Source organism: Streptomyces sp. NPDC001381 (assembly GCF_042895685.1).
GTDB lineage: Bacteria > Actinomycetota > Actinomycetes > Streptomycetales > Streptomycetaceae > Streptomyces.
The window spans coordinates 652,764-764,778 of the sequence record NZ_JBIAWO010000001.1 but is presented as its reverse complement, the minus strand read 5'-3'; the positions used below and the strand labels follow the sequence as shown (position 1 = coordinate 764,778).

General features: G+C 70.7%; 102 protein-coding genes, 1 tRNA gene, 1 pseudogene and 2 riboswitches (2 of these 106 only partly in view). Of the genes and pseudogenes, 53 read left to right on the top strand and 51 right to left on the bottom strand.

What is annotated here, in order from left to right; all coding sequences use genetic code 11:
- The 4 genes from ACFY2L_RS03460 to yjfF form a co-directional block, all read left to right on the top strand.
- Nucleotides 1-503 carry the 3' end of an ABC transporter substrate-binding protein gene (locus tag ACFY2L_RS03460; protein ID WP_390655529.1) on the top strand. It extends 505 nt beyond the left edge of the window, so the window shows 503 of its 1,008 coding nt (coding positions 506-1,008); its start codon lies beyond the left edge, outside the window; the stop codon is at nucleotides 501-503.
- 94 nt (nucleotides 504-597) lie between these two features.
- Entirely contained in the window at nucleotides 598-2,136 is a 1,539-nt protein-coding gene (locus ACFY2L_RS03455; RefSeq protein WP_390655530.1) for a sugar ABC transporter ATP-binding protein, read from the top strand.
- On the top strand, nucleotides 2,133-3,242 hold the full coding sequence (locus tag ACFY2L_RS03450) for an ABC transporter permease (RefSeq protein ID WP_390821357.1): 1,110 nt from the start codon (nucleotides 2,133-2,135) through the stop codon (nucleotides 3,240-3,242). Before ACFY2L_RS03455 ends, ACFY2L_RS03450 begins: the two co-directional genes overlap by 4 nt.
- The gene (yjfF, locus tag ACFY2L_RS03445; RefSeq protein WP_390655532.1) at nucleotides 3,242-4,267 is read left to right on the top strand and encodes a galactofuranose ABC transporter, permease protein YjfF; all 1,026 of its coding nucleotides are present in this window, start codon (nucleotides 3,242-3,244) and stop codon (nucleotides 4,265-4,267) included. Before ACFY2L_RS03450 ends, yjfF begins: the two co-directional genes overlap by 1 nt.
- A gap of 77 nt (nucleotides 4,268-4,344) precedes the next feature.
- Here the strand turns inward: yjfF and ACFY2L_RS03440 are convergent, their stop codons facing one another.
- On the bottom strand, nucleotides 4,345-6,054 hold the full coding sequence (locus ACFY2L_RS03440; RefSeq protein WP_390821356.1) for a hypothetical protein: 1,710 nt from the start codon (nucleotides 6,052-6,054) through the stop codon (nucleotides 4,345-4,347).
- Between the two features lie 189 nt (nucleotides 6,055-6,243).
- Here ACFY2L_RS03440 and ACFY2L_RS03435 point away from each other — a divergent pair, with 189 nt between their 5' ends.
- Together ACFY2L_RS03435 and ACFY2L_RS03430 are read left to right on the top strand one after the other, a co-directional pair.
- Complete coding sequence (locus ACFY2L_RS03435; protein ID WP_390656177.1) at nucleotides 6,244-6,435, top strand: hypothetical protein; 192 nt, start codon at nucleotides 6,244-6,246, stop codon at nucleotides 6,433-6,435.
- Nucleotides 6,436-6,530: 95 nt separating this feature from the next.
- Nucleotides 6,531-7,007 carry a hypothetical protein gene (locus ACFY2L_RS03430; RefSeq protein ID WP_390821355.1) on the top strand — a complete coding sequence of 159 codons (477 nt, stop codon included), beginning with the start codon at nucleotides 6,531-6,533 and terminating at the stop codon, nucleotides 7,005-7,007.
- Between the two features lie 12 nt (nucleotides 7,008-7,019).
- On the opposite strand, the gene ACFY2L_RS03425 is transcribed toward ACFY2L_RS03430, so the two are convergent.
- From ACFY2L_RS03425 to ACFY2L_RS03415, 3 genes are all read right to left on the bottom strand, one after another.
- The gene (locus ACFY2L_RS03425) at nucleotides 7,020-7,901 is read right to left on the bottom strand and encodes an IS5 family transposase (RefSeq protein WP_390821354.1); all 882 of its coding nucleotides are present in this window, start codon (nucleotides 7,899-7,901) and stop codon (nucleotides 7,020-7,022) included.
- A gap of 53 nt (nucleotides 7,902-7,954) precedes the next feature.
- Nucleotides 7,955-8,833 (bottom strand): prohibitin family protein, encoded by an 879-nt coding sequence (locus tag ACFY2L_RS03420; RefSeq protein ID WP_390821353.1) that lies wholly within the window; start codon nucleotides 8,831-8,833, stop codon nucleotides 7,955-7,957.
- 111 nt (nucleotides 8,834-8,944) lie between these two features.
- Entirely contained in the window at nucleotides 8,945-9,397 is a 453-nt protein-coding gene (locus tag ACFY2L_RS03415) for a MarR family winged helix-turn-helix transcriptional regulator (RefSeq protein WP_390655535.1), read from the bottom strand.
- Between the two features lie 122 nt (nucleotides 9,398-9,519).
- On the opposite strand from ACFY2L_RS03415, the gene ACFY2L_RS03410 reads away from it, so the two are divergent.
- Nucleotides 9,520-10,542: an NADP-dependent oxidoreductase gene (locus ACFY2L_RS03410; RefSeq protein ID WP_390821352.1), complete on the top strand. Its 1,023-nt coding sequence runs from the start codon at nucleotides 9,520-9,522 to the stop codon at nucleotides 10,540-10,542.
- A gap of 118 nt (nucleotides 10,543-10,660) precedes the next feature.
- Here ACFY2L_RS03410 and ACFY2L_RS03405 read toward each other — a convergent pair whose 3' ends face one another.
- The gene (locus tag ACFY2L_RS03405; RefSeq protein ID WP_390821351.1) at nucleotides 10,661-11,815 is read right to left on the bottom strand and encodes a serine hydrolase domain-containing protein; all 1,155 of its coding nucleotides are present in this window, start codon (nucleotides 11,813-11,815) and stop codon (nucleotides 10,661-10,663) included.
- 248 nt (nucleotides 11,816-12,063) lie between these two features.
- Here ACFY2L_RS03405 and ACFY2L_RS03400 point away from each other — a divergent pair, with 248 nt between their 5' ends.
- A complete protein-coding gene (locus tag ACFY2L_RS03400; RefSeq protein ID WP_390655538.1) occupies nucleotides 12,064-12,852 on the top strand; it encodes an EI24 domain-containing protein in 789 nt (262 codons plus the stop codon).
- Complete coding sequence (locus ACFY2L_RS03395) at nucleotides 12,849-13,463, top strand: LysE family translocator (RefSeq protein ID WP_390655539.1); 615 nt, start codon at nucleotides 12,849-12,851, stop codon at nucleotides 13,461-13,463. Before ACFY2L_RS03400 ends, ACFY2L_RS03395 begins: the two co-directional genes overlap by 4 nt.
- 15 nt (nucleotides 13,464-13,478) lie before the next feature.
- Here ACFY2L_RS03395 and ACFY2L_RS03390 read toward each other — a convergent pair whose 3' ends face one another.
- Complete coding sequence (locus ACFY2L_RS03390) at nucleotides 13,479-14,042, bottom strand: TetR/AcrR family transcriptional regulator (protein ID WP_390655540.1); 564 nt, start codon at nucleotides 14,040-14,042, stop codon at nucleotides 13,479-13,481.
- 123 nt (nucleotides 14,043-14,165) lie between these two features.
- Here ACFY2L_RS03390 and ACFY2L_RS03385 point away from each other — a divergent pair, with 123 nt between their 5' ends.
- Entirely contained in the window at nucleotides 14,166-16,589 is a 2,424-nt protein-coding gene (locus ACFY2L_RS03385) for a glycoside hydrolase family 3 C-terminal domain-containing protein (RefSeq protein WP_390821350.1), read from the top strand.
- Between the two features lie 78 nt (nucleotides 16,590-16,667).
- Here the strand turns inward: ACFY2L_RS03385 and ACFY2L_RS03380 are convergent, their stop codons facing one another.
- Together ACFY2L_RS03380 and ACFY2L_RS03375 are read right to left on the bottom strand one after the other, a co-directional pair.
- Nucleotides 16,668-17,645, bottom strand: a complete 978-nt coding sequence (locus ACFY2L_RS03380; protein WP_390655542.1) for an aldose epimerase family protein — start codon at nucleotides 17,643-17,645, stop codon at nucleotides 16,668-16,670.
- A gap of 15 nt (nucleotides 17,646-17,660) precedes the next feature.
- The gene (locus ACFY2L_RS03375) at nucleotides 17,661-18,557 is read right to left on the bottom strand and encodes an SGNH/GDSL hydrolase family protein (protein ID WP_390821349.1); all 897 of its coding nucleotides are present in this window, start codon (nucleotides 18,555-18,557) and stop codon (nucleotides 17,661-17,663) included.
- A 294-nt stretch (nucleotides 18,558-18,851) separates the two neighbouring features.
- Here ACFY2L_RS03375 and ACFY2L_RS03370 point away from each other — a divergent pair, with 294 nt between their 5' ends.
- Nucleotides 18,852-19,346 (top strand): DUF3145 domain-containing protein, encoded by a 495-nt coding sequence (locus ACFY2L_RS03370; RefSeq protein ID WP_390655544.1) that lies wholly within the window; start codon nucleotides 18,852-18,854, stop codon nucleotides 19,344-19,346.
- A gap of 74 nt (nucleotides 19,347-19,420) precedes the next feature.
- On the opposite strand, the gene ACFY2L_RS03365 is transcribed toward ACFY2L_RS03370, so the two are convergent.
- The 5 genes from ACFY2L_RS03365 to fasR form a co-directional block, all read right to left on the bottom strand.
- Complete coding sequence (locus tag ACFY2L_RS03365) at nucleotides 19,421-20,692, bottom strand: beta-ketoacyl-[acyl-carrier-protein] synthase family protein (protein WP_390655545.1); 1,272 nt, start codon at nucleotides 20,690-20,692, stop codon at nucleotides 19,421-19,423.
- Between the two features lie 79 nt (nucleotides 20,693-20,771).
- On the bottom strand, nucleotides 20,772-21,020 hold the full coding sequence (locus ACFY2L_RS03360; protein ID WP_004001566.1) for an acyl carrier protein: 249 nt from the start codon (nucleotides 21,018-21,020) through the stop codon (nucleotides 20,772-20,774).
- An 81-nt stretch (nucleotides 21,021-21,101) separates the two neighbouring features.
- A complete protein-coding gene (locus ACFY2L_RS03355) occupies nucleotides 21,102-22,103 on the bottom strand; it encodes a ketoacyl-ACP synthase III (protein ID WP_390655546.1) in 1,002 nt (333 codons plus the stop codon).
- Between the two features lie 12 nt (nucleotides 22,104-22,115).
- Complete coding sequence (locus ACFY2L_RS03350) at nucleotides 22,116-23,078, bottom strand: ACP S-malonyltransferase (RefSeq protein WP_390655547.1); 963 nt, start codon at nucleotides 23,076-23,078, stop codon at nucleotides 22,116-22,118.
- An 89-nt stretch (nucleotides 23,079-23,167) separates the two neighbouring features.
- The gene (fasR, locus tag ACFY2L_RS03345; RefSeq protein WP_390655548.1) at nucleotides 23,168-24,373 is read right to left on the bottom strand and encodes a fatty acid biosynthesis transcriptional regulator FasR; all 1,206 of its coding nucleotides are present in this window, start codon (nucleotides 24,371-24,373) and stop codon (nucleotides 23,168-23,170) included.
- Between the two features lie 96 nt (nucleotides 24,374-24,469).
- Here fasR and ACFY2L_RS03340 point away from each other — a divergent pair, with 96 nt between their 5' ends.
- Nucleotides 24,470-25,126: a pirin family protein gene (locus ACFY2L_RS03340; protein WP_390656178.1), complete on the top strand. Its 657-nt coding sequence runs from the start codon at nucleotides 24,470-24,472 to the stop codon at nucleotides 25,124-25,126.
- A gap of 34 nt (nucleotides 25,127-25,160) precedes the next feature.
- Here the strand turns inward: ACFY2L_RS03340 and ACFY2L_RS03335 are convergent, their stop codons facing one another.
- Together ACFY2L_RS03335 and ACFY2L_RS03330 are read right to left on the bottom strand one after the other, a co-directional pair.
- Nucleotides 25,161-25,979 (bottom strand): serine hydrolase domain-containing protein, encoded by an 819-nt coding sequence (locus tag ACFY2L_RS03335; protein ID WP_390821348.1) that lies wholly within the window; start codon nucleotides 25,977-25,979, stop codon nucleotides 25,161-25,163.
- A gap of 19 nt (nucleotides 25,980-25,998) precedes the next feature.
- On the bottom strand, nucleotides 25,999-26,472 hold the full coding sequence (locus tag ACFY2L_RS03330) for a GNAT family N-acetyltransferase (protein WP_390655550.1): 474 nt from the start codon (nucleotides 26,470-26,472) through the stop codon (nucleotides 25,999-26,001).
- Nucleotides 26,473-26,569: 97 nt separating this feature from the next.
- On the opposite strand from ACFY2L_RS03330, the gene ACFY2L_RS03325 reads away from it, so the two are divergent.
- Together ACFY2L_RS03325 and ACFY2L_RS03320 are read left to right on the top strand one after the other, a co-directional pair.
- Entirely contained in the window at nucleotides 26,570-27,064 is a 495-nt protein-coding gene (locus tag ACFY2L_RS03325) for a MerR family transcriptional regulator (RefSeq protein ID WP_390655551.1), read from the top strand.
- On the top strand, nucleotides 27,061-28,077 hold the full coding sequence (locus ACFY2L_RS03320) for an aldo/keto reductase (RefSeq protein ID WP_390821347.1): 1,017 nt from the start codon (nucleotides 27,061-27,063) through the stop codon (nucleotides 28,075-28,077). The genes ACFY2L_RS03325 and ACFY2L_RS03320 overlap by 4 nt, the downstream gene beginning before the upstream one ends.
- Here ACFY2L_RS03320 and ACFY2L_RS03315 read toward each other — a convergent pair whose 3' ends face one another.
- The 3 genes from ACFY2L_RS03315 to ACFY2L_RS03305 form a co-directional block, all read right to left on the bottom strand.
- Entirely contained in the window at nucleotides 28,078-28,935 is an 858-nt protein-coding gene (locus ACFY2L_RS03315) for a DUF4429 domain-containing protein (protein WP_390821697.1), read from the bottom strand.
- A 57-nt stretch (nucleotides 28,936-28,992) separates the two neighbouring features.
- Nucleotides 28,993-30,210 carry an alpha/beta hydrolase gene (locus ACFY2L_RS03310; RefSeq protein ID WP_390821346.1) on the bottom strand — a complete coding sequence of 406 codons (1,218 nt, stop codon included), beginning with the start codon at nucleotides 30,208-30,210 and terminating at the stop codon, nucleotides 28,993-28,995.
- 92 nt (nucleotides 30,211-30,302) lie between these two features.
- The gene (locus tag ACFY2L_RS03305) at nucleotides 30,303-30,929 is read right to left on the bottom strand and encodes a TetR family transcriptional regulator (RefSeq protein ID WP_390655554.1); all 627 of its coding nucleotides are present in this window, start codon (nucleotides 30,927-30,929) and stop codon (nucleotides 30,303-30,305) included.
- A gap of 65 nt (nucleotides 30,930-30,994) precedes the next feature.
- On the opposite strand from ACFY2L_RS03305, the gene ACFY2L_RS03300 reads away from it, so the two are divergent.
- Together ACFY2L_RS03300 and ACFY2L_RS03295 are read left to right on the top strand one after the other, a co-directional pair.
- Nucleotides 30,995-32,614, top strand: coding sequence for an MFS transporter (locus tag ACFY2L_RS03300; RefSeq protein WP_390655555.1), 1,620 nt, complete (start codon nucleotides 30,995-30,997; stop codon nucleotides 32,612-32,614).
- 255 nt (nucleotides 32,615-32,869) lie between these two features.
- A complete protein-coding gene (locus tag ACFY2L_RS03295) occupies nucleotides 32,870-33,211 on the top strand; it encodes a small hydrophobic protein (protein WP_390655556.1) in 342 nt (113 codons plus the stop codon).
- Here ACFY2L_RS03295 and ACFY2L_RS03290 read toward each other — a convergent pair.
- Together ACFY2L_RS03290 and aceE are read right to left on the bottom strand one after the other, a co-directional pair.
- Entirely contained in the window at nucleotides 33,165-33,953 is a 789-nt protein-coding gene (locus tag ACFY2L_RS03290) for a potassium channel family protein (RefSeq protein WP_390655557.1), read from the bottom strand. The two genes, ACFY2L_RS03295 and ACFY2L_RS03290, sit on opposite strands and share 47 nt — an antisense overlap.
- Nucleotides 33,954-34,036: 83 nt before the next feature.
- On the bottom strand, nucleotides 34,037-36,784 hold the full coding sequence (gene aceE, locus ACFY2L_RS03285) for a pyruvate dehydrogenase (acetyl-transferring), homodimeric type (protein WP_390655558.1): 2,748 nt from the start codon (nucleotides 36,782-36,784) through the stop codon (nucleotides 34,037-34,039).
- Nucleotides 36,785-37,166: 382 nt separating this feature from the next.
- On the opposite strand from aceE, the gene ACFY2L_RS03280 reads away from it, so the two are divergent.
- The 6 genes from ACFY2L_RS03280 (at nucleotide 37,167) to ACFY2L_RS03255 (ending at nucleotide 41,821) form a co-directional block, all read left to right on the top strand.
- Nucleotides 37,167-37,604 (top strand): DUF3052 domain-containing protein, encoded by a 438-nt coding sequence (locus ACFY2L_RS03280; protein WP_390655559.1) that lies wholly within the window; start codon nucleotides 37,167-37,169, stop codon nucleotides 37,602-37,604.
- Nucleotides 37,605-37,714: 110 nt separating this feature from the next.
- Entirely contained in the window at nucleotides 37,715-38,173 is a 459-nt protein-coding gene (locus ACFY2L_RS03275) for a peroxiredoxin (protein WP_390655560.1), read from the top strand.
- A gap of 149 nt (nucleotides 38,174-38,322) precedes the next feature.
- The gene (locus ACFY2L_RS03270) at nucleotides 38,323-38,898 is read left to right on the top strand and encodes a calcium homeostasis/redox stress adaptation protein (RefSeq protein ID WP_390655561.1); all 576 of its coding nucleotides are present in this window, start codon (nucleotides 38,323-38,325) and stop codon (nucleotides 38,896-38,898) included.
- A 145-nt stretch (nucleotides 38,899-39,043) separates the two neighbouring features.
- The gene (locus ACFY2L_RS03265) at nucleotides 39,044-39,619 is read left to right on the top strand and encodes a TerD family protein (RefSeq protein WP_390821345.1); all 576 of its coding nucleotides are present in this window, start codon (nucleotides 39,044-39,046) and stop codon (nucleotides 39,617-39,619) included.
- A 184-nt stretch (nucleotides 39,620-39,803) separates the two neighbouring features.
- Nucleotides 39,804-40,952 (top strand): DUF475 domain-containing protein, encoded by a 1,149-nt coding sequence (locus tag ACFY2L_RS03260; protein WP_390655563.1) that lies wholly within the window; start codon nucleotides 39,804-39,806, stop codon nucleotides 40,950-40,952.
- Between the two features lie 131 nt (nucleotides 40,953-41,083).
- On the top strand, nucleotides 41,084-41,821 hold the full coding sequence (locus tag ACFY2L_RS03255; protein WP_390655564.1) for a Tellurium resistance: 738 nt from the start codon (nucleotides 41,084-41,086) through the stop codon (nucleotides 41,819-41,821).
- Nucleotides 41,822-41,843: 22 nt separating this feature from the next.
- Here ACFY2L_RS03255 and ACFY2L_RS03250 read toward each other — a convergent pair whose 3' ends face one another.
- Entirely contained in the window at nucleotides 41,844-42,608 is a 765-nt protein-coding gene (locus ACFY2L_RS03250) for a TerD family protein (RefSeq protein WP_390821344.1), read from the bottom strand.
- 187 nt (nucleotides 42,609-42,795) lie between these two features.
- On the opposite strand from ACFY2L_RS03250, the gene ACFY2L_RS03245 reads away from it, so the two are divergent.
- Genes ACFY2L_RS03245 through ACFY2L_RS03235 form a run of 3 tightly spaced genes read left to right on the top strand, consistent with a single transcriptional unit; the run spans nucleotide 42,796 to nucleotide 47,311 of the window.
- On the top strand, nucleotides 42,796-43,971 hold the full coding sequence (locus ACFY2L_RS03245; protein WP_390821343.1) for an HpcH/HpaI aldolase/citrate lyase family protein: 1,176 nt from the start codon (nucleotides 42,796-42,798) through the stop codon (nucleotides 43,969-43,971).
- Nucleotides 43,972-43,994: 23 nt separating this feature from the next.
- Nucleotides 43,995-46,502 carry a phosphoribosyltransferase gene (locus ACFY2L_RS03240; protein ID WP_390655567.1) on the top strand — a complete coding sequence of 836 codons (2,508 nt, stop codon included), beginning with the start codon at nucleotides 43,995-43,997 and terminating at the stop codon, nucleotides 46,500-46,502.
- The gene (locus ACFY2L_RS03235; RefSeq protein WP_390655568.1) at nucleotides 46,502-47,311 is read left to right on the top strand and encodes an HAD family hydrolase; all 810 of its coding nucleotides are present in this window, start codon (nucleotides 46,502-46,504) and stop codon (nucleotides 47,309-47,311) included. Before ACFY2L_RS03240 ends, ACFY2L_RS03235 begins: the two co-directional genes overlap by 1 nt.
- Before the next feature lie 17 nt (nucleotides 47,312-47,328).
- Here ACFY2L_RS03235 and ACFY2L_RS03230 read toward each other — a convergent pair whose 3' ends face one another.
- The gene (locus ACFY2L_RS03230; protein ID WP_390655569.1) at nucleotides 47,329-47,541 is read right to left on the bottom strand and encodes a zinc ribbon domain-containing protein; all 213 of its coding nucleotides are present in this window, start codon (nucleotides 47,539-47,541) and stop codon (nucleotides 47,329-47,331) included.
- A gap of 289 nt (nucleotides 47,542-47,830) precedes the next feature.
- Between ACFY2L_RS03230 and ACFY2L_RS03225 the strand changes: the two genes are divergently transcribed.
- From ACFY2L_RS03225 to ACFY2L_RS03215, 3 genes are all read left to right on the top strand, one after another.
- Nucleotides 47,831-50,032: a transglycosylase domain-containing protein gene (locus ACFY2L_RS03225; protein ID WP_390821696.1), complete on the top strand. Its 2,202-nt coding sequence runs from the start codon at nucleotides 47,831-47,833 to the stop codon at nucleotides 50,030-50,032.
- Between the two features lie 46 nt (nucleotides 50,033-50,078).
- A complete protein-coding gene (locus tag ACFY2L_RS03220) occupies nucleotides 50,079-51,356 on the top strand; it encodes a hypothetical protein (RefSeq protein WP_390821342.1) in 1,278 nt (425 codons plus the stop codon).
- A 139-nt stretch (nucleotides 51,357-51,495) separates the two neighbouring features.
- A complete protein-coding gene (locus ACFY2L_RS03215; RefSeq protein WP_390655571.1) occupies nucleotides 51,496-52,650 on the top strand; it encodes an amidase domain-containing protein in 1,155 nt (384 codons plus the stop codon).
- Here the strand turns inward: ACFY2L_RS03215 and ACFY2L_RS03210 are convergent.
- Nucleotides 52,638-53,201, bottom strand: coding sequence for a DUF4383 domain-containing protein (locus ACFY2L_RS03210; RefSeq protein ID WP_390821341.1), 564 nt, complete (start codon nucleotides 53,199-53,201; stop codon nucleotides 52,638-52,640). The two genes, ACFY2L_RS03215 and ACFY2L_RS03210, sit on opposite strands and share 13 nt — an antisense overlap.
- 82 nt (nucleotides 53,202-53,283) lie before the next feature.
- Complete coding sequence (locus ACFY2L_RS03205) at nucleotides 53,284-54,669, bottom strand: hypothetical protein (RefSeq protein ID WP_390821340.1); 1,386 nt, start codon at nucleotides 54,667-54,669, stop codon at nucleotides 53,284-53,286.
- A 162-nt stretch (nucleotides 54,670-54,831) separates the two neighbouring features.
- On the opposite strand from ACFY2L_RS03205, the gene ACFY2L_RS03200 reads away from it, so the two are divergent.
- The 3 genes from ACFY2L_RS03200 to ACFY2L_RS03190 all read left to right on the top strand — a co-directional run bounded on the left by ACFY2L_RS03200 (nucleotide 54,832) and on the right by ACFY2L_RS03190 (nucleotide 56,033).
- Nucleotides 54,832-54,903: transfer RNA gene (locus ACFY2L_RS03200), tRNA-Val, on the top strand.
- 71 nt (nucleotides 54,904-54,974) lie between these two features.
- The gene (locus ACFY2L_RS03195; protein WP_390655574.1) at nucleotides 54,975-55,379 is read left to right on the top strand and encodes a DUF6153 family protein; all 405 of its coding nucleotides are present in this window, start codon (nucleotides 54,975-54,977) and stop codon (nucleotides 55,377-55,379) included.
- Between the two features lie 90 nt (nucleotides 55,380-55,469).
- The gene (locus ACFY2L_RS03190; protein ID WP_390655575.1) at nucleotides 55,470-56,033 is read left to right on the top strand and encodes a DUF305 domain-containing protein; all 564 of its coding nucleotides are present in this window, start codon (nucleotides 55,470-55,472) and stop codon (nucleotides 56,031-56,033) included.
- 255 nt (nucleotides 56,034-56,288) lie between these two features.
- On the opposite strand, the gene ACFY2L_RS03185 is transcribed toward ACFY2L_RS03190, so the two are convergent.
- A complete protein-coding gene (locus ACFY2L_RS03185) occupies nucleotides 56,289-56,633 on the bottom strand; it encodes a hypothetical protein (protein WP_390655576.1) in 345 nt (114 codons plus the stop codon).
- A 135-nt stretch (nucleotides 56,634-56,768) separates the two neighbouring features.
- Between ACFY2L_RS03185 and ACFY2L_RS03180 the strand changes: the two genes are divergently transcribed.
- Together ACFY2L_RS03180 and ACFY2L_RS03175 are read left to right on the top strand one after the other, a co-directional pair.
- Nucleotides 56,769-57,296, top strand: a complete 528-nt coding sequence (locus ACFY2L_RS03180; protein ID WP_390821339.1) for a GNAT family N-acetyltransferase — start codon at nucleotides 56,769-56,771, stop codon at nucleotides 57,294-57,296.
- Nucleotides 57,297-57,312: 16 nt separating this feature from the next.
- A complete protein-coding gene (locus ACFY2L_RS03175) occupies nucleotides 57,313-57,537 on the top strand; it encodes a DUF2277 domain-containing protein (RefSeq protein WP_390655578.1) in 225 nt (74 codons plus the stop codon).
- A 55-nt stretch (nucleotides 57,538-57,592) separates the two neighbouring features.
- Here ACFY2L_RS03175 and ACFY2L_RS03170 read toward each other — a convergent pair whose 3' ends face one another.
- The 5 genes from ACFY2L_RS03170 to ACFY2L_RS03150 form a co-directional block, all read right to left on the bottom strand.
- Complete coding sequence (locus ACFY2L_RS03170) at nucleotides 57,593-58,204, bottom strand: DedA family protein (RefSeq protein ID WP_390655579.1); 612 nt, start codon at nucleotides 58,202-58,204, stop codon at nucleotides 57,593-57,595.
- Between the two features lie 161 nt (nucleotides 58,205-58,365).
- A complete protein-coding gene (locus tag ACFY2L_RS03165; RefSeq protein WP_390655580.1) occupies nucleotides 58,366-58,821 on the bottom strand; it encodes a DoxX family protein in 456 nt (151 codons plus the stop codon).
- A gap of 106 nt (nucleotides 58,822-58,927) precedes the next feature.
- The gene (locus ACFY2L_RS03160) at nucleotides 58,928-60,823 is read right to left on the bottom strand and encodes an FAD/NAD(P)-binding protein (protein ID WP_390655581.1); all 1,896 of its coding nucleotides are present in this window, start codon (nucleotides 60,821-60,823) and stop codon (nucleotides 58,928-58,930) included.
- Nucleotides 60,824-60,990: 167 nt separating this feature from the next.
- Nucleotides 60,991-62,622 (bottom strand): alkaline phosphatase D family protein, encoded by a 1,632-nt coding sequence (locus tag ACFY2L_RS03155; RefSeq protein WP_390655582.1) that lies wholly within the window; start codon nucleotides 62,620-62,622, stop codon nucleotides 60,991-60,993.
- Nucleotides 62,623-62,700: 78 nt separating this feature from the next.
- A complete protein-coding gene (locus ACFY2L_RS03150) occupies nucleotides 62,701-63,345 on the bottom strand; it encodes an HNH endonuclease family protein (protein WP_390655583.1) in 645 nt (214 codons plus the stop codon).
- A 374-nt stretch (nucleotides 63,346-63,719) separates the two neighbouring features.
- On the opposite strand from ACFY2L_RS03150, the gene ACFY2L_RS03145 reads away from it, so the two are divergent.
- Nucleotides 63,720-64,301, top strand: a complete 582-nt coding sequence (locus ACFY2L_RS03145) for a TMEM165/GDT1 family protein (RefSeq protein ID WP_390655584.1) — start codon at nucleotides 63,720-63,722, stop codon at nucleotides 64,299-64,301.
- A gap of 143 nt (nucleotides 64,302-64,444) precedes the next feature.
- Nucleotides 64,445-65,098 (top strand): HAD-IA family hydrolase, encoded by a 654-nt coding sequence (locus ACFY2L_RS03140; RefSeq protein WP_390656181.1) that lies wholly within the window; start codon nucleotides 64,445-64,447, stop codon nucleotides 65,096-65,098.
- 45 nt (nucleotides 65,099-65,143) lie between these two features.
- Here the strand turns inward: ACFY2L_RS03140 and ACFY2L_RS03135 are convergent, their stop codons facing one another.
- Nucleotides 65,144-66,205 (bottom strand): peptidoglycan-binding domain-containing protein, encoded by a 1,062-nt coding sequence (locus tag ACFY2L_RS03135; RefSeq protein ID WP_390821338.1) that lies wholly within the window; start codon nucleotides 66,203-66,205, stop codon nucleotides 65,144-65,146.
- A gap of 170 nt (nucleotides 66,206-66,375) precedes the next feature.
- On the opposite strand from ACFY2L_RS03135, the gene ACFY2L_RS03130 reads away from it, so the two are divergent.
- A complete protein-coding gene (locus ACFY2L_RS03130) occupies nucleotides 66,376-68,424 on the top strand; it encodes an MDR family MFS transporter (RefSeq protein WP_390655586.1) in 2,049 nt (682 codons plus the stop codon).
- On the opposite strand, the gene ACFY2L_RS03125 is transcribed toward ACFY2L_RS03130, so the two are convergent.
- A complete protein-coding gene (locus tag ACFY2L_RS03125; protein WP_390821337.1) occupies nucleotides 68,405-68,896 on the bottom strand; it encodes a GNAT family N-acetyltransferase in 492 nt (163 codons plus the stop codon). The genes ACFY2L_RS03130 and ACFY2L_RS03125 overlap by 20 nt on opposite strands.
- A 174-nt stretch (nucleotides 68,897-69,070) precedes the next feature.
- On the opposite strand from ACFY2L_RS03125, the gene ACFY2L_RS03120 reads away from it, so the two are divergent.
- The gene (locus ACFY2L_RS03120; protein WP_390655588.1) at nucleotides 69,071-69,805 is read left to right on the top strand and encodes a hypothetical protein; all 735 of its coding nucleotides are present in this window, start codon (nucleotides 69,071-69,073) and stop codon (nucleotides 69,803-69,805) included.
- A 15-nt stretch (nucleotides 69,806-69,820) separates the two neighbouring features.
- Complete coding sequence (locus ACFY2L_RS03115; protein ID WP_390821336.1) at nucleotides 69,821-70,486, top strand: hypothetical protein; 666 nt, start codon at nucleotides 69,821-69,823, stop codon at nucleotides 70,484-70,486.
- On the opposite strand, the gene ACFY2L_RS03110 is transcribed toward ACFY2L_RS03115, so the two are convergent.
- Nucleotides 70,475-70,909 (bottom strand): DUF1992 domain-containing protein, encoded by a 435-nt coding sequence (locus ACFY2L_RS03110; protein WP_390821335.1) that lies wholly within the window; start codon nucleotides 70,907-70,909, stop codon nucleotides 70,475-70,477. The two genes, ACFY2L_RS03115 and ACFY2L_RS03110, sit on opposite strands and share 12 nt — an antisense overlap.
- A 123-nt stretch (nucleotides 70,910-71,032) precedes the next feature.
- On the opposite strand from ACFY2L_RS03110, the gene ACFY2L_RS03105 reads away from it, so the two are divergent.
- Nucleotides 71,033-71,425: a hypothetical protein gene (locus ACFY2L_RS03105; RefSeq protein WP_390655591.1), complete on the top strand. Its 393-nt coding sequence runs from the start codon at nucleotides 71,033-71,035 to the stop codon at nucleotides 71,423-71,425.
- A 30-nt stretch (nucleotides 71,426-71,455) separates the two neighbouring features.
- Here ACFY2L_RS03105 and ACFY2L_RS03100 read toward each other — a convergent pair whose 3' ends face one another.
- Together ACFY2L_RS03100 and ACFY2L_RS03095 are read right to left on the bottom strand one after the other, a co-directional pair.
- Nucleotides 71,456-72,127, bottom strand: coding sequence for an O-methyltransferase (locus ACFY2L_RS03100; RefSeq protein WP_390655592.1), 672 nt, complete (start codon nucleotides 72,125-72,127; stop codon nucleotides 71,456-71,458).
- 118 nt (nucleotides 72,128-72,245) lie between these two features.
- Entirely contained in the window at nucleotides 72,246-73,943 is a 1,698-nt protein-coding gene (locus tag ACFY2L_RS03095) for a DUF2330 domain-containing protein (protein ID WP_390821334.1), read from the bottom strand.
- Between the two features lie 407 nt (nucleotides 73,944-74,350).
- Here ACFY2L_RS03095 and ACFY2L_RS03090 point away from each other — a divergent pair, with 407 nt between their 5' ends.
- The 4 genes from ACFY2L_RS03090 (at nucleotide 74,351) to ACFY2L_RS03075 (ending at nucleotide 88,342) form a co-directional block, all read left to right on the top strand.
- Complete coding sequence (locus ACFY2L_RS03090) at nucleotides 74,351-76,405, top strand: bifunctional glycosyltransferase 87/phosphatase PAP2 family protein (protein WP_390821333.1); 2,055 nt, start codon at nucleotides 74,351-74,353, stop codon at nucleotides 76,403-76,405.
- A 767-nt stretch (nucleotides 76,406-77,172) separates the two neighbouring features.
- Nucleotides 77,173-80,793 (top strand): LamG domain-containing protein, encoded by a 3,621-nt coding sequence (locus ACFY2L_RS03085; protein WP_390821695.1) that lies wholly within the window; start codon nucleotides 77,173-77,175, stop codon nucleotides 80,791-80,793.
- 174 nt (nucleotides 80,794-80,967) lie between these two features.
- Complete coding sequence (locus tag ACFY2L_RS03080) at nucleotides 80,968-87,951, top strand: polymorphic toxin-type HINT domain-containing protein (protein WP_390821332.1); 6,984 nt, start codon at nucleotides 80,968-80,970, stop codon at nucleotides 87,949-87,951.
- Complete coding sequence (locus ACFY2L_RS03075) at nucleotides 87,836-88,342, top strand: DUF5958 family protein (RefSeq protein ID WP_390821331.1); 507 nt, start codon at nucleotides 87,836-87,838, stop codon at nucleotides 88,340-88,342. Before ACFY2L_RS03080 ends, ACFY2L_RS03075 begins: the two co-directional genes overlap by 116 nt.
- Nucleotides 88,343-88,493: 151 nt before the next feature.
- Here ACFY2L_RS03075 and ACFY2L_RS03070 read toward each other — a convergent pair.
- Together ACFY2L_RS03070 and ACFY2L_RS03065 are read right to left on the bottom strand one after the other, a co-directional pair.
- Nucleotides 88,494-89,080 (bottom strand): annotated as a pseudogene (locus ACFY2L_RS03070) (transposase).
- On the bottom strand, nucleotides 89,023-89,568 hold the full coding sequence (locus tag ACFY2L_RS03065; RefSeq protein WP_390658150.1) for a winged helix-turn-helix domain-containing protein: 546 nt from the start codon (nucleotides 89,566-89,568) through the stop codon (nucleotides 89,023-89,025). The pseudogene ACFY2L_RS03070 and the gene ACFY2L_RS03065 overlap by 58 nt, the downstream one beginning before the upstream one ends.
- Nucleotides 89,569-90,083: 515 nt before the next feature.
- Between ACFY2L_RS03065 and ACFY2L_RS03060 the strand changes: the two genes are divergently transcribed.
- Together ACFY2L_RS03060 and ACFY2L_RS03055 are read left to right on the top strand one after the other, a co-directional pair.
- Nucleotides 90,084-90,539 carry a hypothetical protein gene (locus ACFY2L_RS03060; protein WP_390821330.1) on the top strand — a complete coding sequence of 152 codons (456 nt, stop codon included), beginning with the start codon at nucleotides 90,084-90,086 and terminating at the stop codon, nucleotides 90,537-90,539.
- A gap of 89 nt (nucleotides 90,540-90,628) precedes the next feature.
- Nucleotides 90,629-91,240 carry a hypothetical protein gene (locus ACFY2L_RS03055; RefSeq protein WP_390821329.1) on the top strand — a complete coding sequence of 204 codons (612 nt, stop codon included), beginning with the start codon at nucleotides 90,629-90,631 and terminating at the stop codon, nucleotides 91,238-91,240.
- A 17-nt stretch (nucleotides 91,241-91,257) separates the two neighbouring features.
- Here the strand turns inward: ACFY2L_RS03055 and ACFY2L_RS03050 are convergent, their stop codons facing one another.
- Nucleotides 91,258-91,668, bottom strand: coding sequence for an ATP-binding protein (locus ACFY2L_RS03050; protein WP_390821328.1), 411 nt, complete (start codon nucleotides 91,666-91,668; stop codon nucleotides 91,258-91,260).
- Nucleotides 91,669-91,746: 78 nt separating this feature from the next.
- On the opposite strand from ACFY2L_RS03050, the gene ACFY2L_RS03045 reads away from it, so the two are divergent.
- A complete protein-coding gene (locus ACFY2L_RS03045; protein WP_390821327.1) occupies nucleotides 91,747-92,574 on the top strand; it encodes a helix-turn-helix domain-containing protein in 828 nt (275 codons plus the stop codon).
- Nucleotides 92,555-92,743: a DUF397 domain-containing protein gene (locus ACFY2L_RS03040; protein ID WP_390821326.1), complete on the top strand. Its 189-nt coding sequence runs from the start codon at nucleotides 92,555-92,557 to the stop codon at nucleotides 92,741-92,743. The genes ACFY2L_RS03045 and ACFY2L_RS03040 overlap by 20 nt, the downstream gene beginning before the upstream one ends.
- Here ACFY2L_RS03040 and ACFY2L_RS03035 read toward each other — a convergent pair.
- The gene (locus ACFY2L_RS03035; protein ID WP_390821325.1) at nucleotides 92,727-93,896 is read right to left on the bottom strand and encodes a steroid 3-ketoacyl-CoA thiolase; all 1,170 of its coding nucleotides are present in this window, start codon (nucleotides 93,894-93,896) and stop codon (nucleotides 92,727-92,729) included. The two genes, ACFY2L_RS03040 and ACFY2L_RS03035, sit on opposite strands and share 17 nt — an antisense overlap.
- Nucleotides 93,897-94,070: 174 nt before the next feature.
- Here ACFY2L_RS03035 and ACFY2L_RS03030 point away from each other — a divergent pair, with 174 nt between their 5' ends.
- Nucleotides 94,071-95,306 (top strand): cytochrome P450, encoded by a 1,236-nt coding sequence (locus ACFY2L_RS03030; RefSeq protein WP_390655596.1) that lies wholly within the window; start codon nucleotides 94,071-94,073, stop codon nucleotides 95,304-95,306.
- Here the strand turns inward: ACFY2L_RS03030 and ACFY2L_RS03025 are convergent.
- Nucleotides 95,293-96,180 (bottom strand): alpha/beta fold hydrolase, encoded by an 888-nt coding sequence (locus ACFY2L_RS03025; RefSeq protein ID WP_390655597.1) that lies wholly within the window; start codon nucleotides 96,178-96,180, stop codon nucleotides 95,293-95,295. The genes ACFY2L_RS03030 and ACFY2L_RS03025 overlap by 14 nt on opposite strands.
- 97 nt (nucleotides 96,181-96,277) lie before the next feature.
- Between ACFY2L_RS03025 and ACFY2L_RS03020 the strand changes: the two genes are divergently transcribed.
- A complete protein-coding gene (locus ACFY2L_RS03020) occupies nucleotides 96,278-96,835 on the top strand; it encodes a CGNR zinc finger domain-containing protein (RefSeq protein ID WP_390821324.1) in 558 nt (185 codons plus the stop codon).
- A gap of 19 nt (nucleotides 96,836-96,854) precedes the next feature.
- Here ACFY2L_RS03020 and ACFY2L_RS03015 read toward each other — a convergent pair whose 3' ends face one another.
- The 10 genes from ACFY2L_RS03015 to ACFY2L_RS02970 all read right to left on the bottom strand — a co-directional run bounded on the left by ACFY2L_RS03015 (nucleotide 96,855) and on the right by ACFY2L_RS02970 (nucleotide 107,067).
- Nucleotides 96,855-97,544 carry a YoaK family protein gene (locus tag ACFY2L_RS03015; RefSeq protein ID WP_390821323.1) on the bottom strand — a complete coding sequence of 230 codons (690 nt, stop codon included), beginning with the start codon at nucleotides 97,542-97,544 and terminating at the stop codon, nucleotides 96,855-96,857.
- Nucleotides 97,545-97,641: 97 nt separating this feature from the next.
- Nucleotides 97,642-98,058, bottom strand: a complete 417-nt coding sequence (locus ACFY2L_RS03010; RefSeq protein ID WP_390655600.1) for a transglycosylase SLT domain-containing protein — start codon at nucleotides 98,056-98,058, stop codon at nucleotides 97,642-97,644.
- Between the two features lie 372 nt (nucleotides 98,059-98,430).
- A complete protein-coding gene (locus ACFY2L_RS03005) occupies nucleotides 98,431-99,246 on the bottom strand; it encodes an ECF transporter S component (protein ID WP_390655601.1) in 816 nt (271 codons plus the stop codon).
- On the bottom strand, nucleotides 99,243-101,273 hold the full coding sequence (locus tag ACFY2L_RS03000) for an ATP-binding cassette domain-containing protein (RefSeq protein WP_390821322.1): 2,031 nt from the start codon (nucleotides 101,271-101,273) through the stop codon (nucleotides 99,243-99,245). The genes ACFY2L_RS03005 and ACFY2L_RS03000 overlap by 4 nt, the downstream gene beginning before the upstream one ends.
- Nucleotides 101,270-102,598 (bottom strand): energy-coupling factor transporter transmembrane protein EcfT, encoded by a 1,329-nt coding sequence (locus tag ACFY2L_RS02995; protein WP_390821321.1) that lies wholly within the window; start codon nucleotides 102,596-102,598, stop codon nucleotides 101,270-101,272. Before ACFY2L_RS02995 ends, ACFY2L_RS03000 begins: the two co-directional genes overlap by 4 nt.
- Entirely contained in the window at nucleotides 102,591-103,214 is a 624-nt protein-coding gene (locus ACFY2L_RS02990) for an SCO2322 family protein (protein WP_390655604.1), read from the bottom strand. The genes ACFY2L_RS02995 and ACFY2L_RS02990 overlap by 8 nt, the downstream gene beginning before the upstream one ends.
- Complete coding sequence (locus ACFY2L_RS02985) at nucleotides 103,211-104,431, bottom strand: prenyltransferase/squalene oxidase repeat-containing protein (RefSeq protein WP_390821320.1); 1,221 nt, start codon at nucleotides 104,429-104,431, stop codon at nucleotides 103,211-103,213. The genes ACFY2L_RS02990 and ACFY2L_RS02985 overlap by 4 nt, the downstream gene beginning before the upstream one ends.
- A 116-nt stretch (nucleotides 104,432-104,547) precedes the next feature.
- A riboswitch (cobalamin riboswitch) is annotated at nucleotides 104,548-104,681 on the bottom strand.
- A 268-nt stretch (nucleotides 104,682-104,949) separates the two neighbouring features.
- A complete protein-coding gene (locus ACFY2L_RS02980; protein WP_390655606.1) occupies nucleotides 104,950-105,393 on the bottom strand; it encodes a hypothetical protein in 444 nt (147 codons plus the stop codon).
- 90 nt (nucleotides 105,394-105,483) lie between these two features.
- A complete protein-coding gene (locus tag ACFY2L_RS02975; protein ID WP_390655607.1) occupies nucleotides 105,484-105,918 on the bottom strand; it encodes a nuclear transport factor 2 family protein in 435 nt (144 codons plus the stop codon).
- Between the two features lie 105 nt (nucleotides 105,919-106,023).
- The gene (locus ACFY2L_RS02970) at nucleotides 106,024-107,067 is read right to left on the bottom strand and encodes an MBL fold metallo-hydrolase (protein WP_390821319.1); all 1,044 of its coding nucleotides are present in this window, start codon (nucleotides 107,065-107,067) and stop codon (nucleotides 106,024-106,026) included.
- Nucleotides 107,068-107,289: 222 nt separating this feature from the next.
- Between ACFY2L_RS02970 and ACFY2L_RS02965 the strand changes: the two genes are divergently transcribed.
- From ACFY2L_RS02965 to ACFY2L_RS02955, 3 genes are all read left to right on the top strand, one after another.
- Nucleotides 107,290-107,733, top strand: coding sequence for a nuclear transport factor 2 family protein (locus tag ACFY2L_RS02965; RefSeq protein ID WP_390821318.1), 444 nt, complete (start codon nucleotides 107,290-107,292; stop codon nucleotides 107,731-107,733).
- Nucleotides 107,734-107,912: 179 nt separating this feature from the next.
- On the top strand, nucleotides 107,913-109,370 hold the full coding sequence (locus tag ACFY2L_RS02960; protein WP_390821694.1) for an aldehyde dehydrogenase: 1,458 nt from the start codon (nucleotides 107,913-107,915) through the stop codon (nucleotides 109,368-109,370).
- 3 nt (nucleotides 109,371-109,373) lie between these two features.
- Nucleotides 109,374-109,607 carry a ferredoxin gene (locus ACFY2L_RS02955; protein WP_390655610.1) on the top strand — a complete coding sequence of 78 codons (234 nt, stop codon included), beginning with the start codon at nucleotides 109,374-109,376 and terminating at the stop codon, nucleotides 109,605-109,607.
- Nucleotides 109,608-109,673: 66 nt separating this feature from the next.
- Nucleotides 109,674-109,849, top strand: a riboswitch (TPP riboswitch).
- 33 nt (nucleotides 109,850-109,882) lie between these two features.
- On the opposite strand, the gene ACFY2L_RS02950 is transcribed toward ACFY2L_RS02955, so the two are convergent.
- On the bottom strand, nucleotides 109,883-110,503 hold the full coding sequence (locus ACFY2L_RS02950) for a TetR family transcriptional regulator (RefSeq protein ID WP_390655611.1): 621 nt from the start codon (nucleotides 110,501-110,503) through the stop codon (nucleotides 109,883-109,885).
- Between the two features lie 221 nt (nucleotides 110,504-110,724).
- Here ACFY2L_RS02950 and ACFY2L_RS02945 point away from each other — a divergent pair, with 221 nt between their 5' ends.
- Nucleotides 110,725-112,015: the 5' portion of a glycosyltransferase family 4 protein gene (locus ACFY2L_RS02945; protein ID WP_390821317.1), read on the top strand. 95 nt of this gene lie beyond the right edge of the window; 1,291 of the gene's 1,386 nt are visible here — the first part of the coding sequence; its start codon is at nucleotides 110,725-110,727; its stop codon lies off the right edge, out of view.

The window sequence follows — 112,015 nt, the reverse complement described above, 5'->3', positions numbered from 1 at the left end:
AGGGCGCGGTGAAGATCGCCCAGCTGGAGGGCACCACCGGCGCCGCCCCCGCGATCGAGCGCGCCAAGGGCTTCAAGGAGGTCATGGACGCCGACCACGCGGACGACTGGAAGATCGTCGTCAGCCAGACCGGTGACTTCACCCGCGCCGGCGGCAAGCAGGTCATGGCGGCCTTCCTGCAGTCCAACCCGGACGTCAACGTGCTCTTCGCGCACAACGACGACATGGCCATCGGCGCCATCCAGTCCATCGAGGCGGCGGGCAAGAAGCCCGGCAAGGACATCCTGATCGTCTCCATCGACGGCGTGAAGGACGGCTTCGTGGCCATGTCCGAGGGCAAGATCAACGCCATCGTCGAGTGCAACCCGCTGCTCGGCCCCCAGCTGATGGACGTCGTCAAGAAGGTCAAGGACGGCGAGACGGTCGAGCGCTGGATCAAGACCGAGGAGAGCGACTTCATGCAGGACCAGGCCAAGGCCGCGCTCCCGACCCGCAAGTACTGACCGACGGCACCCACCGGCAGGGAGCCTCCGTCCGACCGGGTCATCGGTCCCGGGGCTCCCTGCGGCCTGAACCACTCTCATGAGGAGCGCTGCCATGGCAGAGCCGCGGCCCGTCCTGGAAATGACGGGCATAGTCAAAGAGTTCCCGGGGGTACGGGCTCTGTCGGACGTCGACTTCCGGCTCTTCCCCGGCGAGATCCACGCCCTGATGGGCGAGAACGGCGCGGGCAAGTCCACCCTCATCAAGGTGCTGACGGGGGTCCACTCCCTGGACGGCGGCACGATCACCCTCGACGGGAGGCCCGTCCGGTTCGCCAGCCCGCTGCAGGCCCAGCAGGCCGGCATCAGCACCGTCTACCAGGAGGTCAACCTCTGCCCGAACCTGTCGGTGGCGGAGAACATCTTCATCGGGCGCGAACCGACCCGGATGGGCCGCATCCAGTGGAAGCGGCTGCGTCAGGAGGCGGCGGAGCTGGTGGACCGGCTCGGCCTCGACATCGACGTCACCGCGCCCCTGTCCTCGTACCCGCTGGCGGTGCAGCAACTGGTCGCGATCGTACGGTCGTTGGGCACCGGCGACAGCGACGGCGAGGGCTCGGGCACCAAGGTGCTGATCCTCGACGAGCCGACGTCCAGCCTCGACCGCGACGAGGTCCTCCAACTGTTCTCCCTGATGCGGCGGTTGAAGGACGAGGGCGTCGCGATCCTGTTCGTCTCGCACTTCCTCGACCAGATCTACGAGGTCTGCGACCGGATGACCGTGCTGCGCAACGGCACCCTCGTCGGCGAGCACATGGTGAGCGACCTCGACCAGGTCGGGCTCGTCCAGCTCATGCTCGGCAAGGCCATGGGCCAGCTGGAGGAGCTCCACGACCACCAGCTGCACTCCGACGTGGGCGACACGCTGCTGAAGGCGGACGGCCTCGGCAGGACCGGCGGCATCGCCCCGTTCGACCTGGAGATCAAGAAGGGCGAGGTGATCGGGCTCGCCGGTCTGCTCGGATCGGGCCGCACCGAACTCGCCCGGCTGCTCTTCGGCGCCGACCAGCCGGACAGCGGCAAGGTGTCCGTCGCCGGCCGGCCGGTCTCGATGAGCGCCCCGAACGACGCCATCGGCGCCGGTGTCGCGTTCTGCTCGGAGAACCGCAAGACCGAGGGCCTGGTGCCCGATCTGACGGTGCGGGAGAACATAATCCTGGCCCTGCAGGCCGCACGCGGCTGGACCCGGCCCATCCCGGCCGCCCAGCGCGACGAACTCGTCGCCAAGTACATCAAGGCGCTGGACATCCGCCCCGCCAACCCCGAGGCCAGGGTCGGCCAGCTCAGCGGCGGCAACCAGCAGAAGGTGCTGCTGGCCCGCTGGCTGATCACCCAGCCCAAGCTGCTGATCCTGGACGAGCCGACGCGCGGCATCGACATCGGCGCGAAGGCGGAGATCCAGAAGCTCGTCGTCTCGCTCTCCGAGGACGGCATGTCCGTCCTGTACATCGCGGCCGAGCTGGAGGAGGTCCTCCGGCTCAGCCACACCATCGGAGTGCTGCGGGACCGCCGGCTGGTGGCCCGGATCACCAACGGGCCCGAGATCACCACGAGCAAGATCCTCGAGACCATCGCGAGCGGAGAACACCAGTGACCACCACCTCCCGCTGGCGAGCACTGACGCACCACCACCTGTTCTGGCCGGTCGCGGTCCTGATCGTCCTGCTGCTCGTCAACGTCCCGTTCACCCCCGACTTCTTCTCGATCAAGATGACGGACGGCCACCTCTACGGCAGCCTCGTCTCGATCGTGCTGTTCGGATCGCCCCTCATCCTGGTGGCGGTCGGCATGACCGTGGTCATCGCCACCGGCGGCATCGACCTCTCCGTCGGCGCCGTGGTCGCCATCACCGGGGCACTGGCCTGCTCGTACATCAGCGACCAGGCCGACCAGGGCGCCCTGTCCGGGGTGCTGCTCGCCATGGGCCTGGGTCTGCTGGCCGCGGTGGTCTGCGGTCTGTGGAACGGCTTCCTGGTGGCCCGGATGGGCATCCAGCCGATCATCGCCACGCTGATCATCATGGTCGCCGGACGCGGTGTCGCCCAGCTGATCACCGACGGCCAGATCATCACCGTCAACAGCGAGCCGTACAAGCTGATCGGCGGCGGCTACTGGCTGACGCTGCCCTTCTCGATCTTCGTGGTGGCCGTCGTCGTGGCCGTCACCGTGGCGCTGACCCGCCGCACCGCGCTCGGCCTGCTCGTCGAGGCGGTCGGCGGCAACGCCGAGGCCAGCCGGCTGGTCGGCATCAGGTCCCGGCGCATCAAGATCATGGTCTATATGTTCTGCGCGCTGTGCGCCGGCATCGCGGGCCTGATGATCAGCTCCAACACCTCGGCGGCCGACGGCAACAACGCCGGCCTGTGGATCGAGCTCGACGCGATCCTCGCCGTGGTGATCGGCGGCACCTCGCTCCTGGGCGGCCGGTTCTCCATCGGCGGCACGGTGGTCGGCGCGCTCGTCATCCAGACCCTGACCACCACGATCTACACCATCGGCGTGCCGACCCAGACCAACCTGGTCTTCAAGGCCGCCGTCGTCATCGTCGTCTGCCTGCTGCAGTCCCCGAAGTTCCGCGCCAAGGTCTTCGGCGCCAGGTTCGGCGCCGGGCCCGGCACGAGGGCAAGCGCCAAGCCGGCCGCGGCCCCGGCGGACTCCGCCGCGGCGACCGAGGCCGCTCCCAAGATGGAGGTGTCGTGATGAGCACGACCACCCAGAGCCCCCCGGCCGCCCCGGACAGCCGCACCCCGTCCAGGGCCGCGCGGCTGCTCGAAGACCGGCGCCTGCCCGTGGTGGCCACGGCCCTGCTCTTCCTCGTCATGTACGGCGTGGGCCTGAGCCGCTACCAGTACTACGGGTTCGCCGAACCGCAGGTCTTCCTGAACCTGTTCATCGACAACGGCTATCTGCTGGTCGCCGCCGTCGGGGTCACCTTCGTCATCCTGTCCGGCGGCATCGACCTGTCCGTAGGCTCGGTGATCGGCTTCACGACGATGTTCACGGCCTGGCTGGTGGAGCGCCAGGGACTGCCGATCGTGGCCGTGATCCCCATGGCGCTGGCCGTGGGCGCCCTCGGCGGCTTCCTGATGGGCTATGTGATCCACAACTTCGAGATCCAGCCCTTCATCGTGACCCTCGCCGGTCTCTTCCTCTTCCGCGGCCTGTGCCTGGTCATCAGCAAGGAGTCGATCTCCATCGGTGACTCCTCGGTCAGCAGCATGGCCCAGGCGCAGGTCTCGCTGGGGATGGGATTCCTGTCGATCGGCGCGGTCGTCTCACTGGTCGTCCTCGCCGTGGCGTTCTACGTCCTGCACTACACCCGCTTCGGGCGCCGGGTGTACGCCATCGGCGGCAACGAGCAGTCGGCCCTGCTGATGGGTCTCCCGCAGGGCGGCACGAAGATCGCCGTGTACACCGTGAGCGGCTTCTGCTCGGCGCTCGCCGGTCTCCTCTTCACCCTCTACATCCAGTCCGGCGACCCGCTGCACGCCACCGGCATGGAACTCGACGCGATCGCCGCGGTCGTCATCGGCGGCACCCTCCTGACGGGTGGCTCCGGCTACGTCCTGGGCACCCTCTTCGGTGTCCTCGTGCTGGGCCTGATCAAGAGCCTCATCCAGTTCGAGGGCACGCTCAGCTCCTGGTGGACGAAGATCGCCACCGGTGTGCTGCTGTGCGCGTTCATCCTGATCCAGCGCTTCATGACGGCCCGCAGGAAGACCTGAGCCGACGGGACGTCGCGCACCGGAGCGGTCCGGCGCACAGGCACCGTGCGCCGGACCGCTCAGGGCGTCAGGGCTCCTCAGTGGTCGTAGGGCCAGGGGAAGCCGAGTTCCTCGGCGCGTCCGCGGCTGCCGGCGATCACCCGGGCGTAGCCCGCCGGATTCTCCTCGGACAGCCGCCGGAGAGCGGCGGCGGCCTGGATGCCGGGCGGGGTACCGTCGTCCGGGACGGTCCAGCGGAAGACGAGCGGATCCCCGTCCGGCGTCCCGGCACCGAGCCCCGGCCGGTACCAGAGATGGACCTCGGCGTGGTCCGGGTCCGCGGATCCGGTACTGATCCAGCCCCGCTCCATGTCCCACCGGCTCAGCAACTCCGGCCGCTCCACCAGCCCCTTCCTGATGAGACGGGCGAGAGTGCGGGCCGGCCAGGACCAGGCCAGGTCGGCCTCCGCCCGGGCGATCTCGGCGTCGTAGGCGGCGGCGTCGAACCGGACGGGGGGAAGCACGGGCGTGCTCCTCCCCAGGCCCGGCAGCGGTGGCCGCCGCCATTTCTCCCAGACCACCTCGTCCCCGTCCCGGCGGATGGTGACGTGGAGCGCGCCACAGCAGCCCTCGGTGCAGGAGGCTTCGGCCAGCTGCACCTCCCGCGCCTGCGGGCCGGCCCGCAACTGCCCCTCTTCCAGGAGCAATTCGGGGCTGTGCGCGGGTCCGAGGGGGAAGACCGCCGGGACGAGGGGCCGTCCGTCGAGGAGGATCCGGGTCTCCACGGGTTCCCGGTCCACGGGGTCCCCGACGACGACCTCCACGCGCAGCCGGCCGGGTGCGGCGGGCAGCGCGAACGGCCGTCGCCGGGTGTGCCGGATCCACCGGGCCCGCAGCCGCCGCTCGGGCTCGTCGCTGTCGACGTCGTCCGCGGAGACGGCCCACCGCGGCTCCGCGAGCAGCCGCCCGAGCGTCCCGAGCAGGGCGCTCCGCCGCCCCGGAGGCCAGTCCAGCAGCACACCCGGCCCGCTGCTCAGGTCCAGGGCGAGGGAGAGCAGGGTGGCGTGGTGGCCGACGGTGGGAGGCAGGAGCCGGGCCCGGCGGACAACGGTCTCGTACAGGCGCAACGCGTCCCGGTAGAGCGGGAGTTCGGTGGAGTCGTCCCGCCCGCCGGCCATCCGGGCGAGGAGCCTGCCCGCCAGGGCGAGCAGTCCGGTGTGCGAGGGGTGCCGGTCGAGCAGGTCGGGCAGGAGGACGGCTTCCGCGATCCGCCGGGCGGTCGAGGCGCCGAGCAAGCGGGCGTCGGTGGGCAGGACGTCGAGCTCGGCGAGGACGGTCCGCCGCCGGTCGACGGCGTCGAGGGCCTCGACGGCGGCCCCGCACAGGTCCCGGAACTGTCCGAGGGCGATGAGGCACGGCACGTCCTCGGGCTCGCCGAGACGGGCGAGCAGGGCGAGTCCCGCCGTGACGGCCGCGGCGGTCGTCCCGGTCCGGACCAGTTCCCGCGCCAGCGAACGGCCCCGGTCCCGCTGCGGGCCGGACAGGGCCAGGCCGGCGACGACGGCCCGGACCGTCCGCTGGTGCCGCCGCCGTACGCCGAGCGAGTCGAGACGCCGGTGCACGGTCCCGGAGTCCTCCGGCAGCGGATCGAGCGCTTGCCGGACGGCCGCCCGCATCGCCTCGTGGGAGAGGGCCGGCGCCGTGTCGGGGGTCTCGGGTGGACAGGGAAGGGGGAAACCACGCCGGGGCGGCAGCCCGTCCGGGGACTCGCGCAGCAGGCGCAGGGCGTGGTCGTACAGGCCGCTCACCGAGCGGTGCGGTACTCGATTCCGTAGGTCATGCGTTGAGCCTGCCGGCCCGGCGGGCGCGGTGTCGACGGATTATCCGGGAACCGGTGCCGCGCCGGCGGATGTGTACGACGGCGGGGTCCGCAGCGGGACAGGACGCACGGCACCCAGGACACACACCAGGAAGCAGAGGAAGAGGACAGCGTGGAGATGCTCGCCCTGGCAGGTCTGCTCGTGCTCGTCGTCGGCGGATGCGTCTGTGTCGTGTGGGCGTCGCGCGGCGGCCCCCGCTGGGTGCGCGCGGTGGCCGCGGTGACGCTGGCCGCGGGGGAGGCGCTCCGCGCGATGGACAGCAAGGGCCGGCGCTCGAACTCCGGCGACCGGTCGGGCTCGGACGAGTAGGTGAGCGGGTGAGCCCGGCGGACACGACCTAGGGGGTGTCCGATGGGTCGTAGCTCGCTTGAGCGTCAAAGAAGCGATGCGGCGATGATGTGCGGGTGTTCTACGAAGATCTCAGCGAGTACGACTACCAGGACGAGGATGAGTTCACGGACAGGGAGTCGGGCTTCTACGCGCTCGGGTACCGCCCGGCGTACACCCGCCTGAACATCGGGTGGTTGGAAGCCGGCAAGCCGTACTCGACTGGAACGGTCCCCGCAGTGTTCGTGGAGAAGCTGAAGGCTGTTCAGGAGGTCCAGTGGATGAATGTCTGCCTTGGGGTGCACGAATGCGACCTGTGTCCTGAGGAAGGGGCTCTGGAAGGGAACGGGGAGGTCCGAATCCCGGGCGTGCCAGGCATCGCCTATGCCGCTCCGTTCCTGATCACGCACTACATCACCACACACGGCTACCGACCGCCGCAGGTCTTCATCGATGCCGTTCTCGCCGTCGATCTCGACGCGTGGGCCGCCGCGCGATGGCCCAACGTCCCCTTCCCCTGGGTCCCGGATGACGTCGAACGCATGCTGGAGTAGGGCCGAGCGAACCTACCTACGCAGCCAGAGCCGGATCGAAGCCACGGTGACCGTCCCGTGAAAGACGTAGGCTCTCTTGTCGTAACGAGTCGCGACCGCACGGAAGATCTTTAGCCGGTTGATCGTTCGCTCCACTTCGTTGCGGCGCCGGTAGATCTCTCTGTCGAACCCGGTCGGACGGCCACCCTTACTGCCGCGCCGCTGGCGGTTGGCACGCTGGTCCTTGGGCTCCGGGATCGTGTGCTTGATCTGGCGCCGCCGCAGATAGCGACGGTTGCGGCGCGACGAATAGGCTTTGTCGCCGCCGAGGTGATCGGGCCGAGTACGCGGGTGTCCGCCAGCGGGCCGCGGAACCCGGATCTGTTCCAGTACGGGGATTAACTGTGGGGCATCTCCCCACTGGCCGGGAGTGATGACGAAGGCGAGGGGGCGACGTCCGCTCTTGCCCGCCAAATGAATCTTGCAGGTCAGACCGCCTCTGGAACGGCCCAGGGCCTCGTCGGTCCGATGCCGGACCGGCGTGCTTCGTCTGCCGGGGACTCTCGGCGGGCGGGAGCGAGCACCCGCCGCGTGCTGGTGGGCCCGGCAGGAGGTGGAGTCCACGCTGACCATGCTCCAGTCGATCAGGCCCTCGGCATCGGCGTCGGCCTGGACGGCCCGCAGGATCCTCTCCCACGTGCCGTCTGCTGACCACCTGCGATGACGGTCATGCACCGTCTTCCACTTCCCGAAACGGGACGGCAAATCCCGCCAGGGCAGGCCAGTCCGCTGCCGGAACAGAATCCCGTTGATCACCCGGCGATGGCACTGCCACCGCCCACCCCGCCCCGCACTCCTCGGCAGATGCGGTTCCAGCCGAGCCCATTCCTCATCCGAAAGATCACCCCGCCCCACGACGACCGAAACGATTCCCCAGGAGGTGGGTCACGCGACCCATCGGACACGACCTAGTTCTTGCCGGTGTCGACGATCACCGGTGTGCCGTTGGAGTCCGTGCCGCACGGGACCGCGTACACCGGGTTGGCCTTGGCGGCCTCCTTGTAGGCCTCCAGGCACTGGTTGTAGAGGACCTTGTCGCTCAGCGAGCGCTCGATGATCTTGTTGGCGCGGGCGATGCCCTCCGCCTCGATGCGCTTGCGCTCCGCCTCCGCCTTGGCCGTGCGGGCCGCCTCCAGAGACCGCTCGGTGGCCTGCTCCTGCTGGATCTTCTTGTCGATCTGGTCCTGCAGCTTGTCCGACGGCTTCACATTGCGCAGGTTGACCGCGGTGACGTCGATCCCGCGCGGCGCCAGGCGCTCCTTGACCGACGCGGCGATCTCCGCGCCGATCTGCTCACGGGCGGAGGCGTAGCCCTCCTCGCTGGTGTGGTTCGCGAAGACGTTGCGGATGATCTCGCGGCTGTCCGGCAGCACCAGCCGCGCCTGGACGCCCTCCGCGGTGCCCGCCAGCCGGTACAGCTCGACCGCCTTCGCCGGCACCACCGCCCACTTGATGGTGACGTCCGCGTACAGCACCCCGCCCTGCGAGGAGCGGACCTCGACCACGTCCTTGTCGTAGAGGTTGAGGTCGACCGGCCGGGTCGAGAAGGACGTGACCTCGGTGAACGGCGACTTGAACTGGATGCCGGAGGTCATCGGAGTGCCGACCTCGCCGAAGGTCACCGGCACACCGACCTCGTACGCGCTCACGACGTGCACGCAGGAGAAGACGCCGAACAGCACGCCCCCCAGGGCGCTGAGCGCCGCCCCGATCCTCCAGCCCCCGGTGCGGCCGCGGCCGGTGAAGAACAGCGCGACCGCCGCTATGAGCAGCAGAACGGACAGCACGAACACAGGAATCCCCCTCTGGAAACGAACGCCCGCCACGTCGTGCGCGACGTGCGGCGCAGCGCATCGTAATGGGCGTGATCCCGGAGCGGTACGCCGTTCGACGCGATGTCAGACGCTGTTCGTCTCCGCCTCCAGCATCCGCCGCAGCAGCCCCCGCAGCGCCACCCGCTCCTCCTCCGCGAGCCCCGCCAGCGGCTCGCGTGCGAAGCGCAGCGACTCGCGCAGACCCTTGGCGATCCTGCGCCCCTCCTCCGTGGCCGCGGCCAGCTTCACCCGGCGGTCGGCCGGGTCCGGGCGGCGCTCGACCAGGCCCCGGGACTCCAGGCGGTCGACGATGCCGGTGACGTTGGACGGCTCGCACTTCAGCTTCTGGGCCAGCTTGCGCATGGGCAGCGGTTCGAGGGAAAGGAGGCTCAGGAGACGGGCCTGCGCGCCGGTGAGGGCGTGGTCGGAGGCCGCCTCCTCGTAGTCCGCGTAGAAGCGGGCCACGACCTCGCCGATCAGCTCGACGACCTCCAGGGTCAGGGCGTCGGGGAGGGGGGTCCGGGGTGTGGTGGCCATGCGAGCCAGGGTACCCGTTTACTTGACATCATGAAATATTTAGGCGCATGGTTGTTTCAGGTGATGAAACATCTGGGACGCCAGTCCCGCCAGAGCCGCAGCACGTCCTAAGGAAGAGCCTCATGTCCGACACCCCCACGCTCCCCTCCGTCAGCCGCGAGTGGCGTCTGCTGAGCCGCCCCGTCGGCTGGCCGAAGCCCGAGGACTTCGAGCTGGCCGAGGCGGAGATCCGGCAGCCCGGCCCCGGTGAGGTGCTCGTGCGCAACGCCTTTGTCTCCGTCGACCCCTACATGCGCGGCCGGATGAGCGCGGCGAAGTCGTACGTCGCCCCCTTCGAGCTGGGCAAGGCCATGCAGGGCGGGGCGGTCGGCGAGGTCGTCGCCTCCGGCGCCGACGGCATCGCCGTCGGCGACCACGTCCTGCACTTCGGCGGCTGGCGCGAGTACGCCACCTTCGACGCCAAGCAGGCCGTCAAGGTCGATCCCGAGGCCGCGCCCCTCTCCACCTACCTCGGCGTCCTCGGCATGACCGGCCTCACCGCCTACGCGGGCCTCCTGCGCACCGCCGCCTTCAAGGAGGGCGACGCCGTGTTCGTGTCCGGCGCCGCGGGTGCCGTCGGCAGCCAGGTCGGGCAGATCGCCAAGCTCAAGGGCGCCTCCCGTGTCATCGGGTCCGCCGGGTCCGACGACAAGGTCAAGCTCCTCGTCGAGGAGTACGGCTTCGACGCCGCCTTCAACTACAAGAACGGGCCGGTGAGCGCCCAGCTGCGGGAGGCCGCTCCCGACGGTGTCGACGTGTACTTCGACAACGTCGGCGGCGACCACCTCGAAGCCGCCATCGGCTCCCTCAACCAGGGCGGCCGCATCGCCGTCTGCGGCATGATCTCCGTCTACAACGACACCGAGCCCGCTCCCGGCCCCCGCAACCTCGCCCGGCTCATCCAGACCCGGGGCCGTATCGAGGGCTTCCTGGTCGGCGACCACTACGACCTGCAGCCGCAGTTCGTCCAGGAGGTCGGCGCCTGGATCCGCTCCGGCGAGCTGAAGTACCGCGAGACGGTCGTCGAGGGCATCGAGAACAACCTGGAGGCGTTCCTCGGTGTCCTGCGCGGCGACAACACCGGCAAGATGATCGTCAAGCTCTGACCGGCCGGCGACACCGGCCGCACCTCGGCGGCACCCGGGCGTGACGCCGCCCGGCGCCGCTCGTTGCGCACGGCGAAGGCCGCACCCCTGGACGTGGGGTGCGGCCTTCGCCCGTACGTCACCCGGCGGCGAGCGCCGCGCCGTGCACCGCCGCCGCCAGCCGGCCGTTCTCCGGCGCCGCCCCGCCCGGGAACGCGAACCGGCGCCGGGTGTACCCGTAGGCCAGCCCGCTGCGCGGATCCGCGAAGGCCTGACAGCCGCCCGCCCCGCTGTGCCCGAACGCCCCGGCGCCGAGGAAGGGGTGCCAGGTGTCCGCCGTCGCCTGGAAACCCAGGCCGAACGACTTGTGGGCGCGGGCCACCAGGTCGTACCCCACGGAGTGGAACTGCCCGAACTCCGCCGCCGTGTCCTCCTTCAGCAGCGGCGCCTTCCCGTCCACCTCGCTGATCGCCGCCGCGTACAGCCCCGCCAGCCCGCGGGCCGAGGCGACCCCGCCCACCGAGGCCGGCCCCTTCGCCCGGATCCGCGGGTCGTTCGGCAGGAGCGCGAGGTCGGTCGGCTCGGCCGCGTGCCGGTTGAAGGCGATCGAGGCGAGCGTGTGCGGCCCGGACGGCAGGGAGTCCAGCAGCGCCTGCTGCTCGGGTGTCGGCGCCATCGGCAGGGCGGTGCGGAAACGCGGCTCGTGCGCGGCCGGCAGTCCCAGGAAGAGGTCCAGCCCGTACGGGGCGCGCACCCGCTCCTCGTACACCTCCTGGAGCGTACGGCCCGTGGCCCGCCGGACCACCTCGCCCGTGAGCGCCCCGATCACCAGCCCGTGGTAGCCGAAGGCGGTGCCCGGGCGCCAGAACGGCCGCTGGTCGGCGAGGCGTTCGGCGATCTGCCGGTCGTCGGCCAGCTCCTGGGGTGAGAAGCCGGTGTCGGTGCCGACCACTCCGGCCCGGTGCGCGATCAGCTCGCGCAGGGTCAGCTGGCCCTTGCCCTCGGCCGCGAACTCCGGCCAGTAGTAGGTGACCTTGCGGTCCAGTTCGAGGGTGCCGTCCTGGACGAGCAGCGCGACCACCAGATGGGCCGCACCCTTCGTGGACGAGTAGACGCCGTACAGGGAGCCGGCGTCCGCGTCCGGCCCGGCCCACAGGTCGACGACCCGCCGCCCGTGCACATAGGCGCACAACTGACCCTCGTAGTCCGGCTGTTCCTCCGCGACGAACGCGGCGAACTCCTCCCGTACCGCCTCGAAACCGTCCGCCACGGTGCCATGGATCTCCGTCGTCATCCGTTCCTCCTCGAACTCAGCCGCCGGCCGTGCTCCGCAGCTCGTGGGGCTTCCGTAGATCGGTACGGCGAGGTGTACCCGTTCGACTCAACTGCACCGGCCCGGGGTTGGTGTCACCGATGCCCCGGATGGCCTACGGAAGCCGCGGGAAGCGGGCCTGCCGGGGCGCCGCGGGCGGCGGGGGCCGGGCGGGACGCGGTGGCCCGCACCGTCTCGGCCGGCGTGCACACGACCGATAGAGTTCGGCCATGCGAGATCTCGGGGTGGGCTTCCAGTACCTGCTGCAGGGCCAGCGTTGGGTGGCCCGGAACGGCAAGCAGTACGGCTTCGGGCTGCTGCCCGGCCTGATCACGCTCGTGCTCTACGTGGCCGCGCTCGTCGCGCTCGCCGTGTGGGGCACGGACTTCGTGGCATGGGCGACGCCCTTCGCCGACGACTGGTCGAGCCCCTGGCTCGGGCTCTTCCGCGGCTTCCTGGTGGCCGTGCTGTTCGCCCTGGGCCTCCTCCTGGCCGTCCTGACCTTCACGGCCGTCACGCTCCTCATCGGCCAGCCCTTCTACGAGAGCCTCTCCGAGCACGTCGACCGGGACGTGTCCCCCGACGGCACGGCCCCCGAGTCCGGGCTGCCGCTCTGGCGCGAACTGTGGATCTCCGCCCGCGACAGCCTGCGCATCCTGGTCCGGGCCCTGCTGTGGGGCGTCCTGCTCTTCGCCCTCGGGTTCGTCCCGCTCGTCGGGCAGACCGTGATCCCCGTGATCGGCTTCTTCGTCACCGGCTTCTTCCTCACCGAGGAACTCACCGCCGTGGCCCTCCAGCGCCGTGACGTCGACCTGCGCGCCCGCCTCGCCCTGCTCCGCTCCCGCAAGGCCCTGGTCTGGGGTTTCGGCACGCCCCTGGGGCTTGCCTTCCTCGTCCCCGTCGTCGCGGTGTTCCTGATGCCGGGCGCGGTCGCGGGCGCCACCCTGATGGCCCGTGACCTGCTCGGCGAGGAGACGCGGGACGAGGCCGGTGTGCCCGAGGAGGAACTCACGGCATGACCGAGACGCTCGCCGTCGCCGTCATCACCGTCCTGGCCGTGATCGCCCCCGGCGCCGACTTCGCGATGATCGTCCGCAACAGCTACCTCTACGGCCGCCGCACCGGACTGCTCGCGGCCATCGGAGTCGCCGCGGGCGTCCTCGTGCACGTCACGTACACGATGCTCGGCGTGGGCCTGCTGATCGCGTCCTCCACCTTCCTCTTCACCGTCATCAAGCTGATCGGCGCGGCCTACCTCGTCCACATCGGCATCCGCACCTTCCGCACCCGCGGGGAGGTCGAGGTCGACCTGACCGGCAGGACGGAGCTGACCCCGCTCGCCGCCCTGCGCACCGGCTTCCTCACCAACGTCCTCAACCCGAAGACGACCCTCTTCGTCGTCTCCACGTTCTCCCAGGTCGTCGACCCCGGCACGCCCGTCGCCCAGCAGGTCGGCTACGGCCTGTTCATGTCGGTGGCGCACCTGCTGTGGTTCGGGGTGGTCGCCGTCTTCTTCTCCCACGACCGGATGCGCACCCTGATGCTGCGCGGCCAGCGGGTCCTCAACAAGGTCATCGGCTCGGTCCTGGCCGGCCTGGGCGTCAGTCTGGCCCTCGCGCCCTCGCACTGAGCCCCCTGGCCGGTCTCAGTCCACCGGCTCGCCCAGCAGCCGCAGGAAGTCCCGGAACGCCCCCGGCATGTCCACCGACTCGGGATCCAGCAGCCACTGGTACTGCAGCCCGTCCATCACCGCCACCAGCAGCGGGGCGGTGCGCTCGGGCGTGAGCCCGTTCGGCAGGCGCTCGCCGTACTCGGCGCGCAGCACCGCCGCCATGCTCTGCCGCACCCGGGTGTACCGCTCGGTGAAGTACTCCCGCGCCGGATGCCCCTCCGTCACGCTCTCGCCGAGCAGCGCCGAGAAGGTCTGGATGATGGCGGGCCGCATCGCGTTGTACTCGACGAGCGAGGCCAGCAGGTCGACCCGCCAGCTCGTGTCGGGGACGGCGTCCCACTGGTCGCGTTCCTTCAGGACGGCCACCAGCAGCGCCTCCTTCGTGGGGAAGTGGTGCAGCAGCCCCTGCTGGGTCAGCCCGACCCGCTCGGCCACGGCCGCCAGGCTCGCCCCCCGGTAACCGCGCTCGGCGATCACCTCCAGGGCCGCCCGGACGATCTCGGCCCGCCGCTCCTCGCTCCTGGTTCTGGCGCTCATGCCCGTCACGGTACGGCATCCGGCGCGGTCGAAATAACAGCGCGATAACGAAACCTACCGTTCTACAGGTAACCGATGCACGATGGGACACGTTGCGCAGGCACTCAACGAGGAGGCACCGCCATGGCGGGAACGGAAGAGGCCGTCGAAGCGGCCCTCGGCAAGCTCGACCTGGACGCCAAGACCCGGCTGCTGGCCGGCCGGGACATGTGGTCGCTGCCCGGGCTGCCCGAGATCGGCCTGGCGCCCCTCGTCATGTCCGACGGCCCCGTCGGCGTCCGGGGCGTGCGCTGGACCGCCGACGACCCGTCCGTCGCCCTGCCCTCCCCGACCGCCCTCGCCGCCACCTGGGACCCCGGACTCGCCCACCGCGCGGGCACCCTGCTCGCCCAGGAGGCCCGCCGCAAGGGCGTCCACGTCCTCCTCGCCCCCACCGTCAACCTCCACCGGTCCCCGCTCGGCGGCCGCCACTTCGAGGCCTACAGCGAGGACCCGTACCTCACCGGCCGCATCGGCAGCGGGTACGTGGCCGGCGTACAGGAGGGCGGTGTCGGCACCACCGTCAAGCACTTCGTCGCCAACGACGCCGAGACCGACCGCTTCACCGTGAACAACCTGGTCGGCGAACGCGCCCTGCGCGAGCTGTACCTCGCCCCCTTCGAGGCCATCGTCGAGAACGCCCGCCCCTGGGGCATCATGACCGCCTACAACACGGTCAACGGCACCACCATGACCGAGCACCACCACCTGGTGAACGAGATCCTGCGCGGGGAATGGGGCTTCGACGGCTTCAACGTCTCCGACTGGATGGCGGCCCGCGACACCGTGGGCGCCCTCCGCGGCGGCCTCGACGTCGCCATGCCCGGCCCGCGGACGGTCTACGGCGAGGTCCTCGCCCGGGCGGTCCGCGACGGCCGGCTCCAGGAGTCCGAGGTCGACGAGGCCGTACGCCGGGTCCTGCGCCTGGCCGCCCGGGTCGGCGCCCTCGCGGACGCCGAGCCCGCCGTCACCGAGGCACCCGCGCCCGTCGACGGCGAGGCCCTGGCCCGTGAGATCGCCCGCCGCTCCTTCGTCCTGGTCCGCAACGAGCGCGGCGCCCTGCCCCTGAAGCCCGGCACCGTCGCCCTCATCGGCGCCGCCGCCCGCGACGCCCGCGTCCTCGGCGGCGGCTCCGCCACCGTCTTCCCGGCCCGGGTCGTCTCCCCGCTGGACGGCCTCACCGCCGCCCTCCCCGAAGGCACCCTCACCTACGCCGTCGGTGCCGACCCCACCACCGAACTCGCGGTGGCCGAGAAGGGGTTCGTGCTGCGGGCCGTCTGCCGGGACGCCTCCGGCCGCCTGCTCGGCACCGGGTCCGCGCCCAACGGCCAGATCCAGTGGATGGGTTCGGACCTGCCCGAGGGCGTCACCCACGACACCCTGCACACCGTGGAACTGACCGGCACCTTCACCCCGCGCGAGAGCGGCCCGCACTCCTTCGGCATCAAGGGCACCGGCGCCTTCACCCTCACCGTCGACGGGACGACGTACTTCGACGGCCCCCAGCTGCCCGCCGACGACAGCGACCCCTTCGAGGCGTTCTTCGGCGCCCCCGTGCCCCGCGCCCAGGTGGAACTGACCGCCGGCACCCCGGTGGAGGTCTCCCTCACCTACGTCTTCGCGCTCCCCGAGGACATCCCCTTCAAGGTCGTCGCCTTCGCCCTCGCCCACCAGGAGCCGCGGCGCGACGAGGACGAACTGATCGCCGAGGCCGTCGAGGCCGCCCGCGCCGCCGGCACGGCGGTGGTCGTGGTCGCCACCACGGACCGCGTCGAGTCCGAGGGCTTCGACCGCAAGGACCTCACCCTCCCCGGCCGCCAGGACGACCTCGTCCGCGCCGTCGCCGCCGCCAACCCGAACACCGTCGTGGTCGTCAACTCCGGCTCCCCGGTCGAGCTGCCCTGGCGCGAGGACGTCGCCGCGGTGCTGCTCACCTGGTTCCCGGGCCAGGAGGGCGGCGCGGCACTCGCCGACGTCCTCACCGGCGCCCACGAGCCCGGCGGCCGTCTCCCCACCACCTGGGGCTCCCTCGCCGACGCCCCGGTCACCGAGGTCGTCCCGGTGGACGGCGAACTCCCTTACACCGAGGGCCTGTTCATCGGCTACCGCGCCTGGGAGAAGGAGGGCAGGACACCGTCGTACCCCTTCGGCCACGGCCTCGGCTACACCGACTGGACGTACGAGTCGGCCGACATCTCCGGCGCCACCGTCAGGGTGCGCCTGCGCAACACCGGCGGGCGCGCCGGCCGCGAGGTCGTGCAGGTGTACCTGGCGCCGGCGCGGACGGCACGGCCGGAGCTCGACCGCCCGGCCCGCTGGCTGGCCGGCTTCGCCGGCGCCGAGGCCGGCCCCGGCGAGACCGCCGAGGTCACCGTCGACCTCCCGCGGCGCGCCTTCGAGGTGTGGGACGAGGCCGCCCACCGGTGGGTCTTTGTGAAGGGTTCGTACGAAATCCAGGTCGGACGCTCGATCGCCGACCGCAGGATCACCGCGACGGTTAACGTCTGACGCGGGAACTCCTCACCCCGTGAACAGCCCCGGTCCGGGACCTGACCCCTGGACCGGGGCTACACCCTCCACCGCCGCCTACCGCACCGAGAAGGCGTACACCGTCTCCGACCGGTAGGTGCCGCCCGGCCGCAGCTCGGTGCTCGGGAACTCCGGGCGGTTCGGGGAGTCGGGGAAGTGCTGGGTCTCCAGCGCGACGCCCTGGCACGGCACGAACGGCTCGCCCAGGTGGTCCGCGGTGTACACCTGGACGCCCGGCTCGGTCGTCGACACCGTCAGCACCCGCCCGCTGCCCGGATCGTGCAGCTCGGCCACCTCCTCCGGCGCGGCGGTGACGCCCTTGTCGAGCACGAAGTTGTGGTCGTACCCCGAGCCGGTCTTGCGGGCCGTGCGGAAGTCGAAACGGGTCCCCGCCACCTCGGCGAGTTCACCGGTCGGAATCAGACCGGCGTCGACCGGGGTGTACCGCGAGGCGGCCAGGCGCAGTTCGTGGCCCCGGGCGTCCCCGCCGTCCCGGCCGCCCAGGTTGAAGTAGCTGTGGTTGGTCAGGTTCACCACCGTCGGCGCGTCCGTGACCGCCTCGTACCCGAACCGCAGCGCGCCCGACGCGTCCAGCGTGTACGTCGCCGTGACCTCCAGCCGGCCCGGGAAGCCCTCCTCGCCGTGCGGGCTGACCCGGCTCAGCCGCAGGCCGTGCTCGACCGGCTCCACGTCCCACACCCGCTTGTCGAAGCCGCGTGACCCGCCGTGCAGGGAGTGGGGCGCGTCGGTGGGCTCCAGCGCGTACGTCACCCCGTCCAGCGGGAAGCGGGCGTGCGCGATCCGGTTCGCGTAACGGCCGATCAGAGCGCCGAGGAACGGCTCCGGATGCGTGAGGTAGCCGTCCAGGCCGGCGAACCCCAGCACCACGTCCGCCGTCCGCCCGTCCCGGTCCGGGACCTCCACCGACTGCACGATCCCGCCGTAGGACAGCACCCGCACCCGGGTGCCCGACCGCTCCAGGGTCCAGCGGTGCACGGGGGTGCCGTCGGAAAGTGTTCCGAAGTGTTCACTCATGAGCGAAACCCTAAGTCACGAGACCGGTCCGGTGACTCTCCGGTACGCGATCTCCGCGAGCCGAGCCTGTCCGTCCACGCTCGGATGGAACCAGTCCCAGTGACTCAACTGATCGGTTCCGAAGCGGAAGTCGTACACCGCGCCGCCGTCGAACCGGCACCGCGCGTCCTTCGCGCAGACCTCCTTCAGCACCCTGTTGTAGTCCTCCACCCGCTGCTGCACGGTGTCCCGCCGCGCGGTCGCCGCGGCGTCCAGCGCGTCCGCGTCGCCCAGCATCGAAGGACAGATGCCCAGCTTCCAGATCTGCTTGCCCAGCGCGTTCGTCCGGCCCTGCGACCACAGCCGCTTCAGGTTGGGCACGCTCGCCACATACACCTGCGCCTTCGGCAGCGACCGGCGCAGCGTGCCCATCGCGTCCTCGAACCCGCTGCGGAAGGCGGCCACCGAGGTCATCGCCGACGGCGACTCCCGGCAGGCGTCGTTCGCCCCCGCCATCACCGTCACGAGCTGCGGTTTCTCCGCCGCGGCCTGCGTCATCTGGCCCGCCAGATCCGCCATCCGGGAGCCGGTCACGGCGTAGTTCCAGCTGTGCGTGGCGGCCTTCGACGCGCCCAGCAGCCGTACGGCGAGGCTGTTCACCTCGGCGCTGGCGCCGGTCGCCCAGGACGCCGCGGGGCAGTCCTGCAGGACCGTGCAGGCGTCGAAGCCGCGGGTGATGGAGTCGCCCACCGCCGCTATCGACGCCGGGCTCGTGTCCCACAGCGGTGCCTGGGAGGCCTTCGCCCGCCGCGCTCCCGCGCCCGAGGTCCCCGGGTCGTCATCCCCGCCCAGCGCGTCGCAGCCGGCCAGGCCCAGGACGGCCGCGCTCGTGACGGCGAGCACCGCCCGCACCCGCCGGTTTCGCTTCCGCATCCCCTGGTGATCCCCTCGCTCCTCGGACGGACGGCCCCACCCATGACAACGCACAGGAGTTCCCGGCCGCCCCCGCCACCCGTCCGGACGACGACCGGACAGGACCCACAAGAGGGAACGCTTCCCACCCGTCCAGGCGTCCTGCCGAGTGAAAGGCGGACGTTCACGGCGCCGGGACCGACGGTACGTCACACTCCTTGCGCCGCCGCACGGTAGCCTCGCCATCAACGCGGCTGCCCCGACACCGCCGCCCTGCCCGCCTGCAAGACTGTCCCGCTCTGCCCGGAGGTCCCGGTGACGACACGTGGAGTTCTGTACGTGCACTCCGCGCCGCGCGCGCTGTGCCCGCACGTCGAGTGGGCCGTCGCCGGGGTGCTCGGCACGCGCGTCAACCTCGACTGGATCCGGCAGCCCGCCGCGCCCGGCACCTGGCGCTCGGAGTTCTCCTGGAAGGGCGAGGCCGGCACCGCCTCCAAGCTGGCCTCGGCCCTGCGTGGCTGGCACCTGCTCCGCTTCGAGGTGACCGCCGAACCCTGCGCCACCGCCGAGGGCGAGCGCTACAGCTGCACCCCCGACCTCGGCATCTTCCACGCCGTCACCGGCATCCACGGCGACATCCTCATCCCCGAGGACCGTCTGCGCGCCGCCCTGACCCGCTCGCAGCGCGAGGAGACCGACCTGGAGGCGGAGATCGCCAAGCTCCTCGGCAAGCCCTGGGACGACGAACTGGAGCCCTTCCGGTACGCCGGCGAGGGAGCCCCGGTGCGCTGGCTGCACCAGGTGGTCTGAGCCGACCGGCCACGGAAACGGCGCCGGCCCGGACCCTCACCGAGGGTCCGGGCCGGCGCCGTTCACGGCGGACGTCAGATCGTGCGGAACGCCAGCACCACGTTGTGGCCGCCGAAGCCGAACGAGTCGTTCAGCGCGGCGATACGGCCCTCCACGGGCAGCTTGCGGGCCTCGCCGCGGACGATGTCCGCGTTCGCCTCGGCCTCGGGGTCGAGGTTCTCGACGTTGATGGTCGGCGGCGCCACCCGGTGGTACAGCGCGAGGATCGTCGCGACGGACTCGACACCGCCCGCGCCGCCCAGCAGGTGACCGGTCATCGACTTGGTCGCCGAGACCGCCATGTGGTCGGCGTCGTCGCCGAAGACCTTGCGCAGCGCCTTCAGTTCGGCGATGTCACCGGCCGGCGTGGAGGTGGCGTGCGCGTTGACGTGCACGATCTCCGCCGGGTCCAGGTCGGTGCGGTCCAGCAGGTTCTGCAGGGCGTGCGAGATGCCGCGGCCCTCGGGCTCCGGCTGCACGATGTCGTGGCTGTCGGCGGAGATGCCCTGCCCGACGGCCTCGGCGTAGACGCGGGCCCCGCGTCCGGCCGCGTGCTCGGCGGACTCCAGGACGATCACACCGGCGCCCTCGCCCATGACGAAGCCGTCGCGGGCGACGTCGTAGGGACGCGAGGCACCCTGCGGGTCCTCGTTGTTCTTGGACATCGCCATCATGTTGCCGAACGCGGCGATGGGCAGCGGGTGGATCGCCGCCTCCGTACCGCCGGCGACGACGACGTCGGCGCGGCCCGTACGGATCATCTCGATGGCGTAGCCGATGGCCTCGGCGCCCGACGCGCAGGCGGAGACCGGGGTGTGCACGCCCGCGCGGGCGCCCACGAGCAGACCCACGTTGGCGGACGGGCTGTTGGGCATCAGCATCGGCACGGTGTGCGGGGAGACCCGGCGGACGCCCTTCTCCTTCAGCACGTCGTACTGGTCGAGGAGGGTGGTGACACCGCCGATGCCGGAGGCGATGACGGCGCCGAGACGGTCGGGGTCGACGGAGGCGTCCTCACCGGCCTTGGCCTCGAAGCCGGCGTCCTTCCAGGCTTCCTGGGCCGCGATCAGCGCGAACTGCGCCGAGCGGTCCAGCTTGCGGGCCTGCGGCCGCGGGATGACCTCGGTGGGCTCCACGGCGACCGGGGCCGCGATACGGACGGCCTGCTCGGCCGCCCACTCCTGCTCCAGGACCTTGACGCCGGACTTGCCGGCGACGAGGCCCTCCCAGGTAGAGGCTGCGTCGCCACCCAGCGGTGTGGTTGCGCCGATACCGGTGACGACCACGGTGCGATTGGTCGGGCTCACGGATTCTTTCTCCAACGGATCGGGATTCAGCGGCGCCACCGCCGGGTGGCGGGGCAGTTCAGCCCAGAGGATCGGTCGATCAGCCCTGGTGCTTGAGGATGTAGTCGGTCGCGTCGCCGACCGTCTTGAGGTTCTTGACGTCCTCGTCCGGGATCTTGACGTCGAAGCGCTCTTCGGCGGCGACGACGACCTCGACCATGGACAGCGAGTCGACGTCCAGGTCGTCGGTGAAGGACTTGTCCAGCTGGACGTCCTCAACCGGGATGCCGGCGATCTCGTTCACGATGTCGGCGAGACCGGCGACGATCTCTTCCTGAGTGGCGGCCATGGTGGCGCTCCTTCGTTGTGTTCCAGAGGGTGTGGCGGTGGTGCTTTCCCGCGCCGGACCGCATGATCCGGCACGGAGTGCCTAGGGGAGGGTAACGACAGTGGCGGCGTAGACGAGACCCGCCCCGAAACCGATGACGAGCGCGGTGTCGCCGCTCTTCGCCTCGCCGGTCGCCAGGAGCCGCTCCATCGCGAGCGGGATCGAGGCGGCCGAGGTGTTGCCGGTGGTGCGTACGTCACGGGCGACCTTGACGGACTGCGGCAGTTTGAGGGTCTTCACCATCGAGTCGATGATCCGCTCGTTGGCCTGGTGCGGGATGAAGACGTCCAGTTCGTCGGCGGTGATCCCGGCGGCGTCCAGCGCCTCCTTGGCGACCTTCGCCATCTCGAACACCGCCCAGCGGAAGACCGCCTGGCCCTCCTGCGTGATCGCGGGAAAGCGCTCGACCTCGCCGTCGCGGTAGTCCGTCCACGGCACGGTCTGCTTGATGGTCTCCGACTTGTCGCCCTCGGAGCCCCACACCGTCGGCCCGATCGCCGGCTCGGTGGAGGGACCGACGACGACCGCGCCGGCACCGTCGCCGAACAGGAAGGCCGTGGCGCGGTCCTCCAGGTCGGTCAGGTCGCTCAGCCGCTCCACGCCGATGACGAGCACGTACTCGGCGCTGCCCTCGACGATCATGCCCTTGGCGAGTGTCAGGCCGTAGCCGAAGCCCGCGCAGCCCGCCGAGATGTCGAACGCGGCGGCCTTGTCCGTGCCGAGCTTGTCGGCGATCTCGGTGGCCACGGCCGGGGTCTGCTTGAAGTGCGAGACGGTCGAGACGACCACGGCGCCGATCTGCTCGGAGGTGATCCCGGCGTCGGCGATCGCCTTGCCGGCCGCCTCGACCGACATGGCGGCGACGGTCTCCTCGTCGTTCGCCCAGTGCCGGGTCTCGATGCCGGAGCGGGAGCGGATCCACTCGTCGGAGGAGTCGATCGTCTCCAGGATGACCTCGTTGGGGACCACCCGGGTGGGCCGGTAGCCGCCGACGCCGAGGATGCGCGCGTACGGGTGGCCCTTGCTGGGCTTGATCTTCGCCATCAGGGCTCCTTGTCAGGCACCCGCCGCGTCAGCGGCAGATGTCGACGCCTCGGCGATGAGCTCGCGGGCGGCGTCGAGGTCGTCGGGGGTCTTCAGCGCGAGCGTCCTCACACCGGGCAGGGCGCGCTTGGCCAGGCCCGTCAGGGTGCCGCCGGGGCACACCTCGACGAGGGCGGTCACGCCGAGTTCCTTGAAGGTCTCCATGCACAGGTCCCAGCGGACGGGGTTGGCGACCTGGCCGACCAGCCGCTCGAGCACCTCGGCGCCGGTGGCGACGGTCCGCCCGTCCTTGTTGGAGACGTAGACGGTCTTCGGGTCGGCCGGGGAAAGGTCCGCGGCGGCCTTGGCGAGGGTCTCGACGGCCGGGGCCATGTGGTGCGTGTGGAAGGCGCCGGCGACCTTCAGCGGGACGACCTTGCGGACGCCCTCGGGCTTGTCCTCGTTCAGCGCGGCGAGCTGCTCCAGCGTGCCCGCGGCGACGATCTGGCCCGCGCCGTTGATGTTCGCCGGGGTCAGGCCCAGCTTCTCCAGGTGCGCGACGGACACCTCGGGGTCGCCGCCGAGCAGCGCCGACATCCCGGTCTCGGTGATCGCCGCGGCGTCGGCCATGGCCAGGCCCCGCTTGCGTACGAGGGTCAGGGCGGCGGTGTCGTCGAGGACGCCCGCGAAGGCGGCGGCGGTGATCTCGCCGACGCTGTGGCCGGCGACGGCGCCGGGCGTGACCGCCGCGTCGGCGGCCCCCGGGTAGGCACCCAGTGCCGCGGCGGAGACGAGCCCGGCCGCCACGAGCAGCGGCTGGGCGATCGCGGTGTCACGGATCTCGTCCGCGTCGGCGTTCGTGCCGTAGTGCACCAGGTCGAGGTCGATGGCCGCCGACAGGGCACGCAGGCGGTCCTCGACACCGGGGAGGTCGAGCCAGGGGGTCAGGAAGCCGGGCGTCTGGGCGCCCTGGCCGGGAGCGACGAGTACGAGCACTCTCACACTCTCTCTTGTGGACGGCCCAAGCCGCCCGTGGGGACAGGGACGAAGAACGGCAGGGGGTTTTGTGGGCCCCCGACAAAAGCCTAGGCCTGGAGATCTCCATCGACGAGGCGCCCCAGGATGAGCGCGATCCGCAGGGTGAATGCGGAGCGTACATCCGACGGCGACCAACCGGTGACGTCAGTCACACGTCGAAGCCGGTAGCGCACGGTGTTGGGATGCACGAACAGCATCCGGGCCGCGCCCTCCAGACTGCTCGCCTGTTCGAGATAGACGGAGAGCGTCTCCAGGAGTGCGGAGCCGGCCTCTTCCAGCGGTCTGTAGATCTCCTCCACCAACTGCTCGCGCGCGCTGGGATCACCGGCGATCGCGCGTTCCGGAAGCAGATCGTCCGCCAGGACCGGGCGGGGTGCGTCCTGCCAGGCGGAACACGCTTTGAGCCCGGCCGCGGCGGCCTGCGCGGACCGGGTCGCGGCCAGCAGGTCGGGCACCACGGGCCCGGCGACGACCGGACCCGCCGCGAAAGGACCGATCAGGGACCGGGCGACGGCGAGCGGATTGTCGCTGCCGCCCGCGATGACGACGAGCCGGGACCCGAGCACCCCGGTCAGCACCTGGAGCTTGGCGTGCCGGGAGGCCCGCCGGATGGCCTCGACGGTCAGCTCCGAGTCCCCGTCCGGGGCGGTCCCCAGCACGACGCACACATGTTCCGGCGCGTTCCAGCCGAGCGCGGCGGCCCGGCTGACCGCCCCCTCGTCCGCCTCCCCGCTCAGCACCGCGTTCACGACGAGCGACTCCAGCCGGGCGTCCCAGGCACCGCGTGCCTCGGCCGCCTGGGCGTACACCTGGGCGGTGGCGAAGGCGATCTCCCGGGCGTACACGAGCAGCGCCTCGCGCAGCACGCTCTCGTCACCGGGGGCCGCGACCTCGTCGATCGCGGACTCCATGACCTCGATCGTGGTGCGCACCATCTCGACGGTCTGCCGCAGGGTGATCGCCCGGGTCAGCTCGCGCGGCGCGGTCCCGAAGACGTCGGTGGAGATGGCCTGCGGGGCGTCCGGGTGCCGGAACCACTCCGTGAAGGCGGCGATGCCCGCCTGGGCGACCAGCCCGATCCAGGAACGGTTCTCCGGCGGCATCGCCCGGTACCACGGCAGCGTCTCGTCCATGCGCGCGATGGCCTGGGCGGCGAGACTCCCGGAGGACTTCACCAGCCGCTTCAGGGTCGCGGGGTGCGGGTGGGCGGCGTGCGCTGCGGCGTCGGGGTGGGTGGCTTCGGGTTCGGGCACGTGGACAAGACTGCCTTATCCGGACGGCGGCGTGTGCCGCCGGGTCGCAGGTGAGGGGTTCGCACGGCCGGCGGCAGGTCTACCGTGGGGGGCGTGATGGACGTACGCCGCGCCGACGAGCGCTACCCCGGCGGGGACCCGGCGGCCGGCATCGAGACCCGGCACGCCTTCTCCTTCGGACCCCACTACGACCCGGACAACCTGCGCTTCGGCGCGCTGATCGCCTGCAACGAGGAACGCCTCGCCCCCGGTGCCGGCTTCGACGAGCACCCCCACAGCCACACGGAGATCGTGACCTGGGTGGTCGAGGGCGAACTCACCCACCGCGACTCCACCGGCCACGGGACGACGGTCCGCCCCGGGGACGTCCAGCGTCTCAGCTCGGCCGCCGGCGTCCGCCACGTCGAACGCAACGACGGCCCGGACCCCCTCACCTTCGTCCAGATGTGGCTCGCTCCCCTGGACCCCGGCGGCGACCCGTCCTACGAGATCGTGCACGGCATCGCCGACTCCACCCCGTACGCCGTACCGGAGGCGGCCGCGCTGCTCCACGTCCGGCGACTGGCGGCGGGGGAGCGGACGGCGGTGCCGGACGCGGCGTACGTGTACGTGCACGTCGTACGCGGCGAAGTACGGCTCGACGGCGCCGCACTGGGACCGGGAGACGCGGCACGCCTGACGGACACCGAGGGCCTGGAGGCGGTCGGCGTGAGCGCGGCCGAGCTGCTGGTGTGGGAGATGGGCAAGCCGTAGGGCCCGTGGGCGTGTGTCCCGGGACGGCGCCCGGCTACCGGAGTTCGGCGAGCACCGCGTCCGTGAAGGCCGGCCACGCCTCGACGGCCCACGGCCCGAACGCCCGGTCCGTGAGCGCGACGGCGGCCAGCCCCGCGTCCGGGTCGATCCACAGGAACGTACCGGACTGCCCGAAGTGGCCGAAGGTGCGCGGGGAGGACGAGGAACCGGTCCAGTGGGGGGACTTGGCGTCGCGGATCTCGAAGCCGAGCCCCCAGTCGTTCGGGTTCTGGTGGCCGTAGCCCGGCAGGACGCCCTTGGTGCCCGGGTACTGGACGGTCATCGCCTCCGCCACCGTGCGCGGGTCCAGCAGCCGCGGCGCCTGCACCTCCGCCGCGAACCGCAGCAGGTCCTCGACCGTCGACACCCCGTCCTTCGCCGGGGAGCCCTCCAGCGAGGTGGCGGTCATGCCCAGCGGCTCCAGCACGGCCTGCCGCAGATACTCCGCGAACGGGATGTCCGTCGCCTTGGCGATGTGGTCCCCGAGCTGTTCGAACCCGGCGTTGGAGTACAGCCGCCGATCCCCGGGGGGAGCCGTCACCCGGTGCTCGTCGAAGGCCAGCCCCGAGGTGTGCGCGAGGAGGTGGCGGACGGTCGCCCCGGCCGGTCCGGCGGGCTCGTCCAGCTCCACCGCCCCTTCCTCGTACGCGACCAGCGCGGCGTACGCGGCGAGCGGCTTGGTGACCGAGGCCAGCGGGAAGCGCCGGTCGGCGGGCCCGTGGGTGCCCAGGACCGTGCCGTCGGCCCGTACGACACCCGCCGCGGCGGAGGGAACCGGCCAGTTCTCGATCAGCGCGAGGCTCTTCAGCGACATGCCGACGAGCCTATGTCCCTCACAGAAGCAGCTCCAGCAAGGGGTCGGGCTTGGGCCTGAAGCCCAGGGACGCGTACAGCGGCTCGGCCTCGGCGGACGCGGTGAGCTGCACCTGTCGGACCCCCCGCGCCCGGAACCACTCCAGCAGCGCGTCCATGCAGGCGCGCGCGTACCCGCGGCGGCGGGCGTCCGGGTCGGTCGCCACGCTGAAGACGTACCCGAGGGTGCCGTGCGGGTTGCCGGCCCGTCCGATCCGGTACTCCACCGTCCCCACCACCAGCGCGGCCAGCGCCCCCGCCCGCTCCGGATGGTCCACGACGAACGCGCCGAAACCACCGTCGGGCTCGGCGAGCCGGGCCCGCAGTCCGGGCAGGGACTCGGTCTGCCAGCCGGTCGGCCCGGCGGAGGTGCCGGCCAGGGAGTCGATCATCACCTGACGCAGCCGCAGTACCTCGGCGGCGTCCTCGGGCAGCGCCCGGCGCACAAGGGTCATGGCCCCGCACGCTAACCGTCGTGATCAGGCCGCGTCCCCCGAATTCTTACCGATTCCGCTTGCTTGGAGTGCGCTCCAAGGTCATAGCGTGGGGTCCATGACGGTGTTGCAGACCACGCCCGTGACCACCGAGCAAGCCCCCAGCCCCGCAGACGTCTGCTCCGCGCCACCACCGCGGCATCCCCGCCCCGACGGGCAGGACAGCTACACGATCAGCGAGGTCGTCGCGTTCACCGGCCTGACGGCCCACACCCTGCGCTGGTACGAGCGGATCGGGCTGATGTCCCACATCGACCGCTCGCACACCGGCCAGCGCCGCTACAGCAACCGCGACCTGGACTGGCTCGACCTCGTCGGCAAGCTGCGGCTGACCGGTATGCCGGTCGCCGACATGGTGCGGTACGCCGAGCTGGTGCGCGAGGGCGACAGCACGTACGGCGAGCGCTGCGAGCTGCTGGAGGCGACCCGCCGGGACGTCCGGGCCCGGATCGCCGAACTCCAGGACACGCTCGCCGTGCTCGACCGCAAGATCATGTTCTATGCGGACGCCTCGCGCGTCCAGGCGTACGAAGCCGAGAGGACCCCCCGATGACCGACAGCAGGATCCCGGCCGCACGACTCGGTGACGGCGGCCCCGAGGTCGGCGTCCAGGGCCTCGGCTGCATGGGCATGAGCTTCGCGTACGGCCCCTCGGACGAGAAGGAGTCCCGGGCCACCCTGGAGCGCGCCCTGGAACTCGGCATCACCCTCTACGACACCGCGGACGCGTACGGCGCCGGCGAGAACGAGCGGTTCCTCTCGCCGTTCTTCAAGGCCCACCGCGACGAGGTCGTCATCGCCACCAAGTTCGCCCTGTCGATCCCGCGGGAAGACCCGACCCGGCGGATCATCCGCAACGACGCGCCGTACATCCGTGAGGCCGTCGAGGCGAGCCTGCGGCGGCTGGACGTCGATGCCGTCGACCTCTACTACATGCACCGGCGCGACCCGGCCGTGCCGATCGAGGAGACCGTCGGCGTGATGGCCGAGCTGGTGCGCCAGGGCAAGGTCAAGCACCTGGGCCTGAGCGAGGTGACGGCCGCCGAACTGCGGGCGGCGCAGGCCGTGCACCCCATCGCCGCCGTGCAGTCGGAATGGTCGCTGTTCAGCCGCGACATCGAGGCGCAGGTCGTCCCGGCGGCCCGCGAACTGGGCGTGGCCCTCGTCCCGTACTCCCCGCTCGGCCGCGGCTTCCTCACCGGCTCCTTCGCCGACGCCGCCCAGGACCTCACGGCCGACGACTTCCGCCGTACGCAGCCCCGCTTCACCGGCGAGAACGCGGCGGCCAACGCGGCGCTCCTGGAGCCCGTGCGCAGCGTGGCCGAGGCCCACGACGCCTCGCCCGGCCAGATCGCCCTCGCCTGGGTCCACCGGCAGTCCGAGGTCCACGGCCTGCCGGTGATCCCGATCCCGGGCACGCGCAAGCCGGGCAGGGTGGAGGAGAACGCGAGGGCGACCGCGCTGCGTCTGACGGACGAGGAACTGGCCCTGCTGGAACCGATAGCGGCGAAGGTGGCGGGCGACCGCTACGCGGACATGACGTTCACCTCCGCCGGGCGGGAGTAGTCACAGCTCCGCCAGCAGCTCCGCCTTCTTCACGGAGAACTCCTCGTCGGTGACCAGCCCGGCCTCGTGCAGTTCCCCGAGGTGACGGATCCGTTCGGCGATGTCCGCGGGATCGCGGCGGGGCGCGGACGCGGGGACGGCGGCCGCCGTCCCCCGCGCCCGCACCGAGGCCAGTACGGCGGCGGCGAACGGCAGTGATTCGTGCACCGGCCCGTAGCCCAGCCCGAACACCACGGTCCCCGGGTCCTGGTCGGCCTGCGCGGGGGCGTCGTCCCCGCGCAACAGCCGGAGGTGTCCTTCGAACACCTCCGGCGACCGCCACTCCACGCCGCTCAGTTCGGAGACGGCGAAACTCTGGTCGCCGGCTTTCCACTTCGCCGACGAGGCACCCGTCCAGAACCACCGGAAGCGCACGGTGCGGCCGTCGAAGGACGCCTTCCCGTCGTACGCCTTGAAGGACAGCGGAGCCTTGGGAGCCGGCACGAGGAACCGTTCCGCCGGACCGGCGCCGGAGCCGGCCAGCCGGGACCGCAGCTCCTCGGCGTAGTACTCGGCGAGCACCTCCCGTTCGGCCGGCAGCACCAGCCGGTACGGGTCGCACCCTTCCTTCAGCTGTCCCGCCGCCGCCTCCATCAGCGGATCGGCCCCCGGCCGCGGCTCGGCGCGCAGCACGACCGTCCCGCGTCTGCCGGGCGTGAGGGTCACCCCGGACAGAGCGGTCAGCGGAACTCTCCGTTCACCCAGCGCCGACAGCAGCTTGGGTGTGCGCATCCCCCGTTCGTAGCGGATGAGGACGGAGTCGGACTCGAACTCCCAGGCGGCATGAAATCCGGCCAGTACGTCACCCATGCGGCTCATCGTATGCGGGACACGCATCTTCGTCCCCTCCTCACGCGCGCCGCAATTCCTGCGTCTCTACGCGCGTCCGGCCGTGGTCGTGTCGGACAAACCCTCCCGGCAGGCGCCGGCATCGTCGGCGCACTCCACCGAACGGTACGCGCCAGTGCCGATGCCGGCGAGGTTGCGCAGGCTGTCGGTGCCGGGCACGAAGTAGCCGCCGTGGCCCTCCGCGTCGCGGGAGGACAGCACCCGTGCCCCGAACGCCCGGGCCATCGGATCCTCGCCGTGCCCCAGCCCGCCGACCTCCAGGTGCGGTACGTCCTGCACCCAGTCGTCGGCGTCCCGCATCGCCCACACCTGGGCGTCGGTGCCCAGTTCGGCCGCCTTCTCCACCCGCATGCCGGGGCTGCCGGCCACCGCTATGTCGGTCACCCGCTGCGGCATCGTGTGCGCGGCGACACCGCACAGCACGGAGCCGTAGCTGTGGCAGAACATCGAGACCGGCGCGCCGCCGGGCAGGGTGCGCAGCAGGGCGTTGAGACGTACGGCGCCGTTCTCGGCGCGCATCGCGGTCGCCGAGTCGATGCCGAGGCCGTCGGGGGAGGTGTAGTCGGCCCAGGCGATCACGGCCGTGCGGGTCGAGGGGCTCGCCTCGCGCTCCGCCGCGTACAGCGCCTGGGCCATGCCGACCGGCGCCGAGTACTTGCGCCGGGTGCGCTGGAAGGTGAGCAGGTCGGTGTCGACGCCGGGGACGACGACGGAGATCCGCTCGGCCTGGTCCAGGTCGCCGAAGACCTCGGCGGCCCGGCCCGAGCCCTCCGGGTCGAAGGCGAGGATCTGCCGGCCGGCGACGCTCATCGCCTCGTAGCGGTGCATGCGCCGCCCCGCCTCCTGCTGCCCGGCGGGGGAGAGCCTGTTGTCGCGCACCCGTTTGCGCTCGATCCGCGCCTGCTGGCGCAGCGCGATCCGGTTGGCGCGGTAGCGCAGCTCGACCGGGGCGCCGTTCATGTTGCCCACGGCGAGCGCGTACTCGTGCACGAGCTCGGTACGCTGGGCGGCGCTCAGCGAGGCGAAGAAGCGGGCGAGCCGGCCGGGAGCCGTGTCGGGCTCCGGGAGCTCGCGGCCGCCGATCCGGCCGTGCTCCCAGGCGGTGCGCGAGGCCTTGAGGGCGGTGGTCCCCTGGTGATGGCGTACGGCGGTCCAGCCGGTGGTCGCCAGCATCACGAACACCACGGCCAGGGCGAGCAGCGCGCGCCAGGCGCTCAGTTGCGGGGAGGTGTCGAAGGAAGTCACTGGGAGGACACACTAGGAGAACGGGAGGGTCTCAGGTTAATGAAGTGACTGGGATCACGTTTGGATGGGCGTGTCGGTGGTCATAAAGGCCTTCAGGCCTCGCGCCAGCTCCCCAGCAGAGCGGGCCCCACCTGATCGAGATACTGGGCCGTCAGCGCGTGGATGCCCTCCAGGCTGAACTCCTCCCGCGTCACCCACTGCCGTTCGGTCACCCGCATCACCCCGCTGAACACCGCCACCGCGAGCCGGGGGCGCGGATCGGCGTCGACGTCCAGGCCCTCCCGCTGCGCGATCACCCGCGCCAGGCTCTCCTCGGCCTCCGCCGACCGCCGCAGATGCGCGGCGAGCAGCACCGGCGTCGACTCGATCACCCGGTACATCCGCAGATACAGCTCCACGGGGACGACGCTCTCGACGACCTCGTTGATCGAGTACCAGCCGTCCAGCACGGCCTGCCGCAGCGCCTCCATCGGGGGCTCGTGGGGCGGACGCTCCCGCACGGCCCGCACGAACCGGTCCACCGTCAGCTCCACCAGGCCCAGCGCGGCCTCGTCCTTGCCGGCGAAGTAGCGGAAGAACGTGCGCTGCGAGACGTCGACGGCCTCGGCGATCGCGTCGACGGTGGTGTGCTCGTAGCCGCGCGAGAGGAACAGCTCCACGGCTGCCCGCAGCAGCGCCTCCCGGGTGCGCTGCTTCTTGCGTTCGCGCAGTGTTTCCATAGGTGTCAGTTACTGACTTGTGAACTCGTTTGTCAATTGTCAGTGGCTGTCCTTAGCCTCGACGCATGACTAGTCAGACCACCATCGACACGACGGGATCGGGGGACAGGGCAGCAGCGGTCCCGTCGGACCAGCCGCCGGCCCAGGGGCTCCGCGGCCACCCGTGGTTCACGCTCATCACCGTCGCCGTCGGGGTCATGATGGTGGCCCTCGACGGCACCATCGTGGCCATCGCCAACCCGGCCATCCAGAAGGACCTGGGCGCCACCTTCGCCCAGGTGCAGTGGATCACCAACGGCTACTTCCTCGCCCTCGCGGTCTCCCTGATCACCGCGGGCAAGCTCGGCGACCGCTTCGGCCACCGCCAGACCTTCCTGATAGGCGTCGTCGGCTTCGCCGCCGCCTCCGGCGCGATCGGCCTGTCCGACAGCATCGCGCTGGTCGTCACCTTCCGCGTCTTCCAGGGCCTGTTCGGCGCGCTGCTCATGCCGGCCGCGCTCGGCCTGCTGCGCGCGACGTTCCCGGCCGAGAAGCTCAACATGGCCATCGGCATCTGGGGCATGGTCATCGGCGCCTCCACCGCGGGCGGCCCGATCCTCGGCGGTGTCCTCGTCGAGCACGTCAACTGGCAGTCGGTGTTCTTCATCAACGTGCCGGTCGGCGTCCTCGCCCTGGTCCTCGGCACGCTGATCCTGCTCGACCACCGTGCGCGGAACGCGCCCCGCTCCTTCGACCTGCTGGGCATCGCGTTCCTCTCGGCCGCGATGTTCTGCCTGGTCTGGGCCCTGATCAAGGCCCCGACCTGGGGCTGGGGCGATGCGAAGACCTGGGCGTTCGTCGTCGTCTCCGTCGTGCTCTTCGGCGCGTTCGCCTTCTGGGAGACGCGGGTCAAGGAGCCGCTGATCCCGCTGGCGCTGTTCCGCTCGGTCCCGCTGTCGGCGGGTGTGGTCCTGATGGTCCTGATGGCCATCGCCTTCATGGGCGGCCTGTTCTTCGTGACGTTCTATCTGCAGAACGTGCACGGGATGACCCCGATCGACGCCGGTCTGCACCTCCTCCCGCTCACCGGCATGATGATCGTCGGCTCCCCGCTGGCCGGCGCGATGATCACCAAGCTGGGCCCGCGGGTGCCGCTGGCCGGCGGCATGGCGGCCACCGCGATCGCCATGTACGGCATGTCCACGCTGGAGACGGACACCGGCAGCGCCGTGATGTCGCTCTGGTTCGCCCTGCTGGGCCTGGGCCTCGCCCCGGTCATGGTCGGCGCGACCGAGGTCATCGTCGGCAACGCGCCCATGGAGCTGTCCGGCGTGGCCGGCGGTCTCCAGCAGGCGGCCATGCAGATCGGCGGCAGTCTCGGTACGGCCGTGCTGGGCGCCGTGATGGCCTCGAAGGTCGACAGCGACCTGCCGTCCAACTGGACCGCGGCCGGCCTTCCGGAGCTCACCCCCGCCCAGCTGGACCAGGCCTCCGAGGCGGTCCAGGTCGGCGTGCCCCCGGTCACGCCGCAGACCCCGCCGGAGATCGCCGCGAAGATCACGGACGTCGCCCATGACACGTTCATCTCCGGTATGAGCCTGGCGTCCCTGGTGGCGGCCGGAGTGGCGGTCGTCGCGGTGTTCGTCGCCCTGCTCACCAAGCGCGGCCAGAACGCGGAGGCGGGCGCGGGGGTCGGCCACATCTGACGCCCTCGAAGGCCCGCCGGACCTGACGGGATTTCAAGAGAATTCCCCTATCAGGGTGACAACGCTAAAGGTCCCTCGCCTCCGGTGCGCGCCGCAGGTCACAGTTAGTCAAGCCCTCCGCAGGGGAGGGCGGCCAGGGCTGCGGCGCGCTGCCGGAGGGGGACAGCGCGCCGACGGCCCGGCGAACGCGGGGCATGGACCGCGTGTCGTGGGTACCCGGTCATCGAAGCATCCCCGGAAACCAGGGAGTTGACGATGGCCGGCTTCGGACACGGCACGCGCAGGTACCCCCGCTCACGTGGCCGGATGGGGTCACGATGGGGGTCCCCCCGGTCGAGCGAAGCCGAGACTGGGGGAGGGCCGGATCGCGCGACGCTCGGCATCGTCGGCCTGGTCTGCGCGGTCGCCGGATTCTTCACCCTGGGCATCGTCCTGGGCCCCGCGGCGATCGCCTGCGGCTGGCTGGCCATGGGCCGTACCTGGTCGGGCCCCCGCCCGGTCCCGGCCCTGGTCGCCGTCGCCCTGGGCGCGATCGACACCCTGCTGGCGATCATCTGGATGGCGGGGGCGGCGTCACCGGGGATCGGGTTGCTCTGAGGGGCTCCGCCCTGTGCGACCCGTACTTCAACGCCTCGACCTCCGCCCGCAGCGCCCGTACCTCCTCGGTCAGGGCGAGGATCGCCTCGGTCTGGGCCCGCTCCTCGACGTCGTCCTTGTCGAAGCGCTCGATGAACCAGGCCGCGATGTTGGCGGTCACCACACCCAGCAGCGCGATGCCGGAGAGCATCAGACCGACCGCGATCATCCGGCCCAGTCCGGTGGTCGGGGCGTGATCGCCGTAGCCGACGGTCGTCATCGTGGTGAACGACCACCACAGCGCGTCACCCAGCGTGCGGATGTTCCCGTCCGGTGACTCCCGCTCCACGGACAGCACCGCCAGCGACCCGAACATCAGCAGCCCGACGACCGCCCCGGCGACATACGTCGTCACCTGGATCTGCGTGGCCATCCGCGCCCGCCGTCCCACCAGCAGCAGGGTGGACACCAGCCTGAGCAGTCTGAGCTGCTGCACCAGCGGCAGCACCACCGCGCACAGGTCCAGCCAGTGGGTGCGCACGAACAGCCGCCGGTCGGCCGTCAGCGCCAGCCGCACCAGGTAGTCCGCGGCGAACGCCCCCCACACCACCCACTCGACCACGGTGCACGCCTCCGTCAGCGCGTGACCGGCCGAGGTGTCCACGATCGGGACGGCGTAGGCCACCGCGAACACCACGGCGAGGGCCAGCAACGGCCGTTGGCTCCACTGTTCCCACCGGTCCTGCGCCGTTCGTTCGTGCATGCTCGCATCGTAAAGAACGAGTAAGGGCGGTGGAGCCAGAAGCCCCACCGCCCCTCGGACGTCGTGCGCCGCCGGCCGGGCGGCTACGCGTCGCCGCCCGCGGCCCCGGGGTCCGCCGCCGACGCGTCCAGCAGCTGGTACCGGTCGATCGCCTGCTTCAGCACCGAGCGGTCGACCTTGCCCTCCTTCGCCAGCTCGGTCAGCACGCCCACGACCACCGACTGCGCGTCGATGTGGAAGAAGCGGCGGGCCGCCCCGCGGGTGTCGGCGAAGCCGAAGCCGTCCGCGCCCAGCGACTGGTACGTCCCCGGCACCCAGCGCGCGATCTGGTCCGGCACCGACCGCATCCAGTCCGACACCGCCACGAACGGACCCTCGGCCCCGGTCAGCTTCCGCGTCACGTACGGCACCCGCTGCTCCTCCTCCGGGTGCAGCAGGTTGTGCCTCTCGACCTCGACGGCCTCACGCCGCAGCTCGTTCCAGGAGGTCGCCGACCAGACGTCGGCCCTGACGTTCCACTCCTCGGCGAGGATCTTCTGCGCCTCGACCGCCCACGGGACCGCCACACCGGACGCGATGATCTGCGCCGGGATCTGCCCCGAGGTGCCCTCGCTGAAGCGGTAGACGCCCTTCAGGATGCCCTCGACGTCCACGTTCTCCGGCTCGGCCGGGTGCTGGATCGGCTCGTTGTAGACGGTGAGGTAGTAGAAGACGTCCTCGCCGTGCGGGTGCTCGGGGGAGCTGCCGTACATCCGCCGCAGCCCGTCCTGCACGATGTGCGCGATCTCGAACCCGAACGCCGGGTCGTACGCGACACAGCCCGGGTTGGTCGACGCGAGCAGCTGCGAGTGGCCGTCCGCGTGCTGCAGGCCCTCACCGGTCAGGGTGGTGCGGCCGGCGGTCGCGCCCAGCACGAATCCGCGCGCCAGCTGGTCCGCCATCTGCCAGAACTGGTCGCCGGTGCGCTGGAAACCGAACATCGAGTAGAAGACGTAGACCGGGATGAGCGGCTCGCCGTGCGTGGCGTACGCCGAGCCCGCCGCGATCAGCGAGGCCGTGCAGCCCGCCTCCGAGATGCCGTCGTGCAGCATCTGGCCGGTCGGCGACTCCTTGTAGGCGAGGAGCAGGTCCCGGTCCACCGCCTCGTACTGCTGGCCAAGCGGGTTGTAGATCTTCGCACTCGGGAAGAACGAGTCCATGCCGAACGTGCGGTACTCGTCCGGCGCGATCAGTACGAAGCGCTTGCCGAGCTCCTTGTCCCGCATGAGGTCCTTGAGCAGCCGTACAAACGCCATGGTCGTGGCGATGGACTGCTGGCCGGTGCCCTTCTTCACGGTTGCGTACGTCTTGTCGTCCGGCAGCGCGAGCGGCTGGGAGCGCACGACACGGGTCGGGACGTAACCGCCGAGCGACTTGCGGCGGTCGTGCATGTACTGGATCTCCTCCGAGTCCCGCCCGGGGTGGTAGTACGGCGGCACGCCGGACTCCAGCTCCTTGTCGGAGATCGGCAGGTGGAGGCGGTCGCGGAAGCCCTTGAGGTCGGCGACCGTCAGCTTCTTCATCTGGTGCGTGGCGTTGCGGCCCTCGAAGTTCGGGCCCAGCGTCCAGCCCTTGATCGTCTTGGCGAGGATGACCGTCGGCTGGCCGGTGTGCTCCACGGCCGCCTTGAACGCCGCGTAGATCTTCTTGTGGTCGTGGCCGCCGCGCCCCAGGTGCAGGATCTGGTCGTCGGTCATGCCCTGGACCATCGCGCGCAGCCGGTGGTCGTCACCGAAGAAGTGGTCACGGATGTACGCGCCCGACTCGGTGGCGTACGTCTGGAACTGGCCGTCCGGCGTCGTGTTCATCTTGTTGACGAGGATGCCGTCCCGGTCCTGCGCGAGCAGCGGGTCCCAGGTGCGGTCCCAGATCAGCTTGATCACGTTCCAGCCGGCGCCCCGGAAGACCGACTCCAGCTCCTGGATGACCTTGCCGTTGCCGCGCACCGGGCCGTCGAGCCGCTGCAGGTTGCAGTTGACCACGAAGGTCAGGTTGTCCAGGCCCTCACGGGCGGCGATGGTGAGCTGGCCGAGCGACTCCGGCTCGTCCATCTCGCCGTCCCCGAGGAACGCCCACACGTGCGACTTCGAGGTGTCGGCGATCCCGCGCGCGTGCATGTAGCGGTTCATCCGCGCCTGGTAGATCGCGCCGATCGGGCCGAGGCCCATCGACACGGTCGGGAACTCCCAGAAGTCCGGCATCAGCCGCGGGTGCGGGTACGAGGACAGCCCGTACGGCGCCTTCGACTTCTCCTGGCGGAACGCGTCCAGGTTCTGCTCGCTCAGCCGGTCGAGCAGGAACGCGCGCGCGTAGATGCCCGGGGAGGCGTGGCCCTGGAAGAAGACCTGGTCGCCGCCGTCGCCCTCGTCCTTGCCGCGGAAGAAGTGGTTGAAGCCGACGTCGTAGAGGGACGCCGAGGACGCGAAGGTGGCGATGTGACCGCCGACGCCGATCCCGGGCCGCTGGGCTCTCGACACCATCACGGCCGCGTTCCAACGGGTGGCGTTGAGGATCCGGCGCTCGATCTCCTCGTTGCCCGGGAAGAACGGCTCGGCCCTGGTGGGGATGGTGTTGACGTAGTCCGTGCTGCGCATCTCGGGCACGGCCACGCGCTTCTCGCGGGCCCGCTCGATCAGGCGCAGCATGAGGTAGCGGGCCCGCTCCCGGCCGCGCTCGTCGATCGCGGCGTCGAGGGAGTCGAGCCACTCCTGGGTTTCCTCGGGATCGAAGTCAGGAACCTGACTAGGAAGGCCGCCAATGATGATCGGGTTGCGATCGGATCCGGAAGCCACGCTGTTCCTTACTCTCGCTGTTCGCTGTTCGCCGGCAACTGCACCGCCCCCATCGTGTACCTCGGCGGCGTAAACGTCATCTCTACCCCGAGGTAACCAGCACCCGTTCGAATCTCGTACCCTTGGATGGTTCTCAAATACGCAAACAGGGCAGATAGGTGTGGTGTACGTCACCATCCGTCCCGATCGCGTGCCTGGAGTTGCGTCGACACGGCCAGGATCGTCACCGTTTCGGCGGTCTGAACCGCCGGGTACTTGCGCGATCCGTCCCGCCCGTGTGGACTACGGCCAATGCTTCGCGCACGCGCGTGGCTGAGTTTCCCCCAGGCCCCGGACAGGGCCCGGGGGTACCCCCATCCAAGAAATGATCAGGAGGCAACCCGTGAGCGCGACCGCGGACCACGCGGAGGAGCGGACGAGCCCTGCCGTCAGGCTGGGTTTCCAGCCCGAGCAGGTGGTCCAGGAGATCGGCTACGACGACGACGTCGATCAGGAGCTCCGCGAGGCCATCGAGGAAGTCATCGGCAGCGACCTGGTGGACGAGGACTACGACGACGTGGCCGACGCCGTGGTGCTGTGGTTCCGCGACGAGGACGGCGACCTGACGGATGCGCTGGTGGACGCCACCACGTACATCGAAGAAGGCGGCTCGATCCTCCTCCTCACGCCGAAGACCGGACGTGACGGCTACGTGGAGCCGAGCGACATCTCCGAAGCCGCGACGACGGCGGGTCTCTCCGCCTCCAAGAGCGTCAGCGTGGGCAAGGACTGGAGCGGCAGCCGGCTGGTGACGCCCAAGGCCGCGAAGTCGAAGAAGTGATGTGAGGCCGGACGGGCCGAGCTCTGTGCTCGGCCCGTCCGCCGGCTCCCGGGGATCGCTGCGTAGGGTGTTCTCACCCAGACAGCCCCACCCGAAGGGACATCCCCGCGATGGCGATCCAGGTCGGCGACAAGGCCCCCGACTTCGAGCTCAAGGACAACCACGGTGCCACCGTGAAGCTCTCCGACTTCCGGGGCAGCAAGAACGTCGTCCTGCTCTTCTACCCCTTCGCCTTCACCGGCGTGTGCACCGGTGAGCTGTGCGAGGTGCGCGACAACCTGCCGCAGTTCGCCGACCGCGACACCCAGGTGCTCGCCGTCTCCAACGACTCCATCCACACCCTGCGCGTCTTCGCCGAGCAGGAGGGCCTGGAGTACCCGCTGCTCAGCGACTTCTGGCCGCACGGCGAGGTCTCCCGCGCCTATGGCGTCTTCGCCGAGGACAAGGGCTGCGCGGTGCGCGGCACCTTCGTCATCGACAAGGAGGGCGTGGTCCGCTGGACCGTCGTCAACGCCCTGCCGGACGCCCGCGACCTCGGCGAGTACGTCAAGGCGCTCGACACGCTCTGAGCAGCCGCCGCCCCGGTCTGTCGCCGACACCTGTGATTCATCGGCTCCAGGGCCTGCGTGGGGCGGGAACCCGTCACTAGGATCGACTCGTTGATCCGATATCCAACGCACGACGGGGCTCCCCGCCCCTGGACACCAATGGAGGACTCGTGGGAGTCAGCCTCAGCAAGGGCGGCAACGTATCGCTGACCAAGGAGGCCCCTGGCCTGACCGCGGTCATCGTCGGTCTGGGGTGGGACGTCCGCACCACGACCGGCACCGACTTCGACCTGGACGCGAGCGCGCTGCTGCTGAACAACTCCGGCAAGGTCGGCAGTGACGCGAACTTCGTGTTCTTCAACAACCTCAAGAGCCCCGACGGCTCCGTGGAGCACACCGGTGACAACCTCACCGGTGAGGGCGAGGGCGACGACGAGCAGATCAAGGTCAACCTGGCCGGCGTCCCGGCCGACGTCGAGAAGATCGTCTTCCCGGTGTCGATCTACGACGCCGAGAACCGCCAGCAGTCCTTCGGCCAGGTCCGCAACGCGTTCATCCGCGTCGTGAACCAGGCCGGCGGCGCCGAGATCGCCCGTTACGACCTCAGTGAGGACGCCTCGACCGAGACCGCGATGGTCTTCGGCGAGCTCTACCGGCACGGCGCGGAGTGGAAGTTCCGCGCCATCGGCCAGGGCTACGCCTCCGGCCTGCGCGGCATCGCCCAGGACTTCGGCGTCAACGTCTGAGTTCCGGGGCGCCCGAAGGCTTCACCCTCCCCCGCTCCCGGCTTCGCTCGGGCGGGGGGACCCTCACCCGGCGCCGCACCGTTTAGGGGCGGCGCCGGACGTGCAGGACAACCGAAGAAGCAGCACCCAGGGGAGGACCAGCAATATGGGCGTCACACTCGCCAAGGGAGGCAATGTCTCCCTGTCCAAGGCCGCGCCGAACCTCACACAGGTGATGGTCGGGCTCGGCTGGGACGCGCGCTCCACCACCGGAGCCCCCTTCGACCTCGACGCCAGCGCGCTGCTGTGCACCGGCGGGCGGGTGATGGGGGACGAGTGGTTCGTCTTCTACAACCAGCTCAAGAGCCCCGACGGCTCCGTGGAGCACACCGGCGACAACCTCACCGGTGAGGGGGAGGGCGACGACGAGTCGATCCTGGTGGACCTCTCCAAGGTGCCCGCCCACTGCGACAAGATCGTCTTCCCGGTCTCCATCCACATGGCCGACGAGCGGGGGCAGACCTTCGGTCAGGTGTCCAACGCCTTCATCCGGGTGGTCAACCAGGCCGACGGCCAGGAACTCGCCCGCTACGACCTGAGCGAGGACGCCTCCACGGAAACGGCGATGATCTTCGGCGAGCTCTACCGCTACCAGAGCGAGTGGAAGTTCAGGGCGGTCGGTCAGGGGTACGCGTCCGGTCTCAGGGGCATCGCACTGGATTTCGGGGTGAACGTCTCCTAGCGGACCCCGGGTTTCCTCCGGAATCCGGGCTACCGGCTGGTACGGGACCACCCGTCCCATACGGAACAGTCGCCCCTTAGACTTTGCAGCGAAAGTCAATGTTTCGTAAAGCCGAGTACGGCGCGGGGGAGACCCTCCCCCAGACTCCGTCTGGGGGGACCCCCAACACACGATTGGGTAGCCAGTGCTTCTGAAAACCTTCGGCTGGTCGTTCGCGGTCACCGCGCTCGGTCTGGTCGCTGCGGTCTTCTACGGGGGGTGGGAGGCCTTCGGCATCGTGGCGATCCTCTCCGTCCTCGAGATCTCGCTGTCGTTCGACAACGCGGTGGTCAACGCCGGAATCCTGAAGAAGATGAATGCCTTCTGGCAGAAGATCTTCCTCACCATCGGCGTGCTCATCGCGGTCTTCGGCATGCGACTGGTCTTCCCCGTCGTGATCGTCGCCATCAGTGCCAAGATCGGCCCGATCGAGGCGGTCGATCTCGCGCTCAACGACAAGAACCAGTACCAGGAACTCGTCACCGACGCCCACCCGGCGATCGCCGCCTTCGGTGGCATGTTCCTGCTGATGATCTTCCTCGACTTCATCTTCGAGGACCGGGACATCCAGTGGCTGCGCTGGATCGAGCGCCCGCTGGCCAAGCTCGGCAAGGTCGACATGCTGTCGGTCTGCATCGCGCTGATCGTCCTGCTCATCACCTCCTTCACCTTCGCCGCCAACGCCCACCAGCACGGCGGCACGCACGTCGACAAGGCCCAGACCGTGTTGATCTCCGGCATTGCCGGTCTGATCACGTACATGGTCGTCGGCGGTCTCTCCGGCTACTTCGAGGACAAGCTGGAGGAAGAGGAGGAGCGCGAACACGAGGCGGAGGAAGAAGCCAAGCGGACCGGGAAGCCGAAGTCCGCGGTCCTCCTGGCCGGCCAGGCCGCCTTCTTCATGTTCCTCTACCTCGAGGTCCTCGACGCGTCCTTCTCCTTCGACGGTGTGATCGGCGCCTTCGCCATCACCAACGACATCGTGCTCATGGCCCTGGGCCTCGGTATCGGCGCGATGTACGTCCGGTCGCTGACGGTCTACCTCGTGCGTCAGGGCACCCTCGACGACTACGTCTACCTGGAGCACGGCGCGCACTACGCGATCGGCGCCCTGGCCGTCCTCCTCATGATCACCATCCAGTACCAGATCCACGAGGTCATCACCGGTCTCGTCGGCGTGATCCTGATCGCCTGGTCCTTCTGGTCGTCCGTGCGCCGCAACAAGGCGCTGGCAGCGGCCGAGGGAAAAGCTGAGGCCTCGGACGAGAAGTCCGAGGTCTCGTCCGGGGTCTGACACCTTTCCGCGGCAGCCCGGCCGTGTGAACCGGGTTCCGCCGAGGAACGCTCTTTGCGGGGCGGCCGGTGAGGGCACTGTCCTCCACGGCCGCCCCGCCGGTTTGTCATGTGAGAGACGTGGGGGCGGGAATGGGCTTTTTCGACGGGCTGCTGGGCAGTCGCACGGCCGACTTCGACTCGGGCAGCGCGGCGACCAACGCGATCGAACTGACCAAGCGGCATCACCAGGTCTCCCTCACCAAGCAGGGGGCGGCCACGGGGCACCTGCGGGTCAACCTGACCTGGCGGATGCGGACCTCGGACATCGGCGGCCTCCAGCGGGAGAGCCTGCTGCGGCACCCCTTCAAGGCGCTGAAGCCCCCGGAGGTCATCGGGCACAGCCAGAGCATGGTCAACGTCGACCTCGACCTGGGCTGCCTCTACGAGCTGGCCGACGGGACCAAGGGGGTCGTCCAGCCGCTGGGCGGGCTGCTGGGGGACGTCAACGCCCCGCCCTACGTCAAGCTCAGCGGGGACGACCGGTTCGGCTCGGCGTCCGGCGAGACGATGTACGTCAACCTCGACCACCGGGACGACATCAAGCGGCTGCTGGTGTTCGTGTACATCTACGACCAGACACCGGCCTTCGACCGGACGCACGCGATGGTGACGCTGTACCCCAGCAACGGGCCGCGGATCGAGATAGGTCTCGACGAGCGCCATCCCCAGGCCCGGTCGTGCGCCGTGGTGATGATAGAGAACGTGAAGGGGGAGTTGGTGGTGCGGCGGGAGGTGCGGTTCGTCTACGGGTTCCAGGCCGAGCTGGACCGGTTGTACGGGTGGGGGCTGCAGTGGGGGCGGGGCTACAAGACCAAGGTGGAGAAATAGCGCCCGCCCCGGGCGGGACGCCTCAGCGCCCGATGAACTGCGGGCCCTGCGGTGGCAGCTGGAAAGAACCGTCCGGGTACGCATACCCATGCGTCGGGAGGTTGCTCGGATAGCCGTACGCCGGCTGTTGCTGTTGCTGCTGCTGGGGGACCGCTGACGTCGGCTGCTCCGGCGGGAGGGGCTGGGAGAGGCTCGGCGTCGGCGGGAGGGGGGCCGGGGCCGGCTCCGAGGAGTCCGCGGCCTCCTCCGACTCGTCCACCGAGATGCCGAAGTCCGTCGCCAGGCCCTTGAGACCGTTGGAGTAGCCCTCGCCCAGGGCGCGGAACTTCCACCCCTCGCCGCGGCGGTACAGCTCGCCGCAGATCAGGGCGGTCTCCTCGCCCGTCTCCGGCCGGATGTCGAAGGTGGCGATGGGCTCGCCCTCCGTCGTCGCGTCGTACAGCAGGATGCTGAGGGAACGTACGCGGTCGAAGGTGACGCCGTCCGCCGAAGCGACCAGCAGAATCTGGCTGACGTCGGGCTCGACACCGGCCAGATCCGTCTGGATGGTGTCGGTGAGACCCTCGGCGACCCGCTTCTTGCCGAGCCGCCACACCTTCCCGGAGGGATGCCGGGGCTGGTTGTAGAAGACGAAGTCCTCGTCGGAGCGCACGCGGCCGTCGGGGCCCAGGAGCAGCGCGGAGGCGTCGACGTCCGGGACTCCCTGCCCGGGCGTCCAGCGCAGTACGGCGCGTACCGTGGTGACCTTGAGCGGGACGTTGGACCCCTTCAGCATCGCGTGCGTCATGCGGTCATCCTGCCCTCTCGGTCCTGATCACGACAACGCGGGGTACACGGACACACAGGGGAACCCACATGGGCGAGTTACCTGAAATTCATGCCCGGGGGGAACCCCCGACATGGACTTCTACGTACTATTACCGGCCACCTCTTGGTGAAATCCACAGACTTACCTTGCAGCACGGGGGAGACTCATGCGTCATTTCGGGCATCTCGCCCCTGAGGTGCGCCAGCGCCTCTTCCACCGGGAGCCGTGCGTCTTCGACGCGGACGCCCCGGCCAGGCTGCTCGCCGCGGCCCTGGGCGCCACGCTCTACAGTCCGGCCACCCGGCCGCGGCTGGCCGACGACATCGTCAAGCAGACCGGGCGCGGCGTGGTCTCGATGGTGCTGTGCCTGGAGGACTCCATCGGCGACGAGGACGTCGTGGCCGGTGAGGAGAACCTCGTCCGGCAGTTCGCCGACCTCGCGGGCCGCCCCGAGGCGCGGGCGGGAGCGCTTCCGCTGCTCTTCATCCGGGTGCGCACCCCCGAGCAGATCCCGGACCTGGTGCAGCGGCTCGGGGCCACGACCCGGCTGCTGAGCGGCTTCGTGTTCCCGAAGTTCACCGAGGAACGCGGCATCCCCTTCCTGGAGGCCCTCGCCGCCGCCGAGCACGCGAGCGGCCGCCGGCTGTTCGGGATGCCCGTCCTGGAGACCCCCGAGCTGATGTACCGGGAGTCCCGGGTGGAGGCCCTGGAGGGCATCGCCCGCGCGGTCGACAAGTACCGCAGCCGGGTGCTGGCGCTGCGGCTCGGGGTGACCGACTTCTGCTCCTCGTACGGCCTGCGCCGGGCGCCCGACATGACCGCCTACGACGTCCAGATCGTCGCCTCCGTGATCGCCGACGTGGTGAACATGCTGGGCCGCGCCGACGGCACCGGCTTCACGGTGACCGGGCCGGTGTGGGAGTACTTCCGGGTCCCGGAGCGCATGTTCAAGCCGATGCTGCGGCACAGCCCCTTCCTGGAGGGACAGGCCGTGGAACTGCGCGAGAGACTGATAGAGCACGCCATGGACGGGCTGCTGCGCGAGATCTCCCTCGACCAGGCCAACGGCCTGCTCGGCAAGACCTGCATCCACCCCTCCCACGTGCCGGCGGTGCACGCGCTGTCCGTCGTCAGTCACGAGGAGTACAGCGACGCGGCGGACATCCTGCGGCCGGAACGCGGCGGTGGGGGTGTCCTCAGGTCGCAGTACACCAACAAGATGAACGAGGTGAAGCCGCACCGCGCCTGGGCCGAGCGGACCATGCTGCGCGCCGAGGTCTTCGGTGTGGCCAACGAGGACGTCAGCTTCGTCGACCTGCTCGCCGCCGGCATACCCGGCTAACTCGCCTCACCACCTAGGGACGCATGAACAACGAAGTGAACAACGGGGTCTGGTCCGGGACCTGGGTCGCCGAGCGGCTCGGCCTCGAACTCGTCGGGGACGACACGCTGAAGGGCCTGCTGGGGCTGGCGCTGCGGCGCAACCCCAAGCGGGCGCATCTGCTGGTCTCCAACGTGCTGGGCAAGCACGTCCCGCAGTCCCCCTCCGTCGTCTACGGCCACGGCCTCGCCCTCGGCCGCCGGGTGCGCGAGCTGCTCGGCGCCGAGGCAGCGCGGGCGGTCGTCCTCGGCTACGCGGAGACCGCCACCGGCCTCGGCCACTCCGTCGCCGACGGCCTCGGCACGGCCCCCTACCTGCACTCCACCCGCCGCCCCGTCACGGGCGTCGCGGCCGCGGGCGGCTTCGAGGAGTCCCACTCCCACGCCACCTCCCATCTGCTGCTCCCGGAGGACCCGGCGCTGCTGGTCGGGGACGGCCCGCTGGTCCTGGTCGACGACGAGTTCTCCACCGGCAACACGGTCCTCAACACGATCCGGGACCTGCACGAGCGGTACCCGCGCGGACGGTACGTGGTGGTCGCCCTGGTCGACATGCGCTCCGCCGCCGACGCGGGACGCCTGGAGGCCTTCGCGCGGGAGATCGGCGCAAGGGTGGACCTGGTGGCAGCCGCGTCGGGCACCGTACGCCTGCCCGAGGGCGTCCTGGAGAAGGGGCGGGACCTGGTGGCCAGGCACGAGGCTCCCGGCCCGGGGGCGCGGGGCTCCGCCGAGTCCGCGGACGCGGCCGCACCGGCGCGAGAAGCCCCCGCCGACCGGCAGCCCGCACACCACCGGGTCGAGTTGCACTGGCCCCAGGGCCTCCCCGACGGCGGCCGCCACGGCTTCACCCCCCAGCACCGAATACGGCTGGAGAACGCGCTGCCCGCCATGGCGGCGCGGCTGGCCGAGGCGCTGCCGGAGAGCGCACGCCGCGTGCACGTCCTCGGCTTCGAGGAACTGATGTACGCCCCGCTGCGCCTGGCCCGCGAGCTGGAGCGGATCGTCACCGCCGAGGTGCGCTACTCGACCACCACCCGCTCGCCGGTCCTCGCGGTCGACGACCCCGGGTACGCGATCCGCAGCCGTATCGTCTTCCCCGCCCATGACGACCCCGCCGACGGCCCCGGCGAGCGCTATGCCTATAACGTCGCGGGTGGCGGCTTCGACGCCGTGGTCGCGGTCGTCGACTCCGTCGCCGACACACCCGACCTGCACGCCCCCGACGGCCTTCTGGCCCAGCTCGCCGCGCACACCCCGCACGTGGTCCTCGCGGTCGTACCGTCGTACGTCCCCGAGCCGCTGTACGCAGCCGCACTGCCCGAAAAGAGACCCTTGATGCTGCCCGAGCCCCTCCGCGGCCCCGCCTTCTCCTCGTACGCCCCCGAGGAGGTCGGCTGGCTGCTCCAGGACCTCTCGGACGTGACGCTGGAGGCGCCGACCGAGGAGCGGGAGGAGGCCATCCAGAGCGGCGGCGCGCACTACGCGGAGTCGCTGCCCGTCGAGTACCAGCCGAACGAGCAGTACCAGGAGCTGTTCCACGCGGCCCTGGCGACCTCGGCGGCCCGTATCGCGCGGGCCGTGGGCGTGGTCACGGAGACCGTGATCGCCGAGCGCAGCCCGCGGCCGGTCCTGGTGTCCCTGGCCCGCGCCGGCACCCCCGTGGGCGTGCTGATGCGCCGCTGGGCGCACCACCGGCACGGCCTCGACCTGCCGCACTACGCCGTGTCGATCGTGCGCGGCCGGGGCATCGACGCCAACGCGCTGCGCTGGCTGGCCGCCCATCACGACCCGCGGGACGTCGTCTTCGTGGACGGCTGGACGGGCAAGGGCGCGATCACCCGGGAACTGGCCGCGGCGATCGAGGAGTTCGAGGCGGCGGGCGGTGCCGCCGGCTTCGACCCGGAGATCGCGGTGCTGGCCGACCCGGGCTCGTGCGTCCGGACGTACGGCACCCGGGAGGACTTCCTCATCCCGTCGGCGTGCCTCAACTCGACCGTCTCCGGGCTGATCTCGCGGACCGTGCTGCGGGCCGACCTGGTCGGCCCGGACGACTTCCACGGCGCGAAGTTCTACCGCGAGCTGGCCGGCGTGGATGTGTCCGTGGCCTTCCTGGACGCCGTCTCCGCCCGCTTCCCGGAGGTCACGGAGGCCGTCGACGGCGCGGTGAAGGACCTGCTCGCCAGTGACCGCACACCGACCTGGGAGGGCTGGGCGGCCGTCGAGCGGATCAGCGAGGAGTACGGCATCCACGACGTGAACCTGGTCAAGCCCGGCGTCGGCGAGACCACCCGGGTGCTGCTGCGCCGGGTGCCGTGGAAGATCCTGGCGCGGGCCGGGGCGGGCGCCGACCTGGACCACGTACGGCTGCTCGCGGAGCAGAGAGGGGTGCCCGTCGAGGAGGTCGGCGAGCTGCCGTACACCTGCGTGGGGCTGATCCACCCCCGGTACACGCGCGGGGCGACCGGCGCCGACGGCAGGGCGGTGGCGGTCTGATGCCGGTGCTGGTGGCGAGCGACCTCGACCGTACGCTCATCTACTCCTCGGCCGCTCTGGCGCTGACGATGCCGGACGCGCGGGCGCCCCGGCTGCTCTGCGTGGAGGTGCACGAGAGCAAACCGCTGTCCTTCATGACGGAGACGGCGGCCGGGCTGCTCACCGAACTCGGGGACGCGGCGGTGTTCATGCCGACGACCACCCGGACGCGCAAGCAGTACCTGCGGATCAATCTCCCCGGCCCGGCGCCGAAGTACGCCGTCTGCGCCAACGGCGGCCACATCCTCGTCGACGGGGTCTCCGACCCGGACTGGCACGCGGCGGTGACCGCGCGGCTGGCGGAGCAGTGCGCGCCCCTCGAGGAGGTCCGCGCGCACCTGGAGGCCACCGCCGACCCGCTGTGGGTGCGCAAGCACCGGATCGCCGAGGACCTGTTCGTCTACCTCGTCGTGGAGCGCGAACTGCTGCCCGAGGCGTGGGTGAAGGAGCTGGCGGCCTGGGCGGAGAACCGGGGCTGGACGGTGTCGCTGCAGGGCCGCAAGATCTACGCCGTGCCGAAGCCGCTGACCAAGAGCGCGGCCGTGCGTGAGGTGGCCCGCCGCACCGGCGCCGCGCTGACCCTGGCCGCCGGTGACTCGCTGCTCGACGCCGATCTGCTGCTGGCCGCCGACCTCGGCTGGCGGCCCGGGCACGGCGAGCTCGCCGACACCGAGTGGACGGCGCCCGGCATCACCGCCCTGCCCGAGCGGGGCGTCCTGGCCGGCGAGCGGATCCTGCGGGAGTTCCTGAAGGGCTCCCGCGGCCACTAGCTCCGGGCCGGGTGCCGTCAGGAGCAGCAGCCGCCGCCGCAGCAGCCGCCCCCGCCGCCCGACCTGGGCGCGGGGGCGTTCGCCGTGCCGCCGACGGCTACGGTTGAGAGAAGCTTCACAGTGTCGTCGTGGCCCGCCGGGCAGTCGGCGGGGGCGGAGGACTCCGCCATCGGGCGGCTCAGTTCGAAGGTGTCGCCGCAGGTCCGGCAGCGGTACTCGTAGCGAGGCATGACGACAGGTTAATCCTCATATGCCGGGCAGGGCCCCCCGGACTTCGGGCCGTGTTCGCTTCTGTCGATTTCTTATGTGGAGAATTTGCGAAGGGCGCTGGTAATTTGAGGGTGCCGCGATGAACCGCGAGGTCGGGGGGATTCAGGGTTTGCAGCCGCGTCCACGGCAACCATGTCAGACCCTCGTACGTCTGTACGTCTGCCTGTGCGAGCAATACACAAGTGCGGAGGGAGACGCGTAGTGACCCAGGTGGGGCAGGGGGAGGAGCCCCAGGAGCCGGACGCGACCATGCAGTTGAAGGTCCCCGCTTCTTTCCGGGCGGACGAGACCATGCAACTGCGAGTGTCGGATCTCCCGAAAGAACCCGACACGTCCGGGAGTTCCGAGAAAGCGCGTACTTCGGGAAATCGCCGAAAAGCTCCCCGACCCTCCCTCTTTGCCCGGATGTCCACCGCTCTGGGCCCCCGTCTGGCGCCCCTCGTCGCGGTCCTGGCTCCCTATGTGGCTCGTGTCACTCCCTACGCCCGCAAGCTGCGCCCGCAGTACCCGCGCCCGGGCCGTACCGACTGGCGGCGCTGGATACCCTCCTGGCGGCAGTGCCTGGGCGGCGTCCTCGCCTCCATAGGCCTCAGCGGCGCCTTCCTCGTCGTCGCCTACGCGGCCACCGACATACCCGAGAACCTCAACTCGTACGCCACCCAGCAGGACAACGTGTTCTTCTGGTCCGACGGGACGCCGATGGCCCGGACCGGCTGGGTGCAGCGGCAGGCGATGCCGCTGAAGGACATCCCGGAGGACGTCCGCTGGGCGGTCCTCGCGGCCGAGAACGCGAGCTTCTACAGCGACCCCGGCATCTCCTTCAAGGGCATCTCCCGGGCCCTGTTCCGCACGATCGGCCAGGGCGACACCCAGGGTGGCTCCACGATCACCCAGCAGTACGTCAAGAACGTCTACCTGAACCAGAACCAGACGGTCAGCCGCAAGTTCACCGAGGCGATGATCTCCCTCAAGCTGGACAACCAGATGAGCAAGGACGACATCCTCGAGGGCTATCTCAACACCAGCTGGTTCGGCCGCGGCACCTACGGCATCCAGCGCGCCGCCCAGGCCTACTACGGCAAGGACGTCAGCAAGCTCAACGCCAGCGAGGCGGCGTTCCTCGCCTCGCTCCTCAAGGGCGCCGGCCTGTACGACCCGACCCTGAGCAAGGCCAACCGCGCCCGCGCCGTCGAGCGCTGGTCGTGGACCCTGGACCGGATGGTCGAGATCGGCAAGCTGTCGAAGGCCGAGCGCGCCAAGTACAAGACCTTCCCCGAGCCGCTGAAGAGCAACCCGCTCTACGACACCGGTGAGCAGAGCGACTACCTCGTCGAACTCGCCACCCAGTACGCCAAGAAGTCCGGCGGCATCTCCGACAAGGACTTCGACCTCGGCGGCTACCAGATCTACACGACCTTCGACAAGAAGCGCGAGGACCAGCTCACCGAAGCCGTCACCAAGGCCCGCAAGAAGGCCCTGAAGGACGAGCCGAAGAAGGCGAAGACCGCCCACTACGGAGCCGCCTCGGTGGCCTCCGACGGGCGGATCCTCGCCGTGTACGGCGGCCCGGACCACCGTACGCAGGGCTACAACGAGTCCAACGCCACCACCGTCCCGGCCGGTACCGCCTTCCTGCCGTTCGTGTACGCCGCCGGGCTGGAGCACGGCATCCACAAGACCCGCGACGGGGACACCACCCCGGTCACCGGCGACTCGGTCTACAACGGCGACAACGAGGTGCTGCTGACCACCCCCGAGGGCTTCTACTGGGACCGCAGCGGCAAGAGGGTGGCCGCCAAGAACGACGGGGAGAGGTCCTACGGGCAGATCTCCCTGCACCGCGCCCTGGAGCTGTCGGTGAACACGCCGTTCATGCAGCTCGGCATGGACACCGGGCTGGACAAGGTGCGCGACACCGCGGAGGCCTCCGGCTTCCTGTCGTCCAGCATCGGCGCCCAGGTGCCCGCGCTGTCCCTGGGAAGCTCCACCCCCAGCGCGATCCGTATGGCGAGCGGCTACTCCACCTTCGCGGCCGAGGGCAAGCACACCGAGCCGTACTCGGTGCGGAAGATCACCAGGAACGGCTCGCAGGTCGCCCTGGCCACGCCGTCGGCCCGCCGGGCGGTGCGCGCCGAGGTGGCGGAGGAGGTCACCTCCGCGCTCGTGGACTCCTTCCGGACCGCCCACCCGTCCGACGTGCCCGCTGGGCAGCAGACGGTCCCCGGCGCGGGAACCGTCCCGTCCGGTCCGGCCGGCAAGGCCGGGACCACCGAGAAGGACACCGCCGCCTGGTACGTGGGCACCGCCGAGTCGGTGTCCACGGCGGTCGTCGTCTACCGCATCGATCTCACCAAGAGCCTCGAACCGCTGCCGCTGGAGGGCATCGCCGGCACCACCGACGACAGCGTCCCGTACGGCATCTGGTCAGGTGCCATGAGCCCGCTCGGCTGACCACCGACGGGCCCCGCGTCCCCAACCTCCGGAGAATGAGCCGCACATGAAGTCACCGTCGGGCCGCCGCCGCAAGGCCGCGGCACCGCGCCGCACCGCCGCCGCGCACCCGGGGTTCCTGACCCTGGCGGCGCTCCTCGTCGTAGCGTCCCTGGTGGGGGGCTACCTGGTGCTCAACCGCACCGCCAACACCCAGCCGACCGCGTCCTCGGGGGACAGCAAGAAGGCCTCGGCGAAGGCCACCAAGGAGCCGGAGTGGGACGGCAAGACCCACGTCCTGGGGGACGGATCCACCTCGTACACCGGTCCGCAGACGGGGCAGTTGAAGGCGGTACCCCTCAAGCCGGGTGAGAAGCCGCCGCAGTTCGTGGTGTTCTCCTGGGACGGCGCGCTGGCGGGCGACGACGGGCTCTTCGAGCACTACCGGAACATGGCCAAGGAGTACGACGCCCACATGACCTTCTTCCTCACGGGCATCTATCTGCTGCCCAAGAGCAAGAAGGACCTGTACTCCCCGCCGATGCACGACAAGGGCTCGGCGGCGATCAGCTTCCCCACCGACGAGCACATCCGCACCACGCTGGAAGAGCTCGGCGAGGCCTGGGAAGAGGGCAACGAGATCGGCACCCACTTCAACGGGCACTTCTGCGGCGCCAAGGGCGGCGGCTACTGGAGCGTCGAGCAGTGGAAGAGCGAGATCGACCAGTTCTACGAGTTCGCCGAGAACTGGAAGACCAACACCGGCTACAAGGACATGGACCCGCTGCCCTTCGACTTCAAGAAGGAGGTCGCCGGCGGCCGGGCGCCCTGCCTGGAGGGCCAGACGAACCTGCTGAAGGCGGCCAAGAGCTACGGCTGGCGCTACGACGCGTCCAACCCGGGCGGCTTCCAGGTCTGGCCCGCGAAGAAGAACGGCCTCTGGGACTTCCCGCTGCAGGGGCTCCCGTACGGCGACATCCAGGCCCTGTCCATGGACTTCAACTTCCTCTACAACCAGACCGGCGGCGAGACCGAGGGCGACCCGGCCAAGTACGCCGAGTGGCAGCAGGAGACCATCGACGCCTACATGGCGGGCTTCAACCGGGTGTACTACGGCAGCAGGGCCCCGCTGTTCATCGGCAACCACTTCGAGAACTGGAACGGCGGCATCTACATGAACGCCGTCGACCACGTCATCGAGAGCGTGTGCAAGATGAGGGACGTCAAGTGCGTGTCCTTCAAGGAGCTGGCCGACTGGATGGACGTGCAGTCGCCCGCGACGCTGGAGCGGCTGCGCAGCCTGGACCCGGCGCAGAGCCCGGACTGGTCCACCGTCGTGAAGTGACCAGGCCGGGGGCGGTGTTTGAAGTAACCAAACCTCAACCGCAGCCCTCTTCACAACAGCCACACACGCCGTGCAAAGATGCCCTCCCCGGCATCCCTCCGCCGGGGCAAGAGGGGAAACATCAGTGAAGTCAAGGAAATTGAGCCGTACGCGGCGTCGCGCCGCCATATTCGGAGCGGCTGCCGCCTCCGTCGTCGCCGGAGCGGCGCTGCTGCCCAACTGGTCCGCCGGTGCCGCGGTCGTCGACGACCCCACGGTGGACGCGCAGACCAAGGCCACCTTCCAGCGGCTGGCGGACGCGGTGTTCACCGACCGCACCGACGCCCTGGTCAGCGGTGAGCAGGGTGACCGGGGGAAGCCGCTGACCAACGGCTTCTCCGGTGACGTCAAGCTGTCCTCCGGCACCGCCCGCACCGAGGACACCACCCTGTCCACGCTGGAGCGGCGCAAGGACAAGCTGGCCAAGGCCGGCGAGACGTACAGCAAGGCCAGCACCACCGTCACCCTGAACGCCACGCGCGTGACGGGCCGTACGGCCAAGGCCGCGGTCACCGAGACCACGACCCTGACCTACGCCCGGACCAGCGGCGACGCGCCGAAGACCACCGGCTTCCAGGCGCAGCACGAGCTGACCTTCAAGGCCGACCGGCAGGGCAACTGGCAGCTCACCGACATCCGCGACACCGAGCAGGGCGGTCTCGCGGTGAACACGCTCTCCAAGCCGACGTCGGTCAAGGCGACCACCGCCGACGACACCATGCCGAACGCCCCGCGCGCGGCGACCACCCGCTGGCCGGCGGCCGTCCCCAAGACGGGCACCACGTACGACTACAAGGCCATGGCGGCCTACGCCGAGAAGTACTGGAACGTCTACAACAAGGACTACCCGGACTACAACGGCCACGGCGCCGGCGGCGACTGCACCAACTTCGTCAGCCAGTCCCTCAAGGCCGGCGGCTGGAAGCACGTCCCCGGCTACGTGTACGACTACACGAAGTGGTTCGGCAACGCCGACATCCAGTCGGACTCCTTCGTCGGGGTCAACGAGTGGTCCTGGTTCGCCCAGAACTCCAAGCGGACCACGGCGCTGGCCAACGTGTACCAGCTCGAGGTCGGTGACGTCCTGCAGATGGACTTCGACCGGGACGGGTCCAAGGACCACACGATGATCGTCACGTACAAGGCGGGCGGAGTGCCGTACGTGACCTACCACTCCAACAACACCCTCCGCCGGTCGGTGGCGAGCCTCGTCGCGTCGTACCCGAACGCGTACTACTACGCCTACCGCACCTGATCGGACGACGGGGGCCAGTTCTCTCTGAGCTCCCGGCTGCGGTCCCGCTCCTCCGCCAGCTCGGGGTGGCGGGCCCGCCAGTAGGGGTTGTCGTGCGGCAGGGCGGAACCGACCCTGCCGTACATCCCGAAGACCATCAGCAGGATCCCGATCACGAAACTGAGCATGCAGTTCTGGATCTGGAAGGCCAGGAAGTTGTAGTCCGTCTCCAGCAGCGCCATGTTCAGGAAGCCGCTGAGGATGAACAGCAGGCCGAGCGTCATGTTCAGCGTGGACGCGAAGTTCCCGCCGATCACCATGCCCACGAACAGCAGCAGGCCGACGCCGATGGAGAGCCAGCTGAGCGCGCCGTTGGTGTTCAGGCCCCAGACCTGGTCGCCGCCGGTGTCGAAGAAACCGATCTTGTCGATGATGCCGAAGATCCCGAAGACGAGCAGCCCCAGGCCCATCAGCCCGGCGCCGATCCGGTAGACCCGGTTCAGGCGGTGGTCGACCGGCAGGTGGTCGTCGATCCGGATCCGCCGCCTGGTGTGCAGTGCGTGTGCGGCCATCTCCGCCTCCTTGTGCGTGGGACGTGCCGACGGAGGCCTCTACGTCCCTCAAATATCCGCCCGCCCCGCTCCGGCGGCAATGTCAGTGGCCCGTCCCGCGCTCCTCGCGGATCCGCGCCACCACGCCGGCCACCGTCCGGCGGATCTCCTCCGTCTCGGTGAGGAAGTGCCAGTAGTCGGGGTGGCGGCCCTCCAGCGTGCCGATCGCCCGCTCCAGCCGGGCCACCGCGTCGTCCAGCGGGCGCGCGTGGCGGGGGTCGGGGGTGTTGCGCCCGGCCATGGCCAGCCGCTGCGCGTCCCGGATCGCGAACCGGGTCCGGTCGATCTCCTGCCGTGGATCCTTCTGCACGGCGTTCAGCCGGGTCAGCCGGTCGCCCGCGGCCGAGACCGCCTCGTCGGTGGTGTTCAGCAGCGCCCGCGCCGTGGACAGCAAGGAGGTGGCGTCCGGCCAGCGCTGGGCGTCCCGCGCGGTCTGCGCCTCCCGCAGCTTCGCCTCCGCCTGGCGTACGTTCTCCACGGCCTGCTCCGGCACCCGCTGCAGGTCCTGCCAGCAGGCGGCCGTGAACCGGCGCCGCAGCTCGCTCAGGACCGGCTCCACCTGCCCGGAGCGGGTCGTCAGCGCCTGCGCCCGGGTGCGCAGCGACACCAGCCGGTGGTCGATCTCCGCGGCCTTCTCCGGCAGCCGCCCGGCCTCCACCCGGACCGCCTCGGCCTCCCGTGAGACCCGCTCGGCCCGTTCCAGCGTCTGCGGCACCCCGTGCTGTCCGGCGCCCTGGTTCAGCATGGTCAGCTCGGGCCCGAGGGCGGCCAGGCGCGCGGCCAGGTCGTCCGCCCTGAGCCCGGTCCGCCGTACGGCGTCCAGCGCGTCCGACGCGGCCAGCAGCGCCTGCCGGGCCCGCTCCACCGCGGGCGCGAGCCGGGCCAGCTGGGTCTCGGCCTTCCCGAGCAGCGGACCGAGCCCCTCGGCGAAACGATCCAGCTCCTTCTTGACGCTGCCGAGCTCGTCCTTGGCCCGGGTCAGCTCGGTGCGGGCGCGGGCGGCCGCCGCGGCCTCCAGGTCGTCCCGGTCGAGGTCATGGGCGTCGACGGCGTCGATGTACCGGCCGCTGGCCTCGTCGATGCGCCGGCCGATCGCCTCGAAGTCGGAGACCACGCGCCGGGCGGCCGGGGTGTCGTCGACCGCCGTGATCGTCTCGATGGAGATCCGCAGATCCCGCTGGGCGGTGTCCAGCTCGTAGAACGCGGCCGCCGCCGCGTCCTTCGCGGCCTGCGCCTCGGCCCGCTGGCTCTCGGCCCGCCCGCCGAACCAGCGGCGGGTGCCGCCGCCCGCGAACGCCGCGGGCAGCGCGAGCGCGGCGAGGAGGGGCAGGGCGAGCAGGGTGAGGGTGTCCCTGGCGGTCTCCCGTGGCGCGGGACGGCGTGCGCGCGGCACCAACGGCGAGTGCGGCTGCGGTGGTGTCGCCGTCACATCCCTCTCCCGTGCTGTGATGCGCCTGAACCGGTGTTCATTCTCCCACCGGTTGAGGACGAACACACGGGCCGGTCGGTTCGCGTCCGTACCGGGACTTTGCCATGGGCACACGGTTTGCGGGACACCGCCCCGGGCAATGTAGGCTGTCGACTCGTTCTGGGGTGCGTAGCTCAGGGGTAGAGCGCCTGCCTTACAAGCAGGATGTCGGCGGTTCGAAACCGTCCGCGCCCACCGGGAACGCGCAAGGGCCTCCGGAGAGATCCGGAGGCCCTTGCGCATGTCCGGTCGCGGGTGGCTCTAGGATGCGGGCTGTGAACGGACTGTGGCGGCGGGCGGTGTGCGTGCTGGGGCTCCTCGTGGGCCTGCTCGGCATGCACGGCCTGGCGCCCGGGGGACTCCTTCCCCACGCTCACGCGGCTCAGGGCGGCTCCCACGCCGATGTCCGGCCGGTGGCGGCCGTGGCCCCGGCCGAGGTCCACGGCGACTGCTCCGGCGACGGGGGCCGCTGCGGCGGAGGGCACGTCCATCACGCCGACGCGACCTGCGCCTCGGCCGGGGTGGGCGGCGGACCGGCGCTGCCGGAACCGGCGGCCGGTTCCGTCCTCGTGCCCGTGCCGCACGACACCCTCCGCCCGTTCCCGGCCGCGGCCCCGGACGGCGCCCGTGCGCCACCCTCCCTGGCGGAACTCCAGCTCCTGCGGATCTAGACACCGCTCCGCGTACCGCGCGCCCGTCCGACGGGCCGGCGCGGTACGCCGACGTGTCCCACGACCACACCTCTCCACGGGAGTTCCCGCATGACCAGCACCACCCGCAGCCCGTTCCGCCGTGCCGCCCTGGCGGCCGTGACGGCGGCCGCCGCGCTCCTCCTGGCCGCGTGCGGCGGTGACGCCGACCCGGCCTCCTCGGGCGACGAGCACAACGCCCAGGACGTCGCCTTCGCGCAGGGCATGATCCCGCACCACCGGCAGGCCCTGGAGATGGCGGAACTCGCCGCCGACCGCGCCTCCTCCGCGCAGGTCAAGGACCTCGCCGCCCGCATCGAGAAGGCCCAGGACCCGGAGATCGAGAAGATGACCGGCTGGCTGAAGGCCTGGGGCGAGGACGCCTCCTCGATGCCCGGGATGGACCACGCGGGGATGTCCGTCGACACCCGCACGCTGGAGAAGGCGTCCGGCGAGGCCTTCGACACCGCGTTCCTGACCCTGATGGTCGAGCACCACGAGGGCGCGGTCGCGATGGCGGACACCGAGAAGGACAAGGGGAGTTACGGCCCCGCCAAGGCGCTGGCCGACGACGTCGTCACCGGCCAGACCGCCGAGATCGCGGAGATGAAGGCGCTTCTGGGCAAGAAGAGCTAGGGCCGGTCGTCTGGATCGGGCCGCAGGAACGTGACGGTGCCTTCGGGGGAGCCGGACCCCGCGTCTGCGGCGTGATCCAGACGCAGGCCCTCTAGGGGGTGTTTCGAAAGTCCCGCACAACACCCGCGGCGCCCGGCACGCACCCTCGCCGCACCGGCCGAAGACCCAAGTAGCTCCGCTACGAGGGCCTTCGTCCGGCACGCCGAGGGCACGCACCGAACACCGCGGGCACCGCACTGGACTTTCGAAACACCCCTAGTCCGCCTCGCCGGGTGGAGTGTCGTGCGCGTGCTTGAGGCGCGTGCGAGCCTCCACCCGGTCCTCCACGGCGACCTCCGTCCAGAAGCGGTGGCAGGTCACGAACACCGCGAGCTCGTGCTCGCGCCGCCGGAGCTTCTCCACCTCGGCCTGCTCGTCGGCCGTCCAGCCGGGGGACGCGGGGCGCTCGATCTTGCGCCAGCCCCCGTCGTCGCTGAATCCGTCCAGGGGCTCCACCGACCAGGGGAGCCGCTTCAGCAGGGCCGACAGCTCGGCCCGGACCTGATGCAGCTCCTCCTGACCGGCGCGCAGGTCGCTGGGAAAGTCATAGGTCTTAGCCACGCGGCAATGCTACGCCTGTTCGATTTTGGGAGGCGACATCCTTCGGGGTGTTCGTGTGAACATACGTTCGATAATCTCGGTCGCCGCGCAGGAGCGGCCCGGCCGGTTGTCAGACCCCCGTCCTACCTTGGACGCATGGATCTCGACGGTGTGGAACAGGTGCGGCTGGTGCCCTGGGCGGAGGCGGACTTCTGGCTGTTGCGGCGGACCAACAGTCCGGAGATGACCGAGCATCTCGGGGGGCCGGAGACCGAGGAGCAGCTCGTCGCCCGGCACCGGCGGTATCTGGAGCTGCCGGCCGGGTGCATGTACCGGGTCACGCTCGCGGAGGGCGGCGAGACCGTCGGGGCGATCGGCTACTGGGAGTGCGTGTGGCAGGGGGCCACGGTGTGGGAGATGGGCTGGGGGATCCTGCCCGGGTTCCAGGGGAGGGGCCTCGCCGCACAGGCCGCGCGGGCGCTCGTCGAGGTCGTGCGGCGGGAGGCCGGCCGCGGCGGCCACCCGGAGCTGCACGCCTTCCCCAAGGCGGACCACGCCGCGTCCAACGGTGTGTGCCGCAAGGCCGGGTTCACCCTGCGCGGCCAGGCCGGCTTCGAGTACCCGAAGGGCAACCCGATCAGATCCAACGACTGGTACGTCGACCTGCGCACAGCGGCGGCGTGAGAGGGAGACTGGACCCATGTGCCGGAGCATCAAGACACTGCGTCCGCCCGCGCTGCCCGAACAGGCGACGCAGGAGGAGATCCACGCCGCCGCCCTGCAGTACGTACGCAAGGTGTCCGGGTTCCGGGCACCGGCCGCGCACAACAGGGAGGTGTTCGACGAGGCGGTCGAGGCGATCGCCGGGGCCACGGCCCGGCTGCTCGGCGGGCTGGAGGTGCGCGGGGCGCGGCAGGCGTCCTGACCCGCCCCGGCATGCCCGGGCCGCGTCTGCCCACGAGGGCCCGGCCCGCGTCTGCCTACGCGGCGGGCCGTCGCATCACGTAGGCCGCTCCCGCGCCCGCCCCGAACAGGGCCAGCACGGACACCCCGGTCGCCAGCCAGGTCGTGCCCAGCCAGTGGGCGCCGAAGTAGCCGAGGGCCACGCTGTAGGCCGCCCAGGACAGCCCGGCCAGGGCGGACCAGGGCAGGAAGTCGCGGGCGCGGCGGTGGGCGGCACCGGCGATGAGGGAGACGACCGAGCGGCCGGCGGGCGCGAACCGGGCCAGCACCACCAGCGCGCCGCCGCCCTGGGCGAGCGCCTCGCCGAGACGTTCCTGCGCGGTGGTCAGCCGCCGGGAGCGGGAGATCGCGCGGTCCAGGCGCTCACCGCCCCGCCAGGCCAGCCGGTAGGCCACCAGGTCGCCCAGCACGGACGCCGTGGTGGCGGACAGGATCAGGACCAGGATGTCCGGCACCTCGTGCGGGACCTGCCCGGTCGCGGCGCCCGAGCCCGCGGCGGCGGCGGTGGCCGCCGTGATCACGAGCACGCCGCTCGGCAGCACCGGCAGGAACACGTCGAGGAGGACCGACAGGCCCACCAGCGCGTAGATCCAAGGGCTGCCCAGCAAGGCCCCCACACTCTCGAACACCGTTCGCTCTCCCCCGTGACACGACAGCCATCCAGCGTACGCGGGAGATGTGACAGAAGGGTCACGGGGGGTGTTCGTGTTCAGGTCGGCCTGTTCACTTCGCCCTGTGAACGAGGGTGCCCTCCCCGCCGTGACGGAAGAGGGCACCCGGTGTTCTCGTCTCAGGCCGCTACCGCGGCCTGCTGCGCGGCCGGTTCCCGGCGGGCGGCCGTGCGCCGGGCGAACAGCCGGTCCAGGCCCAGGGCCCCGGAGCCGGTGAAGACCAGCAGCAGGAAGGCCCAGCAGAACATCGCGGAGGCCTCGCCGCCGTTCTCCAGCGGCCACAGCGCGTTCGGCTGGTGCACCTTGAAGTAGGCGTACGCCATGGAGCCCGAGGCCAGGAAGGCGGCGGCCCGGGTGCCCAGACCCAGCAGCACCAGGGCGCCGCAGACCAGCTGGATCACGGCCGCGTACCAGCCCGGCCAGGTGCCGGCGTCGACCGTGCCGCCGTCGGTGCCCACGGCCCCTCCCAGGACGCCGAAGAGCGAGGCGGCGCCGTGGCAGGCGAACAGCAGGCCCACGACGATGCGGAACAGGCCCAGCGCATAGGGCTGAGCGGTGGTGAGGCGAGCGGACATGGTGGGGGGTGCTCCTTCGGTGTCGGTCGGGCCGGTCCTGAAAGGACGGGACCGAACCCGTCGGTGGGGGCGGCGGTACCGAATGAGCGGTCAACGTTAGGCGGACCTAATCGATGCTTGCAAGTTCAACATCGAGCCACGGCCCGGCGTCCGCCCCGGGCTCCGTCCCGGCCGTCGCCGCACGTAGGACGGCTCTCGCCACGGCGTCCGCGTCCGAAAGCGTGACCGAATCCACGCCCGGCCGGGCGCCCGCCGCGGTCACCCAGTGCACCCCCTCCGTGGGCACTCCGAAGGCGAAGCGCCTCGGATGTGCCCGGCCTTGACGGTCTATCAGGTGATAGGGGCGCGGTGTCACGTCCAGCCCCCCGGTCACATGACCGTCGACCACGTGGGGGCGGCACCCCCCGGTCTTCAGCAACCGGGCGAGCAGTCCGTCGGCCGTGCGGCGCAGATCGGGTTCCGGCAGCCGGGCCTCGACCAGGGCCGTCACACGCACCGCCGAGCCCGGCACCTCCGGGGAGTGCGCCCGCCAGGCCCCGTCCTCCTCCCGCACCTCCAGGCGCGGCCCCAGCACCTCCACCACCCCGGCCTCCACCAGCGCGGTCAGCTCCTCGATGCGCCGCCGGGGCGGTCCGATGGACAGGAACGCGTTGAGCGGGGTGTACCAGCGGTCCAGGTGGTCCCGGCGGGAGGCACCCGTCAGGCCGCCGTGATCGACGACCAGCCGCAGCTCGTTGCGCAGGTCGCGCAGCACGTCCAGGGCCGCCTTCAGCGGGCCGGCCACGTTCCCCCGCGCCGCCTCCTCCGCGTCCCGCCGCAGATACGCCAGCAGCCAGTCCCGCCACTGCCCCGGGTGCGCGAACCGCCGCCTCCCGTACGGGCGGGAGATCCGGTCCCAGCTCCAGCGGTCCTCGGGCGCCACCCCGAACGCGTCGAGCACGCGTGCCTCCTCGGGGTCCCGGTGCGGCACGGCGAGGAACCGGTCCGCGAACCCGGGCCGGCCCAGAAGGGCCGTGTAGTACACCGTCTCCACCTCCTTCGCCACCAACGGCCAGATGTCCGCGAGGAAGTCGGGCGCCTCACCGGAGTCCGCGCGCTTGCGCAGGCCCGCGATCACCTCCGGGGTCAGGACGAGCGGGGTGTGCCGGCCGTAGGGGCCCTTGGCGTTGTCCCCGCGTGCCTGGTACGGGACACCGCGCCGGGACCCGGCGTGCAGACGGGGCTCGCGCCCGGAGGGCAGATAGCGCAGGCCGCCCGGACTCCCGCCGGTGCCGGTGCGCACGAAGCGGCCGCCGCGGCCCGTGGTCAGCAGAGCCACGTGGTCGAAGAAGTTGAGGCCCAGGCCGCGCAGCAGCACCGGTTCGCCCGGGGCGAGGCCGGACAGGTCGACGTCGGCCGGGTTGGCGGGCGGGATGTGCCGCAGACCGTGCCGCTCGGCGTACGCCGTGTGGCGCCGCTGGTCGCCGTCGGCGACCACGGGCAGATGCCCCTGGGCCAGGACGACGGCGGACAGTCCGAGCAGCACCCGGCCGTCGTCCAGGGTGAGCGCCTGGCGGCCGTCGTCGGCGTCGTCGAGGCGGACGGCACGGGCCGCGTGGGTCTCGACGCGCACCGCGGATGGCGCCTGGCGCACGGTCCGCGCGAACACCCACTCCAGGTACCGGCCGTACTGGGCGCGGGTCGGGTACTCGTCCGGGCCCAGCGTGCCGCCCGCCCACTCGTACAGGCTGGGACCGGGCCGGACCGGGCCGGCGCAGTCCACGCTGTCGTCGGTGAACAGGGTCACCTGCGAGGCCACGGTGTTCATCAGCAGTTCCCGCGACTGCGCGGTGCGCCACACCCGGCCCGGGCCCGGCGGATCCGGGTCGACGACATGGACGGTCAGCCGCACCCCCGGCGGGAGCAGGCCGGGCGCGGACGCGCAGAGGCGTTCCAGGACGCTGGTCCCGCGCGGCCCGGCGCCGACCAGGGCGACGGCGACGGAGGCCGTTCGCGCGTTCACTTCCGCGTTCTGTGAGGGCAAGGGGATGACTCCCGGGCGTGTGGGGCGCGATGGAGTGGACCGTCCGCGAGGCGTGCTGGAAGCGGACGGTCCGCCTCATCATGCCGTTGGGCGTCACAGAAGCCAACGCGGGCCCCACCGGCCCCAGTTGTCCCGCATGACCCTCATCAGCGGGTCAAGTCGGACTCCTCCACGATCATCAACGCGTCCTTCCCGCGCGCCTGTTCCAGCCGCAACCGGGCCGAACGGCCGTTCAGCGCCAGGGACATCAACTGGTTGCCGAACCACGGCCCGCCGGTCCTGCGCCAGCCGACGGGCGGCCGGGGAAGACCGCCGTGCCGGGTGAAACGGCGTCCGAGGGCACGGGCGGCCGCGCTCCAGCCGAACCGGAAGCCCATGCGGATCGACAGCGGAACGGAGTTGTGCACGGGCGAGCAGGTGAGCTGCAGCACCCGCGCCTCGGGCCCGCCGGCGCCGCCCGGCCAGCGCGGCTCGGCGATGTAGGCGTGGTGCACGTCACCGGACAGGACGAGCACCGTCGCCGGCGCGTCCGGGCCCGAGCCCGCCTCGGCGATCAGCTCTGACAGCGCGGCGAAGGAGTCCGGGAAGGCCGCCCAGTGCTCCAGGTCCGCCGCCCGTCTCAGCCGCTCCCCGAACCGCGCCCAGCGCGCGCCCCGGTCCCCCCGGCACAGGGCCGCGTTCCACGCCTCGACGTCGTGCACGAGATGCGGCAGCAGCCAGGGCAGGGAGGTGCCGATCAGGAGATGGTCGTAGGAGCCGGGGTCCTGGAGCACCTGCTCGCGCAGCCACTCGGCCTCCCCGCGGCCGAGCATCGCGCGGCCGTCCTCCTCGAGGACCCGCGCGGCCCGGGTGTCCACCATCAGCACCCGCACCCGGCCGAAGTCCCGCCGGTAGCTCCAGCGGACGGTGGCGGGCTCGGCGTCGGCGCGGCAGGCGAAGTCGCGCAGCACGTCGGTGCCGTCGGGGGCCGCGCGTACGGCGGCGTAGAGCGGGTCGGCGGCCAGTGCGGCGGGGGAGAGGTTCCCCAGGTGCTGGTGGACCCAGTACGACATCAGCCCGCTCAGCAGCCGCTCGCGCCACCAGGGCGTGGCCCGCATGTCGGCGAGCCAGGCGGCGGAGGTGTTCCAGTCGTCGATGACGTCGTGGTCGTCGAAGATCATGCAGCTGGGCACGGTGGACAGCAGCCACCGCACCTCCGGGTCGAGCCAGGACTCGTAGTAGAGCCAGGTGTACTCCTCGAAGTCGGCGACCTCGGCGCCCGGCGGGTCGTCGAGGCCCCGGCGGGTCCTGATGCGCTCCTTCACGGCGTCGGAGACCTCGTCGGCGTACACCTGGTCGCCCAGCAGGAGGAGCACGTCCGGCCGTTCGGCACCGGGGTCGGCGGCGAGGCGGGCGGCGAGACTGTCCAGGGCGTCGGGCCCGACGGGGTCGGCCGTGTCGGCGGGGGGTGCCGCCCAGCGGCAGGAGCCGAAGGTGACGCGGACGCCGTCGCCCCCGGCCGGGGACCGGATGACGGACGGCGGGAAACGCGAGTCGGGCAGCGGCCACACACGGGTGCCGTCGAGGAACACCTCGTACGCCGTGGCCGTCCCCGGGGTCAGGCCGGTCACCGGGACCAGGGCGTAGTGATGGCCCGCCACCTGGAAGGTGGGGGCCGTGCCGCCGGCCCCGTCCGCACAGCGCACCTCGGCGGCGCACGGGCGGCTCGCCTCGACCCAGACGGTCGCGGACGAGGCGTCGGCGTATCTCAGCAGGGGGCCCAGCCGCAGTCCGGCCACACGATCACTCTCCTCCGTCGCCCCGTACGGTACGGAACGACGGAGGAGCGTGGGGAGTACCGGGAGCCGACCGGTTGATCAGCAGCTCGCGAGGTAGCTGGTGAGCGCGGACTTCTCGGCCGAGTCGACGGAGAGGTCGTAGTAGTACTTCACCTGCACCCAGGCGCGGACGTAGGTGCAGCGGTAGGAGGTGACCGACGGCATCCAGGTGGCCGGGTCCTGGTCGCCCTTGGCCTGGTTCACGTTGTCCGTGACGGCGATGAGCTGCGGGCGGGTCAGGTCGTTGGCGAAGGCCTGGCGCTGCGCGGTGGTCCAGCCGCTCGCGCCGGAGTCCCAGGCCTCGGCGAGCGGCACCAGGTGGTCGATGTCGAGGTCGGAGGCGGCGGTCCAGGTGGCGCCGTCGTACGGGGAGTACCAGCTGCCGCTGGTGGAGGCGCACGCGGAGTCGGTGACGACGTTCGAGCCGTCGCGCTTGAGGACCGTCTCGCGGGTGTTGCAGGTGCCGGAGATGGTGATCCAGTGCGGGAAGAGGTCGCGGCTGTAGCCGGTGCGGTTCTCCGTGGCCACGGTGAGCGAGGCGAGGTAGGTGCGGGCGGTGGCCGCGCTGACCGGGGTGGGGAGGGCGGCGGAGGCGGTGGGGGAGTTGAACAGCGCGACGGAGGCTATGAGACCGGTGAGTGCCGCGAGTATGCTCAGCCGTCGACGCGCGTAGAACTTGGGCATGCGAACTCCCTTGAGGGGTGGGGGTGGTGGCGCGAGCGGTTGGAATGCTCGCGGCGCCGCATTGCGGGGAGGTGTGCGCTCGGTAAGAAGTTAGTGACGTGCACATGACACGACAAGCTCTTCGGCGCAACGATCTCGTATGATGGATGCAGCAGAAGGGGAGTAGCTCTTCGCCGGACCGTCGACATACTGCTCAGCTCGTCTGAGCCGGCGCCCGGAGGCAGGCCCGTTGTCACGGGTCGGCCAGCGAGACCTTCGGCAAGCAGTGCACATCCGTGCCGTTCGGCACGGATGACGTGTGCTGCCGTGCCGAGGTGTCCCGCGTCGTGGAAAAAGGACTCTCGGTGGGGCGGCCCCCGACCGATTGAGGAACCTTGATCAGCATGACCGTCCTGGCGCTCGTCTTCGGTGTCGTCTTCCTGGCCGAGCTGCCGGACAAGACCGCGCTCGCCGGCCTCGTCCTCGGCACCCGCTACCGGGCCTCCTACGTCTTCGCGGGCGTCGCCGCCGCCTTCGTGCTGCATGTCTCGCTCGCCGTCGCCGCGGGCAGTGTGCTGACGCTGCTGCCGCAGCAGATCCTGCACGCGCTGACGGGTGTGCTGTTCCTCGGCGGGGCCGCGATGCTGCTGCTCAAGAAGGACGAGGACGAGGAGGAGGTCCGGCGGCCGGAGAACCAGTCCTTCTGGAAGGTGGCCGGGGCCGGCTTCATGCTGATCCTGGTCGCCGAGTTCGGTGACCTGACTCAGATCATGACCGCGAACCTCGCCGCCCGCTACGACGACCCCCTCTCCGTCGGGCTCGGCGCGGTGCTGGCGCTGTGGACGGTGGCGGGCCTCGGCATCGTCGGCGGTCAGGCGCTGATGAAGCGGGTGCCGCTGAAGCTGATCACGCAGATCGCCGCGCTGCTGATGCTGGGGCTGGGCGTGTGGAGCCTGTGGGAGGCGGTCGCGGGCTGAGCTGAACGCCCGGTGAACGCTTTCCGGGCGGGGTGGCGGCGGGCGCGCTTTATTTTGTACCGTGGAGAAACAAAGTGGCTCCCGCCCGTTTTCCCTGACCGGCGGGCGGGGCCGCCTTGTCTCTACGTTCTCTGGAGCTGCCGATGCCGGTCCTGCCCGCCCGTGCCCTTCTCCTCGACATGGATGGCACCCTCGTGAACTCCGACGCCGTCGTCGAACGGATCTGGCGGCGCTGGGCCGAACGGCACGGACTGGACGGCGACGAGGTGATGGGCGTCGTCCACGGGCGGCAGGGGCACGCCTCGATGGCCCTGCTGCTGCCCGGCCGGCCGCCGGAGCAGAACCTCGCGGACAACGCGCGGATGCTGGCGGAGGAGACGGCGGACCTGGACGGAGTGGTGCCGGTGCCGGGGGCGCCGGAGTTCCTCGCCTCCCTGATCGAGCAGGGCGTCCCGCACGCACTGGTCACCTCGGCCGACGCCCCGCTGTCGACGGCCCGGATGGCGGCGGCGGGGCTTTCGCTGCCGGCGGTACGGGTCACGGCGGAGTCGGTGGGGGCGAGCAAGCCGGACCCCGAGGGGTTCCTCAAGGGCGCCGCGGAGCTCGGGGTCGCGCCCGGGGACTGCGTGGTCTTCGAGGACTCCGGGGCGGGGATCGCCGCGGGGCGGGCGGCCGGGATGCGGGTCGTGGGCGTCGGACCGCGGGCGGGTGCGCACGGGCCGGACGCGGAGGTGCGGGACCTGCGCGCGGTGCGGGTGGAGCCGGCGGCGGACGGGGTGCTGGTCCACATCGGGTGAGGCCGGCCGGCCTTCGGTCGACGACGCCACTTCCGCAACGGGCCCTTAGGGCTCCTTGGTCTCCGCTTCCAGGCTCGCCCTCGTCGCCGCCCCGTAGACCCCGAGCTCGTCGTCCTCGACGCCGCGCGACCACTGGTAGTTGCGCAGAGCGTTTTCGACCTCGGTGGTGAAAGAGCCGTTCGTGTCGCCGTTGTAGAGATACAACTGGTGCAGGCGGAGCTGGAGTTCGGTCACCTCCGAACCCTTGTCCCCCAGACGCAGGACGGGCGCGGTGATGGTCTCCTGGCCGTCGTCGGCCTGGTTGCCGGGCCCGATGGTCCCGGTGGCGCGGGCCGTCGGCGCCGCCGTGCTCGCCTCGGCCGAGGCGGAGGCCGACGGTGAGGCGCTCGACTCGGACGCGCTCGGCGACGGGCTCTCGCTCTCGCTGGGCGACGACGAGGAGGCGGCGGCCGAGGGCGAGGAGGAGCGGCTCGCGGCGGACGCGGAGGCCGCGCTGGTCGAGGTGTCGGGCACGGCGGCCCGTACGTCCTCGGGGGCGGCGCCGTCCCGCGCCGGTTTCTCGTAGGTGAACAGCCCGCTCGCGAACCCGGCCGCGGCCACCACGGCCACGGCCGCGCCGCCGGCCGCGATCAGCAGGGTGCGCCGGCGGCGGCCGCGCGGCGGTTCCTCGTCGTCGGGACGGGACCAGGCCGGTCCTTCCCGCACCTCGAACCGGCTGGGGCCGGGGGCGCCGGGCTCGGCGGCCGGTCCGACCTGCTGCAGCGGCACGGTCTCGTGGGCCGACAGGGGCGGGTCGGCCGCTACGGCCGCTACGGCCGGGTCGGCCGGTACGGCCCGCAGGGGCATGGTCGCGTCGGCCGCGTGACCACCCGCCACGCCCCGCGCGCCCCCCAGTTCGACATAGGGCCGTATCCGCAGCGGATCGAAGTCCTCCGCCGCTGCCGCCTCCGCCGTCCGTGTCTCCCGCAGGGCCTCCGAGGCGCGCTCCGCACAGGCGCAGGACGGGGTGTTGTCGGGTGCGCGCAGCGCCCCGCACTCCGGGCACGGGTGCCCCTGCGGAGGCCCCGGTCGTCCCGGTCGCCTCTGCCGCCCCGTCCGATCGCTCACCTGTTCGTACCTCCCCGTGAGAACTCCAGAGTTTATGCAGATCCTCCACACGGCCGGCTCCCCGAGGTCCCGGAATGCCCGCTTCCGCAGGGACCAACGGGGACTCGGGAGGCCATAACGGGTCACACCGATCACGATGGACAGTGGCACAAGAGCCTCAGGAGGTATCCATGGCCTTGGACGCGCACAGCAGGACGGCGGATCCACATCAGGAACACGTGTCCGGAAACGTCCTCGTCTCCATCGGCGCCCTGCTGCTCGGCATGCTCCTCGCCGCCCTGGACCAGACGATCGTGTCGACCGCCCTGCCCACGATCGTCAGCGAACTGGGCGGTCTGGAGCACCTGAGCTGGGTCGTCACCGCCTACATGCTCGCCTCGACGGCCGCGACCCCCCTGTGGGGCAAACTGGGCGACCAGTACGGGCGCAAGAGGCTCTTCCAGACCGCGATCGTGCTCTTCCTGATCGGTTCGGCCCTCTGCGGAATGGCGCAAAACATGCCGCAGCTGATCGCCTTCCGCGCGGTCCAGGGGCTGGGCGGCGGCGGTCTGATGGTGCTGTCGATGGCGATCGTCGGCGACATCGTCCCGCCCCGGGAACGCGGCCGCTACCAGGGCCTGTTCGGCGCGGTGTTCGGCGCCACCAGCGTTCTCGGACCGCTCCTCGGCGGCCTGTTCACCGAGCATCTGAGCTGGCGCTGGGTGTTCTACGTCAACCTGCCCGTCGGCGTCGTCGCACTCGCCGTCATCGCGACCGTCCTGCACATCCCGCGCAGGGCGACCCGGCACGTCATCGACTACCCGGGCACCCTGCTCATCGCCTCGGTCGCCACCTGCCTGGTCCTGGTCGCCTCCCTCGGCGGCACCACCTGGGACTGGGGCTCGCCGCAGATCGTCGGGCTCGCCGTCCTGGGCGCCGTACTCGCCGTGGCGTTCGTGGCCGTGGAACGCCGGGCGGCCGAACCGGTCCTGCCCCTCAAGCTGTTCCGCATCCGCACCTTCACGCTCTCCGCCGTCATCAGCTTCATCGTCGGTTTCGCGATGTTCGGCGCGATGACCTATCTGCCGACCTTCCTCCAGGTCGTGCAGGGCGTCTCCCCGACCATGTCCGGCGTGCACATGCTGCCGATGGTGGCGGGCATGCTGCTGTCGTCCACGGCCTCCGGACAGATCGTCAGCCGCACCGGCCGCTGGAAGGTCTTCCCGCTCTCCGGCACCGCCGTCACGACCGTCGGCCTGCTCCTCCTGCACCAGCTCGACGAGAACAGCTCCACCGCCGAGATGAGCACGTCCTTCTTCGTCTTCGGCCTGGGCCTGGGCCTGGTGATGCAGGTCCTCGTCCTCATCGTGCAGAACGCCGTCGCCTACGAGGACCTCGGCGTCGCCACCTCCGGCGCCACCTTCTTCCGGTCCATCGGCGCGTCCTTCGGCGTCGCCATCTTCGGCACGGTCTTCGCGGGCCGCCTCGGCGACAAGCTCACCGACGCCTTCCGGGGCGGCCTGCCCGCCGGGCTCTCGGTGGACGACCTGGAGTCCGACCCGCGCGACATCGCCCGGCTGCCCTCCTCCCTGCAGCCGGCGGCCCTGCACGCGTACGCGTCCGCCATCACCGACGTCTTCCTGTACGCCGCCCCCGTCGCCCTCCTCGGCTTCCTCCTGGCCTGGTTCCTCCGCGAGGACCCGCTGCGCGGCTCGGTCACCGCGCCCGACGTGACGGAGACCCTCGCCAGCAACCCGGTCGAACGGTCCTCCTACGACGAGGTGTGCCGGGCGCTGTCCGTGCTCGGCACCCGCGAGGGCCGCCGCGAGATCTACCGCACGATCACCGCACGGGCCGGCCACGACCTCCTCCCGGCGGCGAGCTGGCTGTTGCTGCGGATGAAGAGGTACGGCAGCGTCGAGCCGGGGGTGCTCGCCGAACGCACCACCGTCCCGCTGCCGGTGATCCTCGACGCCGCCCGCCAGGTCGAGGAGCGCCGGCTCGCCGTGCGCGAGGGCCTCGACATGGTCCTCACCCCACAGGGCCGGGAGGTCGCCGAGGACCTGGCGCGGGTGCGGGAGAAGTCGCTGGCGGACCTGCTCGGCGACTGGTGGGGCCCCGACCGGCCGACCGATCTGATCCAGCTGGTCAAGGAGCTGAACGACGAGCTGTGCGGCTCCGACCGTGAACAGCCGCACGAAGGACGGCCGGTGCCCCGGCTCAGCCGAGAGCCTTCGTGAACCAGTGCTCGGCGTAGACGTCGTCGTTGTGCCGCCCGGTCTCCATGTAGCCGAGCCGCGCGTACAGGGCGCGGGCCTCGACCAGGTCACTGCGGGTGTCCAGGATCATCCGCGTGGCGCCCAGCGCGCGGGCGGCGTCCTCCGCGGCCCCGACGAGGAGCGGCGCGCCGCCCTTCCCGCGCAGTCCCTCCCGCACGAACACCCGGGTGAGCTCGGCGGTCGCCGCGTCCAGCAGCCGTACGCCCGCACAGCCGCCCGGCTCACCGTCGTACCGGCCCACCAGCAACCGGCCGCCGGGCGGGGCCAGTTCGGCCCCGGTGCGGGCGGCGATCCCCCGCTCCAGCTCGTCCGGGTCGGTCCGGCGCCCCTCGTGCGTCACGTACCAGCGGTCGCTGACCTCGGTGTAGTACTCCCGCCAGAGCGCGGCGGCGACGGGGGAGTCGAAGGGTTCGGCGGCGACGGTCCAGGTCATCCGCTCATTCTGCGGAGCCGGGGTGCGGGGCGCGCAACCGGATATGCGTGACCCCGCGCACCGGATCGCCCGCGCCGGCGCCCGCGGGCCCCGTGCGGGACCCGTTTGGGAGGTGTCCTGCGGGCAACCCGGAACGCGAACCGGCCCGTGGGGCCGACACACCGGAAGGCAACCATGTCCACAGGCGTGATCATCGCTCTGATCGTGGCTGCGGCGGCCGTAGTCGCCGTGGCGGCGATCCTGGCCGTGCGGGCTCGGGGCTCGCACGGCGCACACGGCCTGAAGCAGCGCTTCGGGCCCGAGTACGACCGGGCCGTGGCCCGGCACGACGGGGACGTCAAGGCGGCCGAGCGGGAACTCGGCGCGCTCGTGGAGCGGCACGGCGGACTGCGTGAGCGGCCGCTGGAGCCCGCGGAGCGCGAGCGGTTCGAGGCCCGCTGGACGGCCGCGCAGGAGCGCTTCGTCGACTCCCCGAGCGACGCGGTCGCCGAGGCCGACCGTCTCCTCGCCGAGGTGGCCGGCGCCCGCGGCTTCCCCGACGGCGCCCAGTACGAGGAGCAGGTCGCCGCGCTCTCCGTGCACCACGCCGACCATGTGCACGGCTACCGGCGCGTGCACCGGGTGGCCCGGGCACGGGCCGGCGGCGGCGACCTCTTCCACGACACGGAGACGCCCGGCGGCGCATCGGGCGTGCGGGACGGCGCCGAGCCCGGCACACGGGACGGCGGCGCGCCCGGCACCGAGGACATGCGGGCCGCCATGGTCGAGGCCCGCGCCCTCTTCGACGACCTGCTGGGCGCGGCCCACCGCGACTCCGGCCGCCACCGGTCCGAGCGCCGCAGGACCCAGCCCGACCGCTCCCACCACCAGCCGTGGGGCTTCCACCGGCACCAGACGAAGGAAGGGTGACGCGCGATGCCCGACATGACCCAGGATTCCGAGAGCCGTCCGCCCCGCACCCCGATGGAGAAGGCACGGGCGGCGGTACGGTCCGGCACCGGCACCGGTACTGAGACCGGGACGGCCGTCGGCGGGACCTCGTCCGGCGGGGTTTCGCCCGGCGGGGACGAGCGAACGGGCCCGGTCGCGGGTGCGGCGGGCCACCGGGAGGCGGGCGCGGTCGGCACCTCCGGAGCCGGAGCGGCCGGCACGGGAGCGGCCGGAGCCGCCGGACGGGACGCCGGCCTCGGGACCACCCCCACCGGGGCCACCTCCACCGGGACCACCGCCACCGAGCAGCCCGGCACGGCCGGCGACGGCGGCGGGCACGGCGCGCCGTTGCTGCCGCGCGACGAGTGCGACGACCTCGCCTCGCGGATGCAGCACGCCGTCGTCGGCTTCGTGGACGGCCCCCGGGACGCCGTCGCGGAGGCCGACCATGTGCTGGAGGAACTCGCCGCACGCGTCACCGACGCCGTGAACCAGCGACGCCGTACCCTGCGCGGGTCCTGGCAGCTCGCCGAAGGCGGGAAGGCCGGCCGAACCGACAGGACGGGGACGGCGGGGGAGGCCACCGGCACCGACACCGAACAACTCCGGCTGGCCCTGCGGGACTACCGCGAACTGACGGAGCGGCTGCTACACGTGTGACCCGTCGTCCGCACTGCCCCGTGCCGCCCGGCGCTCCCGCCACTCCCGTACGACCGCTTCCACGTCGTACGGCTTCATGCCCAGCGGGGGGCCGGGCGGCGGCTTGAACATCATGTCGCGGAGCTTGACGTTGACGTCCGTGATGATCTTCCGGACGATGCGCTCCGAGGGCGCCGCGTACGCCGCCGCGAGGGCGTCCTCCGCCTCCTTGCGCAGGGCGAGGGCCGGAGGCAGGACCGAGAGCCCCTCGCGCGCCATCTTGCCCCTGATCCACCACAGTTCGTCGTACGAGGTGTCGGTGCCCGGCGGCAGCGGCTTGCCCGCGCCCGGAAGCCGGTCGAACTCCCCGCGCCGCTCGGCGTCACGGATCTGCTTGTCGACCCAGGACTCGAACGGCACACCCGGTGGCTTTCGCTCGGTCATGCGTCCATTGTGCCGGACGGGACCGGCCCGGGCGATTTATCATGCGGCCGCTGTGCAAACACTGTTCAGCGCCTTACCAGCCGCCATTCAGCCGTCGATTCACGGCTTCACGAAGGAGCGCACGTGCTCGAACTCACCATGGCCTCCGTCTCCGGGACGGAAGAGGGCGCCACGGCCGGCATGCTCATGGCCGACGCGCCCAGTGACCCGGGCGCCGTGCTGCGGGTGGGCCGGGACAAGTCGGTGTGCCGCCTCGTGACGCCCGAGGACTGGCTGTTCGTCTCCAGAGTGCACCTGGAGTTCCTGTGCGGCCCCGAGGGCACCTGGCAGGTCTCCTGGCTGCGCGGCTCGCAGGACGAGCCGTCCTCCGAAGTGCGGCTGGTCGTCGGGGAGTACGCGCAGCAGATCGCCTACGGCGGGACCGTACCGCTGCCGCGCGGCGGTTCCGGCGAGATCATCGTCCTCGACCGGACCGGGCCGCGCAGCGTCAACGTCGGCTTCTACCACGAGATGTAGCCCTCTGCGGATCACCGGGGTGCCGAAGGGCTACGCCCGCACGCGGGCCAGAGCGAAGCCGTCGTAGCCCTTGGCGCCCACGGTCTGGATCGCCGTGCCGCTCAGCCGGGGGTGGGCGCCGATCAGTTCGATCGCGGCCCGGGAGCCCCGCACGTCCCCCTCCTCGCTGGCCGGGTCGACGACCCGGCCGCCGCGCACGACGTTGTCGACGACGATCAGGCTGCCGGTGCTGGTGAGTCTCACCGCCCACTCCAGGTAGTGCGGGTTGTTGGACTTGTCGGCGTCGATGAACACCAGGTCGAACGGGGGCGGGTTCTCGTCGGCCAGCCGGGGCAGCGACTCCAGGGCCGCGCCGACCCGCACCTCCACCACCTTGTCCAGGCCCGCGCGGGCGATGTTGCGGACGGCGACCTCCGCGTGCCGCGGGTCGTACTCCAGCGAGATCAGCCGGCCGTCGGCGGGGAGCGCGCGGGCCAGCCAGATCGTGCTGTAGCCGGCGAGCGTGCCGATCTCCAGGATCGTCCGCGCCCCCTGGATCTCGGCCAGCAGCTGGAGCAGCTTGCCCTGGTTCGCCGTGACGTTGATCCCGGGGAGCCCGGCGGCCTCGCTGTCGCGCAACGCGGCCGCGGTCACCTCGTCGTCCGGGGCGAGGTGGTCCGTGAAGTAGGCGTCGACGGCGTCCCAGACCTGCGACTCGCTCATGCGCTCTGCCTCTCGTGTGACTGCATCTAGTTAGAACCGCTAACTAGCCATGCCAACGGGCCCCGCCGTGCGCCGGTTCCCCGCCGAAGGGTCCTCCCCGGTTCCCCGCCCCGTGAATTCACCCGTTCGGACGAGGTGTCACAGGGAGCGTGAAGGGCTTCGGCGGCGCGGGGGACCGGGGCGGCGTGAAGGGCGGGCGCGGCGGCCGCGGCGGGGCGACGGGCGACGCGGCGCGGGGGGAGGGCGCGGGCGCGGACGGGGAAGAGGGCGTTGCGGGGGAGTGGGGCGGGGGCGGGGGTGCGGCCGGGCGCGGGGGTACGGCGGCTGGGGTGGGGCGGGCCGTCGGCATCGGGGGGACGGCGGCTGGGGTGGGGCGTGTGGTCGGCTTCGGGGGTAAGGCGGTGACGGCGGGCTGTGAGGCCGGCATCGGCGGTACGGCGGCGCCGGTGGGGCGCGGGGCCGGCATCGGCGGTACGGCGGCGCCGGTGGGGCGCGGGGCCGGCACAGGGGGCGTCACCGGGGCCCGCCGGCCCGGAGGTACGTCCGGCGGGGGCTGCACCTGACCCTGCCCGTGTCCCGGGACCGGGACCGGCGGGGTCTGCCCCGGCGCGGTGGCCGGTGGGGCGGGCTGGTCGCCCGAGGCGTGGCGGGGGCCCGGCCGGCCCGCGTGGCGGGCCTGTCGCCCGCGGAACGCGAGCGTCACCGACACCGCCGCGACCGCCGCGAGACCGCCGCCCACCGTCAGCAGCCACACCGGGACGCCGGCCACCCTCAGCAGCCGGTCCTCGTAGATCACCTGCCGGAACGCGGTGTCCGTGGCCGCCCGGCGCAGCTCGTGGTCCCCGGAGATCGCCGAGGGGCGCGGGAACTCCTGGGCGACGGCCGTCAGATACGGCGTGCCGGCCGCCAGTTCACCGAGCGGACCGCCGGCCGACGCGCCGACCCGTCCCGCGAAGGTGACGCGGGGCCGCTCCCCGCCGATCCCGGACCCCGGTTCCATGCGGTGGGCGGCGAGGACGTACAGCCCCAGCGACTGCGGGGTGGCCGCCAGCCGGGACAGCCGCATCGGATAGACGGGGGCGTCGGCGGCGAAGGTGAGGCGGAGCGGGTCGAGTTCCCCGTTCAGGGTGGTGCCGGCGGTCCGGGGGGCCAGCTTGACCGCGACGTACTCCCACCGCCGCTCGACGTACGGCCGGAGGGCGGTTTCGAGGCGGGGCGGGAGGACGAAGTCGTTCGCGGCCAGCCAGTCGTCCAGGGCGGCCGGATCGGTGGCCGTCAGCCGTGCCACGTCGAACGGGCCGAGCCGCTCGCGCCCGACCACATCCACCTCGGCACCGGTCGCCGGCGGGGGCGGCGGGCCCTGCGCACCGCCATCACCCGTGGTCAGCGGCCAGTCGCCGTCCTGCGGCCAGAAGTGGGTGCGGGAGCGCTGCACGGGGGCGGTGGCGGCGGCCAGCTGGTCGAACAGCTCCCCGTCGCCGAGCCCCACGGTCGCCCGGTGCGGCACCGGCATGATCCAGGCGGCCCGTTCGGCGTCCCCGCCGACCCGCAGGCTCATCACGATCTGCTCCTGCCGGCCGTCCCAGCGCACGACGGACACCTCCCGGCCGACCGTGAGCCGACGCTGGTCGCCCGGGAGCAGGGCACCGCAGGCGCAGGCGTACGCCGGCGCGACGAGCGAGCCGAGCTGTACCGCGAGCAGCGCCAGCAGGACGGCCGCGACCCGCGCGCGGGCCCGGGCCCGCGCGCCCCACCGCTCCTCCCGCCGTCTCGCACGCCCCCTCGGTGAACCGATCGTGCCGACCAAGCCGACCATGTGCCGCAGCCCCTTCGCCGTCCGCCGTCGTCCGCCGTGATCCGTGACCGCCTGATCCGCGAGCGCCCGATCCGTCCCTGCCGTCGTCGCCCGGTCGTCCGCCGTGCACGACGCGCAGCCGTCTCACTGCCCTCCGTACCGCACGGGCGTACGACGGTACGGCTGAAGCGACGGTTCCGTTCGTGAGAAGTGCCAGTTCCGGCCGTGCTGTGACCCACATCGCGCCCTGCGGAGGCAACCTCCGCCCCCGCGCACTATCGTCTTCCGGACAAAAGGAGGACCGACGTCAGGTGAAGCGGGGGTTGCCTGCGTCTCTCTCCGGGGGCCGTGCGAGCCGCATAGGGTTCGCTCAGGGAACATCCACGCAACCGAAGCGTGGCACGTACGGGGCGGGAGGCCGACGAGGCGTGGCGAATGCGGAGCACAGCGGGCGACCGGCGGAGGCCTTCGGGGCGACCGCGGTCGGCACGGCGAGGGCACGTCTGCGAGCGGCCCGCCTCGGCCTCTGGCTGCTCGCGGCGGTTCTCGCCGTACGCCAGGTGGCCGTCGTCCTCGGCCCCCCGCGCGGAGAACGGCTGACGGACCTGGAGACCTGGGTCGGCCCGGACGGCGTGGTGCACGTCAACGGCTCGCTCTACGACTCCACCCGCTTCACCGGCACCCCCTTCGGCGGGCTCGTCCTCAAGCCCCTCACCCGGGCGGCGGAACAGGCCCTCGGCTGGGGCTGGACCTTCGGCACGCTGCTCCTGGTCGTGGCCCTGGGCCTGGTGGTCGCGCGCGCCCTTCCCCAGCCCGTGAGCAGACGTACGTCCCTGCTCGCCGCCCCGGTCGCCATCAGCGTGCTCATGCTGTCGCTGCCGGTGCGCAACACCCTGTATCTCGGCCAGACCAGCATCATCCCGGTCCTCCTGGTCCTGCTCGGCTGCTTCGTCGTCCGAGGCCGGAAGGCGGGCGGCGTCCTCATCGGCCTGGCGGCGGCCCTGCAGCCCACCGTCCTGCTGTTCGCCGCGCTCCTGTGGTTCACCGGCCGCCGCCGCGCCGCCGCCGCGACCGGCATGACGTTCGCCGGAGTCACCGCGCTCGCCTGGGCGGCGATGCCGCACGACTCGTACACCTACTGGGTGCACCACATGGCGGGCGTCGGCCTCGGCGGCAAGGCCGACGCCCTCGCCAACCAGTCCCTGCACGGCGCCCTGCTGCGCCTCGGCCTGACCGGCCCGCTGGAGATCGGCCTGTTCCTGGCGCTGGGCGCGGCCGTCGCGACCCTCGGCGTGCGCCGTGCCGTCCGCTACGCGCGCGACGGACAGCTGCTGCTGGCGGTGGCCCTCACCGGCTGCGCGGCGATCGCGGTCTCCCCGACGACCTGGCAGCACCAGCTGCTCTGGGTCCTGCTCGCCGTGGTGGGCCGGGTCGGCAGACGCGCCTCGGACCGCTACGTCTGGCCGGTGGCCGTCGTCCTCGTCATGACCCTCCCGGCGAAGATGATGCTGCCGAACATGCCGGCGCTCCACCCGCTGCGCGACAACGCGGTCCTGCTGGCCGCCGTCGCCGCCGCGACGGCGATCCCGTTCCTCCCGCGCACGTCCCCGTACTACCGCTTCCCGATCCCCACCGAGTACGCGGAACCGGTGCCGGCCCGCTGGAAACACGTCCCGCTGCTGCCGTTCCTCAAGCGCGTCCTGACCCGCCCGAACCTGCTGCTGGAGCTGCTGCTGATCCGCGTCACGTACGCGGCGTACCAACAGGTCCGGCTGGCGGCGACCGGCGGCTCGAACTCCGCGGGCCGGGTCCGGGCGGAGGCCCACGGCCAGGAGATCCTCGACCTCGAACGCTTCCTGCACATCGACATCGAGCACCCCGTCAACCACTGGGTGGTCGGCGTCGACTGGCTCCGGAACTTCTTCGACTTCTACTACGAGTCCTTCCACTTCGTGGTCCCGCTGACCGTCCTGGCGGTGCTGTACTGGCGCCGCCCGGTGGACTACCGCTGGGCCCGCTCGGCCCTGGGCTTCGCGACCCTCCTGGCCCTGGTCGGCTTCTGGCTCTACCCGCTGGCCCCGCCGCGCCTGATGCCGGCCCTCGGCATCATCGACACGGTCCACGGCGTCCAGGACTTCTCCAAGCCCGACTACGGCACCCTCACCGCCCTGACCAACCAGTACGCGGCGATGCCGTCCCTGCACTTCGGCTGGTCCCTGTGGTGCGGCCTGGTCATCGCGATCGTCGCCCCGAAGTGGTGGATGAAGGCCCTGGGCCTCCTGCACCCCTTCTTCACGGTCTCCGCGATCGTCGCGACGGGCAACCACTGGGTCCTGGACGCGGCGGGCGGCGCGGCGGTCGTCCTGGCGGGCTTCGGCCTGGCGTACGCCCTGATGGGGCCGCGGGCGGGATCGGCGGCGAAGGCGGTGCAGCGGCCGGAGCGGGTGCCGACGGCGCAGAAGGAGTCGACGCCGAGCAGCTGACGGTTCCCCGGGGCCGGCCGCTCCCGCATGCTTCTGCCACCGGGGCCTGCGGACGGTCCGGGGAGGGGGGGCGGGGATCCATGACAGACGTGCGCACGCCCGGTCGCGGGCGGACCGCCCGGTGGGCGTTCCTGGCGGCGCTGACCCTGACGGCGGCGTCCGGCTGCCTCAGGGCCCTCCGATCCCGTGCCCCCGTACTTCGGGGCCCGGGCGGCGGCGACACGATCGTCGTCGAGATCCCCGTCTGCCCCACGGACGAGATCCGCCGCGTGCAGGTCTACGACTTCGACGATGAGCACGACGCCCCCCCGTGTCGCGTGGTGGGCCTCCGGCCCCACCCCGCCGTCGGTCCGCACGGGAGTGGTCACCCTCTGGACGGGAGCGGTCCGGCACTCCGCCCGCCCGGCCGGGTCTTCCGTCCCACCCCACATCGGCGTGAGCTACCAGGACCCGGCCGGCGACGGCCGTGACGACGTCTTCACTCGCGCACCCGCGAGAAGGCGAAGCTGGGGGCGGAGGAGTACTGGACGAGGAACGGCGCCAGGACCATGGCGCAGATCGACGACCCTTTAGTGCGTCCCGTGATGATCCCTTGACGGAAAGTGAGAAGCGGGTTTCAATACCTCAAGATTTTGAAGATCTTGTGTATCTGGGGCGGGGGATCAGTGCTGTCGATACGGGGTGTCCGACAGAGAAGTCTATGTCATGGGCATGACTGGAAAGCCAGGGTGGTAGCGGCGACGGCTGTACTCACCGCTGTGATGGTCATGCTGGTGGCACCTGTCCCACAGGTGGCGGCTGCTCCTGGCGAGTCCGATGCGGCCTCCCTCTCCGAGGCGCAACAGGCGCTCGCCGACGCGCAGGAGTCTGGCGAACAGGTGGAGGTGGTGGGGGAACGCACGGACCGGACCACGGTTTACGCCAACCCCGACGGTTTCACCTTCACCCTTGAAGAGTCGGTCGTTCCCGTGCGGGTGGCCAAACCGGGTGGTGGCTGGCAGGCGCCGGACGCGACTCTGGAAACTCGTTCCGACGGGTCTGTGGGGCCGAAGGCGGCTGCCCTGTCGATCGGCCTCTCCGGCGGAGGCGACAGCGCACCTCTAGCCCGGATCGAAGACCAAGGGAAGGCACTGGAACTCGAGTGGTCGGGCAAGCTTCCGGCGCCGCAGCTCGACGGCGCCAGCGCCGTCTACTCCGACGTACTGCCGGGTGTCGATCTGCAGGTGACCGTGACGCCCGAGAGCTTCCAGCCGGTGTTCGTTGTGAAGACGCCCGAGGCGGCGGCGAATGATGAGCTGAAGAAGCTGACGTTCGGGCTCCAGTCGCGCGGGCTGGACATTCGAGAGGGCGCGGCCGGCAACCTCACAGCCGTCGACGGCCGCGGCCAGACGGTGTTCAAGGCGCCGCCCGCCCGGATGTGGGACTCGGCGGGCGACGCGGCTGCGACTTCTGAGGAATCCGGTACGCAGACCCAGCTGATGCGGGCACAGGCGTACGCAGCCGAGGCGACCACGTCATCTGATTCTGCTGAGGCGGCGCCGTCCGGCACAGGTCTGGAGCCCGGCCAAGGCGACAAGGTTGTCAAGATGGACGTCGCGGTCACCGAGGGCTCGTTGTCCGTCGTCCCGGACTCAGGAATGCTCGCCAAGACGGACGCGTCGGCCTTCCCTGTCTTCATCGACCCCAAGGTGTCCTGGGGTGAGTCGGAGCGCACGCTTCTGCGTAGTGACGGATACGAGTCGTACGGCTGGGGCAACGGAGATGACGACCAGGGTAAGGGCGCGGGCAAGTGCGGTACCTGGAACGGCTATTACTGCGGGCCCGGGTACGTGCAGAAGCTGTACTTCGAGTTCTCCCCGGCCAGCCTGAAGGGCAAGAAGGTCCTCGACGTCACCTTCAGGGTGACTGAGCCTTGGGCTTTTCAATGCGACCCGCGCATGGTGGATCTCGTTCGCACGAACAACATATCGTCCGCCACCACTTGGGCTTCGCGACCCGCGGAGCTCGACCTGATGGGGGACCAGAACGTCTCGGCCGGACGCGGATCGCTGTGCGACCCGGACTCGCCGGACGCGCCCATCGAATTCCGGGACAACCCGTCGGAGACGAACGAGAACCTGACCTCTACGGTGTCGAACTTCGCGGCAGGCAAGTTCTCCCGGCTGACGCTGGAGATCAAGGCGCACGACGAGTCCGATCCTGCGGCCTGGAAGCGTTTCAAGAACGACGCCACACTCGAGGTGAAGTTTGTGGCGGTGCCCGCGGTGCCGACCGAGGTCGGCCTGGTCACTGGCACCGGATACGTCTGTTCCACCAACTCGACCGACCCGGCCGTGGTCTCCGACCCGACGCCGCAGGTGCAGGGCCGACCGCGCACTGCGTCCGGTGGCGAGTCGTACGCCCACCTTCGCATCCGGTGGAGGGTCGACAAGTACGACGGAACGAACTGGGTGCTCGCGACCACCGACGTTGACAGCCCTACATCAGGATATGCGGGAAATCTGGTGAAGCAGTCCCGTAGCTTGGCCACCCTCCAGGAGGGGGTGTCGTACCGGGTGAAGGCGTTGACTCTTTCCTATGACGAAAAGGGCGAGAACCGGTTGAACACCGGCTACACCAAGCCCTGTTACTTCAAGGTCGACCCGACGGCCCCCAAAGCACCGCTGATCGCAGTGGCTTCTCCTTACACGCAGTGCACCATCAACGAGTGCACCGCGCACGGTGGTCCAGGGGTGAAGGGCATGTTCACCTTCAATCCCGCCGCAGGGGACGAGAAAACCAACGTCTCCTACCAGTACAGACTCTCCTCGACGGCAGAGTGGTCCCCCGAACAACTCGGCACCTCGGTATCGGCCGGCGTCACGCCTCCGAAGGAAGGCACCTACCGCCTCTATGTGAGAGCCAAGGACACTGCCGGACGCCACGGGGCACAGTCGGTCTTCGACTTTCTGGTTGCCGACGGTGAGAAGCCGGTCGGCCGATGGAACTTCACTGAGGCCGACGGAGTCGCGGTGGATTCTGAGACATGGGACGGTTCGGACAACGCGACTCTGGCAGGCGGCGCGTCCCGGGACGACCGAGGCCGGCGTGGTCTCATAACCCGCGACGCCGAAGGCGTGGTGCTGGAGACCCCGGTCACGGACAAGGGTATGGCCCTCGACGGCAGCACGGGCTATGCGGCCACGGCTGCCCCGGTGCTGGATACCTCCGCTTCGTACACAGTTTCCGCCTGGGTGCGTGTCGACACCAGAGCCTCGCGCACGCTGACGGCGCTCAGCCAGGTGCCGGACAGCCCCAGCCCCTTCACGAAGAAGTACATCCCGTTCGGTTTGTCATATGCGGGTGGCGGGGCCAACACATGGAGCCTGAGCGTGATGGGCACCGACGGATCCCTGCGCAAGGTCAGCGCCCAGCAGGCCACTCCCCGCGGAGTCTGGACTCATGTGGCGGGTGTGTACGACGCGGGTGCGAAGAAGATCAGCCTCTACGTCAACGGAGAACTCCAGAGCGCGGTCGATTCCGTGACCGCATGGAAGGGGTCCGGCCCGTTGCAGATCGGCCGCGGGATCTGGGCCGACGCCTTCACCGACTACTTCGACGGCAACATCGACGAGCCCGCCGCCTGGCAGAGGGTGCTGACGCCACAAGAGATTGCGGACGAGGCGCAGACGATGACCTCGAAGGGGTATGCCGGGGTGGAACTCGTCGCCGATTGGTCAGCCGACCGGGGATCCGGTACCACCATCGCGGACACCACCTCCGGGTACGGCCGGTCGCTGACGCTGAGCGGTGGCGCGTCGCTGAAGGAGGAGTCGATCGTGCTGGACGGTGTGGACGGTGCGGCCACCACGGCCGGGCCGATCGTGGACGACACAGGGTCCTTCACGATCACTGCCCTGGCGTCCGTGGACGCCGACACCCTCAAGGACAAGAGCGTCGGCTTCACTGGCCAGGTGGCCGGGCAGCGGACAGCGGACGGTTCAGCCTGGGGCTTTTGGTATGAGCTGACAGGTAAGAGCACGGTCTGGGATGAGGATGCCGGAGAGGAGAAGACCGTCCCGCTGGGGTTGTGGCACTTCGGACGACTCAACACCGACGGCACGTTCAGCGCGGTGGCCTCGGAGGAGGCCGTGGACGTAGCCGGAACGGTCAGGATGACCGGTGCCTTCAATGCTCAGGACGGAACTCTCAGCCTCTATCTGGGAGGGGTCCAGAACGGTGACGACAAGGCGTTCACCGCGAAGATCGGCTCCGGTGACTTCGCGGTCGGTAAGGGCTTCAGCAACGGCGGGTGGGAGCACTACCTGCCGGGACGCGTTGCTGAGGTTCGACTGTGGGCGGGCGCGATGGCGGGGTCCGACCAGGTCGAAGAGACCGTGGGCGACTGACGAGCCTGGGCCTGTGGGGTAGCTGCCGAGCACGCTGCCCAGGCCCCGTGCAGTCCAATTCTCTGACTTCTCTGAACTCTCGACGGGACCCGGGGGCAGAACGTGATCTTTGGCAGGAGCACCTCAGATAGCCCCAGAGGGGGCGCTGTCCGGCACCGAGGCGCTCGGCTGCTGATGCCATCGGTGGCCTTGGCTCTCGTGGTGCCCTTAGGGGTTGCACAGGTGGCCCAGGCCGCGGCGTCCGGCGGTCTGGGTCGCCCGGAGGTGCCCAAGTCCCGCGTGAGCAAGGTCGAGGCATTCGACGGGTCAGGCGCGAAAAAGGCGCGTGAGCGAGTCGCGCGCAACACGAAGGCCAACACGGCTCAGGCCGAGCGGGCCCGTACGGAGCAGAAGGCGATCTGGCCCGGAATGGGCGAGGCCACGCTCGCTCTCACCGCGGACAAGAAGGCCAAGGCTGAACCGAGCGGTCTGCCGGTCACCCTTGCCCCGCAGGCCGGAGACAAGGCCGCGGCGGCCGGCGAGGCCCGCGTCACCGTGCTGGATCAGAAGGCCGCCCGTGCTGCGGGTATCAGGGGCGTGCTGTTGACCGCCGAGGCGGACACTGCCGGCAACGTCGAGGTCAGCGTCGACTACAGCGGTTTCGCTTCCGCCTTGGGCGGCGGTTGGTCCCAGCGGTTGCGTCTGGTGCAGCTGCCCGCCTGTGCCCTGACGACCCCTGATGATGCTGAGTGCCGCACCCAGCGTGTGCTCGCCTCCGACAATGACGTGACGCACCAGTCGGTGTCGGCGAAGGTGAGCATCGCTGAGACCTCGAACAACCCGACCACCCAGTTTCTCCGGGCCGCGGACGGAGCCACCCCCGCTGCCACGGTGCTGGCTGTCACCGCTGCCGCGGCCGGCTCCGGGGAGTCTCCCAAGGGCACCGGAAACTATTCTGCAACTCCGCTGTCGGAGTCCTCGTCCTGGGAGGCGGGTGGCAGCTCAGGTTCCTTCAGCTGGTCGTACAACTTCACCATGCCCCCAGCCGCAGCGGGCCCGCAGCCGCCGCTGGCGCTGTCGTACGACTCGGGGAGCGTCGACGGACGCACAGCCACGTCCAACAATCAGGGCACGTCGGTCGGCGAGGGCTTCACGCTCACCGACTCTTACATCGAACGCACCTATGGGTCCTGCGACGACGACGGCCACGACGACGTCTTCGACTTCTGCTGGAAGTACGACAACGCGCGCCTCGTGCTGAACGGCAAGTCGTCGAGGCTCGTCAAGGACGACGGCAACGGAAAGTGGCGGCTGGAGAACGACGACGCCTCCACAGTGACCCGCTCGACCGGGGCGGACAACGGAGACGACAACGGCGAGCACTGGACTGTCGTCACCGGCGACGGCACCAAGTACGTGTTCGGCCTCGACAAGCTGGACGGCGCAGACACCCAGCGCACCAACTCCGTCGCGACGGTTCCTGTCTTCGGAGACGACTCGGGCGAGCCCGGCTATTCCAAGGGCGACACCTTCGGCGACCGCGTCCTCACCCAGGCATGGCGGTGGAACCTCGACTACGTCGAAGACACGCGCGGCAATGCGGCCACTTACTGGTACGTGAGGGAAACGAATTACTACAAGAAGAACAAGTCCGAGACCGCCGACGCTGGCTATACCCGCGGCGGCTATCTGGAACGGATCGAATACGGCCTGCGCAAGGACGCGCTCTTCTCCGACAAGGCGGACGCGAAGGTCACCTTCGGCTACGCGGAGCGCTGCACTGCGGCTGACTGTTCCAGCCTCACCAAGGACACCGCTGACAAGTGGCCCGACGTGCCGTTCGACGCCATCTGCTCGAAGGACGATGAAGATTGTGACGCGAGCGGGCCTGCATTCTTCTCCCGCAAGCGCCTGACCGGGATCGACACTTTCTCCTACAACGCCACCAGTGGTGGCTACGACCCGGTGGATTCCTGGGACCTGACCGAGCAGTACCTCGACGGTGGCGACATCGGGGACAGCTCCGACCAAGTGCTCACGTTGAAATCGATCAAGCGCACCGCAAAGGCCGGTACATCGAGCATCGCGATGGATCCGATCTCGTTCACGTACGAGCTGCGGCCCAACCGAGTCGACGCCACCGACAACATCCTTCCTCTGACCCGGCCACGCATGTCCACCATCACCTCTGAGACCGGCGCCATCACCACGGTGACCCTCTCGGGTGAGGAATGCCTGCGCAGCCAGGTCATCAACGCTTCTCCAGACTCCAACACCCGTTCCTGCTACCCGCAGTTCTGGCACATCAACGGTGCCGAGGACGCCTCGATCGACTGGTTCCACAAGTACCGGGTGTTGGCCGTCACCGTCTCCGACCCGACTGCCGCCAACGAGACGGTCGAGCACTCCTACTCCTACAGCGGAGCCGCCTGGCACTACGCAGACGACCCGTTCACGAAGAAGGACGAGCGGACCTGGTCCGATTGGCGCGGCTACGCCCAGGTCACTGCGTGGACCGGAGCGACGGACGTGACGCGCTCGCGGACCGTCTCCCTGTACCTCCAGGGTATGGACGGTGACCACAAGAGCGACGGCACCACCAGGTCCGTCTCCGTGTCCCCGCTGTCGGCTCCGGCTATCGGGGCGGGGCGCATCACGGACAAGGACGAGTACGCCGGCCAACTGCGGGAGCAGGTCACGTACGACGGCTCGACAGCGATCTCGGTCACGGTGAACGACCCTTGGTCGGACGAGACAGCGCGGCAGGCTCCGCCCGGTGCTGACGACCACATCGCACGCTACGTCCGCACGCAGAAGGTGCATACCTACACCTACTTGACGACCACCCAGAGCTGGCGCGAACGCCTGACGAGCACGTCCTTCGACAGCTACGGCATGCCTGTCACCGTCGAGGACGCAGGCCAGGTCGGCACAGCGAAGGACGAGACGTGCACCCGCACCTGGTATGCCCGCAACACCGACCTCGGCATCATCAGTACTGTCTCGCGCACCCGTTCGGTCGCACGCACATGCGCGACCACAGACACCCAGCTCTCCTTGCCTGGGGCAATGGACCCGGCCAAGCCCGATCGAGGCGACGTCCTCGCGGATGTCAGCACCGTCTACGACAACACTGCAGCCACTGCCTGGTCTGCGACACAGACGCCGACCAAGGGCCTCGCCACCTGGACCGGCCGGGCCACCGGCTACGCCACCATCGCGAACACCGACGGCGACCGCCTTCCCAGCGGCTGGCAGCGGGTCTCCGCGACGACGTACGACACGCTGGGCCGTCCGGTGAGCAAGAGCGACGCGACCGCGAATCCACCCACGATCCTCGCCTATACCCCTGCTGCTGCGGGCCCGCTGACCCAGACCGTGACCACCGACCCCAAGACATACAAGACGAGGAGTTTCATCGACCCACGGCGCGGCCAGCCACTGCGCATCTATGACGCCAACCTCAAGAAGACCGAGCTTGCCTACGACGCCCTCGGCCGCCTGACCCAGGTCTGGCTGCCCAACCGTGACAGCGCCATTCAGTCGCCCAACCAGAAATTCGCCTACCAACTGAACAATGCCAAGCAGTCCTGGGTGTCGTCGTCGACGCTCATGAAGGACGGCGAGACCTACAACACCAGCTACACCATTTACGACGCGCTTCTGCGCCCCCTCCAGTCCCAGGCACCGACGCCCGAGGGCGGTCGACTCCTGACGGACACCCGGTACGACACCCGGGGCCTGGCATACGAGACGTACGCCGACATCTTCGACGACACCAGCACACCCACTAGCACTTACACCAGGGCCGAGTACGGCGAAGCCCCCACCCAGTCCGAGACGGTCTTCGACGGAGCGGGCCGCCCCACCACCTCGACCCTGTTCGTCTACGGTGTCAAGAAGTGGTCGACGACCACCAGCTACACGGGTGACTCCGTTGCCACGACGGCCCTTGAGGGTGGTTCCGCTCAGCGCACCATCACCGACATCCGCGGTCGCACGACGGAGACCCGCGAGTACGCGGGCACCAGCCCGGCGGATTCCGCCTACGGCGCAGGCACCGGTGCCTCGTACGTCTCCACGAAGTTCACCTACGAACTGGACGGCCAGCAGAAGACGATCACCGGTCCGGACAACGCCGCCTGGTCGTACGTCTACGACCTGTTCGGCCGTCAGGCGAACGCCGTCGACCCGGACAAGGGGACGACCGCCACCGAGTTCGACGTCCTCGACCGACCCGTCAAGTCCACGGACTCCCGGGGCGTTTCGATCCTGACCGACTACGACGTGCTGGGCCGTATCACCGGTACCTGGAAGACCGCAAAGACAGACGCCAACCAGCTCACCGGTTACGTCTACGACACAGTCCTCAAGGGCCTGCCCACCTCCTCCACTCGCTACCTCGACGGCAAGACGGGTACGACGTCCTACACACAGACCATCACCGCCTACGACAGCTTGGAACGCGCCACGACCACCGAGCTGCAGTTGCCGTCGACCGACGCGTTCGCCAAGGCCGGGGCCGCGTCCAAGCTGTCCTTCGAAACGTATTACAACCTCGACGGCACGGTGAAGCAGACGAAGGAGCCGGCTGCCGGCGGCCTGCCTGCCGAGAGTATCGACTACGGGTACGACACCGTCGGCAATGTGACCTCGCTGGGCGGTGCGACCGGATATCTGCTGGACGTGGACTACACCGCCCTCGCCCAGCCCAGGCTGCTGACGCTGGGCCCGGGCGGCAGCGGCAACAAGAGCTTCTACATAGCCAACGACTTCGAGGAGGGCACTGGCCGTCTCACCCGCAGCTTCGTCACGGACCAGACTCACGGCTTCATGCTGCAGGACCTCAACTACAGCTACGACCAGGCCGGCAACGTCACTTCGATCAGTGATCCGACCACGCAGGGCGGCGCGAGCTCGGCGGACACCCAGTGCTTCAGGTACGACGGCCATCAGCGTCTGCTGGAAGCCTGGACGCCAGCCTCTCAGAAGTGCTCCGACGCACCGAGCACGTCGGCCCTGTCGGGCCCGGCTCCGTACTGGACGAGCTACAGCTACAACGACGCCGGCCAGCGCACCAGCGAGACGGTCCACAGCAGCACTGGCAACACCAAGACGACATACTGCTACACGAGCACCACCCAGAAGCACATACTGACCGGCACCACGACCAAGACCGACTGCTCCGCCCCGGAGCGCGCCTACGAATACGACGCTTCCGGCAACTCCTGGCACCGCCCGGGCAAGACAGCCGCCCAGGCCCAGACACTGGACTGGTCTGCGGAAGGCCAGCTCAGCAAGCTCACCGAGAACGATGCGGTAACAGACTACGTCTACTCCGCTGATGGAACCCTGCTCATACGCAACACCCAGAACGGCGAGCGCGTCCTCTACGCAGGCTCCACGGAACTCCACCTCCGTGCCAACGGCACCGCATGGGCCCAGCGCTACTACGCCGCGGGTGGTGTCACCGTCGCCGTTCGCACCAACCAATCGGGTACCAACAAGCTCAGTTACCTGACCGGCGACACGCATAACACCTCCTCTCTGGCCATGAACCAGGATGCCGGCCAGACCTACACCAAGCGCTACACCAGCCCCTTCGGCGCAGACCGGGGCACCCCGCTCTACGGCCCCTGGCCCGACGACAAGGGCTTCCTCGGCAAAACCCGCGACGCCACCACGGGCCTGACCCACATAGGCGCCCGTGAATACGATCCCGCGATCGGCCAGTTCATCAGCGTGGACCCGGTCCTGGACCCGAGCCAACCTCAGTCCCTCAACGGCTACGCCTATGCCGGCAATAACCCAGTCACCTTCAGCGACCCCTCCGGGCTCTGGTGTGATAGCTGCAACGACGGTCAAGGCTGGACCCGCCCCGACGGCGGCACGAAGGGCGACGAAGACGGGGGGCTGAATTCGGACGGTACAGTGCGCACGAGCCCTTCCGGAGGAGGCGGCGGTACAACAAATGGGGGTACTGGTAGGGCTGGATCCACAACCCGGCCGGTGGTGGACGGAGTCGTCATCCCGCCGGATGAGGAGCTCACCCAGTACGCCGGGGGTTACCCCGACTCGGCTACCTACGCGGAAAAGCTGTCACGCTGGGCGGAGCAGAAGTGCTACATCCGTAAGGGCATCGAAGCCTTTTGTGACACAGCTGCCCGTGCCGGACTGCTGAAGGACCCGCACAGCAGCGCGAACGACCCATGGGGCGTCAAGGCCACGTACCACTGCCTGACCGGGCGCGGTGACTGCGGTGAGGCGCTTGTCTCGGACGTCATCACCGTGGCCACCTTGGCCTTCGGATCCGCCGGCAAAGCGCTCACGGCACGTGGAGCTTCGGGTGCGGTTGCGGCAGAGACTGAATCAGCAGTCGCGACTCTCCTCAAGGGTGCGTGCAGTTTCTCGCCCGATACGCCGGTTCTACTCAAGAACGGCAAGGCGAAAGCCATCAGTAAAGTCGAGGCCGGGGACGAGGTGGCTGCCGCGGATCCTGACACCGGCAAGCGCGATGGTGCGAGGAGTGTCACTGCCGAAATCGTTCATCACGACGACGACCTCGTAGATGTAACGATCCGCACTGCCGAGGGCCGTACTTCAACCATCCACGCAACATCCACGCACCCCTTCTGGAACGACACCCGCCACACCTGGACGAAGGCGGCCGACCTCCGAATCGGCGACCTGCTCAACACAGCGGCCGACGACCACGCCCGAGTCGTCGCAGTCACAGAGCGCCCTGGCTCCGCTTACATGTACAACCTCACGGTCGACGACTTGCACACGTACTATGTGCTGGCGGGTAAGACTCCGGTCCTGGTTCACAATTCCGGTGGGTTGTGTGGCCCTGGCCTTAGAACGGCATCGGAAGCCGGTATCAGCCCGAATGATGCCAAGCGAATTCAGAATGCCGCTGATAAAGCAGGGCAGCCAATCATTGTGGTCGGGAGCCGTGCGAACGGAACGCCCAACCCGACATCGGACTGGGATTACATCCTGTCGGGTCCGTCCAGAACTCGTCACAGCGTCAAGAATTCGCTGCCGAGAGGTACGGGTGACGGTGAAGGGAGTGGGCGCGGTAGAGACTTCTGGCAGAACTACAATCCCAACCGCCCAGACTACGCGGAGTTGGACCCGAGCAGGCCGTACGTTGTATTTGAGCCACGGAGCAGGTGAGCACTTGCGAGCATCAGAGCGGATCATCAACGAGGTTGCCCAAGGACTCCGAAGCCTGGAGGACGCTGTGGCCTGGTTCTCTTCGCTAGAGCAGGTTGAGCAGAGGGCGGTACTGCACGAGGTTGTTCGTTACTCCATGCAGGCCCATGCGACAGTGAACGACGCGCGTGATGGGCTGCTGCGATCAGGCGTCAAGCCGACCATGACCCCGGCAGTATTGATTGTTCGAGAACCGATTCTCGAACAAATGGGGAAGATTATAAATCTGCCCCCCGGTGAGTACGTGAAGTCCTTCCGCGTCCTCTTGTCCACGTTCGCTGTGGCTGACACGCGGCGAAGGGAAACGGAGTGCCGAGGAACTTGTAGGCACGCCTGGCACAACCTGTCGTAGGCGGCCGACGTCCCCGGTGCCTCAGAGAGGGCGTTGCCGGGGATTTCTGAGTTCGTTTGGACGCGCATTGGGAGCCCCTGCCGAGTCGGTACTCGGGGGGGGGGGGCTCCTGGGCGTTTGACGCTGAGGTTGAAACAGTGGGGTGACGGCGTTACGGAGGCTCCAGTGCCAGTCCGGTTCCGGCGATGAAGCCGTCGAGTACTCCGGGTCGGCGTTGGATGCTGCGTAAGCGGTTCTTCACGAGCGGGGTGAGGTCTTCGATCGCGCGAGGTGCGAGGTTGGCCAGGGACTTCTTCACGTGGGCCCAGAAGCCTTCGACGGGGTTGAGGTCGGGCGCGTAGGGCGGGAGCTTGACGATGTCAGCCAGTCGCTGTTGCGCTCGCAGAACTCCCGCAAGGGCTTGGCGTGATGGGTGCTGGCGTTGTCCCAGACCACGATCAGCGGGACATCACCGAGCTGCCGACGAGCAGAGGTCAACAGGTCCGCGAACTCGCGGGCCCGGAAGCCCTTCTTCTCGCCCGTCCGACCCCGGTACGTCTGGGTCCGGTAGATCAGACGGGTCTCGCGGCCCGGCCGGACGCAGATCATCCCGGCCATCAGGACCCGGCCCGAACCCTTGCCCACCACTTTGACCAGCGGCGTCCTGCCCCGCCTTGACCACGTGCGGCCCTTGCCTGGCTTCAGGTCCTGCCCGGCCTCGTCCTCGAAGACGATCCACGCGCCCAGGAGCTGGGCCATCCTCTTACCCGTGACCACTGCTCCGTCCGCCACCTGGCCACTGCCTGCTCATCGCGCTCGACGGCCCTGTGCGCGGGGACCTGCGGTGACCAGCCGAGCCGGTGCAGCAGATACGACACCCCACGCGGGGTGTACCGGTAGCCGAACAGGCTGTGGATCAGCTCTGCGACCCTCGCCAGGGTCCACCGCTGGTCCTCCGTCCAGCCGTGCGCCGCCGGCCCCTTCTCCAGCTCGGCCTGCAGTCGTTCCGTCTGGGCATCGTCGAGCTGACACGGGAAGCCGCCGGGCCCCTTGGAGGCCAGAGCCGCGCTGCCGCCCTGACGCCAGGCGGCGTGCCAGGCGTACGACGACTTCCGCGACACCCGTAACCTGCGGGCCACCTCCGGCGGCCGCACCCCTCGCTCGAACATCTCCGCGGCCTCAAAGCGCACTGCCTCACGCTTCGCCCGCCCCGCAGCGGTCAGGCCGCCGCCATCCGCGTACCTCATGACGAGGATGTAGCACCGCCAACGCCCCGCTGTCACCCCACCCTTTCAACCTCAGCGGCAACCGGAGCGGACGTCAGCGCACGCCAGCAGACGGCGACGGACTGACATTTCCCGGCCGACCTGCGAAAACCCAGCTCGGAAGAACACGTCTTCCACACGTACTATGTGCTTGCCGGGAAGAGTCCGGTACTCGTACATAATGCCGGGGGATCGAAGGATCCCCTGAGCTTCGGCGATGGGTATACGGGACGCCTTGACCGAATCAATATCGGTGGCACGGTCGACTTCGAGATCCATGTTTACCGTCGAGGTACGGAAGTCGGGATCTTCGGTAGTAATGGATGGTTCCCGAAACACGGGAAGAGTGCTGATGTCACCGTCCCGCAAGATGTCTACAATAATCTGAAGGGGTTGGCTGTGGGGGAAATGCGAGCGGCCGGACGGCTTGGGGGTAAGGGTACTGAAAACATCAAGGGCGATAACTGGAAGCGTCCGCGTATTACAGGTGGTTGCTAGTGAAGTACGTAATAGTGGAACCGCTGTCAGATCAATACGGGTACTTTCTGGATCCGCAAGGGTATCTGGAAATTATTCCTCGGATCGTGAGCAGTCTTCCTGTTGGTGCGGCTGAGTTCGTGACGGACTCTGACCACTATGATTTTCGAAGCGTTCGCTGTGTCAAAGATCTGACGCTAAGCAAGATGGTCCTCACGGATGTGGAAGGTCTTGTCGGTCTTGAGATGTTCCTGGCGCCAAATGATTGGAAGCATGAGAGTGGTCTGCGTATCGTGTATTCAGGTGTTCAGTCTTTGAATTTGTCCACCAAGGAAGCGGACGGCATGCTGCCCCGTTTGGGCGATCTGCAATTGGATGAGGCTCTGCCGCACCCGGCTGGTTTCAGTCATGAAATCGCCTTCACCCGTGGCTCGGTCGTTGTCGTAGCTGCGGATCTGAAGGCAGTATGGGATTGAATACGCGTTTCATGTAACGGTGAACAGGATCCCCGGCGACGGGTTGTCGCGGGGGCTCTAAGGCGAGCGGGCGCCGAAAGGGTGGGGGCATGTCCTCGTTGAAGCGTGAGGCGCTCGCGGCTTGCCGCAAAGCCTTGGTGGAGCTCGGTTTCCGCAAGCGTGGCGGCTCCCTCCTGCGGGATGACGGAGAGGGGGCAAGTGGCTGGATCGGGCTCAATGTGGCCACGTACGGCCTTCCGGCTTCCTTGGGGGTCAATCCGGTCGTGGGCGTGCGATTTGATCGGCTTGACGAAGTGATGCGTGCACTGCGGGACGATCTTCCGAAGGAGCCGATGCCGGTTATTTCAAGGCCGCTCGGGTATCTCATGCCGGAAAATTCATTCCGCCTTTGGGAATTTCGGCAGGGTAGGGATGTCCAGAGTGTGGCTGAGTCGATGGCTCGCGCCGTGAGTGAGTACGGTGAACCTTTTATGAAGAAATATTCGGAGTGGGTGAACTTCTCGCGTGATCTGGAGGCTCCAGGGCTTCTGATGGAACATGAGAGGGCCAAGGTTCTTCCTGTCGTGCGTGCGCTGGACGGGCGCGTCGAGGTGGCCAGGGGGGTGGTGGCGGATGAACTGGCACGTATCTCAGGTATGAGTGACGTGTACGCGCAGTCGTATCGAGCATTCGCGGAAAAGTTCCTCGACCGTTTTGAGTGACTGGGTGCCCGTGGGTCTCAGCACTCGAACCACACCGTCTTTCCGCCCCCGGGTGTCGGCGACACACCCCACGTGCCGACCAGGGCGCCCAGGAGGAAGAGACCGCGACCCGTCTCGGAATCCGGGTCCAAAGCGAGGGGCTGGGTGGGTAGTGCGGGGTGGTCGTCCATCACCTCCACCCGGACTCCCTCGCACTGCTTCAGTAGGAGCAGCTCGCAGCGGCGGTCCGGGACGTGGCGGTAGACGTTGGCGACCAGTTCTGTCGTCGCCAACTCGACGGATTCCGTGAGGGGTTCGAGCCCCCAGTCCTTGAGGAATCTGCGGATGATGCGGCGGACGTGACCGGCTGAGTGGGCGCCGACCGTGAGGGGCATGCGGTACTGCGTGGTGATGGGCGGGGTGTAGAGGGAGGAGGAGTGTCCGTTCATGGGACCAGCGTGAGCTGTAGCGACTACCCTGGGCTACCGAACGAATGCAACGCGTGCCGTCGTGAGAGGGGACTCCCCGTGGTCCACATCAACGTCCTCGACCCTGGTGCTTCGCCCCTCGACTACTACGGTTTCGAGCTGCGCCGGTTGCGGGAGGAGGCTGGGCTCACGCAACGGCAGTTGGGCGATGTGCTCAACTACACCGGGTCGTTGGTCGGGCAGATCGAGACCGCGCGGAAGGTTCCCACGCCTGAGTTCAGTGAGCGGGTGGATGCGGCGCTGGTGACCGGCGGGTTCTTCACCCGGCTCGTCCACCTTGTGCTTCGCAGTCAACTTCCGGCTTGGTTCAGGCAGACCGCTGAGCTGGAAGCGCGGGCTATCGAGATCTGTACCTTTCAGACCAACCTGATCCATGGTCTGCTGCAGACTCCGGCGTACGCGCGTGCGGTCCTTGGCGTGCTCGACCGGAGTGACCTGGAGGACCGCACCGCCGTCCGGCTCGCCCGACAGCGCATCCTTGAGAAGAGTGACCCGCCGGTCTTCTGGGTCGTGCTCACGGAAGGGGCGCTCTGTCAGGCGATCGGTGGCCGGGAGGTCATGCGCGAGCAACTCGCCCACCTGTTGTCGTTCGAAGGTGATCCTCGGATCAACATCCAGGTGCTGCCGTTCGAGGCGGGGGCGCACCCGGGGACGCAAGGCTCGTTCACCCTCTTCCGCTTCGCCAGTGATCCGACCATCGTCTATACGGAGGGGTATGGCAGCGGACATCCGAGCGCGAACTCGGACACCGTCAAGGACTGTTCACTCCGTTACGATCATCTTCGGGCCGCCGCTCTCTCCCTCAAGGATTCGGCGGAGCTGATCCGGCGAGTGATGGAGGAGCGCTATGGAGAGCAAGTGGCGTAAGTCGTCCTACAGCGGTGACCAGGGCGGCGAGTGTGTCGAGATCGCCGAAACGTCCACCACCGTCGCCGTCCGCGACTCCAAGAACCCGGCGGGCCCGATCCTCACCCTCCGGCCCGCCGCGTTCTCGAAGTTCCTCTCCTGGACGGCGGACGTCACAACCGCTGGATGATCGTCCCCGTCGCCAGCGCACCCCCCGCGCACATCGTGATCAGGGCGAACTCCTTGTCCGTGCGCTCCAGTTCGTGGAGGGCCGTCGTGATCAGGCGGGCGCCCGTCGCGCCGACCGGGTGGCCGAGGGCGATCGCGCCGCCGTTGACGTTGACCTTCGACAGGTCCGTCCCGAAGACCTTCGCCCAGCTCAGCACCACCGACGCGAACGCCTCGTTGATCTCGACCAGGTCGATGTCCTTCAGCGACATGCCTGCCTTGCCCAGCACCGCTCGTGTCGCGTCGATGGGCCCGTCGAGATGGAAGTGCGGGTTCGCACCGACCAGCGCCTGGGCCACGATCCGCGCCCTGGGCTTCAGCTTCAGGGCGCGGGCCATCCGTTTCGACGCCCACATGATGGCGGCCGCGCCGTCGCTGATCTGGGACGAGTTGCCCGCGGTGTGGACGGCGGTCGGCATGATCGGCTTCAGGCCCGCGAGCGCCTCCGCGGTGGTGTCCCGCAGGCCCTCGTCCTTGTCGACGAGGCGCCACATGCCCTGGCCCGCCGCCTGCTCCTCCTCCGTCGTCGGAACCTGGACCGCGAAGGTCTCGCGCTTGAAGCGTTCCTCCGACCAGGCCGCCGCGGCCCGGGACTGGGACAGCAGGCCCAGTTCGTCCACGTCCTCCCGCGTGAGGCCGCGGTGGCGGGCGATGCGTTCCGCCGCCTCGAACTGGTTCGGCAGGTCGACGTTCCACTCCTCCGGGAACGGCTTTCCCGGGCCGTGCTTCGAGCCGGAGCCGAGGGGGACCCTCGACATCGCCTCCACCCCGCACGAGACACCGACGTCGATCACGCCCGCCGCGATCATGTTCGCCGTCATGTGCGACGCCTGCTGCGAGGAGCCGCACTGGCAGTCGACCGTCGTGGCGGCGGTCTCGTAGGGGAGGCCCATGGTGAGCCAGGCCGTGCGGGCCGGGTTCATGGACTGTTCGCCGGCGTGGGTCACCGTGCCGCCGACGATCTGTTCCACCGCGTCGGCGGGGATGCCGGTGCGGCCGAGGAGCTCTCGGTAGGACTCGCCCAGGAGGTAGGCGGGATGCAGGTTGGCCAGCGCGCCGCCGCGCTTGCCGATGGGGGTGCGGACTGCTTCCACGATCACGGGTTCGGCGGCCATGGGTGCGGATCCTCCTCCGAGGAACTAGTACGTGTTCTAGTTCTTCCGAGCAGTCTGCGGACGTGATGTGTGTCACCGCAAGGGTCTTGCAGCCTTCAGGCGCCTCAACTACCTTCACCGCAATCTGTTTCTGATGAGCCGTCAGAAAAAGTCGCCCTCTGGCTGGAGCTGCCCATGCCCTGTCCAGCGCTTCCCGACGGGTTCGACTTCACCGACCCCGACCTGCTGCATCACCGTGTTCCCCTCCCGGAGTTCGCCGAGCTGCGGCGGGCCGAACCGGTCCGCTGGATCCCGCAGTCGGGCAACGTCGCCGGCTTCCAGGACGAGGGGTACTGGGCCGTGACCCGGCACGCGGATGTGAAATACGTGTCCACGCACCCCGAGCTCTTCTCCTCCTACCTCAACACCGCGATCATCCGGTTCAACGACCACATCCCGCGGGAGTCGATCGACGCCCAGCGGTTCATCCTCCTCAACATGGATCCCCCCGAACACACCCGCGTGCGGCAGATCGTGCAGCGCGGGTTCACGCCCCGGGCGATCCGGGGGCTGGAGGAGCGGCTGAGGCAGCGGGCGCGGGACATCGTCGCGGGCGCCCGCGGGCAGGACGGCCCCTTCGACTTCGTCACCTCCGTCGCCTGCGAGCTGCCCCTGCAGGCCATCGCCGAGCTGATCGGCATCCCCCAGGACGACCGGGTCAAGATCTTCGAGTGGTCCAACAAGATGATCGCGTACGACGATCCCGAGTACGCCATCACCGAGGAGGTCGGCCAGCAGTCCGCCGCCGAGCTGATCTCGTACGCGATGAACATGGCCGCGGAACGCAAGCGGTGTCCGGCGCACGACATCGTCTCCACCCTCGTGGCCGCCGAGGACGAGGGGAACCTGAACTCCGACGAGTTCGGGTTCTTCGTGCTCATGCTCGCCGTCGCCGGGAACGAGACCACCCGCAACGCCATCACCCACGGGATGCACGCCTTCCTCACGCACCCCGGGCAGTGGGAGCTCTACAAACGGGAGAGGCCCGCCACCGCCGCCGAGGAGATCGTGCGGTGGGCCACGCCCGTCGTCTCCTTCCAGCGCACCGCCACCCAGGACACCGAACTCGGCGGCAAGCTGATCAGGAAGGGGGACCGGGTCGGGCTCTTCTACGCCTCCGCCAACCACGACCCCGAGGTGTTCGACCGGCCCGACGACTTCGACGTCCTGCGGGATCCGAATCCGCATCTCGGGTTCGGCGGCGGCGGGCCGCACTTCTGCCTCGGCAAGTCCCTCGCGGTGCTGGAGATCGATCTCATCTTCAACGCCGTCGCCGACGCCATGCCCGACCTGCGGCTCGTCCAGGATCCCCGGCGGCTGCGGTCGGCCTGGATCAACGGGGTGAAGGAGTTGCGGGTCAGCGCCGGGTGACGGGGAGCGGCACCCGGTCCAGGAAGTCCGCGATCAGCGGCGCGATCTCCCCCAGGTGGGTCTCCAGGGCGAAGTGGCCGGTGTCGAAGAGGTGGAGCTCGGCGTCGGGCAGGTCGCGCAGGTAGGCGTGCGCCCCGGGCTCGGGGAAGAACGGGTCGTGGCTGCCCCAGACGATGAGGGCGGGCGGGGTGTGCGCGCGTAGCCACGCCTGCCAGGCGGGGTACCGCTCGACGTTGGAGGGGTAGTCGAAGAACAGCGCGACCTGGGCCTCCTTGCGGCCCGGCAGGTCCAGGAAGTGCTGGTCGAGGGTCCAGCCGTCCGGGGCGATCAGCTCAGGGCCGGTCACGCCGGTCTCGTACTGGCCGCGGGTGCCGCCGAGGGTGAGGATGCCGCGTACGGCGTCCTCGGCGCCGGGGGTGCCGGGGGTCAGCGCGAGGAGGCCGCGGGCCGCCTCCGAGAGGCCCTCCTCGTAGGCGTTGCCGTTCTGCACGACCAGCCCGGCGATCCATTCGGGGTGGCGTTCGGCGATACGGAAGCCGACGGGTGCGCCGAAGTCGAAGACGTACATCACGAACCGGTCGAGGCCGAGCCGCCGGATCAGACCCTCGGTGACGTCGGCGAGCCGGTCGAACGCGTAGGTGAAGCCTTCCGGCGCCTCGGTGTGGCCGAACCCGGGATAGTCCGGGGCGATCAGCCGGTAACGGCCGCCCAGTACGTCGATGAGGCGGCGGAACTGGTGGGAGCCGGACGGGAAGCCGTGCAGGAGCAGCAGGACCGGGGCGTCGGCCCGGTCGGGGAGCGACTCCCGGTAGAAGACGCGGACGCCGTCGACGTCGACATGGCGATGAGCGGTGCGGGCGGGGAAAGCGGACATTCCTAATCCTTCCATCGGCCTTTCATGCATTAGCCACGGCCGTGAAGGTATGCGAGGTCTGGCTAACGTGTCAACGTCGCGATGTAGCATTAGGCGTATGAATGATCTCGTGCCGCTGACCGGGGAACCGCTGGCGCTGGACCTGGTCAACACCCGTCCGGCCGCCGGTGATCTGCTCGCGACCCCGTCCGACCTGCGCGCCTGGTGGGTGCTCGAGGCCGACCGCCTCGCGGAGGCGGTGCCGCAGGAGGTCACCGACGCGGACCTCGCCGCCGTACGTGCCGTGCGGGACCACGTCGCCCGGGCTCTCGACCGCGTCCGCCGCGGGGACCCGCCGCCGGCCGCCGACCTGGCGGCGCTCAACGAGGCGCAGCGGGCCGCGCCGGCGATCGACGAACTGGCCTGGGACGGCTCGGCGGTGGCCGTCACGCGCAGGCGCGAGGGCTCACCGGGCCGGCGGCTGGCCGCCCGTCTCGCGGAGGCCGCTGCCGCACTGCTGGCCGATCCGGCGGTCACCGCGATCCGGGAGTGCGAGGCCGACGACTGCGTGATGCTCTTCCTCGCCGCCCATCCGCGCCGCCGCTGGTGCTCGGCCTCCCGCTGCGGGAACCGGGTGCGGGTCGCCCGTCACTATCAGCGCCACCGGGCCGGATGACCCGCACGGTCCGACGGGCTCACTCCCTGCCGGAGGCCAGCAGGGCCAGCATCCCCGACATCACCGCCGCCAGCAGCAGCGGGGCGGCGATGCCGTGATGGAGGACCAGGGCCGCGCCCAGGACCGCCCCCGCGAACATCGCCGTCACGGCCGCCGCGCGACGGCGGGAGCGTCGGCCCGAGCCGCCGGCCGCGTGGGAGTCGGAGGCCAGGCCGGTCAGGGTCATGGTGACGACCGTGGTCGTGGTGAGGGCCGGTACGGCGAGTTTCTGGACGGTCGCGTTGCGCAGGCCCATCGCGAAGGCGGTGAGCGCGATGACCGTGTACAGGCGGAGGCGGCCGTCCTCCGCCGTGAGGTGGGCCACGGTGGCCGCGGCCGCCAGCAGCACGGCTTCGGCGCCGAGGGTGGCCCGGGTCCGGACGCGCCGGGAACCGGCGCCGGCTCCCCGCCCGATCCGGCCGCCCGTGGTCGCGCCCGCGAGGAAGAAGGCCAGGGAGGTCGCGGTGTGCCGGACCGAGAAGCCGGGGGCGCCCGCGGCGGCGAAGCCGAGGACCACCACGTTGCCCGTCATGTTCGCGGTGAAGACACGGCCGAGACCGAGGTAGCTGATCGCGTCGATCAGACCGCTGACCACGGTCAGGACGAGCAGGACGGGAGTGAGGCGCACGCCGCGTGCCTCGGGGTCCTTCGCGGAGGGCTCGGTGGTCACCGGCTCAGTGGACCACGCCGAGAGGGAGAAAAGGCGAAGGCGGCGGTCCCCGGGGATCGGGGGACCGCCGCCTTCGCGTCTACGAGGTGGGCGTGGCTCAGTACCAGCCGTTGGCCTGCCAGAAGTTCCAGGCGGCGACCGGGCTGCCGTAGCGGGAGTTCATGTAGTCCAGGCCCCACTTGATCTGGGTGGCGGCGTTGGTCTTCCAGTCGGAGCCGGCCGAGGCCATCTTGGAGCCGGGCAGCGCCTGGACGAGGCCGTAGGCGCCGGAGGACGCGTTGGTGGCGTCGACGTCCCAGTTGCTCTCGTGCTTCACGATGTTGGCGAAGGCCTTGTACTGAGCCGCGTCCGGGATCATCTTGTGCGCGATCGCCTGGGCCTGGGTGGCCGAGGTCGCGGGGGCCGCGTGGGCGGGCGCCGCGGACAGGGCCATGCCGGCGGTGGCGGCGGCCACGGCGACGGCGGTGAGGGCCTTCTTGGGGGAAGCGATGCGGCGGATGACGGAGACGGACACGGAGAACCTTTTTCTTCGGGGACGATGGTGGTCGCCTGCATGCCGGAGTCACGCGGTGCGTGGCCGCTCCGCGTGAGGTGCGGTGGGTGGCTGCATGCGTCGGCGCCGAGGCCCGGGGGCTTGTCGGCGCCGTGCGACGTCATCCAGAGAAGCAGGATCGGGGGACGTCCGCAAAGACCCCTTTTGCTAGTTGTGGCCGTACTTGAGGCGAAGGTCGTTTGTGTGACCTGGCTCTCAATCCGCAGGTCAGAGGGCTTAATGGCATGAGCATGGCGTCCGAAATGCACCACTAGGGCGAGTAGTAGGTGATGTGAGTCATGTGGGGTGCTTCACCGTTCACGGGCGATCGGATGACAGCGGGCGTACGAGCGTTCACGGAGCGGGCGCGTCGAATGTGACCGGCGCCTCGAAGGCGGCCCGGCGGGTGGCCCGGCGCAGCGCGCGCAGGATCGCCGGGCCGAGGGTCACCGTCAGCACCACGGTCACGACCGCCCTTCCCAGGTCCCAGCCCAGTGACGTCGCCACGCAGTACGCGACGAAGCGGGCCAGGTTCGCCGGCACCGCCGCGTCCGGGTCGAAGGCGATGCGCGAGGCGAGCGTGCCCATGAACGGCCAGCCGGCCATGTTCATCGCCGTGCCGTAGGCGAAGGCGGCGAGGAAGCCGTACAGGGACAGCAGCGCGAGCTCCGCACGGCCGCGCAGGCCGGCCCGGCCCGGGAGCAGGCCCGCGCCCATCGTGAACCAGCCCATCGCCAGCATCTGGAACGGCATCCAGGGGCCCACCCCGCCGGTGAGCAGGGCGGACGCGAACATCGTGACCGAGCCGAGGACGAAGCCGAAGCCCGCCCCGAGGACCCGGCCGCTCAGCACCATCAGGAAGAACATGGGCTCGATGCCCGCCGTGCCCGCCCCGATCGGGCGCAGCGCGGCCCCCGTGGCGGCGAGCACGCCCAGCATGGCGACCGCCTTCGCGCCGAGACCGGACTCCGAGATCGTCGCCGCCACCACCGCCACCAGCAGCACCAGCAGGCCCGCAAAGAGCCAGGGGGCGTCCTGGGCGTGCGCGTTGAGGGCGGAGGCGGGCGGGGCGAGGAAGGGCCAGGTGAAGGCGACGACGCCGACCGCGCTGACCAGCACGAGGGAGACGAGGGAACGCGGTCCCAGCGGGACCGCCCTGGTACGGGTCATGCCAGCGCCTCCCTCACCTGCGCCACGGTGAGCCAGGGCTGCGGGGCCAGGATCTTCGTCACCTGCGGGGCGTAGGAGGGCGAGGACACGACCACCTCCGCCGTCGGGCCGTCGGCGATCACCTCGCCGTCGGCGAGCAGGACGACCCGGTGGGCCAGCTCGGCGGCCAGTTCCACGTCGTGCGTCGCGAGGACGATCGCGTGACCCGCCGCGGCCAGCTCGCGCAGGACGGCGACCAGACGGGCCTTGGCCGCGTAGTCCAGGCCCCGGGTCGGTTCGTCGAGGAGCAGGAGCGGCGGCCGGGCGGTCAGGACGACGGCGAGCGCGAGCGTGAGGCGCTGGCCCTCGGAGAGGTCGCGCGGATGGGTGCCGTCGGTGATCCCCGGGAGGAGTTCGCCGACCAGCTCACGGCAGGTGCCGGGCGCGGCCCCCGCGTCCCGGTCGGCGGCCGCGCACTCGGCGCCCACCGTGTCCGCGTACAGCAGGTCACGGGGCTCCTGCGGGACCAGCCCGACCCGGCGCACCAGGTCGCGGGGCGGTGTGCGGTGCGGGGTCGCGCCGCCGACGCGGACCGCCCCGGCGGACGGCTCGACGAGGCCCACGAAGGCGGAGAGGAGGGTGGACTTTCCGGCCCCGTTGCGGCCCATGAGCGCGACGGTCTCCCCGGGCCCCACGGCGAGGTCTACGCGCCGGAGCGCCTGGACACGGTCACGGCGCACGGCGAGCGCGCGCGCTTCGGCGACGGGGCCACCGGCGGCACCGGACGCGTCGGACGCAGCGGGGGTGACGTCGGCGCGCTTGCGCCGGAAGGAGAGGGAGAGGCGCCGGGACGCGGACGACCGGGGCCCGGTCGGGGCGGGCGCCGGTTCCGGGGACGGTGGGGCGTCGGGGGCTGGGCCCGGTTCCGGCGCCGCCGTGCCGCCCTGGGCCGGGGGCGTGGGGGAGTCCGGGGTGGTGCGGGGGGTGGCGTCCGTGGCCGGTCCCCGCGTGCTGCCGTGGCCCGGCGGTGCCGGGGTGCCAGTGGTGGTGTCCGTGGCCGGACCTGGCGGGGTGCCCCGGGACGGGGCCGGCCGGGGGATCGGGGCGGCGCCGGGGGCGGGGCTCGGGACCGGGCCCGCCGTGCCGCGGTGCGCCGGGTTCGGCTCCGCCGGGGGGCACCGGGGCGGGGACGGCAGGGAGTTCCCGGCCTCGCCCGGCCTGGTGGTCTCGCGGGGGGCCAGGCGCTCGCGGAGGTCCGTCGCGCGGCGGCGGGCGTCGCGGACGGTCAGCGGGAGGGGGGTCCAGCCCGCGAGGCGGCCCAGATCCACCACCGGCGGGTACACCGGGGACACGGCCATCATCTCCGCCGGGGAGCCGAGGAGAGGGGCCGTGGCCGGGGCCGGCAGGAGGGCGACCTGGTCGGCGTACTGCAGGACGCGTTCCAGACGGTGCTCCGCGAGCAGCACGGTCGTACCGAGGTCGTGGACGAGCCGGAGCAGGACCGCGAGGACCTCCTCGGCGGCGGCCGGGTCGAGGGCGGAGGTCGGTTCGTCGAGCACGAGGACGCGGGGGTGCGGGGTGAGCACCGAGCCGATCGCCACGCGCTGCTGCTGTCCGCCGGAGAGGGAGGCGAGGGGACGGTCGCGGAGGGCGGCGAGGCCGAGGAGATCGAGGGTCTCCTCGACGCGGCGGCGCATCACCTCCGGGGGCAGCCCCAACGACTCCATGCCGTAGGCCAGTTCCTCCTCCACCGTGTCCGTCACGAAGTGGGAGAGCGGATCCTGGCCCACCGTCCCCACCACGTCGGCGAGTTCACGGGGCTTGTGGGTCCGGGTGTCACGGCCGGCGACCGTGACCCGGCCGTGCAGGGTGCCCCCGGTGAAGTGCGGGACGAGGCCGGAGACCGTGCCGAGGAGCGTCGACTTGCCGACCCCGGACGGGCCGGCCAGGAGGACGAGTTCGCCCTCGGGGATCGTGAAGTCGACCTGGCTGAGCGTCGGCCGGGACATGCCGTCGTAGGTCACGGAGACGTTCTCGAAGCGGATCACGACGGCTGCTCCTTGTGCAGGAAGGCGGGCAGGAGGCCCAGGAGGACGGCCGCCGCGGGCCAGAGCGGGAGGGTGGGCGCGGTCAGGGGGACCACCCCGGGGTGCAGGGCCGCCGGGTCCGTGGTGGCGGCGAGGGTGAGCAGCGCGGCGGTCGCGATGCCGGAGGCGGCCGTCAGACAGGCGCGCGGGGTCCAGCGGTCCGGGCGGTAGCGGGTGCGCGGGGACCGGCGGCCGCCCAGGCGCAGTCCGGCGAGGGCGGCGGCGAGGCCGGCGAGGAGGAGGGGGAGGCCGTAGCCGGCTCCGGCGGCGGCCAGGAGTCCGTACGTTCCCGCGCAGACGCCGAGCAGGCCGCCGAGGGTGAGGGCCGCCGTCGTACGGCGTACGGGGGCGGGGACGTCGGCGGTACGGCCGTAGCCCCGGGCGTCCATCGCGGCGGCGAGGGCGACGGAGCGTTCGAGGGCGCCCTCGAGGACCGGGAGGCCCACCTGGAGCAGACCCCGGACGCCTCGGTCCGGGCGGCCGCGCAGCCGGCGGGCGGCGCGCAGGCGGTGGACGTCGGCGATGAGGTTCGGGGCGAAGGTGAGGGCCACGACGACGGCCACGCCCGTCTCGTACAGCGCGCCGGGGAGGGACTTGAGGAGGCGGGAGGGGCTGGCCAGCGCGTTCGCGGCGCCGACGCAGACCAGGAGGGTGGCGAGGCGGAGGGCGTCGTAGAGGGAGAAGAGAAGGGCTTCGGCGGTGACCCGGCCGCCGAGACGGATGCCCTGGGCCCAGGCCGGGAGGGGGACCTCGGGGAGGGTGAGCAGGGTGTGGGTGCCGGGGACGGCGGAGCCGAGGGCGAGGGTGAAGAGGAGGCGGACGGCTATGACGGCGAGGGCGAGCTTGAGGAAGGCGGGGTAGGAGCGGGCCCAGGGGGCCGGGGTCCGGGGGCGGCAGGTGACCACGACGTAGGCGGAGGTGGTGAGGAGGAGCGCGAGGAGGAGGGGGTTGGTGGTGCGGGTCGCGGCGGTGCCGAGGGAGAGGGACCAGAGCCACCAGGCGGCGGGGTGGAACCGGACGGGTGCGAAAGCGCCGGCCGGAGCCGGCGGGGTGGCACGGGGGTGCCGCGAGGCGGCGCGGGCCGGTGCCGGCGGGGTGGAGTGGGGTTGCCGCGAGATGGCGCGGGCCGGTGCCGGCGGGGTGGAGTGAGGCTGCCGCGAGGGGGCGACGGCCCGCGCGTGCGGGGTGTCTCCTCCGCTCCCGGCTTCGCCCGCGCGGTGGGACTCCCGCCGCTCACCCGTGCCGTCTCGGCGGCACGACTGCCCGCGGCCGCGCTCGTCACGCATTCCCGCGCCGCCGGGCCTGCCGGACCGCTGCCGCTGCCAGGACCGCCACCACCGCCGCGCCCGCGTACACGCCCACCGACGGCCCGCCGTCGGGTTCGGGCTCCGCCTCGGGCCGCGCCGACACCTGCTCCCCGCACCCCGTCCTCGGGTACCCCGCGATCGCGCACAGCAGGGCGTTCGCGTCGTAGCGGAGGGGCTTGGCGACGGAGGCCAGGGCCTCCGCCGTCGTGGCGTCGGGGGAGACCCGGGCGCAGGCCCGGCGCAGGGCGGGCGGGGTCGCGCCGGACGGGGCGTCCCGCCGGGTGCCGAAGTCGATGACCAGGGCCACCCGCTTCGTACCGGACCGCTCGGGCGTCCGCGCGCAGATCGCGTCGAAGGAGGCCGCGCCCCGGGGCCGGGACGCGTCCTCGGAGTCCGCGCTGACCGCGAAGCGGAAGCCCTGGACGTCGCCGTCGGAGGGGCGGGCGGTGCCCGGCCCCTGGGTGGCGTACGACCAGTGGCCGCCGGTGCGTTCCCAGAAGGACCAGTAGCGGTAACCGGTGGCGTGGGCCGGGCCGGTGCCCGCCAGGGTCAGGAACAGCGCGGCGAGGAGCAGGAGGCAGCGGCGGCGCGTCACGGCTGCTGCTTCCTGCGGCCGCTGATCAGGAAGCCGATGCCGACACCGGCGACGAGGAAGACACCGACGGTCCACCACGTGCCGTACCCGTCGTCGCCCTCGTCCTTCCGGTCCGGCTTCTCCGCCGCGTTCTCGGCGGCCTGCTGCGCCCGCGGCGCGGGGCCCGTCGCGTTGAGCTTCTCGACCAGGTCGGTGCCGCCGAAGTCGCGGGGGTCGGTGCCCGTGGCGTGCGCCGCGAAGATGAGCTGGGCGTATGCGGCGGGGCCGCTCTGCCGCGCCCAGGCCGCGGAGTTCCGCTCCAGCCACCGCAGGGGCTTCGTGGCCTGGGCGGCCCCGCCCTGCGCGGCGAGCGCGACCACCGCGTCGGCGGTGTTGCCGTAGTCGGGCTGGTCCTCCGCGCCGGGGAGGACGGAGGTGAGGTACCCGTTCCCGGCGAGCACCCGCGCCAGGTAGGAGGCGCCGTTGGCCGCCACCTGCCGCGGCGTCGGCCGGTCGGCGTCGGCGCAGGCCGCGGCCGCCTCCTTGCCCGAGGTCACCACCAGGCCCCTGCCGAGCGCGCCCACCACGCCCGCGGCCGTCGCGTCCGCGTTGGCGGCCAGCCCGCCCTTCTTGTCCGGCTGGTAGGCGAAGGCGCCCGCGCCCTCGCCCTCGCACGGCAGGGCGAGCTTCATCAGGGCGTCGTACGGGGACCGGCCGCCCTTGCGGACATCCGCCGGCTTCTCCCCCACGGCGGTCAGCGCGCCGATGACGACGGACGTCGAGTTGGCGTCGCTGGCCCCGCCAGGGGAGTAGCCCCAGCCGCCGTCGGTGTTCTGCGCGGACTTCAGCCAGGTGACGGCCTTGCCGGTCACGCCGTCGTGCCCGCCGACGGCGGCCAGTGCCTGGACGGCGGCGGCGGTGCTGTTGGTGTCGACCTGGAGCCCGGCGCCGCAGGCCTTGGCGGTGTCGGCGCGGAACGGCGCGAACGCCCCGTCGGCGCACTGCTGCCCCGCCAGCCACGCGACGGCCCGGTCGGCGGGGACCACGCCCACGGTGTCCTGCGCGAGCAGCGCCAGCGACTGGCGCCACACGCCGTCGTACGTCGGGTCGGCGGTGCCGTAGAGGCCGTCGGGTATCCCGGCCGCCGGGGTGGGGGTGGCGGCGACGGACGGAACGGCGGCACCCAGGACTGCGGCGGTGGTGGCGGCCAGGGCCGCGGCGCTGTGGCGGAACTTCATGATCGGCGGGTGCCTCTCCCGGTCGGGAGGTCCGGGAGCCGGGCAGCACGGGACACCCCGGCGGCTCGGCTCCGTAGACCTCGACGGTGCCGTGCGACGGCGGGCTGCCGCGCACGTGAGCCGGTCAACGTCCGCACGGGGCAGTCCGGCTCACCACCGGCGCGGTGGTTCACGGTTGCGGGTCAGCGCCGGAATTGCACCGGCTTCCCCCCGTACGGGTGTGATGACGACGCGGTCACTCTACCCGCAGGTAGCCAGGGCCCTGAGGGGTGGCTGTGAGACGTCCGCCGCCACCGGGCCCGCCCCCGCCAGGTTGGGCAGCGCCGTCACCGTCGTCGTCGCCGGGGAAGTCCGTCGAGCCGGCCACGGCCACCCCGCGCCCGCCGTACGCGCCGCCGCCCCGCACCGACCTGGTGAGGGAGCGGCTGGAGGGGCCGACGATGTGAACCTCACCGCCGACGGCTCCAGGACATCGACTGGTGCACCCCGGAGCACGGCGACCCCGCCCGAGGGCGGGTTCAGGACTTGGTCGTCGTCCAGGCGCTGCAGGTGCTGTCGATGACGTGCTTGTTGTGCCACTCACCGGCGCACACCCGGAGCTCGAGGAGGTATCCCTCGTGGAGATCCTTGTTCTGGTACCGGTAGGTCTGGAAGCCGGCGGTGTTCCAGATGGTTCCCTGCCGGATGGTCGCCTGGCTCTCGGGGTAGATGCTGCGCCAGACGACGAGGGTCGCGTGCCCGTCCTTCTTCTCGTCGACGATCTCGAACCAGTCCCCGACCTCGCGGAAACAGCCCTTCCCCACGGAGTTGTGGGCGCACTCCGTGGCGGACGGCACACTTCCGTCGAACGGCGTGGCGTCGGCCTCGTCGATCTCGAAGTGGACGGCCGAGGCGTTGCCGATCGTGAGCAGGGTCGCGGCGGCGATACCACCGAGGACAGTGCCAATGCGTGCTGCGAGCAACGTAGTTGATCCTTTGACGGTTATTCAGCTGAGACCCTGTGAGTCTAGAGCTGCCCGGTCTCGCGTGCCGGGCGAGGGAGCCCAGGGGGTCTACAGACGCGGCGTGGGGCGGTCGCACGGCAGGCGCAGGGTGCGGGCCGCGAGCAGCCAGGAGCCGTCGGGGGTGCGGCGCAGGGTGTCCTCGTAGTGGCCGATCCCCACCGGGGCAGAAGCTCGGGCCGCGGAGGCGTCCACGCGGTACGTGGTGAAGTACGACGTCGCCCTCGCCGTGTCCGGGGACGTCACCTGGACGTGGACGTCGGCCATCAGGCGGCGGGCGTGGCGGTCGGCGGGGCGGGAGCCGAAGTGGGCGCGCAGGGCGGCGCGGCCCTTGACCAGGCGTTCGCCCTCGGGCCAGGTCCACGTGCCGTCCTCGGTGAACAGCTCGGCCACGGAGCCGGGTTCGCCGAGGTCGAGACGGCGGACGAGGTCGAGGAGCAGACGCTGGCAGGCGCGTTCGGCGAGGAGCTGTGCGATCGGGTCCATGGGTGTCGCCACCTGAGGGTCCGGGAGGGGTGTGGGCAGCACCGTAGGACCGTCTCGTGAACGCCGTGGTTCGCCCTCGTGAACGGCACCGCTCACAGCGGACCTTCACACCGCCACGTACGTCACCGGATCGCTCCCCGCCACCGCCTCCGCGTGCCCCAGTTTCACCAGCCGCCGCAGATGGGCCTCCGCCTCCGAGACCGCTATGTTCCGCGAGCCGTAGGGGATCTGCTCCCAGGGGCGGTTCCACTCCATGCGTTCGGCGAGCTGCCAGGGGGTGAGGGGAGCGGCGAGGAGGGTGCGGAGGCCGGCCAGGCGGGCCTCGTGGTGGGTGAGCAGCTCCCGGACCCGGGCCGGGGCGTCGGTGAAGGCGTGCTGATGGGCCGGGAGGATCTCCGCGGGGGCGAGGCGGCCGACGCGTTCGAGGGAGTCGAGGTAGTCGCCGAGGGGGTCGGTGACGGTGGTGTCGTCGGGGTCCTCGTACAGGCCGATGTGGGGGCTGATCTCGGGAAGGAGATGGTCGCCGGAGAACAGACGGCCGTGGCCCGTCAGTTCGGCCGGGTGCTCCTCCTCCAGATGGAGGCAGACATGGCCGGGGGTGTGGCCGGGGGTCCAGATCGCGCGCAGCCGGCGGCCGGGCAGGTCGAGCAGTTCGCCGGGGACGATCTCGCGGTCGGGGAGGGCGGGGGAGAGCCCGGGAAGCGTACGGCGCCGGGCCGTGCGCAGAGGGGCGATGTGCTCGTCGGGTGCTCCCGCGGCGGTGAGCTTGTCCGCCATGTACGTGTACCAGCGCTCGGCGCGCGTCTCACGGGTCCGCCGCACGATCGACGCGTCCGCCGCGTGCATCGCCACCCACGCCCCGGACGCCTCCCGCACCTTGCCGGAGAGGCCGTGGTGGTCGGGGTGGTGGTGGGTGATGACGACCCCGTGGAGGTCGGTGACCGGCGTGCCGCAGGCGGACAGTCCCGTGGTCAGCGCGTCCCAGGAGGCGGGGTCGTCCCAGCCGGTGTCGACCAGGACCGGTCCGCGGTCGGTGTCGACGACGTACACGAGGGTGTGGCCGAGCGGGTTGTCCGGGATGGGTACCCGGAGCGAGCGGACGCCGCCGCCGTGGTCGTACACCCGGGGATCGCCGCTGCTGCTCGTCATCTGCCCTCCGTCCCAAGGCCCTTGCCCACTATAACCAGAACTGATGGAGTGTCAGATCAACCAGGGGGGAAGCTTTGTGTCGTCTGCCTGAGCGGGACTTTGGGCCGGTCGGCGTCGAAGCCCTCGGCAGGTCTGTGCTGCCGGCCGGGACGGTCCGCGGTGCGGGCCCGCGGCGGGCGACAATGATCGTTGGCTGTCTGTGCGTCCTGCTTGGGGGGTCTGGTGAGTCTGAGTCCGCGCGAGGTGTTTCTCCGGCTTGTTCATGGGGTCGCCGACGGGAACTCGAGCGAGTTGCCCGATCTGTACGGCGAGGTCACCGATGTCCGGCACCCGATGGCGACGCCGGAGTCCGAGCCGCTGACGAGCCGGCGTGCGCTCCGGGAGCACTTCACGGTGCCGCCGGAGGTCCGGGCGTCCTTGCCGAAGAGGAGTGTCGTCGACGTCGTCGTTCACGAGACCGCCGATCCCGAAGTGATCGTCGCGGAGTTCGCCTACGCGTTCACGTTGCCGGACGACTCCACGGCCAAGGTGCCCTGCGTCTTCGTCATGCGTGTGCGGGACGGCCAGATCATAGAGTCACGCGACTACATCGACCCGATCCGTACGTACACGGCTCGCGGGGACCTCGACCGCCTCATCGCCTCGTTGCGCAAGGACGTTTCCTGACCCCGCGCTTCCCGGGGCGGGCTGCCCGGACCTTGCGTCGACGACCGCCGCGCCACGGCGGCCCCATCGGCAAAACCGCTGGTGGGAGCCTGATCGGTCCCGGCCCTGGCTTAGTTCCACCGGAACTGGTATCAGTTTCTGAAACACCGTCAGAAACGATGCAGACGAAGGCAGTGGCCATGGCCGAGCTCGTGGAACACGGAAAGCTGTTCATCGGCGGAGCGTTGACGGACCCGCTGGGCGATGCCGTCATCGAGGTGATCTCGCCGCACACCGAGGAGGTCATCGGACGGGTGCCGCACGCCTCGGCGGCCGATGTCGACCGGGCCGTCGCCGTCGCCCGGCGGGCGTTCGACGAGGGGCCCTGGCCCCGGCTCCCGCTCGACGAGCGGATCGAGGTCGTCACCCGCATCAAGGACGGGATCGCCCTGCGCCACGAGGAGATCGCCCGTGTGATCTCCTCCGAGAACGGCTCCCCGTACTCCTGGAGCGTCCTCGCGCAGGCCCTCGGCGCGATGATGGTGTGGGACGCGGCGATCACCGTCGCCCGGAGCTTCCCCTGCGAGGAGCGGCGCGACGGCGTGCTCGGGAAGATCCTCGTACGGCGCGAGCCGGTCGGCGTGGTCGCGGCCGTCGTCCCCTGGAACGTCCCCCAGTTCGTCGCCGCGGCCAAGCTCGCGCCCGCGTTGCTCACGGGCTGCTCGGTGATCCTCAAGCCGTCGCCCGAGTCGCCGCTGGACGCCTACATCCTGGCCGACATCGCGCGGGAGGCCGGCCTGCCGGAGGGAGTGCTGTCCGTCCTCCCGGCGGACCGCGAGGTGAGCGAGTACCTGGTCGGACACCCCGGCGTCGACAAGGTCTCCTTCACGGGCTCGGTCGCGGCCGGGAAGCGGGTCATGGAGGTGGCGGCCCGCAACCTCACCCGGGTGACCCTGGAGCTCGGCGGCAAGTCGGCGGCGGTCGTGCTGCCCGACGCGGACCTCGGCGCGGCGGTCGCCGGCATCGTCCCGGCCGCCTGGATGAACAACGGGCAGGCCTGTGTGGCCCAGACCCGCATCCTCCTCCCGCGCTCGCGCTACGACGAGTTCGCCGACGCCTTCGCCGCGGCGGCGAGCGCCCTCGTCGTCGGTGACCCGCTGGACCCGGCCACCCAGGTGGGCCCGCTGGTGGCCGAGCGGCAGCAGCGCCGCAACCTCGACTACATCCGCATCGGCCAGGAGGAGGGGGCGAAGGTCCTCACGGGCGGCGGGCGCCCGCCGGGCCTGGACCGCGGCTGGTACGTGGAGCCGACCCTGTTCGGCGACGTCGACAACTCCATGCGGATCGCCCGCGAGGAGATCTTCGGCCCGGTGATCTGCCTCCTCCCCTACGGCGACGAGTCCGAGGCCCTGAAGATCGCGAACGACTCCGACTACGGACTGAGCGGCAGCGTGTGGACGGCCGACGTGGCGCACGGCGTCGAGGTCGCGAGGCAGGTCCGTACGGGGACGTACTCCGTCAACACCTTCAGCCTCGACATGCTCGGCCCGTTCGGCGGCTACAAGAACTCGGGGCTGGGCCGGGAGTTCGGGCCGGAGGGCTACGGCGAGTACCTCGAACACAAGATGATCCACCTGCCCGCCGGCTGGGAGGGCTGAGCGATGGGGGATCGCTGGCACGTGGACGTCGACCGGTCCCTCTGCATCGGTTCCGCCCAGTGCGTCCACCACGCGCCGGCCGGCTTCCGCCTCGACACCGCCCGCCAGTCCCACCCGGCCGACCCGGACACGGACGCGAACGAGCGGGTGCTGGCGGCGGCGGAGAGCTGTCCGGTGGAGGCGATCACGATCACCCTGGTCGGGAGCGGGGAGGCGGTGTTCCCGCCGGAGGACTGAGCGCCAAAAATCTTGGCTTCGGGGGGTTCCATCCCTCTCTGTCCGCCTTATCCTGGAAGTGGCCTACGAGGCGAGTGAGGGAGTTCGACCGGAGTAGCCGACTTGGGCGAGACGCGAGAGCATCCGCCGAGGCCGACGTCGACGGTCGGGCTGAGAGGCCGGAAAGCAGCAGTCGGGCTGGATGGCGACCCCCAATACCTGATCCGGGCAATACCGGCGAAGGGAACCCGTCTCGTAGGTTCTTCCGTGTGCGCGCCGGCCGCGTCGGACCGCCCCTATTCCTGCCCGTGCGGGTCCGTCACGTCGATCAGGCGGCACACCGTCTCGATGTCGATCCGCACCTGTGCGATGGACGCGCGGCCGGAGAGCCAGGTGATCAGGGCCGAGTGCCAGGTGTGCTCGATGACGCGCACCGCCGAGAGCTGCTCCGGGGTGGGGTCGGTGAGGCCCATCGCGTCCAGGATGATCGCCGTCGTCTGGCGGGAGACCTGGTCGACCTCGGGGGAGACGCTGCGGTCGGCGAAGGTCAGGGCGCGGACCATGGCGTCGGCCAGATGCGGCTCGCGCTGCAGGGCGCGGAAGGCGCGCATCAGGGTCTCCGCGACGCGCTCCGCCGGCCGCTCGCCCGACGGGGGCTTCTTCCGCAGGATGCCGTGCATCTGCTCCAGCTGGTCCTGCATGGTGGCGACCAGCAGATGCACCTTGGAGGGGAAGTAGCGGTAGAGCGTGCCGAGGGCGACCTGCGAGGACTCGGCGACCTCCCGCATCTGCACCGCGTCGAAACCGCCCCGGCTGGCCAACTGCGCGCTCGCGTGCAGGATGCGCCGGCGGCGGGCCTCCTGCCGCTCCGTGAGAGGGGACGAGGCGGGGCGCCGGGGGGTCTCTTCCGCAGACATGGGTCCCGTTCCGTGACAGTCGGTGAGGGTCGGTGATCACACAGCATGGCAGGGCCGGCCGGGCGCGGTGGGTCGTGGCGCGAATCACCTGATCCACTTCTCCCAGCACATCTACCTGCCGGTAGATTCAGAGCCTCCCGAACGATCAAGTCTGAAACTTGTTCTACATTAGCGTCCCGTCGTAGTCTCGCGGGACATCGCAGGCAGAAGGGGGCCCCGGAGTGACCGCTGAGGCCAGTCAGGCGGGGTCTGGGCATGACCTCGCTGCCGACGGCGAGCGACCGCTCAACATCGCGCTCCTCACCTATAAGGGGAACCCGTTCTGCGGGGGCCAGGGCGTCTACGTACGGCATCTGTCCCGTGAGCTCGCGCGCCTCGGTCACCGGGTGGACGTCATCGGTTCGCAGCCGTATCCGGTGCTCGACGAGGGCCACGACGACCGGCTCTCCCTCACCGAGCTGCCCAGCCTCGACCTCTACCGCCAGCCCGACCCCTTCCGCACCCCCCGGCGCGACGAGTACCGGGACTGGATCGACGCGCTGGAAGTCGCGACGATGTGGACCGGCGGCTTTCCCGAGCCCCTGACCTTCTCCCTCCGCGCCCGCCGCCATCTGCGCGCCCGGCGCGGCGAGTTCGACGTCGTGCACGACAACCAGACGCTCGGGTACGGACTGCTGGGCGACGTCGGCGCGCCGCTCGTCACCACCATCCACCACCCCATCACCGTCGACCGGCAGTTGGAGCTGGACGCCGCCGAGGGATGGCAGCGGCGGTACTCCGTGCGCCGCTGGTACGCGTTCACGCGGATGCAGAAGCGCGTCGCCCGCCGGCTGCCCTCCGTGCTCACCGTCTCCGGCACCTCCCGCCAGGAGATCGTCGAGCACCTCGGCGTCCGTGACGACCGTATCCACGTCGTCCACATCGGCGCCGACACCGACCTGTTCTCGCCCGACCCGTCCGTGGCCGTCGTGCCGGGCCGGATCGTGACCACGTCCAGCGCCGACGTGCCGCTCAAGGGCCTGGTCTACCTCGTCGAGGCGCTGGCGAAGGTGCGCACCGAGCAGCCGCACGCCCACCTCGTCGTCGTCGGCAAGCGGCCCACCGAGGGGCCGGTCGCCCAGGCCGTCGAGCGGTACGGCCTCGAAGGCGCCGTCGAGTTCGTCAAGGGCATCTCCGACGCCGAACTCGTCGACCTGGTGCGCTCGGCGGAGGTCGCCTGCGTGCCGTCGCTGTACGAGGGCTTCTCCCTGCCCGCCGCCGAGGCCATGGCCACCGGGACACCGCTCGTCGCCACCACCGGCGGGGCGATCCCCGAGGTCGCCGGACGGGACGGCGAGACCTGCCTCGCCGTCCCGCCGGGCGACGCGGGCGCGCTCGCGGCCGGACTCGGCCGGCTCCTCGCCGACCCCGCCCTGCGCGCACGGCTCGGCGCGGCCGGGCGGGAGCGGGTGCTGCGGAACTTCACCTGGGCACGCGCGGCCGAGGGGACCGTGGCCCGGTACCGCGAGGCGA

Excerpts from the sequence above, each read along its gene's own strand:
- ACFY2L_RS02950 (WP_390655611.1), bottom strand. The coding sequence starts at position 110,503 with ATGTCTGCGGAAGAGACCCCCCGGCGCCCCGCCTCGTCCCCTCTCACG.
- ACFY2L_RS03330 (WP_390655550.1), bottom strand. The coding sequence starts at position 26,472 with ATGACCCTTGTGCGCCGGGCGCTGCCCGAGGACGCCGCCGAGGTACTG.
- ACFY2L_RS03195 (WP_390655574.1), top strand. The coding sequence starts at position 54,975 with ATGCGGGCTGTGAACGGACTGTGGCGGCGGGCGGTGTGCGTGCTGGGG.
- ACFY2L_RS03435 (WP_390656177.1), top strand. The coding sequence starts at position 6,244 with ATGCTCGCCCTGGCAGGTCTGCTCGTGCTCGTCGTCGGCGGATGCGTC.
- ACFY2L_RS02995 (WP_390821321.1), bottom strand. The coding sequence starts at position 102,598 with ATGCGTGACGAGCGCGGCCGCGGGCAGTCGTGCCGCCGAGACGGCACG.
- ACFY2L_RS03165 (WP_390655580.1), bottom strand. The coding sequence starts at position 58,821 with ATGTCCGCTCGCCTCACCACCGCTCAGCCCTATGCGCTGGGCCTGTTC.
- ACFY2L_RS03115 (WP_390821336.1), top strand. The coding sequence starts at position 69,821 with ATGACCCAGGATTCCGAGAGCCGTCCGCCCCGCACCCCGATGGAGAAG.
- ACFY2L_RS03275 (WP_390655560.1), top strand. The coding sequence starts at position 37,715 with ATGGCGATCCAGGTCGGCGACAAGGCCCCCGACTTCGAGCTCAAGGAC.
- ACFY2L_RS03150 (WP_390655583.1), bottom strand. The coding sequence starts at position 63,345 with ATGCCCAAGTTCTACGCGCGTCGACGGCTGAGCATACTCGCGGCACTC.
- ACFY2L_RS03180 (WP_390821339.1), top strand. The coding sequence starts at position 56,769 with ATGGATCTCGACGGTGTGGAACAGGTGCGGCTGGTGCCCTGGGCGGAG.
- ACFY2L_RS03375 (WP_390821349.1), bottom strand. The coding sequence starts at position 18,557 with ATGCGGAAGCGAAACCGGCGGGTGCGGGCGGTGCTCGCCGTCACGAGC.
- ACFY2L_RS03225 (WP_390821696.1), top strand. The coding sequence starts at position 47,831 with ATGCAGTTGAAGGTCCCCGCTTCTTTCCGGGCGGACGAGACCATGCAA.
- ACFY2L_RS03095 (WP_390821334.1), bottom strand. The coding sequence starts at position 73,943 with ATGGTCGGCTTGGTCGGCACGATCGGTTCACCGAGGGGGCGTGCGAGA.
- ACFY2L_RS03315 (WP_390821697.1), bottom strand. The coding sequence starts at position 28,935 with ATGAGCCGCATGGGTGACGTACTGGCCGGATTTCATGCCGCCTGGGAG.
- ACFY2L_RS03265 (WP_390821345.1), top strand. The coding sequence starts at position 39,044 with ATGGGCGTCACACTCGCCAAGGGAGGCAATGTCTCCCTGTCCAAGGCC.
- ACFY2L_RS03055 (WP_390821329.1), top strand. The coding sequence starts at position 90,629 with ATGTCCTCGTTGAAGCGTGAGGCGCTCGCGGCTTGCCGCAAAGCCTTG.
- ACFY2L_RS03240 (WP_390655567.1), top strand. The coding sequence starts at position 43,995 with ATGAACAACGAAGTGAACAACGGGGTCTGGTCCGGGACCTGGGTCGCC.
- ACFY2L_RS03220 (WP_390821342.1), top strand. The coding sequence starts at position 50,079 with ATGAAGTCACCGTCGGGCCGCCGCCGCAAGGCCGCGGCACCGCGCCGC.
- ACFY2L_RS03400 (WP_390655538.1), top strand. The coding sequence starts at position 12,064 with ATGCGAGATCTCGGGGTGGGCTTCCAGTACCTGCTGCAGGGCCAGCGT.
- ACFY2L_RS03210 (WP_390821341.1), bottom strand. The coding sequence starts at position 53,201 with ATGGCCGCACACGCACTGCACACCAGGCGGCGGATCCGGATCGACGAC.
- ACFY2L_RS03395 (WP_390655539.1), top strand. The coding sequence starts at position 12,849 with ATGACCGAGACGCTCGCCGTCGCCGTCATCACCGTCCTGGCCGTGATC.
- ACFY2L_RS03020 (WP_390821324.1), top strand. The coding sequence starts at position 96,278 with ATGAATGATCTCGTGCCGCTGACCGGGGAACCGCTGGCGCTGGACCTG.
- ACFY2L_RS03120 (WP_390655588.1), top strand. The coding sequence starts at position 69,071 with ATGTCCACAGGCGTGATCATCGCTCTGATCGTGGCTGCGGCGGCCGTA.
- ACFY2L_RS03030 (WP_390655596.1), top strand. The coding sequence starts at position 94,071 with ATGCCCTGTCCAGCGCTTCCCGACGGGTTCGACTTCACCGACCCCGAC.
- ACFY2L_RS03305 (WP_390655554.1), bottom strand. The coding sequence starts at position 30,929 with ATGGAAACACTGCGCGAACGCAAGAAGCAGCGCACCCGGGAGGCGCTG.
- ACFY2L_RS03360 (WP_004001566.1), bottom strand. The coding sequence starts at position 21,020 with ATGGCCGCCACTCAGGAAGAGATCGTCGCCGGTCTCGCCGACATCGTG.
- ACFY2L_RS03390 (WP_390655540.1), bottom strand. The coding sequence starts at position 14,042 with ATGAGCGCCAGAACCAGGAGCGAGGAGCGGCGGGCCGAGATCGTCCGG.
- ACFY2L_RS03040 (WP_390821326.1), top strand. The coding sequence starts at position 92,555 with ATGGAGAGCAAGTGGCGTAAGTCGTCCTACAGCGGTGACCAGGGCGGC.
- ACFY2L_RS03295 (WP_390655556.1), top strand. The coding sequence starts at position 32,870 with ATGGCCGGCTTCGGACACGGCACGCGCAGGTACCCCCGCTCACGTGGC.
- ACFY2L_RS03130 (WP_390655586.1), top strand. The coding sequence starts at position 66,376 with ATGGCCTTGGACGCGCACAGCAGGACGGCGGATCCACATCAGGAACAC.
- ACFY2L_RS03175 (WP_390655578.1), top strand. The coding sequence starts at position 57,313 with ATGTGCCGGAGCATCAAGACACTGCGTCCGCCCGCGCTGCCCGAACAG.
- ACFY2L_RS03235 (WP_390655568.1), top strand. The coding sequence starts at position 46,502 with ATGCCGGTGCTGGTGGCGAGCGACCTCGACCGTACGCTCATCTACTCC.
- ACFY2L_RS03025 (WP_390655597.1), bottom strand. The coding sequence starts at position 96,180 with ATGTCCGCTTTCCCCGCCCGCACCGCTCATCGCCATGTCGACGTCGAC.
- ACFY2L_RS03190 (WP_390655575.1), top strand. The coding sequence starts at position 55,470 with ATGACCAGCACCACCCGCAGCCCGTTCCGCCGTGCCGCCCTGGCGGCC.
- ACFY2L_RS02955 (WP_390655610.1), top strand. The coding sequence starts at position 109,374 with ATGGGGGATCGCTGGCACGTGGACGTCGACCGGTCCCTCTGCATCGGT.
- ACFY2L_RS03100 (WP_390655592.1), bottom strand. The coding sequence starts at position 72,127 with ATGAGCGAGTCGCAGGTCTGGGACGCCGTCGACGCCTACTTCACGGAC.
- ACFY2L_RS03355 (WP_390655546.1), bottom strand. The coding sequence starts at position 22,103 with ATGGCGAAGATCAAGCCCAGCAAGGGCCACCCGTACGCGCGCATCCTC.
- ACFY2L_RS02985 (WP_390821320.1), bottom strand. The coding sequence starts at position 104,431 with ATGAAGTTCCGCCACAGCGCCGCGGCCCTGGCCGCCACCACCGCCGCA.
- ACFY2L_RS03050 (WP_390821328.1), bottom strand. The coding sequence starts at position 91,668 with ATGAACGGACACTCCTCCTCCCTCTACACCCCGCCCATCACCACGCAG.
- ACFY2L_RS03230 (WP_390655569.1), bottom strand. The coding sequence starts at position 47,541 with ATGCCTCGCTACGAGTACCGCTGCCGGACCTGCGGCGACACCTTCGAA.
- ACFY2L_RS03300 (WP_390655555.1), top strand. The coding sequence starts at position 30,995 with ATGACTAGTCAGACCACCATCGACACGACGGGATCGGGGGACAGGGCA.
- ACFY2L_RS03290 (WP_390655557.1), bottom strand. The coding sequence starts at position 33,953 with ATGCACGAACGAACGGCGCAGGACCGGTGGGAACAGTGGAGCCAACGG.
- ACFY2L_RS03005 (WP_390655601.1), bottom strand. The coding sequence starts at position 99,246 with ATGACCCGTACCAGGGCGGTCCCGCTGGGACCGCGTTCCCTCGTCTCC.
- ACFY2L_RS03325 (WP_390655551.1), top strand. The coding sequence starts at position 26,570 with ATGACGGTGTTGCAGACCACGCCCGTGACCACCGAGCAAGCCCCCAGC.
- ACFY2L_RS03455 (WP_390655530.1), top strand. The coding sequence starts at position 598 with ATGGCAGAGCCGCGGCCCGTCCTGGAAATGACGGGCATAGTCAAAGAG.
- ACFY2L_RS03320 (WP_390821347.1), top strand. The coding sequence starts at position 27,061 with ATGACCGACAGCAGGATCCCGGCCGCACGACTCGGTGACGGCGGCCCC.
- ACFY2L_RS02975 (WP_390655607.1), bottom strand. The coding sequence starts at position 105,918 with ATGGACCCGATCGCACAGCTCCTCGCCGAACGCGCCTGCCAGCGTCTG.
- ACFY2L_RS03335 (WP_390821348.1), bottom strand. The coding sequence starts at position 25,979 with ATGTCGCTGAAGAGCCTCGCGCTGATCGAGAACTGGCCGGTTCCCTCC.
- ACFY2L_RS03385 (WP_390821350.1), top strand. The coding sequence starts at position 14,166 with ATGGCGGGAACGGAAGAGGCCGTCGAAGCGGCCCTCGGCAAGCTCGAC.
- ACFY2L_RS02970 (WP_390821319.1), bottom strand. The coding sequence starts at position 107,067 with ATGACGAGCAGCAGCGGCGATCCCCGGGTGTACGACCACGGCGGCGGC.
- ACFY2L_RS03080 (WP_390821332.1), top strand. The coding sequence starts at position 80,968 with ATGCCATCGGTGGCCTTGGCTCTCGTGGTGCCCTTAGGGGTTGCACAG.
- ACFY2L_RS03140 (WP_390656181.1), top strand. The coding sequence starts at position 64,445 with ATGCCGGTCCTGCCCGCCCGTGCCCTTCTCCTCGACATGGATGGCACC.
- ACFY2L_RS03035 (WP_390821325.1), bottom strand. The coding sequence starts at position 93,896 with ATGGCCGCCGAACCCGTGATCGTGGAAGCAGTCCGCACCCCCATCGGC.
- ACFY2L_RS03410 (WP_390821352.1), top strand. The coding sequence starts at position 9,520 with ATGTCCGACACCCCCACGCTCCCCTCCGTCAGCCGCGAGTGGCGTCTG.
- ACFY2L_RS03340 (WP_390656178.1), top strand. The coding sequence starts at position 24,470 with ATGGACGTACGCCGCGCCGACGAGCGCTACCCCGGCGGGGACCCGGCG.
- ACFY2L_RS03380 (WP_390655542.1), bottom strand. The coding sequence starts at position 17,645 with ATGAGTGAACACTTCGGAACACTTTCCGACGGCACCCCCGTGCACCGC.
- ACFY2L_RS03405 (WP_390821351.1), bottom strand. The coding sequence starts at position 11,815 with ATGACGACGGAGATCCATGGCACCGTGGCGGACGGTTTCGAGGCGGTA.
- ACFY2L_RS02960 (WP_390821694.1), top strand. The coding sequence starts at position 107,913 with ATGGCCGAGCTCGTGGAACACGGAAAGCTGTTCATCGGCGGAGCGTTG.
- ACFY2L_RS03085 (WP_390821695.1), top strand. The coding sequence starts at position 77,173 with ATGCTGGTGGCACCTGTCCCACAGGTGGCGGCTGCTCCTGGCGAGTCC.
- ACFY2L_RS03110 (WP_390821335.1), bottom strand. The coding sequence starts at position 70,909 with ATGACCGAGCGAAAGCCACCGGGTGTGCCGTTCGAGTCCTGGGTCGAC.
- ACFY2L_RS03255 (WP_390655564.1), top strand. The coding sequence starts at position 41,084 with ATGGGCTTTTTCGACGGGCTGCTGGGCAGTCGCACGGCCGACTTCGAC.
- ACFY2L_RS03250 (WP_390821344.1), bottom strand. The coding sequence starts at position 42,608 with ATGACGCACGCGATGCTGAAGGGGTCCAACGTCCCGCTCAAGGTCACC.
- ACFY2L_RS03415 (WP_390655535.1), bottom strand. The coding sequence starts at position 9,397 with ATGGCCACCACACCCCGGACCCCCCTCCCCGACGCCCTGACCCTGGAG.
- ACFY2L_RS03065 (WP_390658150.1), bottom strand. The coding sequence starts at position 89,568 with ATGAGGTACGCGGATGGCGGCGGCCTGACCGCTGCGGGGCGGGCGAAG.
- yjfF (WP_390655532.1), top strand. The coding sequence starts at position 3,242 with ATGAGCACGACCACCCAGAGCCCCCCGGCCGCCCCGGACAGCCGCACC.
- ACFY2L_RS03245 (WP_390821343.1), top strand. The coding sequence starts at position 42,796 with ATGCGTCATTTCGGGCATCTCGCCCCTGAGGTGCGCCAGCGCCTCTTC.
- ACFY2L_RS03125 (WP_390821337.1), bottom strand. The coding sequence starts at position 68,896 with ATGACCTGGACCGTCGCCGCCGAACCCTTCGACTCCCCCGTCGCCGCC.